The 115,343-nt window shown below is 59.4% G+C and carries 102 protein-coding genes and 1 tRNA gene (1 of these 103 running past the window's edge); 56 read left to right on the top strand and 47 right to left on the bottom strand.

Annotated elements, in window-relative coordinates; all coding sequences use genetic code 11:
- The 3 genes from LCH65_RS24470 to LCH65_RS24460 all read right to left on the bottom strand — a co-directional run.
- A protein-coding gene (locus LCH65_RS24470; protein ID WP_058417298.1) for a methyl-accepting chemotaxis protein crosses the window boundary here: on the bottom strand, positions 1-1,254 show its 5' portion. Its footprint begins 372 nt before the window's first position; the window shows 1,254 of its 1,626 coding nt (coding positions 1-1,254); the start codon lies at positions 1,252-1,254; its stop codon lies beyond the left edge, outside the window.
- 173 nt (positions 1,255-1,427) lie between these two features.
- A complete protein-coding gene (locus LCH65_RS24465; RefSeq protein WP_058396318.1) occupies positions 1,428-2,567 on the bottom strand; it encodes a glycerate kinase in 1,140 nt (379 codons plus the stop codon).
- Between the two features lie 112 nt (positions 2,568-2,679).
- Positions 2,680-3,771: a sugar diacid recognition domain-containing protein gene (locus LCH65_RS24460; RefSeq protein ID WP_058396319.1), complete on the bottom strand. Its 1,092-nt coding sequence runs from the start codon at positions 3,769-3,771 to the stop codon at positions 2,680-2,682.
- A gap of 230 nt (positions 3,772-4,001) precedes the next feature.
- Between LCH65_RS24460 and LCH65_RS24455 the strand changes: the two genes are divergently transcribed.
- Positions 4,002-5,093: an alpha/beta fold hydrolase gene (locus LCH65_RS24455; RefSeq protein ID WP_054081111.1), complete on the top strand. Its 1,092-nt coding sequence runs from the start codon at positions 4,002-4,004 to the stop codon at positions 5,091-5,093.
- A 210-nt stretch (positions 5,094-5,303) separates the two neighbouring features.
- Here the strand turns inward: LCH65_RS24455 and LCH65_RS24450 are convergent, their stop codons facing one another.
- A complete protein-coding gene (locus LCH65_RS24450) occupies positions 5,304-6,017 on the bottom strand; it encodes a FadR/GntR family transcriptional regulator (protein ID WP_003350184.1) in 714 nt (237 codons plus the stop codon).
- A gap of 462 nt (positions 6,018-6,479) precedes the next feature.
- Between LCH65_RS24450 and LCH65_RS24445 the strand changes: the two genes are divergently transcribed.
- The 5 genes from LCH65_RS24445 to LCH65_RS24425 all read left to right on the top strand — a co-directional run bounded on the left by LCH65_RS24445 (position 6,480) and on the right by LCH65_RS24425 (position 12,693).
- Complete coding sequence (locus LCH65_RS24445; RefSeq protein ID WP_044308790.1) at positions 6,480-7,805, top strand: MFS transporter; 1,326 nt, start codon at positions 6,480-6,482, stop codon at positions 7,803-7,805.
- Between the two features lie 64 nt (positions 7,806-7,869).
- Entirely contained in the window at positions 7,870-9,222 is a 1,353-nt protein-coding gene (gudD, locus tag LCH65_RS24440) for a glucarate dehydratase (protein ID WP_003435928.1), read from the top strand.
- 152 nt (positions 9,223-9,374) lie between these two features.
- Positions 9,375-10,028 (top strand): DUF1345 domain-containing protein, encoded by a 654-nt coding sequence (locus LCH65_RS24435; RefSeq protein WP_003396441.1) that lies wholly within the window; start codon positions 9,375-9,377, stop codon positions 10,026-10,028.
- A 42-nt stretch (positions 10,029-10,070) separates the two neighbouring features.
- A complete protein-coding gene (locus LCH65_RS24430) occupies positions 10,071-11,027 on the top strand; it encodes a D-2-hydroxyacid dehydrogenase family protein (protein ID WP_003371904.1) in 957 nt (318 codons plus the stop codon).
- A 418-nt stretch (positions 11,028-11,445) separates the two neighbouring features.
- Positions 11,446-12,693, top strand: a complete 1,248-nt coding sequence (locus tag LCH65_RS24425; protein WP_096137066.1) for a cellulase family glycosylhydrolase — start codon at positions 11,446-11,448, stop codon at positions 12,691-12,693.
- A 110-nt stretch (positions 12,694-12,803) separates the two neighbouring features.
- Here LCH65_RS24425 and LCH65_RS24420 read toward each other — a convergent pair whose 3' ends face one another.
- Entirely contained in the window at positions 12,804-14,930 is a 2,127-nt protein-coding gene (locus LCH65_RS24420) for a TonB-dependent receptor (protein WP_003435933.1), read from the bottom strand.
- Between the two features lie 191 nt (positions 14,931-15,121).
- Here LCH65_RS24420 and pncA point away from each other — a divergent pair, with 191 nt between their 5' ends.
- The 8 genes from pncA to LCH65_RS24380 all read left to right on the top strand — a co-directional run bounded on the left by pncA (position 15,122) and on the right by LCH65_RS24380 (position 25,762).
- On the top strand, positions 15,122-15,766 hold the full coding sequence (pncA, locus tag LCH65_RS24415; RefSeq protein ID WP_054081070.1) for a bifunctional nicotinamidase/pyrazinamidase: 645 nt from the start codon (positions 15,122-15,124) through the stop codon (positions 15,764-15,766).
- A 141-nt stretch (positions 15,767-15,907) separates the two neighbouring features.
- Positions 15,908-16,843: a formate/nitrite transporter family protein gene (locus LCH65_RS24410; RefSeq protein ID WP_044308795.1), complete on the top strand. Its 936-nt coding sequence runs from the start codon at positions 15,908-15,910 to the stop codon at positions 16,841-16,843.
- Positions 16,844-16,929: 86 nt separating this feature from the next.
- Positions 16,930-17,613 (top strand): response regulator transcription factor, encoded by a 684-nt coding sequence (locus tag LCH65_RS24405; RefSeq protein WP_003371891.1) that lies wholly within the window; start codon positions 16,930-16,932, stop codon positions 17,611-17,613.
- The gene (locus tag LCH65_RS24400; protein WP_226439873.1) at positions 17,591-18,988 is read left to right on the top strand and encodes a HAMP domain-containing sensor histidine kinase; all 1,398 of its coding nucleotides are present in this window, start codon (positions 17,591-17,593) and stop codon (positions 18,986-18,988) included. Before LCH65_RS24405 ends, LCH65_RS24400 begins: the two co-directional genes overlap by 23 nt.
- A 435-nt stretch (positions 18,989-19,423) precedes the next feature.
- Positions 19,424-20,350, top strand: coding sequence for an alpha/beta hydrolase (locus tag LCH65_RS24395; RefSeq protein WP_052810440.1), 927 nt, complete (start codon positions 19,424-19,426; stop codon positions 20,348-20,350).
- A 65-nt stretch (positions 20,351-20,415) separates the two neighbouring features.
- Complete coding sequence (locus tag LCH65_RS24390; RefSeq protein WP_060707943.1) at positions 20,416-21,639, top strand: efflux RND transporter periplasmic adaptor subunit; 1,224 nt, start codon at positions 20,416-20,418, stop codon at positions 21,637-21,639.
- Positions 21,636-22,727, top strand: coding sequence for an efflux RND transporter periplasmic adaptor subunit (locus LCH65_RS24385; protein WP_096120329.1), 1,092 nt, complete (start codon positions 21,636-21,638; stop codon positions 22,725-22,727). Before LCH65_RS24390 ends, LCH65_RS24385 begins: the two co-directional genes overlap by 4 nt.
- Positions 22,724-25,762 (top strand): efflux RND transporter permease subunit, encoded by a 3,039-nt coding sequence (locus tag LCH65_RS24380; protein ID WP_226439872.1) that lies wholly within the window; start codon positions 22,724-22,726, stop codon positions 25,760-25,762. Before LCH65_RS24385 ends, LCH65_RS24380 begins: the two co-directional genes overlap by 4 nt.
- Before the next feature lie 4 nt (positions 25,763-25,766).
- Here the strand turns inward: LCH65_RS24380 and LCH65_RS24375 are convergent, their stop codons facing one another.
- Genes LCH65_RS24375 through LCH65_RS24365 form a run of 3 tightly spaced genes read right to left on the bottom strand, consistent with a single transcriptional unit; the run spans position 25,767 to position 28,735 of the window.
- The gene (locus LCH65_RS24375) at positions 25,767-26,612 is read right to left on the bottom strand and encodes an amidohydrolase family protein (RefSeq protein WP_058396327.1); all 846 of its coding nucleotides are present in this window, start codon (positions 26,610-26,612) and stop codon (positions 25,767-25,769) included.
- Between the two features lie 55 nt (positions 26,613-26,667).
- Entirely contained in the window at positions 26,668-27,954 is a 1,287-nt protein-coding gene (locus LCH65_RS24370) for an MFS transporter (RefSeq protein WP_058396328.1), read from the bottom strand.
- A gap of 49 nt (positions 27,955-28,003) precedes the next feature.
- Entirely contained in the window at positions 28,004-28,735 is a 732-nt protein-coding gene (locus tag LCH65_RS24365) for a GntR family transcriptional regulator (protein ID WP_003435951.1), read from the bottom strand.
- Between the two features lie 262 nt (positions 28,736-28,997).
- On the opposite strand from LCH65_RS24365, the gene LCH65_RS24360 reads away from it, so the two are divergent.
- The gene (locus LCH65_RS24360; protein WP_054081076.1) at positions 28,998-30,197 is read left to right on the top strand and encodes an MFS transporter; all 1,200 of its coding nucleotides are present in this window, start codon (positions 28,998-29,000) and stop codon (positions 30,195-30,197) included.
- A 6-nt stretch (positions 30,198-30,203) separates the two neighbouring features.
- Here the strand turns inward: LCH65_RS24360 and LCH65_RS24355 are convergent, their stop codons facing one another.
- The 13 genes from LCH65_RS24355 to LCH65_RS24295 all read right to left on the bottom strand — a co-directional run bounded on the left by LCH65_RS24355 (position 30,204) and on the right by LCH65_RS24295 (position 41,393).
- Entirely contained in the window at positions 30,204-30,923 is a 720-nt protein-coding gene (locus LCH65_RS24355) for a dienelactone hydrolase family protein (protein ID WP_054081077.1), read from the bottom strand.
- Between the two features lie 73 nt (positions 30,924-30,996).
- Positions 30,997-33,324 carry a type II secretion system secretin GspD gene (gene gspD / locus LCH65_RS24350; RefSeq protein ID WP_122266724.1) on the bottom strand — a complete coding sequence of 776 codons (2,328 nt, stop codon included), beginning with the start codon at positions 33,322-33,324 and terminating at the stop codon, positions 30,997-30,999.
- On the bottom strand, positions 33,324-33,854 hold the full coding sequence (locus LCH65_RS24345; protein ID WP_003371856.1) for a general secretion pathway protein GspN: 531 nt from the start codon (positions 33,852-33,854) through the stop codon (positions 33,324-33,326). Before LCH65_RS24345 ends, gspD begins: the two co-directional genes overlap by 1 nt.
- Positions 33,851-34,462, bottom strand: coding sequence for a type II secretion system protein GspM (gspM, locus tag LCH65_RS24340; RefSeq protein WP_003435978.1), 612 nt, complete (start codon positions 34,460-34,462; stop codon positions 33,851-33,853). The genes LCH65_RS24345 and gspM overlap by 4 nt, the downstream gene beginning before the upstream one ends.
- On the bottom strand, positions 34,437-35,531 hold the full coding sequence (locus tag LCH65_RS24335; RefSeq protein WP_054081078.1) for a type II secretion system protein GspL: 1,095 nt from the start codon (positions 35,529-35,531) through the stop codon (positions 34,437-34,439). The genes gspM and LCH65_RS24335 overlap by 26 nt, the downstream gene beginning before the upstream one ends.
- Entirely contained in the window at positions 35,528-36,262 is a 735-nt protein-coding gene (locus LCH65_RS24330) for a general secretion pathway protein GspK (RefSeq protein WP_003435982.1), read from the bottom strand. Before LCH65_RS24330 ends, LCH65_RS24335 begins: the two co-directional genes overlap by 4 nt.
- On the bottom strand, positions 36,259-36,891 hold the full coding sequence (locus LCH65_RS24325) for a prepilin-type N-terminal cleavage/methylation domain-containing protein (RefSeq protein WP_003371841.1): 633 nt from the start codon (positions 36,889-36,891) through the stop codon (positions 36,259-36,261). The genes LCH65_RS24330 and LCH65_RS24325 overlap by 4 nt, the downstream gene beginning before the upstream one ends.
- Positions 36,888-37,259 carry a type II secretion system protein gene (locus LCH65_RS24320; protein WP_003343408.1) on the bottom strand — a complete coding sequence of 124 codons (372 nt, stop codon included), beginning with the start codon at positions 37,257-37,259 and terminating at the stop codon, positions 36,888-36,890. Before LCH65_RS24320 ends, LCH65_RS24325 begins: the two co-directional genes overlap by 4 nt.
- Complete coding sequence (locus LCH65_RS24315) at positions 37,259-37,693, bottom strand: prepilin-type N-terminal cleavage/methylation domain-containing protein (protein ID WP_072366198.1); 435 nt, start codon at positions 37,691-37,693, stop codon at positions 37,259-37,261. Before LCH65_RS24315 ends, LCH65_RS24320 begins: the two co-directional genes overlap by 1 nt.
- A gap of 8 nt (positions 37,694-37,701) precedes the next feature.
- The gene (gene gspG, locus LCH65_RS24310) at positions 37,702-38,133 is read right to left on the bottom strand and encodes a type II secretion system major pseudopilin GspG (protein ID WP_003317918.1); all 432 of its coding nucleotides are present in this window, start codon (positions 38,131-38,133) and stop codon (positions 37,702-37,704) included.
- A 25-nt stretch (positions 38,134-38,158) separates the two neighbouring features.
- Entirely contained in the window at positions 38,159-39,361 is a 1,203-nt protein-coding gene (gene gspF, locus LCH65_RS24305; protein WP_003371834.1) for a type II secretion system inner membrane protein GspF, read from the bottom strand.
- The gene (gene gspE / locus LCH65_RS24300; RefSeq protein ID WP_046719248.1) at positions 39,358-41,082 is read right to left on the bottom strand and encodes a type II secretion system ATPase GspE; all 1,725 of its coding nucleotides are present in this window, start codon (positions 41,080-41,082) and stop codon (positions 39,358-39,360) included. Before gspE ends, gspF begins: the two co-directional genes overlap by 4 nt.
- 83 nt (positions 41,083-41,165) lie before the next feature.
- Positions 41,166-41,393, bottom strand: coding sequence for a hypothetical protein (locus tag LCH65_RS24295; RefSeq protein ID WP_187600060.1), 228 nt, complete (start codon positions 41,391-41,393; stop codon positions 41,166-41,168).
- Positions 41,394-41,888: 495 nt separating this feature from the next.
- On the opposite strand from LCH65_RS24295, the gene LCH65_RS24290 reads away from it, so the two are divergent.
- Entirely contained in the window at positions 41,889-44,630 is a 2,742-nt protein-coding gene (locus LCH65_RS24290) for a glycoside hydrolase family 3 C-terminal domain-containing protein (RefSeq protein ID WP_042931063.1), read from the top strand.
- A gap of 38 nt (positions 44,631-44,668) precedes the next feature.
- Here the strand turns inward: LCH65_RS24290 and LCH65_RS24285 are convergent, their stop codons facing one another.
- Positions 44,669-45,313 carry a TetR/AcrR family transcriptional regulator gene (locus tag LCH65_RS24285; protein ID WP_226439871.1) on the bottom strand — a complete coding sequence of 215 codons (645 nt, stop codon included), beginning with the start codon at positions 45,311-45,313 and terminating at the stop codon, positions 44,669-44,671.
- Between the two features lie 113 nt (positions 45,314-45,426).
- Complete coding sequence (locus LCH65_RS24280; protein ID WP_096136710.1) at positions 45,427-45,966, bottom strand: GNAT family N-acetyltransferase; 540 nt, start codon at positions 45,964-45,966, stop codon at positions 45,427-45,429.
- A 103-nt stretch (positions 45,967-46,069) separates the two neighbouring features.
- Between LCH65_RS24280 and LCH65_RS24275 the strand changes: the two genes are divergently transcribed.
- From LCH65_RS24275 to solA, 3 genes are all read left to right on the top strand, one after another.
- Positions 46,070-46,960, top strand: a complete 891-nt coding sequence (locus tag LCH65_RS24275) for a LysR family transcriptional regulator (RefSeq protein WP_226439870.1) — start codon at positions 46,070-46,072, stop codon at positions 46,958-46,960.
- Positions 46,961-47,223: 263 nt separating this feature from the next.
- On the top strand, positions 47,224-48,807 hold the full coding sequence (locus LCH65_RS24270) for an aldehyde dehydrogenase (NADP(+)) (RefSeq protein ID WP_103736175.1): 1,584 nt from the start codon (positions 47,224-47,226) through the stop codon (positions 48,805-48,807).
- A 428-nt stretch (positions 48,808-49,235) separates the two neighbouring features.
- On the top strand, positions 49,236-50,411 hold the full coding sequence (gene solA, locus LCH65_RS24265) for an N-methyl-L-tryptophan oxidase (RefSeq protein WP_003435989.1): 1,176 nt from the start codon (positions 49,236-49,238) through the stop codon (positions 50,409-50,411).
- Here solA and LCH65_RS24260 read toward each other — a convergent pair whose 3' ends face one another.
- The 6 genes from LCH65_RS24260 to LCH65_RS24235 all read right to left on the bottom strand — a co-directional run bounded on the left by LCH65_RS24260 (position 50,412) and on the right by LCH65_RS24235 (position 57,996).
- Complete coding sequence (locus LCH65_RS24260) at positions 50,412-51,761, bottom strand: TolC family outer membrane protein (RefSeq protein ID WP_226439869.1); 1,350 nt, start codon at positions 51,759-51,761, stop codon at positions 50,412-50,414.
- A 1-nt stretch (position 51,762) separates the two neighbouring features.
- Positions 51,763-53,100, bottom strand: a complete 1,338-nt coding sequence (locus tag LCH65_RS24255; protein ID WP_003435991.1) for an HlyD family type I secretion periplasmic adaptor subunit — start codon at positions 53,098-53,100, stop codon at positions 51,763-51,765.
- Positions 53,097-54,893: a type I secretion system permease/ATPase gene (locus LCH65_RS24250; RefSeq protein WP_054081081.1), complete on the bottom strand. Its 1,797-nt coding sequence runs from the start codon at positions 54,891-54,893 to the stop codon at positions 53,097-53,099. The genes LCH65_RS24255 and LCH65_RS24250 overlap by 4 nt, the downstream gene beginning before the upstream one ends.
- A gap of 81 nt (positions 54,894-54,974) precedes the next feature.
- A complete protein-coding gene (locus LCH65_RS24245) occupies positions 54,975-55,358 on the bottom strand; it encodes a protease inhibitor Inh/omp19 family protein (RefSeq protein WP_003435993.1) in 384 nt (127 codons plus the stop codon).
- A 56-nt stretch (positions 55,359-55,414) separates the two neighbouring features.
- Positions 55,415-56,845: a serralysin family metalloprotease gene (locus LCH65_RS24240; RefSeq protein ID WP_003435995.1), complete on the bottom strand. Its 1,431-nt coding sequence runs from the start codon at positions 56,843-56,845 to the stop codon at positions 55,415-55,417.
- Positions 56,846-57,324: 479 nt separating this feature from the next.
- Positions 57,325-57,996: a Bax inhibitor-1/YccA family protein gene (locus LCH65_RS24235; protein ID WP_003317937.1), complete on the bottom strand. Its 672-nt coding sequence runs from the start codon at positions 57,994-57,996 to the stop codon at positions 57,325-57,327.
- A gap of 121 nt (positions 57,997-58,117) precedes the next feature.
- Here LCH65_RS24235 and LCH65_RS24230 point away from each other — a divergent pair.
- Positions 58,118-58,205, top strand: a tRNA-Ser gene (locus LCH65_RS24230).
- 143 nt (positions 58,206-58,348) lie between these two features.
- The gene (locus tag LCH65_RS24225; RefSeq protein WP_003371793.1) at positions 58,349-59,257 is read left to right on the top strand and encodes a LysR family transcriptional regulator; all 909 of its coding nucleotides are present in this window, start codon (positions 58,349-58,351) and stop codon (positions 59,255-59,257) included.
- Here the strand turns inward: LCH65_RS24225 and LCH65_RS24220 are convergent.
- Together LCH65_RS24220 and LCH65_RS24215 are read right to left on the bottom strand one after the other, a co-directional pair.
- Positions 59,243-60,022, bottom strand: coding sequence for a substrate-binding domain-containing protein (locus LCH65_RS24220; RefSeq protein ID WP_226439868.1), 780 nt, complete (start codon positions 60,020-60,022; stop codon positions 59,243-59,245). The two genes, LCH65_RS24225 and LCH65_RS24220, sit on opposite strands and share 15 nt — an antisense overlap.
- Positions 60,023-60,037: 15 nt before the next feature.
- Entirely contained in the window at positions 60,038-61,339 is a 1,302-nt protein-coding gene (locus tag LCH65_RS24215; RefSeq protein ID WP_003435999.1) for an MFS transporter, read from the bottom strand.
- A gap of 234 nt (positions 61,340-61,573) precedes the next feature.
- Here LCH65_RS24215 and tusD point away from each other — a divergent pair, with 234 nt between their 5' ends.
- From tusD to LCH65_RS24185, 6 genes are all read left to right on the top strand, one after another.
- Positions 61,574-61,966: a sulfurtransferase complex subunit TusD gene (tusD, locus tag LCH65_RS24210; RefSeq protein WP_003371788.1), complete on the top strand. Its 393-nt coding sequence runs from the start codon at positions 61,574-61,576 to the stop codon at positions 61,964-61,966.
- 1 nt (position 61,967) lies between these two features.
- Complete coding sequence (gene tusC, locus LCH65_RS24205; protein ID WP_226439867.1) at positions 61,968-62,330, top strand: sulfurtransferase complex subunit TusC; 363 nt, start codon at positions 61,968-61,970, stop codon at positions 62,328-62,330.
- A complete protein-coding gene (tusB, locus tag LCH65_RS24200; RefSeq protein WP_226439866.1) occupies positions 62,330-62,629 on the top strand; it encodes a sulfurtransferase complex subunit TusB in 300 nt (99 codons plus the stop codon). The genes tusC and tusB overlap by 1 nt, the downstream gene beginning before the upstream one ends.
- Positions 62,626-62,961 (top strand): TusE/DsrC/DsvC family sulfur relay protein, encoded by a 336-nt coding sequence (locus LCH65_RS24195; RefSeq protein ID WP_003317943.1) that lies wholly within the window; start codon positions 62,626-62,628, stop codon positions 62,959-62,961. Before tusB ends, LCH65_RS24195 begins: the two co-directional genes overlap by 4 nt.
- Positions 62,958-63,959 (top strand): glycosyl transferase family protein, encoded by a 1,002-nt coding sequence (locus tag LCH65_RS24190; RefSeq protein ID WP_226439865.1) that lies wholly within the window; start codon positions 62,958-62,960, stop codon positions 63,957-63,959. The genes LCH65_RS24195 and LCH65_RS24190 overlap by 4 nt, the downstream gene beginning before the upstream one ends.
- Positions 63,960-64,055: 96 nt before the next feature.
- A complete protein-coding gene (locus LCH65_RS24185; protein ID WP_226439864.1) occupies positions 64,056-65,054 on the top strand; it encodes a glutathione S-transferase family protein in 999 nt (332 codons plus the stop codon).
- Between the two features lie 50 nt (positions 65,055-65,104).
- Here LCH65_RS24185 and cysG read toward each other — a convergent pair whose 3' ends face one another.
- From cysG to ftsK, 6 genes are all read right to left on the bottom strand, one after another.
- A complete protein-coding gene (gene cysG, locus LCH65_RS24180) occupies positions 65,105-66,499 on the bottom strand; it encodes a siroheme synthase CysG (RefSeq protein ID WP_003436001.1) in 1,395 nt (464 codons plus the stop codon).
- Positions 66,500-67,780 carry a serine--tRNA ligase gene (gene serS / locus LCH65_RS24175; RefSeq protein WP_003436002.1) on the bottom strand — a complete coding sequence of 427 codons (1,281 nt, stop codon included), beginning with the start codon at positions 67,778-67,780 and terminating at the stop codon, positions 66,500-66,502. It abuts the gene before it with no gap.
- Positions 67,781-67,796: 16 nt separating this feature from the next.
- Positions 67,797-68,171 (bottom strand): fluoride efflux transporter CrcB, encoded by a 375-nt coding sequence (crcB, locus tag LCH65_RS24170; protein WP_226439863.1) that lies wholly within the window; start codon positions 68,169-68,171, stop codon positions 67,797-67,799.
- Positions 68,171-69,493, bottom strand: coding sequence for a replication-associated recombination protein A (locus LCH65_RS24165; RefSeq protein ID WP_003405078.1), 1,323 nt, complete (start codon positions 69,491-69,493; stop codon positions 68,171-68,173). Before LCH65_RS24165 ends, crcB begins: the two co-directional genes overlap by 1 nt.
- Positions 69,494-69,511: 18 nt before the next feature.
- Positions 69,512-70,135, bottom strand: a complete 624-nt coding sequence (gene lolA / locus LCH65_RS24160) for an outer membrane lipoprotein chaperone LolA (protein ID WP_003371767.1) — start codon at positions 70,133-70,135, stop codon at positions 69,512-69,514.
- A gap of 76 nt (positions 70,136-70,211) precedes the next feature.
- Positions 70,212-72,617, bottom strand: a complete 2,406-nt coding sequence (ftsK, locus tag LCH65_RS24155; RefSeq protein ID WP_058417278.1) for a DNA translocase FtsK — start codon at positions 72,615-72,617, stop codon at positions 70,212-70,214.
- A gap of 468 nt (positions 72,618-73,085) precedes the next feature.
- On the opposite strand from ftsK, the gene aat reads away from it, so the two are divergent.
- The 3 genes from aat (at position 73,086) to infA (ending at position 74,851) form a co-directional block, all read left to right on the top strand.
- Positions 73,086-73,775, top strand: coding sequence for a leucyl/phenylalanyl-tRNA--protein transferase (gene aat / locus LCH65_RS24150; protein WP_226439862.1), 690 nt, complete (start codon positions 73,086-73,088; stop codon positions 73,773-73,775).
- A 48-nt stretch (positions 73,776-73,823) separates the two neighbouring features.
- The gene (locus tag LCH65_RS24145; RefSeq protein ID WP_003371761.1) at positions 73,824-74,531 is read left to right on the top strand and encodes an arginyltransferase; all 708 of its coding nucleotides are present in this window, start codon (positions 73,824-73,826) and stop codon (positions 74,529-74,531) included.
- 101 nt (positions 74,532-74,632) lie between these two features.
- Positions 74,633-74,851 (top strand): translation initiation factor IF-1, encoded by a 219-nt coding sequence (gene infA, locus LCH65_RS24140; protein WP_002553999.1) that lies wholly within the window; start codon positions 74,633-74,635, stop codon positions 74,849-74,851.
- A gap of 117 nt (positions 74,852-74,968) precedes the next feature.
- Here infA and clpA read toward each other — a convergent pair whose 3' ends face one another.
- Positions 74,969-77,242, bottom strand: coding sequence for an ATP-dependent Clp protease ATP-binding subunit ClpA (clpA, locus tag LCH65_RS24135; RefSeq protein WP_003371759.1), 2,274 nt, complete (start codon positions 77,240-77,242; stop codon positions 74,969-74,971).
- A 30-nt stretch (positions 77,243-77,272) separates the two neighbouring features.
- Positions 77,273-77,635, bottom strand: coding sequence for an ATP-dependent Clp protease adapter ClpS (gene clpS / locus LCH65_RS24130; protein ID WP_003405085.1), 363 nt, complete (start codon positions 77,633-77,635; stop codon positions 77,273-77,275).
- 218 nt (positions 77,636-77,853) lie between these two features.
- Here clpS and LCH65_RS24125 point away from each other — a divergent pair, with 218 nt between their 5' ends.
- The gene (locus tag LCH65_RS24125; protein ID WP_032609879.1) at positions 77,854-78,138 is read left to right on the top strand and encodes a cold shock domain-containing protein; all 285 of its coding nucleotides are present in this window, start codon (positions 77,854-77,856) and stop codon (positions 78,136-78,138) included.
- Between the two features lie 617 nt (positions 78,139-78,755).
- Positions 78,756-80,978, top strand: a complete 2,223-nt coding sequence (locus tag LCH65_RS24120; RefSeq protein WP_044308824.1) for an NADP-dependent isocitrate dehydrogenase — start codon at positions 78,756-78,758, stop codon at positions 80,976-80,978.
- A gap of 152 nt (positions 80,979-81,130) precedes the next feature.
- On the opposite strand, the gene LCH65_RS24115 is transcribed toward LCH65_RS24120, so the two are convergent.
- The gene (locus LCH65_RS24115; protein WP_003436010.1) at positions 81,131-82,012 is read right to left on the bottom strand and encodes an alpha/beta hydrolase; all 882 of its coding nucleotides are present in this window, start codon (positions 82,010-82,012) and stop codon (positions 81,131-81,133) included.
- A 303-nt stretch (positions 82,013-82,315) separates the two neighbouring features.
- On the opposite strand from LCH65_RS24115, the gene LCH65_RS24110 reads away from it, so the two are divergent.
- The 22 genes from LCH65_RS24110 to nuoN all read left to right on the top strand — a co-directional run bounded on the left by LCH65_RS24110 (position 82,316) and on the right by nuoN (position 106,862).
- Complete coding sequence (locus LCH65_RS24110; protein ID WP_024663379.1) at positions 82,316-83,221, top strand: LysR family transcriptional regulator; 906 nt, start codon at positions 82,316-82,318, stop codon at positions 83,219-83,221.
- A 42-nt stretch (positions 83,222-83,263) separates the two neighbouring features.
- Positions 83,264-83,710 (top strand): NUDIX hydrolase, encoded by a 447-nt coding sequence (locus LCH65_RS24105; RefSeq protein WP_003350322.1) that lies wholly within the window; start codon positions 83,264-83,266, stop codon positions 83,708-83,710.
- 60 nt (positions 83,711-83,770) lie between these two features.
- Entirely contained in the window at positions 83,771-84,901 is a 1,131-nt protein-coding gene (gene mnmA, locus LCH65_RS24100) for a tRNA 2-thiouridine(34) synthase MnmA (protein ID WP_011168961.1), read from the top strand.
- Complete coding sequence (gene hflD / locus LCH65_RS24095) at positions 84,901-85,521, top strand: high frequency lysogenization protein HflD (RefSeq protein WP_003405097.1); 621 nt, start codon at positions 84,901-84,903, stop codon at positions 85,519-85,521. The genes mnmA and hflD overlap by 1 nt, the downstream gene beginning before the upstream one ends.
- Positions 85,522-85,652: 131 nt before the next feature.
- Complete coding sequence (gene purB / locus LCH65_RS24090; protein ID WP_003371741.1) at positions 85,653-87,023, top strand: adenylosuccinate lyase; 1,371 nt, start codon at positions 85,653-85,655, stop codon at positions 87,021-87,023.
- A 60-nt stretch (positions 87,024-87,083) separates the two neighbouring features.
- A complete protein-coding gene (locus tag LCH65_RS24085) occupies positions 87,084-88,250 on the top strand; it encodes a cupin domain-containing protein (RefSeq protein ID WP_065349569.1) in 1,167 nt (388 codons plus the stop codon).
- Positions 88,243-88,665 (top strand): GNAT family N-acetyltransferase, encoded by a 423-nt coding sequence (locus LCH65_RS24080; protein WP_003371737.1) that lies wholly within the window; start codon positions 88,243-88,245, stop codon positions 88,663-88,665. Before LCH65_RS24085 ends, LCH65_RS24080 begins: the two co-directional genes overlap by 8 nt.
- Positions 88,666-88,850: 185 nt before the next feature.
- Complete coding sequence (locus LCH65_RS24075) at positions 88,851-89,594, top strand: secretin N-terminal domain-containing protein (RefSeq protein ID WP_058396339.1); 744 nt, start codon at positions 88,851-88,853, stop codon at positions 89,592-89,594.
- Positions 89,595-90,121: 527 nt separating this feature from the next.
- Positions 90,122-91,447 (top strand): isocitrate lyase, encoded by a 1,326-nt coding sequence (gene aceA / locus LCH65_RS24070; RefSeq protein WP_058396340.1) that lies wholly within the window; start codon positions 90,122-90,124, stop codon positions 91,445-91,447.
- Positions 91,448-91,910: 463 nt separating this feature from the next.
- Entirely contained in the window at positions 91,911-92,324 is a 414-nt protein-coding gene (locus LCH65_RS24065; RefSeq protein WP_002554011.1) for an NADH-quinone oxidoreductase subunit A, read from the top strand.
- Between the two features lie 10 nt (positions 92,325-92,334).
- Positions 92,335-93,009: an NADH-quinone oxidoreductase subunit B gene (locus LCH65_RS24060; RefSeq protein ID WP_002554012.1), complete on the top strand. Its 675-nt coding sequence runs from the start codon at positions 92,335-92,337 to the stop codon at positions 93,007-93,009.
- Between the two features lie 74 nt (positions 93,010-93,083).
- Positions 93,084-94,865: an NADH-quinone oxidoreductase subunit C/D gene (gene nuoC, locus LCH65_RS24055; protein WP_002554013.1), complete on the top strand. Its 1,782-nt coding sequence runs from the start codon at positions 93,084-93,086 to the stop codon at positions 94,863-94,865.
- Between the two features lie 2 nt (positions 94,866-94,867).
- Positions 94,868-95,365 carry an NADH-quinone oxidoreductase subunit NuoE gene (gene nuoE, locus LCH65_RS24050; protein WP_003371730.1) on the top strand — a complete coding sequence of 166 codons (498 nt, stop codon included), beginning with the start codon at positions 94,868-94,870 and terminating at the stop codon, positions 95,363-95,365.
- Positions 95,362-96,720: an NADH-quinone oxidoreductase subunit NuoF gene (gene nuoF, locus LCH65_RS24045; RefSeq protein ID WP_003405108.1), complete on the top strand. Its 1,359-nt coding sequence runs from the start codon at positions 95,362-95,364 to the stop codon at positions 96,718-96,720. Before nuoE ends, nuoF begins: the two co-directional genes overlap by 4 nt.
- 136 nt (positions 96,721-96,856) lie before the next feature.
- Positions 96,857-99,574 carry an NADH-quinone oxidoreductase subunit NuoG gene (gene nuoG, locus LCH65_RS24040; protein WP_044308829.1) on the top strand — a complete coding sequence of 906 codons (2,718 nt, stop codon included), beginning with the start codon at positions 96,857-96,859 and terminating at the stop codon, positions 99,572-99,574.
- On the top strand, positions 99,571-100,578 hold the full coding sequence (gene nuoH / locus LCH65_RS24035) for an NADH-quinone oxidoreductase subunit NuoH (protein ID WP_003371726.1): 1,008 nt from the start codon (positions 99,571-99,573) through the stop codon (positions 100,576-100,578). The genes nuoG and nuoH overlap by 4 nt, the downstream gene beginning before the upstream one ends.
- A gap of 11 nt (positions 100,579-100,589) precedes the next feature.
- A complete protein-coding gene (gene nuoI, locus LCH65_RS24030; protein ID WP_002554018.1) occupies positions 100,590-101,138 on the top strand; it encodes an NADH-quinone oxidoreductase subunit NuoI in 549 nt (182 codons plus the stop codon).
- 10 nt (positions 101,139-101,148) lie between these two features.
- The gene (gene nuoJ, locus LCH65_RS24025) at positions 101,149-101,658 is read left to right on the top strand and encodes an NADH-quinone oxidoreductase subunit J (RefSeq protein ID WP_003317979.1); all 510 of its coding nucleotides are present in this window, start codon (positions 101,149-101,151) and stop codon (positions 101,656-101,658) included.
- Positions 101,655-101,963, top strand: coding sequence for an NADH-quinone oxidoreductase subunit NuoK (gene nuoK / locus LCH65_RS24020; protein WP_003317980.1), 309 nt, complete (start codon positions 101,655-101,657; stop codon positions 101,961-101,963). Before nuoJ ends, nuoK begins: the two co-directional genes overlap by 4 nt.
- Complete coding sequence (gene nuoL, locus LCH65_RS24015; protein ID WP_024663375.1) at positions 101,960-103,813, top strand: NADH-quinone oxidoreductase subunit L; 1,854 nt, start codon at positions 101,960-101,962, stop codon at positions 103,811-103,813. Before nuoK ends, nuoL begins: the two co-directional genes overlap by 4 nt.
- A gap of 39 nt (positions 103,814-103,852) precedes the next feature.
- On the top strand, positions 103,853-105,385 hold the full coding sequence (gene nuoM / locus LCH65_RS24010; RefSeq protein ID WP_002554022.1) for an NADH-quinone oxidoreductase subunit M: 1,533 nt from the start codon (positions 103,853-103,855) through the stop codon (positions 105,383-105,385).
- A gap of 7 nt (positions 105,386-105,392) precedes the next feature.
- Positions 105,393-106,862, top strand: coding sequence for an NADH-quinone oxidoreductase subunit NuoN (nuoN, locus tag LCH65_RS24005; protein ID WP_054081090.1), 1,470 nt, complete (start codon positions 105,393-105,395; stop codon positions 106,860-106,862).
- A gap of 68 nt (positions 106,863-106,930) precedes the next feature.
- Here the strand turns inward: nuoN and LCH65_RS24000 are convergent, their stop codons facing one another.
- Positions 106,931-107,887, bottom strand: coding sequence for an AraC family transcriptional regulator (locus LCH65_RS24000; protein WP_058396342.1), 957 nt, complete (start codon positions 107,885-107,887; stop codon positions 106,931-106,933).
- A 120-nt stretch (positions 107,888-108,007) separates the two neighbouring features.
- On the opposite strand from LCH65_RS24000, the gene LCH65_RS23995 reads away from it, so the two are divergent.
- Entirely contained in the window at positions 108,008-108,931 is a 924-nt protein-coding gene (locus LCH65_RS23995) for an alpha/beta hydrolase (protein ID WP_074805955.1), read from the top strand.
- 94 nt (positions 108,932-109,025) lie between these two features.
- Here the strand turns inward: LCH65_RS23995 and LCH65_RS23990 are convergent, their stop codons facing one another.
- The 6 genes from LCH65_RS23990 to LCH65_RS23965 form a co-directional block, all read right to left on the bottom strand.
- A complete protein-coding gene (locus tag LCH65_RS23990; protein WP_054081093.1) occupies positions 109,026-110,096 on the bottom strand; it encodes an AI-2E family transporter in 1,071 nt (356 codons plus the stop codon).
- A 149-nt stretch (positions 110,097-110,245) separates the two neighbouring features.
- Positions 110,246-111,925 (bottom strand): methyl-accepting chemotaxis protein, encoded by a 1,680-nt coding sequence (locus LCH65_RS23985; RefSeq protein ID WP_096105228.1) that lies wholly within the window; start codon positions 111,923-111,925, stop codon positions 110,246-110,248.
- Positions 111,926-112,050: 125 nt separating this feature from the next.
- Positions 112,051-113,370 carry a sensor histidine kinase gene (locus tag LCH65_RS23980; RefSeq protein WP_054081095.1) on the bottom strand — a complete coding sequence of 440 codons (1,320 nt, stop codon included), beginning with the start codon at positions 113,368-113,370 and terminating at the stop codon, positions 112,051-112,053.
- Complete coding sequence (locus LCH65_RS23975; RefSeq protein WP_003349419.1) at positions 113,367-114,035, bottom strand: response regulator transcription factor; 669 nt, start codon at positions 114,033-114,035, stop codon at positions 113,367-113,369. Before LCH65_RS23975 ends, LCH65_RS23980 begins: the two co-directional genes overlap by 4 nt.
- The gene (locus tag LCH65_RS23970; RefSeq protein WP_003317989.1) at positions 114,035-114,343 is read right to left on the bottom strand and encodes a PepSY domain-containing protein; all 309 of its coding nucleotides are present in this window, start codon (positions 114,341-114,343) and stop codon (positions 114,035-114,037) included. The genes LCH65_RS23975 and LCH65_RS23970 overlap by 1 nt, the downstream gene beginning before the upstream one ends.
- Positions 114,343-114,651: a PepSY domain-containing protein gene (locus LCH65_RS23965; protein ID WP_096107834.1), complete on the bottom strand. Its 309-nt coding sequence runs from the start codon at positions 114,649-114,651 to the stop codon at positions 114,343-114,345. Before LCH65_RS23965 ends, LCH65_RS23970 begins: the two co-directional genes overlap by 1 nt.
- Positions 114,652-114,851: 200 nt before the next feature.
- Here LCH65_RS23965 and queD point away from each other — a divergent pair, with 200 nt between their 5' ends.
- Positions 114,852-115,208 (top strand): 6-carboxytetrahydropterin synthase QueD, encoded by a 357-nt coding sequence (gene queD, locus LCH65_RS23960; RefSeq protein ID WP_003317991.1) that lies wholly within the window; start codon positions 114,852-114,854, stop codon positions 115,206-115,208.
- Positions 115,209-115,343: the final 135 nt, after the last annotated feature.

Genomic DNA, 115,343 nt, shown 5'->3' with positions numbered 1-115,343 from the left:
ATGCGCCAATGCCCGGACTTCGTCCGCCACCACCGCGAAACCGCGGCCCGACTCGCCTGCCCGTGCCGCCTCGATGGCGGCGTTGAGTGCCAACAGGTTGGTCTGCTCGGCAATCGAGCGGATCACGTCCAGCACTTTGCCAATATCCTGCGACTGATTGGCAAGGTTTTGCACCAGCGTCGAGGTGGCCTGCACGTTGTCGGTCAGCGTCTGGATCGACTGTACCGTCTCGATTACCCGCGTCTGGCCCGCCAGCGCCGAGGTGCTGGACTGATTTGAGGCGTCCGATGTGGACACGGCATTACGCGCAACTTCTTCTACTGCCGAGGTCATTTCGTTGATCGCCGTGGCGGCCTGATCGATCTCCGCATTCTGTTGGTTCAGCCCGCGGTAGCTGTCTTCGGTGACCGAGTTGAGCTCGGTGGCGGCCGATGCCAGTTGCGTGGCCGAACTGCCGATGTGGCGCATCGCTTCACGCAGATTGATCTGCATCGTCGCCAGGGCACGCAACAGCCGGGTGACTTCGTCTTCGCCATCGACCTCGATGGTGTGGGTCAGGTCGCCGTTGGCAACCTGCTCGGCGGCGGTGACCGCGCGCTGCAGAGGACCGACGATGCTGCGGGTCAGCCAGAGTGCCAGGCCGATGGTGCACAGCGCGGCAATCACCACGAAGATAATGACGATGTCGCGCGACTTACCGTACTGGGCTTCGGCGGACTTGCCTTCCGCATCGACCTTGGTGACATAAAAGTCGGCCAGATCACCGAGTTGCTTGCCGGAACCGTCGACGATCTGCTTCATGTCGACCAGCAGCAGCTTGTTCAGTCCGACGCTATCGCCCTGGCCAGCCAGTACAAATGAGCGGTCCAGCGCACTGCGGTATTGGCCCATGGTCACCATGAACTGGTCGGTCAGCGACTTCTCTTCCGGGGTGTCGACAAAGGTCTTGAGAATGGCCAGCTTCTTGTCCAGATCGCCCAGACGTACGTCCAGCTGACCACGATAGGTCGGAATGCTCGCAGGATCGGTGTCCAGCGCCATGCGCAGGGAAATGGTCCGAATGCGCAGCATGATCTCGCGGATATCGTTGACCACTCGCATGCTGGGCAGCCAGTTGGTCTCCACCGCCACCTCACTCTGGCGAATGGTCGACATCTGTGCCAGCGCAAACCACCCCAGCAATGCCACCAACAGGGAAATGAGAGTAAAACCCAGACCGGCACGACGAGCGATAGTGAGTTTGCGTAGATTCATGACCAGAGCTCTTTATATTTTTTTGGAGGACGGTGTCCGACTCGAAGTTGTCAGACAACCGATAGCATATCGCCCTGACCAGGCAATTCTTTAGCACGGCCAGTGAATATTCGCAGGCTTAATGAAAATAACAGCCGATTGCCAGGCTGCTGCCGTTGATCACAGCGCGATCATCAACGGCCCGAAGCCATCTGCCAGAGACGCGCCACGTCACGCGCACGCTCGTGCAACAGGCGGCGGGTATCACGGCAGGCCTGCTCAAGGCTCATCGGTCCGCTGACCAGAGCAAAGGCGGCGCCGATGCCTTGCGCATACAGCTGTTGGTATCCTTCGCCCAGGGTTCCCGCCAGCACAATCACCGGCACTTGCCGACGCCGGGCGACTCGCGCAACGCCAAGCGGCGTCTTGCCGCGCAGGGTTTGCGCGTCGAAACGGCCTTCGCCGGTGATGACCAGATCGGCACCGATCAACGCGTGTTCCAGCCCGGTCAGGTCGGCCACCACTTCCACGCCGGCACGAAACGAGGCCTTCAGGTAGGCCTTGGCGGCAAAGCCCATGCCTCCGGCCGCACCGCTGCCAGGACTGTCGCGCAAGTCCTGGCCGAGAACCTGAGCCGTATGGTCGGCAAAACAGCCGAGCGCAGCGTCCAGCGCCATGACCTGCTCAGGCGATGCGCCTTTTTGCGGGCCGAAGATAGAAGAGGCGCCATTCGGCCCGCAGAGTGGATTATCGACGTCGGCGGCGATCTCGACGCACACGTCAGACAAGCGTGGATCGAAGCCGCTCAGATCGATACGCGCCAGGTCGGCAAGCGCAAGTCCACCCGGCGCCAGAGTCTGATCGTCGGCATCCAGAAAGCGCGCGCCCAAGGCTGAAAGCATGCCACTGCCGCCGTCATTGGTTGCGCTGCCGCCGATGGCCAGGATCACCCGACGGGCTCCTGCATCCAGCGCCGCCGAGATCAGCTGACCGGTGCCTTCCGTGCTGGTCACACAGGCGTCGCGTTGTGCCAGGGTCAGCAGTTGCAAGCCACTGGCCATGGCCATTTCGATGATTGCGGTCCTGCTCTCCGCCAGCCAGCCCCACTGAGCATTGACCGGGGCGCCAAGCGGACCGCTGACGCTGGCACTCATCAGTTCACCATTGCAGGCAGCCAGCAGCGCCTCGATGGTGCCCTCCCCGCCATCTGCCATCGGGCATTTGATCAGTTCGGCGTGCGGCCAGACCTCGGCCAGACCACTGGCGATCGCGTCGGCAACTGCCTGGGCGCTGAGGCTGTCCTTGAACGAGTCGGGGGCGATGACGATTTTCATTGTTGTTCTCCAGATCCGGTATCTCGCATGCTCTCACTCAAAACCGTGTTCTCCGCCTGCCGTTCGCACAATGATCTGCGGTCGTCATCGGGCGTTTGAACAAAACCCGGCTTCAGGTGTGACCGGTGATCATCTGCGCCCCCAGGTACAGGCGCAGCAGGTCATCGGTTTTGTAAGGATCGCAACCCGTCAGCTCGCCAATCTTCTCCAGCCGGTAGCGCAGGCTGTTGCGATGGATACCCAGCGCTTCAGCGCACGCCTGGCTTTCGCCGCTGTACTCGAACCATTTGCATAAGGTGTCGAGCAGTTGTGCATGCGTGTGCAGACGCTCCATCGGCTCGGCGACGTTCTCGGCCAGCCAGTCATGACGATAACGCCAGAACAGCACCGGCAGCCGATAGGCGTCAAGACGCAGCAGGCGTTGTGCCGGCCTTGCCTGGCTGGCGTAGTCGAGCAGATCCCGCGCTGCCGCGCAGGCCTGGCGCAGGGTGGGCAGATCCTTCGATTGCGCCACAGTGGCCATACGCAGCACTGGCCAGTGGTGTTCATCGAACTGCTTGAGCAGCAGCGCATCGTCACGCTCCTTGCCCGTGGCGCGGCACCAGTACAGCAAGGTGGGCTCACGCAGCACGCACCAGCTGTCGGCGTAGCGCGTGCCGAGCCATTTGGCAACCTGGCTGGCAGCCAGCCCCTGCTCGGCAAACTGGAGCAGTACCACCTGACGCGCCATGTGCGGCTGCAAACCCAGCTGTCGCGCTTCATCCACCAGGCTGTCGGGACAATCCGGCAACAGCAGGCGAGCCAGCAGGTCTTCGCTGCGCTGCGCCCGCCATTGAAGGTCAGCCTGCTGGCGGCGCTGTTCCATGAGCATCTCGGCAGTCATCTTGACAAGTTCGCCATACACCCGCACTTCGTCCGGCTCGCCGGTGATGCCGAGCACGCCCACCAGTTGATGATCGAGCATCAGCGGCAGGTTGACACCCGGCTTGACACCCCCGAGCTGTGACGCTGCCAGAGAATCGATTTCCACCACCTGCCGGTTGGCCAGCACTCGCTGCGCGCCTTCATGACGGGTACACAATCGCTCGGCATCACCGCTGCCGATGATAATGCCCAGGTAATCCATGACATTGACGTTGTACGGCAGGATGGCCATGGCCCGGTCGACGATGTCCTGGGCCAGCGCTCGATCAAGGGCGAACATGAACGACTCCAGGCGCGTGGCGAGGCTTGCAATGCTTGGGCATATGGATACATTTTGTTGAAGTTATAGAACGCCCGAGTGTGCCTGAAAGTAGTCACGGGCGCGACGTACATGGCAGAGTGCCCGCGTCGACCTTTTGAACCCTCATATATGTGCGCACAGGCCCCCTTTTGATCAAATTCCGACTCGCCAGCCTGCTGTCGCTGTTGACCCTGCAAGCCTGCACGTCAATGGCGGAAAGCGATGAGCCGAAACAACGCTTTGAAGACTACCGTCAGCAGACCCTCGAGCTGATTCGCAACCAGCGCAACTTTCAGACCGCCGACCACCAGGCCGAGCTGGACTGGAACGCGCCACGCCAGTGGACCCCGAGCGGGACACCCAAGGGCGGCGTGCTGCTGGTGCATGGCCTGGGGGATTCGGCGTGGTCGTTTCATGACGTTGCACAGATGCTTGCCGCTCAGGGTTATCTGGTCCGAACCGTTTTATTGCCGGGGCACGGCACCAAGCCCGAAGACATGCTCGACGTGCGCCTCGAACAGTGGCAGCGCGTGGTGCGCGAACAGGCGCAACTGCTCGCTCGTGAAGTGCCGAAGGTCTATCTGGGAGGCTTTTCGACCGGTGCCAATCTGGTCCTTGATTACGCCTATGGGCATGACGAAATCGCCGGGCTGCTCTTGTTCTCGCCGGCATTTCGCTCCAACAGCGGCTATGCCTGGCTGACCCCGTGGATCGGCTGGGCACGCCCCTGGCTCGCCGCGCCGAACCAAGGCCTGCGCCCAATGCAGACGCCGGTTCGCTACATGAACATGCCCACCAATGGTTTTGCCCAGTTCTATCGCAGCAGCGCGCTGGCCCAGGACCGCCTGCATCAGCGCCGCTATGACAAGCCGGTATTCATCGCCATCGCCGAGCACGATTCAGTACTCGACACTGATTACGTGCTGGATAATTTCAGCCAGCGCTTCAGCAATCCCGCCAGTCGCCTGATCTGGTACGGCGACCTGCCCGCCCGCGCTGCCAATACGCCGCGCGTCGAGGTGCGCAAGGACTACCTGCCGGAATACCGCATCAGCCGCTTTTCACACATGGGCCTGCTTTTTTCAGCGGACAATCCGCTTTACGGCGTATCCGGCAGCCAGCGTATCTGCTGGAACGGCCAGAGCACGCCGGACACCGCGAAGTGCATGGCAGGCGAGCCGGTATGGTATTCGGACTGGGGTTACACCGAACCGGGCAAGATCCATGCGCGCCTGACGTTCAACCCGTATTTCGAGTGGCAGACCCAAGTGATGCTCGGCGTGCTGAACGCAACACCGTAGTACGCAACTGCCTCCCTTGTATCGTCGATACCGGGGGCGCCAGGCTTGTATAGGAGCGAACCGGGCGACGCTTCGCTTGTTCGCGAAGGCGGTGTTTTGAACGCCGAATCTTCTGCGACTGTACGGGCCCTTTAGCGAACACGTTCGCTCCTGCATTTTTGCCGTACGCTCGAGCATGGAGAGCTCTTGTGGGAGCAAACACGTTCGCGCCTACTCCAGCGGGACCAGCCGCTCACGGCTGTTGCTCAGGTGTGTCCACATCGCCGCACGTGCTGCATCCGGGTCCTTGCGGCGAATGGCGCTGAGCAGTGCTTCGTGTTCGAGGTTGGCCAGATAGCCCTGATGCGCGAGGTTGTTGCCTGCGCGCTCGCTCGATGCGATGCGGCTGCGCGGAATGATCGCGCTGCCCAGGTGTTGCATGATCTCCAGAAAATACGGATTGCCAGTGGCTTCGGCGATCAGCATGTGAAAGCGTTTGTCAGCCTCGACGCAGCTGTCGTCGTTGGCCAGCAGGTCCTGATAGTCGTCCAGCGCCTGACGCATGGCCGCCAGTTGCTCATCGGTGCGGCGTACAGCCGCCAGCGCCACGGCCTGGGTTTCCAGGCCGATACGCAGTTCGATGATATCGCGCACTCTGGATACCGTTTCGACTTTGAGGCGCAGTCCCGTCTGGTCACTGCGCTCGAGCACGAACGTGCCGATGCCGTGATGGGTCACCACCAACCCGGACGCCTGCAATTTGGAAATCGCTTCACGCACCACCGTGCGGCTGACGCCGTGCTCACGGACGATCTGGTTCTCGGACGGCAGCTTCTGACCCGGTGCGATCTTGCCGAGCAGGATGCGCTGGCTCAGTTCGGTGACCAGATCAGTGGCCAGGCTGTGCTGACGGCGTTTGGGCGCAGTACCGGCGGGCTCTTGCATGGTGAGTGAATCCTGACTTGTCTGGTTAAGCTGCCGTATCACGGCCGTGGCAGCGCAAATGCCGGGCTGAGGGCGTTTGAAAGCCGGATTTAATCGCCCTGCACAGTTGTCTTACTTGTATTACAAGTCATTCCCGACTGTCAAAGTTCCTGTGTCCCATCCAAACCGCCTACCATCAGCCACTAAGTTCAAGGTCCCGAACAGGCATCAACGGATACGCACGATCTAAAACCCCAGTATTTACTGGTCATAAACTTTAAATTAACACCATCATACAGCCCCCGCACACCTGCACATCGGCAGCCGATCAGAGTTTAATAATCTTGCAGATCGTCACCGCAAGGGGATTGCACAACCACCATTTACTTGTATGATGACCGACAATGCGAAGGACACACTTCGCACATACCCGCATAAAAACAACGAGTGGGAGATTCAACTGTGAGCACATCCAATTCCAGGATGGCCGACGGCACAGGTTCGGCTCTTAATTCAGCCGTATCGAAGGTCAAACGTCACGTCCTGCCGCTTTTCGTCATCATGTTCATCGTCAACTACATCGACCGGGTCAACATCGGCTTCGTGCGTTCGCACATGGAGCATGACCTGGGCATCGGCGCAGCAGCCTACGGCCTGGGTGCCGGACTGTTCTTCATCGGCTACGCCCTCTTCGAAGTCCCTTCCAACATCCTGCTGCAGAAAGTCGGGGCGCGTATCTGGCTGACGCGAATCATGCTCACCTGGGGCATCGTCGCCGCCTGCATGGCCTTCATCCAGAACGAAACCCACTTCTACATCCTGCGCTTTCTGCTCGGTGTGGCCGAGGCCGGCTTCTTTCCAGGCGTGATCTACTACTTCACCCGCTGGCTGCCTGGCGTCGAGCGTGGCAAGGCGATTGCCATCTTCCTCAGCGGCTCGGCCATTGCCTCGCTGATCTCGGGCCCGTTGTCCGGCCTGCTGCTGCAAATCACCGGTTTCGGCCTTAAAGGCTGGCAGTGGATGTATTTCATCGAAGGCATGTTCTCGGTCGGTCTGTGCTTCTTCGTCTGGTTCTGGCTGGACTCCAAACCGCACGATGCCAAGTGGCTGACCCGCGAAGAACAGGATGCGCTGGTCAACGCCATCGATGCCGAACAAGCTGCCCGCGAAGCCGCGACGCCGGTCAAGGCCTCCATCGGCAAGCTGCTCAAGGACGGTCAGATCATTCTGTTCTGCCTGATCTACTTCTTCATCCAGCTGACGATTTACGCAGCGACGTTCTGGCTGCCGAGCATCATCCGCAAAATGGGCAGCCTGACTGACTTCGAAGTCGGCATGTTCAACTCCATTCCGTGGCTGCTGTCGATCATCGGCATGTACGTGTTCGCCACGCTGTCCGCCAAATGGAAACGCCAGCAGGCCTGGGTAGCCATTGCCCTGCTGATTGCCGCTGCCGGGATGTTCATGTCGACTACCGGCAGCCCGATCTTCGCTTTCGTTGCCATCTGCTTTGCAGCGCTGGGTTTCAAGTCGGCTTCTTCGCTGTTCTGGCCGATCCCACAGGCCTATCTGGACGCACGGATCGCCGCAGCGGTCATCGCGCTGATCAATTCGGTGGGCAACCTCGGCGGCTTCGTAGCACCGACCACCTTCGGCCTGCTGGAAGAACACACCGGCTCGATCCAGGGTGGGCTGTATGGCCTGACAGCCACGTCGATCATTGCCGCGATCATTGTTTTCGCCGCGCGCAACACCCCCAAGCCTGGCGCGACACCGGTCGCCGCCATTCAGACGCCGGCGACCCACTGACACACATGCGCAGCCACTTTTTCATCGGTCATATTTTCAAGGCCTTACGTTTAAAGGACCCGTCATGAATATTCAGCAATCCAATATCACCAGCAAGACCCCCGTCATTACCGAGATGCAGGTCGTGCCCGTGGCGGGCCATGACGACATGCTGCTCAATCTGAGTGGCGCACATGGCCCCTACTTCACTCGCAACGTGGTCATTCTCAAGGACAATGCCGGGCATGTCGGCGTGGGCGAAGTACCTGGCGGCGAGCTGATTCGCCAGACGCTGGAGGACGCGCGATCGCTGGTCGTCGGCAGCAGCATCGGCACCTACCAGAAGATCCTCAACGAGGCACGCAAGGCGTTTGCCGATCGGGACGCCGGTGGCCGCGGCTTGCAGACATTCGACCTGCGCATTGCCATTCATGCGGTCACCGCACTGGAAGCGGCGCTCCTCGACCTGCTCGGCCAGCATCTGGAAGTACCGGTTGCCGCATTGCTGGGCGAAGGTCAGCAACGCGATCAGGTCGAAATGCTCGGTTACCTGTTTTATGTCGGCGACCAGCGCAAAACCGATCTGGCCTACCGCAGCGAACCCGAGGCCGATAATGACTGGTTCCGTATCCGCCATGAAGAAGCACTGACACCGGAGGCCGTAGTACGCCTGGCCGAGGCCGCGCATCAGCGTTACGGCTTTCAGGACTTCAAGCTCAAGGGCGGCGTGCTGAGCGGTGACCGGGAAATCGAAGCGGTGACCGCACTCGCCGAACGCTTCCCCGAGGCGCGCATTACGCTGGACCCGAACGGTGCCTGGTCGCTCAAGGAAGCGATCCGCCTGTGCCGCGATCAGCATCATGTGCTGGCCTACGCCGAAGACCCGTGTGGCGCGGAAAACGGTTATTCCGGGCGTGAAGTGATGGCCGAGTTCCGCCGTGCTACCGGCCTCAAGACAGCTACCAACATGATCGCTACCGACTGGCGGGAAATGGGCCACGCCATTCAGTTGCAGTCAGTGGATATCCCACTGGCCGACCCGCACTTCTGGACCATGCAGGGCTCGGTACGCGTGGCGCAGATGTGCAACGAGTGGGGCCTGACCTGGGGCTCGCACTCCAACAACCATTTCGATATTTCCCTGGCGATGTTCACCCACGTCGCCGCTGCAGCACCGGGCACTATCACCGCAATCGATACGCACTGGATCTGGCAGGACGGCCAGCGTCTGACCAAGGCGCCACTGCAAATCGTCGGTGGCAAGGTCGAGGTCCCGAAGAAACCGGGGCTTGGTGTCGAGCTGGACATGGACCAGTTGGCCAAGGCTCACGAACTCTATAAAGGCATGGGCCTGGGCGCGCGTAACGACGCCGTGGCCATGCAGTTTCTGATCCCGGACTGGAAATTCAATAACAAGCAGCCTTGCCTGGTGCGTTGAATCGGTCTGACACTCGCAGTTGACTCGCCGCCTGTTCACTCTCTGGCTGGCACACGGCGCGCAACCCCCTTGCGCGCCGTTTTTTTTAATCGAATTTGGCTTGCCGAAGCGGCATGCTACTGTCTGGTAATGTCCAGTAACGATTAGACCGCATGCGCCATCTCGCCCGCACCCGCCCTCGCCTCACCCTTGCCGCTCTGGTCGGCCTGACCGCAGGCATCGCCTGGTCCTGGCTCATACCTCACTCGACACTGACCCAGAGCCTGCTGACTGGCTGGGACACGGGGGTATGGCTTTATCTGATCATGATTTTCATCCGCACGCTGCGCAGCGACGCTGACGATGTTCGGCGAGTTGCGATGAGGGAAGACGAAAACGCGGGCGTCATTCTGGTTACAGTCTGCGTCGCGGCGCTGGCCAGCCTGGCCGCAATCATTTTTGAAATCGCCAACAGCAAAGGCCTTTCCAACGACGCCAAGATGCTTCACCACGCCTTCACCGGCCTGACGGTCATCGGCTCCTGGCTGATGATCGGCGTGATCTTCAGCCTGCATTACGCACGCATGTTCTACACCTGGAAAGGCAAAGAACCCGCACTGGCATTTGTGGGCGGTGAAAAGAACCCCGATTACTGGGACTTCCTGTACTTTTCGTTCACCCTCAGCGTCGCGGTGCAAACCTCCGACGTTGGCGTAGCGACGCGCGAAATGCGCAAGGTCGTGCTCGGCCAGTCGTTGATCTGTTTTGTGTTCAACACCGCGATTCTGGGTTTTTCGATCAACATCGCCGCCAGCCTGTTCAACTAGCGTTTGCCTTGAAAAACAATCCCATCAAGAGGCCTTCAGACAATGACCCTATTGAAAATAGCGGTACTCGATGACTGGCAAAACGTCGCCAGCGATGTCGTGGACTGGTCCGTACTCGACTCAGTGGGCACAGTCAGCTTTCTGCATGACTACCCTGCCGATACATCGACCATGGCGCAGCGCCTGCAAGGCTTCGACATCATTTGCGTGATGCGCGAGCGAACCCTGTTCGATGCGACGTTGCTCAGCCAACTGCCGACGCTGAAACTGCTGGTCACCGGCGGAATGCGCAATGCGGCGATCGATACCGCTGCGGCGAAGCGTCAGGGCATTGTCGTGTGCGGAACCGAAAGCTATAAGCATGCGGCACCGGAGCTGACCTGGGCGCTGATCATGGGCATCACCCGCAACCTGGTAGCCGAGGCCAACTCGTTGCGTGCCGGCAATTGGCAGGTCGGACTGGGCAGCGACCTGCATGGCAAAACCCTGGGCATTCTCGGCCTGGGCAGTATCGGTAAGTGGATCGCCCGCTACGGACAGGCATTCGGCATGAAGGTCATTGCCTGGAGCCAGAACCTGACGCCAGAGGCGGCTGCCGAGTCAGGCGTCACCCATGTCAGCAAACAGCAACTGTTCGAGCAGGCCGATGTGCTGTCGGTGCACCTGGTGCTCAGCGATCGCAGCCGCGGTCTGGTCGACGCAGAGGCGCTGAGCTGGATGAAGCCCGAGGCTTATCTGATCAACTCGTCACGCGGCCCGATCATCGATCAGGCCGCGCTGATCGACACACTGCAACAGCGCAGAATCGCCGGTGCAGCGCTGGACGTCTTCGACATCGAACCACTGCCGGCCGACCACCCGTTCCGCACGCTGGACAACGTGCTGGCAACTCCGCACATCGGTTATGTCACCGAAAATAACTACCGGACCTTCTACGGGCAGATGATCGAAGACATTCAGGCGTGGCATGCGGGGTCGCCGATTCGGGTGTTTGGCTGACGAGTCCTGCAACATCAGGCTGTAACCTATGGATGCCAGGCTGCGTCTGGCGTTGGATTTCAGCCTCTGTAAAGAGTGGTCACGGGGCCCGCCGCAGGCCCCCGCTTGCATATCAGTAACGATTAGCGCGTCGGACAAAAAAGGTCAGCACAGGATTAATCCTCCGGTTTTTGCCAACATTGAAAATTATATCTAGGCGAACCTGCTCTTCCGATGGACAATGCCCGGAATATAATTGCACCCTGAGCCCGAGTATCAATAAACAACAGAAAAATAGAAACAGTCGCTCAATCGCTCCATCAAGTTTCCGACGTATTTATATGAATACTGTCATTCCATCCGTTATCGCTTGCCTTGAGATTTATTCTCCTGTTTCACCAGGCGCAATCACTTTTCGCACCGATCACTGAGACACCCGATGAATATCCGCTCAGCCAGGCTATATGACAGTCTCATGGCCGCTAACGAGAAACCTGTCATGGCCGACAGGACCGTACAGCCGGCGAGCGCTGGCGCGACTGACACAACTTCAAATGCGCAGGCGAAACTCGATACTTACACGCCCTCCGACAGGCACTCCGCTGAAGCAGCGGAAACCTCTCCGGTCTATACCAGAGCAATGTTCAAGCGAAATGCTCAAGCACTGGCGAGCGAAGCATCCCCGTCGGATACGGCGTTACTTACCAGTCAAAAAACGCGTGTCAATCAGGATGATACCAAGGCCGTGCTCAATGACGTCGCCACTGTCAAAGACAATACGGCCCCTGCCGAGCCAGATAACAAAGTCAAAGACAAAGACAAGATTTCCGCTTCAGAGCCGGTCAAAACTGCCGAGCCCGTCTTGCGCGGGGGAGCCAACGTCAATCCTGATGATATCGCCACACCTGCCGCAGCCACGAAGATGATTCAGGACCTGAAAGCGATTGGAGGCGGAACCTTGCGCTTTCAGATGACGCACGACCAGATTCAGGATAGCAGGCAGTTGGACAAGCTCAGGGCGTTGCTCAATGAAGGGGGCAAACAGGGTGTAAAAGTTCAGTTCACGTTCCGCGACGATGCAAACCAGGGTAGCGGAAACGTGCTGACGGGAGACAAATTGAAGCAGGCCTCGGCCGACATCAGTACCATTGTCAAAAGGTTTGGCAGTCGCACAGGCTTTGTGCTGGATACCTTCCATCAGGGCGGTAAAAGCGCAAGTCAGGAATGGGCTGACATGCAGACCACGTTAATTAAATCTGCGCGCGATGCCGGTTATAAAGGAAGTATTGTTGTCGAGGACAGCAATTGGGGGGGTGGCCTGACCGCAGGTCCGCAAAGCGGCCTGGTCAAGTTTGCGGTTCAATTAAAGGCTGCCAATGGCGACGACAACCCTGCACTGATTGGCAGTTTTCATGTGTATGCCAGGGAAAGCGAAGCCTCTTCGCGACTCGCCAACCAGATCAAGGCAATGAAAGAGGCTGGCTACAAATTCCAGATTGGCGAAGTGGGTAATGCCAACCTGACAGCAGCCAATACCTTCCAGCAAAAGGACGCCGCCACTAATGCCCTGCGGGATAATATGAGCGCTCTCAAAGCAGCCGGAGCGGACATTTTACCCGGCAAGGAACAGTTCCAGGGGGGCAAACTTCGCCACCGTGCCGGCTTTTCAACGGCCGATCAGTACTGATGATGCACGGCTGCGTGTGCACAAGGGCCGATGCCCATGACACACGCTGCTGAACCTGCCCCTGAAAGGATCAGGCTTGCGCTATCAGAACCCGATATCGGCACATGGCATCACAACGTATAGGCAATCCCCACCTGCACCGTCCGTGGTGCCCCCGGATAGGCATAGACGTTGCCGAACGAGCCTTCCTCATAGTCGGTGTTAAACAGATTCTTCAGGTCCAGATTGAGTTTCACGTGCGGGTTGACCTTGTAATAGGCCAGCAGGTCAAACACCGTATAGCTGTCCATCGAGAAAGAAGTGTTGGCTGTACGCCCGGCGCGCTGGTCGACATAGCGACCGCCGCCGCCCAGGCCCAGGCCACGCAGGGCGCCTTCCTGAAACTCGTAGACGTTGAGCAGGCTGAAGGTTTGCTCGGGAATGTTCATCAGCCGTGTACCGGACCGTAGCGTGTTGTCCTTGGTGACTTCGGCGTCCACGTAGGCGTAACTGCCCATTACCCGCCACTCCGGCGTCAGGTTGCCGACTACGTTAAGGTCCAGGCCGCGACTGCGCACCTCGCCCGCCGCCACACTGAACGTTGAATCGACCGGGTCGGTGGTCAGCACGTTACGCTTTTCGATCTGGTAGACGGCCGTGTCGACACTCAACTGCCCGTCCAGCCCCTCCCACTTGGTTCCGATCTCATAGGATTTGCCCTCCTCCGGCTTGAACCCCCCACCCAGTCGGCTGGCACCGCTGTTGGGCTTGAACGAGCGAGCAGTCGTGGCGTAGACGGCAAGGTCGTCGGTCAGGTCGTAGCTCAGGCCGAGGCGCGGTGTGACCGCGTTATCGCTGGCAGTCCAACTGCTGGTGCCGGGCAGAAAAGAATCATAATCATGTTCGAAACGCTCCAGACGCACACCGCCCAGCAGCTTCAGGCGCTCGGTCAGGGCCACCTGGTCCTGCACGAAGGCAGCCCAGGTCTTGAGGTTTTCCTTGTCGTGGGTTGTCGTTCGGGTCAGTGCCGGACGAGCCTGGCCGTAGACCGGATTGAAGATGTCGATCGGGTAGGCACTGACTGCACCGCTGGAGCGTTGAATGATCGACTTGTAGTCATAATCTTCGTACTCGACACCGGTCAGCAGCGTGTGCTCGAAACCGCCCGCAGAAAAATGCCCGGTCAGGTTCAGTTGCACATCGCGATCGGTCCATTCCAGCTTGCGATAGTTGAAGTTGCGCCCCAGGGTGCGGCCGTCCGCCGCCAGCCCGTTGGCCTCGATGGCATCGCCTTGCAGGGAGCCGTCAAGGATCTGCACACCGCCGCCCAGCGTCCAGTCCGGGTTGAGGTCATGCTCGAAGCGCAGTTGTGCCATGTTGTTGTCGTTATGCAGCTTGCCCACACTCTTCTCGCCGAAGAACGTGTCGCGAGAAGCCGTGCCCGTCTGGTTGGCATAGCGAGTCAGACCACGATCCAGTGGCGCGTTATTGCGCATGAAGTCGCCTTCGAAGGTGATCCGCGTAACGTCGTTGACCTGCCAGCTCAATACCGGCGCCACGCCATAGCGCTCGGTCTCGACGTGGTCACGGAACGTATCGCCGCCCTCGCCCACGACATTCAGGCGGTAGGCAAAACGCCCTTCGTCATCCACGGGTCCCGAGGCATCCAGCGTTCCGCGCTTCATGCCCTGATCATTGAGCTGACCGCCCAGCGTGACGGAGGGCTCGGCCAACGGCTGCTTGGAAACCACATTGAAGGTGCCGCCCGGATCGCCACGGCCATAGAGCGTGGTGGCCGGACCGCGCAGCACCTCAAGGCGCTCGATGGTGTTGGCGTCCGGCATGTTCGGATAACCACGATTGATCGGGAAGCCGTTGCGATAGAACTCGCCGGTGGTGAAGCCGCGCACCGTAAAGGTGGTCAGCCCCTGGCCGCCGAAGTTGTTGGCTCGCCCGACGCCACCCGCGTAGTCGAGAGCATCCTGCAAACGTGTGGAACCGATGTCCTCGACGGCTTCACGGGTCACGACGCTGACCGATTGCGGGGTTTCGTGCAGCGAGGTATCGGTACGCGTTGCACTGGCAGACCGTGTGGCCCGATAACCATCGACCGGTCCTTGTGCCGTTTCGGCATTGGCGGCGCCCTGGATATCGATGTTCTGCAACTCCATGGCAGGCTGGACGCCAGCCACCTGATCGGCCCAGGCCGCTTGAGAGATCGCCTGGATAACGCAAAGTGAAACGAGAGTACGACGCATCGACGTGCAGCCCTTGGCAAGAAACCAGGCCTCTTGGGACCCGGCAGGATTTTTTGCGAATAGTACAGATTCGTATTAACGCCTGATACAAATTCCCAAAAAATACTCTTGCACAGGCCAGACATGACGCTTAGCCAATGTGGCGATAAACAGGCAAACTGCGCTCATTGCTCCTTACCAGAGAACCCACGATGCCCCTTTCCCACAAGCCTGCCGATCCTCGTTGCGCCTTGCTGGTGATCGACATGCAATACGACTTCATGCCCGGCGGGCAACTGGCTGTGGCTGACGGCGATGCGCTGCTGCCGCTGATCAATCGCCTGGGTGCGCGCTTTTCCCAAGTGGTCATCACGCAGGACTGGCACCCTGCCGGGCACATTTCCTTTGCTTCCAGCCATGCGCAGCGCCTGCCGTTCGAGAGCATTACCCTGCCCTACGGTCCTCAGACGCTGTGGCCGGATCATTGCGTACAAGGCAGCCACGGTGCTCAGTTGCATGCCGACCTCGATCTGCCTCACGCGCAACTGGTCCTGCGTAAGGGCTGCAATGAGCACATCGACAGTTACTCGGCATTTCTGGAGGCAGACCGCACGACCCGTACAGGGCTGGCCGGGTACCTGACAGAGCGCGGTATCGATACGCTGTTCGTGGTCGGTCTGGCGCTGGACTTCTGTGTCGCCTGGTCGGCGCAGGACGCACGGAGTGCCGGTTTCAATACTTTTGTGGTCGAAGATGCCTGTCGCGCCATCGACATGAACGGCTCGCTGGAGCAGGCCTGGAAGACCATGCTCGGCATGGGTATAGAACGCGTGCAGAGCGCCGATCTGCTGGGCTAGACCGACACATTCTGCCGACTGGCTCAAACATTTCTCGATACGCCCCGCCGCTGGCGAACGACAGCGCGCGGCGCCTGTCTGAACCATCGGCCCGACATTGCCCCGGTCGGGCCATTTCATCACTGGCGCTGAGGACGTTGTATGGATCACGAAGTAGATGGCAAGACCCCCGGCCTTTCCGCCGAGGAAGAGCGCGAGATCGATGAGAATCAGCCGCCCCGCGCGGCAGTGTTGCACGAAACCATTCGCATGCAGGGCGACCACGAACTGGAGCGCAGCGTAGCCGCGCTGTGGTGGTCGGCACTGGCTGCGGGGCTGACCATGGGCCTGTCGCTGATGGCGATGGGTTTGTTGAACTCGCGCCTCGAAGGCATCCCCGGTAGTCATGTGATCAGCAGCCTCGGCTATTCGGCAGGGTTTCTGGCGGTAATCCTGGCGCGCCAGCAACTGTTCACGGAAAACACCATCACGGCTGTACTGCCGGTCATGAGCAAGCTGAACCTGGCCAACATCTGGCGGCTGCTGCGCCTGTGGGGTGTGGTTCTGACCGGCAATCTGGTCGGCACGCTGACGGTGGCCTACGTCATGCTCAACCTGCCGATTTTCGATACCAGCACCGACAAGGCGTTTCTGGAAATTGGCCACAAGGTCATGGAAAACGACCTGGGCCAGATGTTTTCCAAGGGCATTGTGTCGGGCTGGATGATTGCGACCATGGTCTGGATGATCGCGTCGATGGAAAACGCCAAGATAGCGATCATTGTGCTTATCACTTACCTGATGGCGCTCGGCGACTTTACGCACATCGTGGTGGGTTCGGCCGAAGTATCCTATCTTGTATTCGCGGGTGAGCTGGGCTGGAAGGATTTCTGGTTTGCTTTCGCAGGCCCCACGCTGGCGGGCAACATTATCGGTGGCAGTTTTATTTTCGCGTTGATCAGCCATGCGCAGATCCGCAGTGAAAAAGACACCACCGAGAAAATGGAGCGCGATCGCAAAAACAAGGAAGAAAAACGTCGCCTGGAGAAAGCGCAGAAGCTCAAGGAAGAGGATTCCACGGCAAAGCGAGAAATATGATCCCTATCATTAAACTTTCTTTCAGGAAACGCGGCGGATTTTAAAGGCAGAATGACTCTTTGAACGCACCTATTCAGGCAGGGACCATGACCCGAATTCTGGCAATCGAAGACGATGCCATCACTGCAAAGGAAATCGTGACCGAACTCAGCAGCCACGGGCTGGAAGTGGACTGGGTCGACAATGGCCGTGATGGTCTGGCGCGTGCAGTGAGTGGCGATTATGACCTTATTACCCTGGACCGCATGTTGCCGGAGATGGATGGTCTGACCATCGTCACCCACTTGCGTGCCCAGGGCATTTCCACGCCGATCCTGATGATCAGCGCACTCTCTGACGTTGACGAGCGCGTCCGCGGCCTGCGTGCCGGAGGGGACGACTATCTGCCAAAACCCTTTGCGTCGGATGAGATGGCCGCACGCGTCGAGGTGTTGTTGCGACGCAGCAACCCGGTCAGTGCCGCCAAGACGGTCTTGCAGGTTGCCGACCTGGAACTGAACCTGATCACCCGGGAAGCATGTCGCGGCGGCGAACCGCTGACGCTGCTGCCCACCGAATTCAAGCTGCTTGAGTTCCTGATGCGCAACAGCGGACAGATCATCACGCGAATGATGATTTTTCAGGAAGTCTGGGGCTACCACTTCGATCCGGGCACCAACCTGATCGACGTACACATCGGCCGTCTGCGCAAGAAGATCGACCAACCCGGTACCGCACAGCTCATTCAGACCGTGCGAGGATCCGGCTATGTCATTGCCGAACCCGTCTGACGGCTGGCGATCATCCACAAGTCGATTACTGGCGCTGTACAGCTCGCTGTTCGTAGCCTGGAGTGTGATTCTGCTTGGCGTCCTGTATTGGGAGGTGACGTCCTATCTGGACACCCTCGCCCGCCAGTCGCTCACCCATCGCCAGCAACTGTTTTCACGCTTCGAGGGCCAGGGCCTGGTGGACGCTCTGGCCACCAGCATGACCTTCGATACCCGCTCGGTGGATGCCTATGGTCTGTTCGACGAAAACTTCCGCCCGGTTGCAGGGCCTATCACCAGCGTCCCGAAAAACCTGCCTATCGACGGCCAGATTCATGTACTGAACGATTGCATCGAATCGGATGATCCAGGCATGCCGCAAGGCAGTTGCGATGCGATCGTCAATCGCACGTCGGACGGCCGCTGGCTGGTGCTGGTTCGCGAGAACGGTTCGCTGTTTGCGGTGAGCACGCTGATCCTGCATGCCTTGCTGTGGGGCATCTCGCTGACCATCATTCCCGGTGTTGCCGGCTGGCATCTGTTGCGCCGTCGACCGTTGCGACGCATCCGTGCGATCCAGGCCAGCGCCGAATCGATCATCGCCGGCGACATGGCCGGCCGTCTGCCGGTCTCCAACAGGCGCGATGAACTGGACATGCTGGCGGTAATCGTCAACGCCATGCTCGACCGGATCGAAAAGCTCATGAACGAGGTCAAGGGCGTCTGCGACAACATCGCCCATGACCTGCGCACACCGCTGACCCGCTTGCGTGCGCAGCTTTACCGTATTCAACAGCAGTCGGTCCACGATTCGACCCACGCCACGCAGATTGCCCAGGTCATCAGCGAAGCTGACACACTGATGGCACGTTTCCGCGGGCTGCTGCGCATTTCCGAGCTGGAAGACCGTCAGCGGCGCTCGGCATTCGTTGAACTGGAACTGCGCCCGCTGCTGCAGGAGCTGCATGATTTTTACCTGCCGCTGGCTGAGGAAGACCAGATCACCCTGATACTCGACCTGCATGAAACGTTACCCACGCTGGTAGGCGACCGCGCCCTGCTGTTCGAAGCACTGACCAACCTGCTGGGCAACGCAATCAAGTTCACCCCTGGCGGCGGAATCGTCAAAGTCAGCGCCTACCCTGCCCCAGGCGGCACCACGCCGTGCATCGAAGTACAGGATTCCGGGCCTGGCATCCCTGTCGCCGAGCGCGCCGCTGTCTTCCAGCGCTTCTATCGCAGCGAAGCCGGCACCGAGCAAAGCGGTTTTGGCCTTGGTCTCTCGGTAGTGGCCGCCATCGTCAATCTGCATGGTTTTACCCTGCAAATAGGCACCAGCGAATATGGCGGCGCAAGCTTGCTGTTGGAATGCCGCACAGTGAATACGCTGGCCTGAGATTCACGCACTTCCCAAACCCTTGATTGCACGATCGTGCCTGCTTTTTGACGAGATTAAAGCGTCTGGCTCGAGGGTTTCAGCGATTTCGATATTAATCTGGCGCGTTATGCCAAGCGCAAAAATGTAACTGAATGTTACAAATCCGTATCCAGCTTGACCGTTTCAGCACCAGCAAGTTCACCCCAATAAATACGCTTTTCAGGTTCGATATGGCGTTTTTCCCCGATTAAATCCGTCTATTGGTCAAAAGATGATGGCCAAACGCCAAGGTGCAATGTGAACAGCTAGACATTTTTATGACGTCAGTGACTTGTCGCAATGCTGGCACTGCGTTATCTATGTCAGGGCAAGCACAGTTCCTGCGGTAACGTTTTCGCTGCACCCATAATAATAACTCACCGGATTTCGCCACTTACCAGGCGAGGCTTTGGCATGGCTGCCGAAGCAGAGAACACTGTACTAATTGCTGGATCAAATTTTAGCTGGGAGGCTGTTATGGGCGCACAATCGAAGATTCTAACCATCGGTAAGTACAAGGTGTACGCCGAGACTTACTGGAAAGGCAGCGACGCCAAGACCATTCTGCTGGTCAACGGCGCACTGTCGACTACTGGCTCTTTCGGGCAGACGGTCAAATACTTGCAACCGCACTACAATCTGGTGCTGTTCGACCTGCCATTTTCGGGGCAATCCCGAGCGCACAACCCGGACGACATGATTGTCAGCAAGGAAGATGAAGTAAACATTCTCCTGCAACTGATTGATCTCTATCAGGTAAACCACCTGCTGTCAGTCTCCTGGGGCGGTGTATCGGCCCTGCTGGCCCTCTCCGAATGCCCTCCTTCCGTGGAAAAGGCCATCATCAGTTCGTTCTCGCCGGTGCTCAACGAGGCCATGCTCGACTATATCGACAACGCCCAGATCTACCTCGCCGCACGCGAAAAGCGCAAGATCGGCTCACTGCTCAACGACACCGTGGGCAAGTACCTGCCGCGCCTGTTCAAACTTTATAACTACAAGCACCTGATCAGCCTTGCCGAGCACGAATATCGCCAGATCGACTTTCACATCAGCCAGATTCGCCAACTAAGCGCCAGTAACTACGTCGAGCGTTTTTCCTCGATCAACATTCCGGTGCTGTTCATCAATGGTGAAAAAGATGAATACACCACCGTTGACGATGCGCGGATGTTTTCCAACTACATCGCCAAAAGCAGTTTCAATGTCGTTCCGGACACCGGGCACTTTCTGGACCTGGAAAGCAAGGCGGCGTGGCACCACTCGCAAAGAACCGCACTGACATTTCTTGGCACTGAAGCTACCCAGGAGGTTTGGCCCAGCGTCACCGCGATGGCCTGAAGCTCGCTCGCCTGAGCCTGGGAAGCCCTTGCGCTTTTCCGGCCTGACGCTGTGACTCATGGATGATGTTGGCTTCTTTGATCGGGCAGTGCTATTCGTTGATGACTTTTCCCTTTGCAACGCTCCTGCGTTCGTGCTGCCGTGTTTCCGGAAATATCCGGCCGTTGCACTCTCTGTACACTCAGCCCGGCGTGGTGCTGGGGTTCATCTCGCTACTCTCGCTCAGCGCTTGCTCTGCAGGAAAACCCGCAGAAAAGGCGCTGGTGCGAGTCGTCGCGCAACCGGTTGCCCTACTGAACGTCGCCAGCAGTGTGACGCTGACGGGCGATATCCAGGCCCGCAAGGTGACTGAGCAATCGTTTCGCGTCTCCGGCAAGCTGATCAAGCGATATGCGGATGTCGGGGATCGAGTGCGGGTCGGACAGGTTCTTGCCAGGCTCGACGCGCGCGAGCAAAAGACCGAGCTGGCGTCAGCCAGTGCCGAAGTGGCCGTGCGACAGTCGCGACTGTACCTCGCCGAACAAAACTACCAGCGTCAACAAGTGCTGCTGCCCAAGGGCTATACCAACCTCAGTGAATACCAGAAGGCCCGCTCTGGCCTCGACAGTGCGCGGGCGGATCTCGCCGCACTGCAGGCGCAGCAGGCGAACGCGCGTGAACAGGTCGGGTACACCGAGCTGTTCGCCGCAGCCGATGGCGTCGTGACGGCGCGCTATGCCGAAGAAGGTCAGGTGGTTCAGGCCGCCACTACGATTTTCAGCGTCGCTCACGATGGCGAGCGCGAAGCGGTATTTTCCGCGTACGAGTCCTTGCTGCGCGCCGATCAGACCGGTGCTGCAGTGATTGTCAGCCCCCTCGGCCAGCCAGAGATTCAGCTGACCGGCATCATCAGGGAAATCACCCCCATCGTCTCCGCCGCGAACGGCACGTTGCGGGTGCGCGTTGCACTGCAGGGAGCTGCTGCACCGCTTGCGCTGGGCTCCGTGGTCAGCGCTCGCTTGCAGACGCAGTCGCAAATAGCGTTCGCCCTGCCTTGGTCCGTCTTGAGCCGCACACAAGGACAACCGGCAGTCTGGCGGGTGGACGCTGAGGCCAGGGTCAGGCTGACGCCTGTGAAAGTGCTGCGTTACGAGCAGGGTCAGGTCATCGTTTCAGAGGGGTTGTCCGAAGGTGATCGAATAGTTTCCCGAGGGCTGCAGTTTCTCTACCCGGGGCAACGGGTCGAGGTCGCAGAGCGAGCACCGGCCGAAAACCCCGTCTCGCTGGCCTCGTCGGGAGCTGCGCAATGAGCACCTCGTGCGCAGAACCACGAACGAGATCCCGCTGCTGGCTGATCTGCATTCTGATTGTGGCACTGCCGGGCTGCCGCGAAAAACCGCTTCGCGAGGTTGTCGAACGCCCGGTACTGTTCACCGAAATAGTCGACCAGCGCAGCGCCTCTTATGGCCGCTTTGCTGGCGTCATCCAACCGCAGTATGAAGTGCCGTTGGGGTTTCGCGTCGCTGGCCGACTGGCAACCCGGCACGCGGAGATCGGCGATCAAGTGCGCAAGGGCGATCTGCTCGCCACACTGGAACCCGGCGACCAGCAACACCGTTTACGCGCCCGCCAGGCGGAACTCGGCAAGGCCCAGTCCGCCTGGCAACAGGCGCGCGACGAGTTGACGCGCTACCAGCAGCTCTATGAGCGCGGTATCGGCTCGCGGGCGCGAATGGATCAGTTGGACAACGACCTGAGCACTCAGGAAGCGTTGTGCAATCAGGCCCGCGTGGCGGTGCAGCAAGCCCGTGATCATGTGTCCTACACCCGCTTGTCAGCCGAGTTCGATGGCCTGATTACTGGATGGCAAGCGGAGGTCGGCCAGGTCATGGCGACCGGTCAGGCGGTAGTCAGCCTTGCGCGCCCCGACAGCCGTGAAGCGGTCGTCGACTTGCCACTCGGTTCGCTGGATGAACGCCACCGCATCAGAGTGGTTTCGCAACTGAACGATCAGCTTTCAGTGGCTGCGAACGTCCGCCAGCTTGCACCGCAAATCAATGCCGAGACCCGCACTCAGCGCGTCCGCCTGGCCTTGCAGAACCCTCCGGACAGCTTTCGCCTGGGCTCGACCGTCACGGTAGAAATCAGTGGCGACGCGCCGGCGTTTCATGAGCTGCCCGGCAGCGCAGTGCTGCAGCGTAACGGCTCCTCTCAGGTGTGGGTGATCGACCCAACGACATCGACACTGATCCCGCGAGCGGTGCAGGTATTGGCGAGATCGGGCTCGACGGTAAGGGTCAGCGGCGAGCTGCACGAGGGCGAAAAGGTAGTGACTGCCGGCGTCAACGGCATGCAGTCCGGACAAAAGATCCGCCTGCAGCGAGAGGTCAGTTTGTGAAGGAGCGCTTCAATCTGTCGGCCTGGGGGCTCAGGCATCGCACGCTGGTCTGGTACATGATGTTCGTTTCATTGCTGATGGGCAGCTGGTCATTCCTGAATCTGGGGCGCGAGGAAGACCCTTCATTCGCCATCAAGACTATGGTCATACAGGCGCGCTGGCCGGGCGCGACGCTGCCCGATACCCTGCAGCAGGTGACTGATCGGCTGGAAAAGAAGCTCGAAGAAATCGACGCGCTGGATTACGTGAAAAGCTACACGCTGGCTGGCGAATCGACGCTTTTCGTCTTCCTCAAGAGTGAAACCCGAAGCGCCGACATCCCTGCGGCGTGGTATCAGGTGCGCAAGAAAATCAGCGATGTGCGCAGTGAGCTGCCCAGCGGCATTCAGGGCCCTGCGTTCAACGACGAATTTGGCGACGTGTTCGGCAGCATCTACGCGTTCACCGCCGATGGCCTGTCTTTCCGCCAACTGCGTGATTACGTCGAGCAAGTGCGCGCCGACATCCGCAGCGTACCCAACCTGGGCAAGATCGAGTTGCTCGGCGCCCAGCGCGAAGTCATTTATCTGAATTTTTCGATCCGCAAGCTCGCGGCGCTGGGCATCGATCAACGCCAGGTGCTGCAAAGCCTGCAAGCGCAAAACTCGGTTACGCCTGCTGGCGTGATGGAGGCCGGCCCTGAACGCATTGCCGTGCGGGCCAGCGGGCAGTTCAGCAATGAACAGGACCTCGAGGCCGTCAATCTGCGCTTCGGCGACCGGTTCTTTCGCCTCAGCGATCTGGCGACTATCGAGCGCCGTTATGCCGATCCGCCCTCCTCACTGTTCCGCTTCAATGGCCAGCCAGCCATTGGCCTTGCGGTGGCCATGAAGCAAGGTGGCAACATCCAGGCATTCGGCACCCAGTTGCAGCAGCGCGTCGACGATCTGACCACTGAATTGCCGCTGGGCATCGACGTACACCTGGTCTCCAGCCAGGCCGATGTGGTCGAAAAAGCCATCGGCGGCTTCACCCATGCACTCTTTGAAGCGATCCTGATTGTGCTGGTCGTCAGCTTCATCAGCCTCGGCATTCGTGCCGGTCTGGTAGTGGCCTGTTCGATCCCGCTGGTGCTGGCGCTGGTCTTCGTGTTCATGGAGTACAGCGGCATCACCATGCAACGTATCTCGCTGGGCGCATTGATCATCGCTCTGGGGCTGTTGGTGGATGACGCGATGATCACAGTCGAGATGATGGTCACCCGCCTTGAAAGCGGCGATTCATTACCGCAGGCCGCTACCTTCGCTTACACCTCGACCGCGTTCCCGATGCTGACCGGCACATTGGTCACGGTCGCCGGTTTCGTGCCCATCGGCCTTAACTCCAGTTCGGCAGGCGAATACGTGTTCACCATGTTTGCCGTCATTGCCGTGGCGTTGCTGCTGTCCTGGCTGGTGGCGGTACTGTTCGCGCCCCTGATTGGCGTGCACATCCTCAAAGCCTCGGCGCAACATGCCGCGCCGGGGCGCTGGATGCGTGGTTTCAGCCGCCTGCTGGTCAAGGCACTCGAGCACCGCGGGTGGGTGATCGGCATCACGTTGCTGATGTTCATCGGATCGCTGTTTGCAGGCAGGTTGCTGCAGAACCAGTTCTTCCCGGACTCCGACCGACCGGAAATCCTCGTGGATATCTACATGCCGCAAAACGGCTCCATCGAAGGTACCCGCCAGACCATGGACCGCTTTGAAGCAGCGCTCAAAGGGGATGCCGATGTGCTGCGCTGGAGCTCTTACGTGGGCAAGGGCGCGGTGCGTTTTTACCTGCCACTGGATCAACAATTGAGCAATCCGTTCTACGGGCAACTGGTGATCGTCAGCCAGGGTGGCGAAGCGCGTGACCGGCTGATCGAACGCTTGCGTCAGCGCTTTCGTGACGATTACGTCGGCGTGGGTGGCTACGTTCAGCCACTGAACATGGGGCCGCCGGTGGGCTGGCCGGTGCAATACCGGGTCAGCGGACCGGACATCGAACAGGTTCGCAGCCAGGCCATGGCGCTGGCGGCGATTCTCGATGCCAACCCGCATATCGGTCAGGTCATCTATGACTGGAACGAGCCGGGCAAGGTGCTGAAGATCGACATCGCGCAGGACAAGGTACGCCAGTTCGGCCTGTCTTCTGAAGACGTGGCGCAAATCCTCAACAGTCTGGTCAGTGGCACCACCATCACTCAGGTGCGTGACAGCACCTATCTGATCGACCTGGTCGGACGTGCAGACAGCGACGAACGCAGCTCGGTGCAGACCCTCGCCAACCTGCAGATCCCGATACCTGGCGGTGCGAGCGTGCCGCTGCTGGCGTTCGCCACGCTCAGTTACGAGCAGGAACAGCCGCTGGTCTGGCGCCGTGACAGGCTGCCGACCATCACCCTGAAGGCCAACGTGCTCGGCAAGCTGCAGCCGGCAGCGCTGGTCAGGCAATTGAAGCCCGACGTCGATGCCTTCAGCGCCGGCCTGCCGTTGCGTTACTCGGTCGCCACCGGCGGCGCAGTCGAGGCCAGCGCGCGCTCACAGGGTCCGATCCTGAAGGTCGTACCGTTGATGCTGCTGTTGGTGGTCAGCTTTTTGATGATCCAGTTGCACAGCGTGAAAAAACTGCTGCTGGTGGTTAGCGTAGTGCCGCTGGGCCTGATCGGCGTGGTCGCAGCCTTGTTGATGTCCGGCTATCCGCTGGGGTTCGTGGCGATTCTGGGCGTGCTGGCGCTGATCGGCATCATCATCCGCAACTCGGTGATTCTGGTCACGCAGATCGATGAATTCATCGCCGCAGGGGAAAGCGCCTGGACATCGGTGGTCAAGGCCACAGAACATCGCTGCCGACCGATTATGCTGACCGCAGCGGCCGCGAGCCTGGGCATGATCCCGATTGCCCGCGAAGTGTTCTGGGGGCCGATGGCCATCGCCATGATCGGCGGCATCGCCATCGCCACCCTGCTGACCCTGTTTTTCCTCCCGGCGCTGTATATGGTCAGCTATCGGATCAGGCCACATGTCGTTTAGCAGGTCAGATTTCCACCGGCAGGAAATCGAACAACGCCTGCGGGGCCTCGACCAACATAATGCGCTTGAGCGGGTCAGGGCATTCGAGCGCGCGGAGCTGCTCGACCACACCGGTGTAGCTGACCGCTTGCTCATGCTGGGTGTGCGGCCAGTCGCTGCCCCATACCAGCCGGCGCGGCCCAAAGCTTTGCAACAGCAAAGGCCATGCAGCGCGAGCAAACGTCGCGTTCTGCTCGACACTGCCGCCCAAACGATAGATTGCCGAAATCTTCATCCACAGCTGCCCGCTCAGGCCCAATTCCAGCAAGGCCTGGAACGCCGGATCGTCAACGCCAAGACGCGCATCGGGCCGCCCGAAATGATCAATCACCAGCTTGCAGCCAAACGGCAGCAACTGCCGGATCAGCGCCGGCAGGTCAGCGACCTCGCGGTGCAGTTCGACATGCCAGCCGAGCGTCCAGATGTGCTTGAACAGCGTCTTCCATTCCGGCGCGGCGAAGTCTGGCAGCGGCTTGCCGATCAGGTTCAGGCGGGTGCCGACAATGCCCAGCCCGGCCATACGCTGTAACGCACCGCGACTGATGTCCGTGTCGACCACCGCCACGCCGCGCAACCGGTCAGGAGCCTGCGCCAGGGCGTCGAGCAGAAACCGGTTGTCAGTGCCCAGAAAACTGGGCTGGACCAATACGCCGTGGCTCAGGCCGTGTTCGCTCAGGTTGGCCAGATAGGCGTGCACCGTTGCGTCATAATCCGGGCTGTAACGTCGTCCTGACGCCAGGCTCAAATCCTTGCTGAAGACATGCGCGTGGGCATCGATGCCCAGTATGGGCGTGGTACAGGAATCAGTCATGGGATCGTCTACAAAAAGTCAATGCGGCGCCGCAACACCGCGAATGAAAGGATTTTCAAGCCTGCTGCGCTGCGTCCTTGTCCAGTGGCTCGGCAATCGGCGGCATGGCCTCAAGGTTGCGCCCACGGGTTTCCGGCAGACAGAAAGCGGCGATCATTGCCACGCCGTAAGCAATGCCAGCGTCGATTCCGATGGCGCTGCCGAGCGACATTGACTGGCTCATATGCCCCACCAGAAACGGAAACACCGCCGACAGCACGCGCCCGAAGTTGTAGCAGAAGCCCACCCCGGCACCCCGCACCTCTGCCGGGTACAGCTCGTTGAAAAACGAACCGAGGCTGGCCGGAATGCCTGCGGCGAAGAAACCCAGCGGAAAGCCGAGAAACAGCATCTGCGTGTTGCTCAACGGCAGCATCAGGTAGCACTGCACGGTGACTACGCAACACAAGGCGAATAGTATGATGTTCTTGCGTCGACCAATCCGGTCGATCAACAGACCGCTGCACACGCAACCGCACCAGAACGCAACGATAATGACCGCCAGATAGCCGCCGGAACTGAGCACAGAGAGGTTGCGCTCGGTTTTGAGAAAGGTCGGCAACCAGGTCATGACCGCGTGATAACCGCCATGCGCACCAAGCCCCAACAAACCGCCGAGCAAGGTAACGCGCAGCAGCTCGGGGCGAAAAATCCCGGCCATCGACTTGAAGAAATTGCCCTTCGGCGCTGCGCTTTTCTGCATGCGCTGAAAGCTGTCCGGTTCTTCGACGTTGCGTCGCACCCAGATGATCATCAGGGCCGGCAGCAGGCCGACAAAGAACATCACCCGCCAGGCAATATCCTCCGGTACAAACGAGTAAATCAGGGTGAACAGCACCACCGCCAGGCCCCAGCCTACGGCCCACGCACTTTGCACGGTGGCCATGACCTTGCCGCGGTAGCGGGACTGGATGGTCTCGGCCATCAGCACTGCGCCTGCCGCCCACTCACCACCGATGCCAAAGCCCTGCAGTGCCTTGACGATCAGCAACTGGTTGAAACCGATCACGAACGCAGACAAAAAGGTAAAGAACGAAAACCACAGGATCATCCACTGCAGCGTGCGCACCCGGCCATAGCGGTCGGACAGCGTCCCGCCCACCCAACCTCCCAACGCCGACGTCACCAGTGTTACCGCGCTGATCAGCCCTGCATCGCCCTTGGTCAGGGCAAACGCAGCAATCAGGGCCGGAATGGCCAGACCGAACATCTGCACTTCCAGCGCGTCCAGCGACCAGCCGCCAAAACAGGCCCAGAAAGTCTTGCGTTCTTTGGGGGTGACGTCGCGATACCAGTTGAACATGGCTTTTATCCTTAAAGACGTTGAACGGCTCGGGCAGACTGCAGCGCTGTCAGCGAATTTCCACGCTGTAGCGGAAATGACTGGCGTGCCCTCGCGAGCGGCGCCACTCCAGAGGCTCACCGGCGTAGTTGCGCGCCAGGCGTTCGATGACCACCACCGCACTGCCGACCGGAATCTGCAGCAACCGGCCGTATACGTCGTTGACCGTCTCGGCCGTCAGGCTTTCTTGCGCACAGGCGACCACCTGACCGCAGACGTCTTCGTAGATCGGATAAAGCAATGGCCCCTGCGTATCGAGGTCAAGCTCCAGCAATGCCTGAAACCGCGCACGTGGCAGCCAGATCTCCTCGGCCAGCACCGGCTGGCCATCCAGCAACCGCAAGCGGACCATACGAATCACCGGCGCACCTGCGCCCATCCCCAGCGCCTGAGCGACCGACGAAGGCGCGTCCACAGGCTCGACGGACAAAATCCGGCTTTCCGGCACCCGGCGTTCACCCGCTTCGGTTTGAAAACGGAAAAAACGAAACAGCGAAGACTGAAACTGCGCACGACGAATGAACGTGCCACGCCCCTGCTGGCGCTCCAGAATGTTGTCGCTGACCAGCAGATCAATGGCCTTGCGTACCGTACCGGTGGACAGGCCATACTCTGCAGACAACGCCGCTTCGGTAGGAATCGCCTCACCCGGACGCCAGCGATTATTGGCAATCTGCTCCGCCAGGCTGTCGCGCAGGCGTTGGTAAAGTGGTAGACGTTCGTCGCTGGAAAGCTTGTTCATTATTTTATTCATCCAGTCATCTATATGAATTTTTGAAAAGAGTATTCATCCGTGGCAAGCGAAGGTCAATAGTCCGCGAGCGTGCGTGACTATACCGACACATCGCAGTGCTTCGCCGATCATCATTCCCGGAAATATCCTGTATCAACTCGCCGCACCTACTTAATCGCCGACAAAACCGTTAGCCTGCGCTGCATCGATCAAAAACCGTCTGACAGACACGTTTCCAGTGTCTGACAGTCCCTGCTCAAGCGAGATTTTCATGCCCCACTCGTCCCAATCCGCGCATAACGCTGTGACCATGACACCGGCCATGGTCATGCTGTTTGCCTTCTGCTGCGGCGCAATTGTCGCCAACATCTACTACGCCCAGCCGATCATCGAGCTGATTGCCCCGGACATCGGGCTGTCGAGCACGGCGGCCAGTCTGATCGTTTCGTTGACGCAGATCGGTTACGCACTGGGGCTGTTTTTTCTGGTGCCGCTGGGTGATTTGCTGGAGAACCGCAGGCTGATGCTGGTAACGACTGTCGTCGCGATTCTCAGCCTGCTGGGTGCCGCTTTCGCCGAGCAGCCGAATGTGTTTTTGCTGGTTTCGCTGCTGGTGGGCTTCAGTTCGGTGTCGGTGCAGATGCTCATTCCGCTGGCGGCGCATCTGGCTCCGGAGGAGTCGCGTGGGCGGGTCGTTGGCGGGATCATGGGCGGACTGCTGTTGGGGATTCTGTTGGCGCGGCCGATTGCCAGTCTGGTGGCTGACCATTTCGGCTGGCGGGCGGTGTTCGGCTCGGCGGCCGTGGTGATGATCGGCATCAGCGTGGTACTGGCGACCACCATGCCAAAACGTGTCCCGGATCATCGTGCGTCCTACGGACAATTGCTGTTCTCGCTATGGACTCTTCTTCGTACCCAGCCGGTGCTGCGCCAGCGTGCCTTTTATCAGGCCTGCATGTTCGCGACTTTCAGCCTGTTCTGGACCGCCGTGCCGCTGGAGCTGTCGCGCAATCACGGGCTGTCGCAAACCCAGATCGCGATCTTTGCCCTGATCGGCGCGATCGGTGCCATTGCGGCGCCCATCAGCGGCCGTCTGGCAGACGCCGGCTACACCCGCATCGCCTCACTGGGCGCACTGCTGTTCGGCGCACTCAGCTTTCTTCCAGGCCTGGTCCACCCTGCCTACAGCGTGATTGGCCTGGCCATAACCGGCGTAGTGCTGGATTTCTGCGTACAGACCAGCATGGTCCTGGGTCAGCGCACGGTCTACGCGCTGGATGCCGCCAGCCGCAGCCGGCTCAACGCGCTGTACATGACCAGTATTTTTATCGGTGGCGCCATTGGCTCGGCAGTCGCCAGCCCGCTGTTTGATCACGGTGGCTGGAGCTGGGTGCTGATCGCAGGCACGGCGCTGCCACTGATTGCGCTGCTGGCGTTTCTAAGGGACCGCTCGAAGCAAGCTAACGGCTAATGATCCTTAACGGTTTGACTGTTTCAACCAAGCCGCCAGATCCATCACTTCAGCCTCGTTGATGCTGTGCCCCATGCCGTCATAGGCATGCAACTGCGGCGTCAGGCCGAGCGATTTCAACGTCGCTTCGGCTTGCGGTGCGCTGGCATAGGCCACCTGGCGATCCTGCGTGCCGTGGCCGATGAATACGCTCAGAGCCTTGAGGTCGTCGGAGGCTTTGACCTCGGACTTCAAGACCGGCAGCAGCCGCCCGCTCAATGCTGCAAAACCGCCGACCAGTTTTGGCTGTCGCAGCGCGACTTCGTAACTCATCATGGCGCCCTGGCTGAAACCGATCAGGAAGACCTTGCCTGGCTGGGTATGAAACTTCTCAGTGGCTTTGCCGATGAACGCAGCCAACCGGGTACCGCTGCTTTTCAGGTCTTCAGTCACACCGTCGTAATCCGCGACGCCGGGCTTCTGGGTGAACCATTTGTAGCTGTCAGCGCGCAACTCCATCGGCGCCTGTACCGACACGTAGTTGTAGTCGGCCGGAAGCTCTTCCTTGAGCCCGAACAGGTCGGCCGCATTGCTGCCGTAACCGTGGATGAAAATCACCAGCGGCTGGTCAGGCTTGTCGACATTGGTCTGCGCCAGGTAATCCAGTGGCAGATCGGTGTGCAAGGTGTCCTGCGCCTGTGCCATTGCGGTAAAGGCGAACAGCAAGGCAGCGAAGAATTTCAGCATGTTCATGACCTCTGTTTGACGCTGCCAACGGGCAGCGTCGTGAGTGGGCGTGGTGGCGGAAGCCAGCACAGCGTCAGTTCTGCATGCTGGTCCGCGAAACTTCCGGCTTGATCAACTGCATCTGCTGACGGTAATCATCCGTCACCTGACGTGCCTGGCTGCTGCTGGTGATGACTCGCGGCGTGATCAGCACGATCAGTTCGGTACGGTCCTTGGACTTGCTGGTGTTGCCGAACAGCCATCTCAAACCCGGGATGCGTCCCAGATAAGGTACGGCGCTGACCGACTCGGCGTTATCCTGCTTGATCAAACCGCCCAGCAGCACGGTCTGACCACTCTGCGCGGCCACTTGCGTGGCCACCGAACGGGTGGAAATACGCGGATTGCCGTTGGCATCGTTGTTGTTGGCATTGGTGTCGGCACTGCTGACCTGCTGCTGAATGTCCATGTACACCAGGCCGCCCGGATTGATGCGTGGCACGACATCGAGAATCACACCGGTCTGCACATATTCGACGCTGCTCAATGTGGTGTCGGTGGAGGTGTTGGTGTTGATCGAGGTCTGGCTGATCGGGATGTTGTCGCCGACCTGAATCTGCGCCTGCTGGTTGTTCATCACCACCAGCGAAGGTGCCGACAGAACCTGGGTGCGGCCATTGGTTTCCAGCGCCCGCAAGGCGACTTGCAGATTGTTGCTGACGAAGGAATAGAAGAACGCGTCAGTGGAGGCCAGCGCAGCCCCGCCAGTACCAATCGCCCCCTGACTGCCTGAAGTGTTGGTCACGTTGCCGGTGGTACCCGAGTTGCCCGCCAGACGCCCCAGGTACCACTGCACACCCATGTCCAGCTCGCCCGTGAGCTGAACTTCCAGAATGCGCGTTTCGATCTGCACTTGCAGCGGCGGATTATCGAGGCGTTTGATGGCCGACTCGATCTCCTTCCACTGCGCCGGACGGGTGCGCACCAGCAACTGGTTGCTGCTCTTCTGCGCAGTGATGCGCGTGCCGGCGTCCAGAGACTTGTTGTTGCCGCCAGACCCGCTGCCGTCCTGACTGGCCGAATCCGAATCGCCGCCGCTCTGATCGTCGCCTTCCGATTCGCTGTCGCTATTGGTCTGGCTGTTGTTCATGCCCTGACTGTTGCCAAAACCTCCGCCATTGCTCAGGCCGCTGCCAGTGCTGCCCAGGCCGTTGGAGCTGCTCATGCCGCCGACACCGCTGCCGCCACTGGAGTTGAGCGATGACAAGGTGGTGGTGCGCAGGCCCGGTGCAACCTTGGCCGCAGCGTCTTCCTTGATGGCACCCGTACCGTAGATCTGCCGCAGGTATTTGGCCAGATCAGTGGCCTTCATGTTGCGCACGTCATACACATACATCTGCGGCTCGTTGCCACCCCCTTCATCGATGGTGTGAATCCACTCGCCGACCTCGTGCAGGTATTCAGGCTGCGAGGAAATCGCCACCACCGAGTTGGTCCGCTCGATCGGCAGGAAACGCACCATGCCCGCCAGCGGCATACCGCTTTCCGGGCCGAACATTTTCTGCAGCTCGGGCATAAGCTCGCCGACCGAGGCGCGTTGCAGGCCGAAGACACCGACCGACATGCCTTTGAGCCAGTCCACATCGAAGGTGTCGATGGTGTCCTGATAGTTGGCCAGCTCTTCCGGCGTACCCGCCAGGCTGAGCACGTTGCGCGCCGGATCGACCAGCAGGAAAGCGTTTTCCCGGGCGAACGGCTTGAGCAGCTTCTGCATTTCCGTCGCCGAGATGTAGCGCAGCGGAAACAGCCGCGCCGACATGCCTGCCGAAGGTTGCGCGACGCGCATTTCCGGGACCAGCTTGCCCGCCACCGCCTGATTGGACGGCAGAATCACATAGCGGTTGCCCTGCTTGATCATCGCGTTGTCGGTCCAGGACAGCAGTGTCTCGAGAATCGACAGCGCCTGCTGTTTGTTGACCGGCTTGGACGTCGAGAAGCTCACATCGCCTTTAACACCTTGGGCAATGCTGTAGTTCTCGTGCAGCAGATCGCCCATGATGCTGTTGATCACCGCCTGAATCGGCTGGTTGGTGAAGTTGAAGACGATGTCACCGGTCTCGGCCTGACGCGCTGCCGGAGCTGCGGCGGGCTGCCGGATGAAACGCTGGTTGCCTTTGATGATCTGCCGCTGCGGCGAGCTGGTCGCCTGCTGGGAAGGTGGCTCGACGGGCGGTCTTTCGCTGCGCGGGTCCACCGGCGGGCGTTGTGAACCGGTTCCCTGGAGCGCTTCCTGCAGCATGCCATTGTCGGGATCGAGTGTGTCTGACTGTGACGCGCAGCCGCCAAGGGCGACGGCGGTGGCCAGGCAAAGCAAGGGTGTGCGCAAGGTAGCGATGGCAGGAACTCCAGAAAAGGTACCCATCACAGGGTGGAATCGTTGGTTAAGGTAATCGGCGGTGTATTCGACGGCGGCGGCAGACGCAGCGCGGGCAGGCGCAGGACTTGCGAGCGGTCATCAAGTTTGAACGTGGCCTGGGTGGGCTCCAGACGGTCCAGCGTCCAGCCGTTGGGCAAGCGATCGCCCTGACGGACTTTCAATGCCGGACCGCTGGCCTGCTTGAGCAGTGCCACGCGCAACGAGCCGTCCATGATTACCCCGGTCAGGGTCAGGCCAGCCAGATTGGTGGCCTGCGCATCGGCTTTGCGAACGGCCACGTCAGGGCTGCGATCAGGACTGAACAGCGGGGTTTTCCAGGTATTGGCGAGGCTGTCGAGTGTCGCCGAAGGCGCGCTGTGGACCTGCGCCCTCTGATCGACCGGGTCGCGCGGTGCCTGCTCGGGCAGCCAGTCCGGTGAGTGCGCGGCGCCGCTGACAACCAATGCGATCAAGGCTGCCAGGACTGCGGCGAAAGCCAGCAGTGCCCACTCCAGCGGACGCAGTGAACCGATCATTGCTCGCCCTCGCCGGCACTGGCCGGTTGCAGGTAGCCACGCACCAGCAGGTGCACCACCAGTTTGCCGGCAGCACCGCTGGCCGGAGCGTTGGCGTCGCGACGCATACTCATCTCATCAATAAACAAAAACGGGCGCTGATACTCCAGCGCATGCAGGATCGCAGTCAATGGTTCGATGGCGCAGTTCAGGGTCAGGCTGACCTTGACCTGCCGATACGGCTCGGCGCTGTCCTGCTCCGGGGTGATCGGCATGCGCTGGGTCAACTCGCAGCCACCGCCGGTGCTGGCCTGGCTGCTGATCAGGTCGGCAATGCGTTGCATCAGATCAGCGGCCACGGCACTGGGATCTTCGCCCGGCAGGAGGCTGGTGCTGCTGGCCGGATCACGACGCGCCTGCTCCAGTTGCTCGCGCAACGAGCCACCCTGCTGCAGAAGGCCAGCGTAGCGCTGCTGCTGTTCGCGCAGCTGGTCGGTCTGTTCGTTGATGTCACGCAGTGGACCGGCGAACCAGCTGTCTATCAGCAACCAGTAAGCCAGGCACAACACCAGAGCCAGGATCATCAGGGCAGCGCCCCGCCGCTCACGGCTTGTCAGTGGACGGCGCATCGGCGTTCTCCTGCTGCTGGTTCTGGTGCAAATGCGCGCGCAGGGAATACTGATCCTTGCCGGTTTTGGTGTCGGGCTGGATCACCCCCTGAAACTGCGCATTATCCAGACTTCGGCAGTCCTTGACGCGGCCGATCAGCGCACTGGCCTTGGCGCTCTGCCCTGAAAAGGCCACCTCGGCACTGTCGCTGATTTCCAGGTGCTCGATCCAGGTGTCCGAAGGCAGGCAGGCGGTCAGCTCGCTGAGCAGCGCCGAAAGCGGCGGTTGAGCAGCCTTGCGGCGCAACAGGTAGTTGGCAGCGCCCAGAGTGTTGGTCAATTGCTGGCGCAGTTGTTGGACCTCGCCAACCTGAGCCTTCTGCGCCTTGACGCTGGCCTGCATGTCATCGAGCAGGCTCTGGCGGTCGTTCAGCCACAGCAACATGGCGCTCAGCAGCAGGCCGGCACATAGCCAGATCAGCCCGCGCTGCAAGCGATGGCCGGAGCGCGACTGTTGCGGGCGCAACGGCATCGGCAGCAGATCGACACCCATGCGCTGCCCTGTAGTCAGGTTGTCAGCGCACACATCAGTGCCCACATCGACAGCATCGGGACGCAACCCACGCTCGGCGCACTCACGGAGTATCGCGTCCAGCCGCTCGCGCAGTATTGCCACCAGCGTGACCTGCACAAAGCTGGCGCTGCGACTGTCCTGACGGGCCACGAAGTACAACTGCCCAGCGTCAAATGGCGTGAAACGGTCAAGCTCGTAGCCGACCACAGTCGACAGATTGCGTGCCGCAGCCGCAGGAAGCTGCAAGGTCTGCAACAGCACAGCCGACGGCGGCAGCAGCAACACCCGCCGCACCTGAGGCGATGCATCGGGCAGCGGCTCGACCAACGGCCAGACAAGCGTCTGCTCCACGGTCTCGCGGCCCAGCCATCGACGCACACGCGGCGGCAGGCAGGCGCGAAGCTCCGTCACCCACCACTGCCAGGCGTGTTGCGCCGGACTGCCACGCCACTGCCGGGCGACCTGTTCGCGTAACGCATAAACAGGCGCCAGACGTGCAGAAACTGATGAATTCATTCTTGCCAACGCAACACCCTGTAGGGCTGTGCGCCTCCCTCCGATGGGCTCAATAAAACAGTGGTCTGTAACAAGGCGGTCACACCGCCCGGTCGTTCTGCGCGCGTGTCGATGGCCAGTACCTCACCGGGATCGGCCCCGACCGCGCTCTGGTTCGGCAGGTTCAAGGCCCGGCGCAGCAACGCCGAAGCGAATGCCGGGTCGGGCCGATCCAGACCGCTCCATAATGTTATTTCCGGTAGCAACCGGGCATACAGCGCCTGGCTCATGCCCGGCAGTTGGCGAACTTCCTCTACCACCCGCAACGGTGACTGACCGCCATTGCGCTGCGACTCCAGCACCTGGGCGATACCGCTGGCCTGATTCTTAGCCGCGCCACAGGCCTGCAGCAGACGCGATATATCAGCAACCGGTGCGCTGTTGAGGTCCAGCTTGCCCCGCTCGCTTCTGATGCTCACCAACAGTTGCGTGTCATCCATCCGTAACGAGACCACACGCCCGTCGGCAATCCAGCGTTTGCGCTGTTCAGGATCGAGCAAGCCCTGTACAGCCATATTCATGCCAGCTTCGGCAGCCATCAGCGCCTGGGTATTTTGCCGTAACCAGAGCGACTGCCGGCTCTCCAATTGCACCCACCCGGCCAGCCCGCCGAGCAACAGGCTCAGCAGTGCCAGCACCCAGAGCACCACCAGCAGCGCAACACCGCGCTGCGATTGGCCGGTCACATTCATTCGCCGCCCGCCCCGCCGGACAGGTCCAGACGCAAGGCCACCACTTCAGAGACCCATTTCACCGCGCCATGGGTCTGCATATCGATGCGCACCGCGCCCGGCAAGCGATTCGGCCAGGGCCATTCGGCCATCCAGCCGGTCGGCTTGCCCTTGGGCGTCAGCCCGCGATAACTGAACGTCAACGACTCGACGTTTTGCAGCAATACCTGAGGCTCACCCCAGGGTTTGAGGGCAATGCCATTCGCACTGGACAGAACCTGAGCGAACGACACTTGCAAAGACCGATGGTCTTGCGGCCCCTTGAGCTCCAGACTGTGAACCTGGATACCGCCGCCTAGCTCGCCCGGCAGCGTTGCGACAAACCGCAACTGCTGCGCCGAGCCTTCAAAAAAACCGCTGTTGACGTCATCTTCACCAGACGTGTCCAACGGCAGCGCCTGAGCGATCGAGCTACGCAGAAACGCTTGCGCGGCGCGGATCTCGTCCAGGTTAACGGTGTAGCGCTCAGCCTTGAGCACGGCACGATTGGCGCCCAGCAACGCCCCGGCAACCAGTACCAGCAACACGCCGAGCAGGCTTATCACCAGCAGCACTTCCAGCAGCGTGAAGCCACGCTGGGTACGCATCATGACCCCGCACCGCTGACAGCGCCGCGTAATTTAAACGTGCTGAACTGCGCCTTGCGCTGATGTTCACTGAGCATCAGGTCGAGGCGAAACATCCTCGCCTGACCATTGGCGCCCGGCAACTGACGGATATCCAGTGTCCAGTCGATGCCTGCGAGTTCGCCCTTTCGCGTACCGTTTTCCAGCGGACCGGCGCTTTCCTGATCCATTATCGTGCGTGCCGCATGGCTCAGCCGGTCACTGCGCGACACCTGCTGCAAGGAGCGCGCGCTTTGCCCGAACGCCACCAGCAGAACACCGCTGCACACCGCCATGACGGTCAGTGCAGCAAGCATTTCCAGCAGGGTGAACCCCGACTGCGATGTTTTCATTAAAGCGTCCGGACCTGGACGCTGCCGGTCAGCCAGCCAATATCAATACGCCAGCGCCGGTCGCCGTCAGCGACCACCACGTTGCCACCGCTGGAGCCGCCGTCCGGATAGAACTCCACGGCGGAGCCAAGATCGGACGCAGTCTGCATGGTCACGCGCAGGTTTTCCGGCCAGTGCATCTCGCGCTTGCCCGGCGCCTTGAAGGTCGCCTTGCGCAGGTTGAACTCGGTGCGCGCCGGCTGACCGGTCACAATTGCACGCACTCTGGTTGCCCGCAGCGCTTCGACCATGTCACCGACCGCGCGCCGTTCACTGGCGGTACTCAAACCCTGTTGCAGACCGAAACCCACCAGACCGACAGCGATGCTCATCAACACCAGCACCACCAGCATTTCCATGAGGGTAAAACCCCGGCTTGCGACAGGCGTTCTCATGCCGAGCTTTACTCCCAGTTGCCCAGGTCGGCGCTGTAGCCTTCGCCGCCCGGCTGACCGTCCTGGCCGTAGAAGATCAGGTCGAAGCTGCCGTGCTGGCCCGGGAAGCGGTAGCCGAATGCATGACCGAACGGGTCCTTGAGGTCCGAAGGCTTGGCATAAGGGCCGTTCCAGTTCGACGCATTGCCCGGTTTCTCAGTCAATTGCTGCAAGGTTTTGGGCGGCGAACCAACGTCCAGCGCGTAGCTTTCGATCTTCATGCCCAGGCTGGCCAACTGAGCCTTGCCTGCGCCGTATTTGCCCTTGTCGACGTTGCCGCCCACCTGACGTACGACGATGGTCGCAACGATGCCCAGCAATACGATAACGGCGAGCATTTCCAGCAACGTGAAACCGCCCTGTCGACGTGCGGGTTTGAAACGTGTACGGCTAAAAGTCATCGGAATGGTTTCCTCTTTCATGAATTCAGATATTGCTGGTCAGACTCATCAGCGGCAGCATGATGGCCAGCATGATCACCGCGACCATGCCCGCCATCACCACCGTCAGCGCCGGGACGAGCGCGGCCAGCATGCGGTCGATACCGCGCTTGGCCTCGACGTCGAACACATCGGCGACCTTCATCAGCATGGTGTCCAGTTCGCCCGCCTGTTCGCCGACCTCGATCATTTGCAGCGCCAGATCCGGCAACAACGGCTGCGCGCCAAACGCGCTGGCCAGCGTGCCGCCACCCTTGACCGATTCGGCCGCCTGCTCGACCTGCGCTTGCAGGGCACGATTGGTGCAGACCTGGCGAGCGATCACCAGCGCCTGCAACAACGCCACGCCATTGGTCAAAAGCGTACCGAGGGTTCGAGTCAGGCGTGCTGCCTCGATGCGTTGCAATAAAGGACCGATCACCCGAATGCCCAGCAATCGGCGGTCACGGCGCTCGCGACGCTGCGGGTCGCGCATGCGAATGGCCATGCCCCAGATCAATGCGATCAGGCCCGCCAGCACAGCCAGCCCGTAGTCGCTCAAAAACTGTCCGAGGTTGAGAATGACCTCGGTGATCAATGGAATCGGCACGCCCAGATCCTTGAAGATCGGTACGAATTGCGGCACGACATAGGCCAGCAACAGGGCCAGAGAACCCAATACGCCTACCACCAGAAAGGCCGGATAGATCAGCGCGTTAATCACTTCGCCACGCAGCAACTGGCTACGCTCCAGGTAATCGCTCAACTGGCGCAGCGTGCTTTCCAGTGCGCCACCGGCTTCACCGGCGCGAACCATGCTTATATAGAGGGGCGAAAACTGGCTACCCTCTTCCTCAAGCGCCACGGACAGCGGCTTGCCAGCCTTGACCTGTTCGCGAATGCGCTCGATCAACGCCTTGGTCTGCGGTTGTCCAGGCTGTTTGAGCAAAATTCCAAGCGATCGTTCCAACGGCTGCCCCGCGCCGAGCAGCGTTGCGAGCTGCTGGGTGAAGCTGACCAGCGCCGCGCCATTGAGCAAGCCGCTGCCCAGCGCACGGCGCAAACCGCCCATACCGGCGGCATCGACCTGCAAGACCATCAGGCCACGCTTCTGCAACGCGGCAATGGCGGCATCCTGATCGCGGGCTTCCAGAGTGCCATTCTGCGGCGCGCCCTGAGCATCCAGCGCTCGGTACTTGAACAGACTCATGTGCCTTCACCGCGGGTGACGCGCAGCACTTCTTCCAGCGAAGTCACCCCGGCCACGGCCTGACGCAGACCTTCTTCATGCAATGTGCGCAAGCCGCCACGTCGGGCAGCCTCTTCCAGCGTCGAAGCGTCGGCATGACGCATCAAAAGACTGCGCAGTTCTTCGTTCATCACCAGCAGTTCAGTGATTGCACTGCGCCCGCGATAGCCACCGCCGGGCGCATCGGCACGCGGGCGATACAGACGGATGGGGCGCTCGTCAGTGAAGCGCTCCAGCCCGTGTTCGGCGATCAACTCCGGTGGCGCATCAAAGGCTTCCCGGGTTGCAGGATCGAGGCGACGGACCAGGCGCTGAGCCAGAATCCCGTTGACCGTGGACGCGATCAGGTAGCTTTCAACGCCCATGTCCAGCAAGCGGGTAATACTCGCCGCCGCGCTGTTGGTGTGCAGGGTCGAGAGCACCAGGTGACCGGTCAATGAGGACTGGATGGCAATACGGCAGGTTTCCAGGTCGCGCATCTCACCGATCATGATGACATCCGGGTCCTGACGCACGATAGAGCGCAGCGCTCCGGCGAAATCCAGCCCGATGGATGGCTTGACCTGAATCTGGTTGATACCTTCGAGCTGATACTCGACCGGATCCTCAACGGTGATGATCTTGCGCTCGGCCGTATTGAGCCGTGACAGCGCGGTGTACAGCGTGGTGGTCTTGCCAGAACCGGTCGGCCCGGTGACCAGCAGAATGCCGTGCGGACGCTCCAGCACGTCGAGAAATTCGTCCAGCCGTTCGCCATCGAAACCCAGGCTCGGGAAATCGAAGTTGATGGTCTGCCGGTCCAGCAGACGCATGACCACCGATTCGCCAAAGCTGGTGGGCACTGTCGATACCCGCAGGTCCAGCTCCTTGCCCTGGATGCGCAGCATGATCCGGCCATCCTGCGGCAGACGACGCTCGGCGATGTCCAGCCGCGCCATGATCTTCACCCGGGAAATCACCGCGGCCGAAGAACTGGACGGCGGTGCTTCGGCTTCGTGCAAGACACCGTCGATGCGATAGCGCACCTTCAACTGGCTCTCGAAGGGCTCGATATGGATGTCGGACGCACGCTGTTCGACCGCGCGTTGCAGGATCAGATTGACCAGACGAATGACCGGCGCTTCGGAAGCCAGGTCCTTGAGGTGCTCAATGTCTTCCAGCGAGCCGCCCTCTTCATCCAGGTTTTCGATCAAGGTGCCCATCGCCGAGCGGCCCTGGCCGTAGTAGCGTTCGATAAGGGTCTCGACCTCGTTGCGCGGGCCGATGGAAAGTCGCACGGGCACCTCGCAGGCATAGGCGATGGCCTGAAACGGGTACAGCGTGCCGGGGTTGGCACTGAGCACTTGCAGGCCTTGATCGCTCCAGCCGACTGGCACGACTTGATAGTGGCGCATGAAGCGTTCGGTCAGCGGCGGCAGAGGATCCAACAGTGGCGGCACGGCATCGGCGAGCAACAACGGTGCCTGCAGCAATGCCGCCCATGCGCGGGCCAGTTCGAATTCGGAAACCAGGCCCAGACGCGTCAGCAGCCCGAGCAACTCAGTGCCTTCCGACTCCTGCTGCAAACGTTGCGCGCGCTCCAGATCGGCCGTTTTCAGACCAGCATTTTCTATCAGCCAGGCACAAACCTGCTGGGCATCCGGAATGAGCAGACTGGAAACATCGACGGGAGCTGACGGCATGAATGAGGGCATTTTGCTACTTCGGAGGGACATATTACAGCACTCTCCGACTGGAGAGTGCTGCGCTCAAAGGCTTCAAACGATCAGTTTGACTGCTTTTGAGTGGTTGCGTTCTGCGGGCGACCACCTTTTGTCGTTTCGGTCTTCTGGTTTTGCGCCTTCTGCGCTGCCTTGGCGTCCTGGGTCTGGGTCATCACGGTCTCGTCGCCGGCACCGGAAGTCGCGTCTGCGTCTGTCGCGTCGTCAGCAAAGACCGCACCACTCAGGGCAAGACCCAACACCACACCGGCACTCATCATGGAAAACTTCATCGTATTAACTCCTCGAAAAACAAAAAGAGCCCCGCAAAAAATCGGGGCAGTTGTAGAAACCGGGCAAGAACTAGCGCACAGCAAACGTCGCAACTTGCGAGCTGTCTTTCTTCGTCCTGAAAAATCTTAAACCCATCGACCAGTAGGTTTAACAAGAGTTCCTCATTTGTAAAGAAAAAATACAAAATCGAAGAAAAATACGCTTTTATTTGACATTTATGCCTTGTTTTAGACTTAATTGTACCGTTTTGTAGATTCAAAACGCCACTACGTGATGTCACTTTAGTGGCGCACCACAAGTAAAAAAAGAAACGCCAAACAAAACTAATACGGCAACTAAGGAGTCCTAACTCGCGCCCTGACAACAGGGAATAAACGCGACGATGGGAAACTGTTGCCGAAAGAAAAAGTTGGCGGAAAGCGGTAAATAAGAACGCAATGATCCTGCGCACGTGCGCAGGCAGACAGATATTTGAAACGCAGTTGGAGAGCAATATGAACAAGCGAAAGATGATAGGCGCGCACTCGGCGCTGGCCTTGCTGGCATTGGCAGTATCCCAGGTGCACGCCGCTGACCCTACCGTGCAACAAGGGCGTGAAGATCGCGCCGAAAAAGCCGCACAGAAAACCCTGGCCAAAATGACCATGGAAGAAAAGCTGGCCTACATCGGCGGCACCGGCGGCTGGGACGTCAAGCCGCTGACCAACTACGGCATTCCGCAGATCCACGGCGCTGACGGCGGTGTCGGCGTGCGCTACACCAGCGAAGGCAACGATCAGGGTGTTGTTTACCCGTCCGGTCCTAACCTGGCCGCCACCTTCAACCCGCGTCGTGCCATCGACCTCGGCCGCGCGCTGGGTTATGACACTGCCGTCGGCGGCTACCAGTTCATCACTGGTCCCGGCGTCAATTTGTATCGCATGCCGTACGGCGGCCGTGCGTTCGAATACCTCTCCGGTGAAGACCCGTTCCTCGGCGCCAGCCTGGCACCAGGCGTCATCAACGGTATCCAGTCTCGTGGTGTATGGGCCAACGCCAAGCACTACGCGGCCAACGATCAGGAAAGCAACCGCTTCAATCTGAACCAGACAATGCCAGAGCGCGTTCTGCGCGAAATGTCGCTGCCTGCGTTCGAATCGTCGTCGAAAAACGGCAATGTGGCGATGATGATGTGTGCCTTCCAGAAGGTGAACGGTGATTTCGCCTGCGAAAGCGACCACCTGATCGCCCAGATCCTGAAGAAGGAATGGGGCTTCAAAGGCTTCGTACAGAGCGACTACAACGCTGTCGTTCACGGTTTCAACGCTGCCCGCGCCGGTACCGATCTGGACATGATGGGCTACCAGATGAACAGCTCCGTGCTGAAGCCGCATCTGGACGCCGGCGACCTGAGCGCTGCGACCATCGACGACAAGGTCCGCCGCATCCTCAAGCAGATCTACCTGTACAAGTTCGACAGCAAGACGCCGCTGACCACGCACAACATGAACAGCTCGACCAGCAACAAGGTTGCTCTGAACGCTGCGCGTGAAGGTATCGTCCTGCTGAAAAACCAGGACAATCTGCTGCCGCTGGACAAGCAGAAAGTCAAGAAAATCGCCGTTGTCGGCACCCTGGCCAAGTACTCGCCACCAACCGGTTTCGGCAGCGCCAACGTTATGGCCAGCCATTACGTCAGCGAATTGAGCGGCCTGCAACAAATCGCGCCTAACGCCAAGGTCGACTTCATCGAAGGCCTGTCGCTGGACCCAAGCACCAGTGCCTGGACCACCACCGACGCAACGGGCAATGAAGTTCAGGGCATGAAGGTCGAGTACTTCAGCAACACCAACTGGTCTGGTGATGCAGCGGTCACCCGCACCGAGAAGCATGTTGACCTGGACTGGGCCAACGACAAAAACCTGCCGTTCGAAAGCAACACGTCGACGTCCGATCCGTACACCAGCAAAGGTTCGACTGCTGGCGAACTGAACGGCGATACATCGTCGACATCGATTCGCTACACCGGCAAGGTCACCCCGACCCAGAGCGGCGAGCAGGTGTTCAAGGTGCGTGCCGACGGCGCCGTGCGTCTGTGGGTCAACGGCAAGAAAATCATCGACAACGGTGACGGCAAGCCGCTTCCGGGCAACAGCATTCCGCCAACCATTCCAGAGTTCGCCAAGATCAATCTGGAAGCAGGCAAGTCTTACGACGTGAAGCTCGAGTACTCGCGTCGTGCCGGCTACCTGTCGACCATGGGCGGCCTGGTAGGTGTGCAGTTGAGCTCCGCTTCGCTGAACGCTCCTCAGGACCTGTCCGGTTATGACGCCGTCGTGGTTGCCGTGGGTAACAGCAACGAATACGAAGGTGAAGGTTTCGACCACAGCTTCGATCTGCCTGAGTTCCAGAACGAGCTGATCCAGAACATCGCCAAGGTCAACCCCAATACCGTGGTGACCATGTATGGCGGTACGGGTCTGAAGATGAGCGACTGGATCGAACAGGTTCCAGCAGCGCTGCACGCTTTCTACCCAGGTCAGAACGGTGGTCAGGCCCTGGCCGAGATCCTGTTCGGCAAGGTCAACCCGTCGGGCAAGCTGCCGATCAGTATCGAACGCAACATCGAAGACAACCCGGCTTACGCTTCCTTCCCGAAATTCGACAATCAGAACACTCTGACCGAAATGGATTACAAGGATGACCTGCTGCTGGGTTATCGCGGATACGAGAAGAAAGGCATCAAGCCGCTCTACCCGTTCGGCTACGGTCTGTCGTACACCACGTTCGGCTACAGCAACATCAAGGTCACGCCAGGTGTCGCGGTCGGCAATACGCCGATCAAGGTGTCCTTCGACCTGAGCAACACCGGCAAGGTCGGTGGTTCGGAAGTCGCTCAGCTGTACGTTGGCCAGCAGAACCCGAAAGTCGAGCGTCCGATCAAGGAACTCAAAGGCTACAAGAAGGTGTTCCTCAAGCCGGGTGAAAGCAAGCGTGTGACCATCGAGTTGAATGACCGCTCGCTGGCCTACTTTGACGAGAAGAGCAAGCAGTGGGTGGTCGATGCCGACACCTTCAACATCTCGCTCGGTTCGTCGTCGCAGGACATCCGCCTGAACGCCAAGCTGGTCAACTCGTTCCGTCAGGAACTGTCGACCACCACCAGCAACCCGCTGCCACGCTCCGCTCTGAACTCGGTTCTGGTCGAGAAACCACCGGTCAAGACCGGCGGTGTATTCAAGCAGACCGTCGAGTAAGCATTAGCTGACTGAAGGGTAAACGGACAAATAAAGGCTCAGGGACGAGCCCTTACCGCTGCATCGACCTGCGCAATGTAGGTATCGAAACACTCGACCAGGTCCACCTGATCGGGAAAGCGTAACCACTGAATCTGCAAACCATCCATCATCGCCAGAATCTGCCGGATGATCTTGTCCAGATCCACATCCGCACGTACCTCCCCGCGTTCCACCAAGGCCGAAAACTGTCCCAGCAAGTGCGCGTGAATGCGCTCGTAGCGCGTCTGGAACCATTCAAAGGCAGGCTGGTTTTCCAGCAGACTTTCCGCATTGAGGATCGAAAACGCACGTACCACGCCGGGCGCCGTAGCGTTGGAGCGGTTGATCGCGCGCAAGCCGCCGAGCAGACCGGTCAGGGTGTTATCGGTGCGGACTTCAGCAGCAATTCGGCCGTTGACCTCATCGCGTCGCTCCAGCACGCCCATCAGCAGCGAGATCTTGCTCGGAAAATGGTGCAGCAGTCCGGCGACGGAAATACCGACGATGGCTGCCACCTTGGCCACTGAAGCGCCGGTGTAGCCTTCAAGGGAAAACACTTGCAGGGCCGCATCGAGCAGTTCTTCGCGGCTCTTCTCGCCCTTTGGCGCGCGTCGCTGTCGAGTGACTGCCGTGCCCGTTTCCGTGGGGTCATGCCGAGTCATATCAGGCTCCTTCTTGAACAGCCGCGTACCCTAACGATTCAGGCAAGCGCTGGCAACGCTATTGAGCCAGATTGTTCGACAATTTAATTTTGTACAGCAGAGCCATGGCAGGGTCAGGTGCGCTCCACCGGAACACTGGCCCAGCCCTCGCCCAGCATGCGCTGCATCAGTACCGTGTCTACCCAACGGCCATGCTTGAAACCGACCGATTCGAACACGCCGACCCGGCGAAAGCCAAGACGCTCATGCAGGCGCAACGAAGCGATATTCTGGCTATTGCCGATAACCGCAATCATCTGCCGCCAGCCGCCCGCTTCACAATGCTGCACCAGGGTGCTCAACAACGCCTGGCCGATCCCCTGACCGCCGAGTCCGTCGCGCACGTACACCGAATCCTCCACAGTAAAGCGGTAGCCTGGGCGAGGTCGATACGGCGTGACATAGCCATAGCCGACAACTTCTCCGGCGCGCTCGGCGACCAGATACGGCAAGCCTTTGGCGAGGACCATGCGACGACGCTGCAGCAATTCGGCCAGATCGGGCGGCTCCAGTTCGAAGCTGGAAATCCCGTGCAGCACGTGGTCAGCGTAAATCGCCTGCACGGCGGGCATGTCATCGTCGCGGGCGTCACGCAGGTCAAGGGTTGAAGTCATGTCCAGGCTCTGTACGAATGTGTGTGAAGGCCGTAATGATGCAGCCCGTCACAGCTTTAAAAAAGCTATGATTTGTCATCCACAGTATAAGAAATACTTTGTCATGCGTCGGCTGAACCTCAATCACCTGCACACGTTTTCGCTGGTCATCGCTCATGGCAGTTTTTCCGCGGCGGCAGAGCGTTTGCACCTGACCCAGCCAGCGGTCAGCCTGCACGTGCGACAGCTGGAAGAACAACTGAAGCTGCAACTGATCGAACGGGTCGGCAAACGCCTCAAACCCACCTCCGCTGGCAATGTACTGCTGGAGCATATCGCGCGCATCGATGCCGTGGTCGAAGACGCCCTGCAGGAGTTGTCCAGCCATGCCAGCGGCATTGCCGGGAAAGTCGCCATCGGCACCGGCGCAACAGCCTGCATCCATCTGCTGCCGCCCATGTTGCAGGCGCTGCGTCGGCGCTTCCCCGAACTGGATGTGCGCGTCAGCACCGGCAACACCGACGGCATCCTCAAGGCGGTCGAAGAAAACCTTCTGGACCTGGCACTGGTCACCCTGCCCGCCTCCGGCCGCAGCCTGCACATCACACCGCTGCTCGAAGATGAGTTCGTGGCGATTTTCGCCAGCAGCCAGCGACCGATGCCGGCACACATGACCCCGGAGCGCCTCAGCGAACAGCCACTGGTCGTGTTCGAAGCAGGCAGCAGCACGCGCCTGCTGATCGATGAATGGTTCCTGCAGGCAGGGATCCGGGTAAAACCGGTCATGGAACTGGGCAGCATCGAAGCGATCAAGGAAATGGTCGCTGCAGGCCTGGGCTACAGCATCGTGCCGCGGATGGCCGTTGCTGCGCTGCACCATCGCCGCGGCTTGCAAATGCTGCCCCTGGCAACACCGCTGAGTCGCACGTTGGGAATTGCCTTGCGCCAGGACAAACCGATCAGCAAGGCGCTGCGTCAGGTGCTAGATGCGCTGCAAGACCTCAAAAGGTCATGAAGGCGCGCCACGATAGAGGCTTGATTGCGCCCATGCACTATAAAGAGCAAAGGCACTCGGCCTGGCAAATAAGGTCGACAGTTGCACAGGCAGCGAATCAGGTTGTACGATGACTGCCCACTGATAACTGAAAACATGATGGCTGGCCTGCTTTTAGACGCCCCATCACTGACAATCTGTAAAGCAACTCGGCAACCCATAAGGAGCGCCGGTCCGGATACCTTCCCTGCCGACCTCCAACCTCAAAACAACAGGAGATACCGATGCCTAACATTCTCGGCCAGAACTTCATCGCTGGCGGCCGCAGCGCTTTGGGCCAGAGCCTGCAAAAAAGCCTGGATGCCACCACCGGTGAAGAGCTGCCTTACAGCTTTCATCAGGCCACCGACGGCGAAATCGACGCCGCGGCACTGGCTGCCAAGGCTGCATTCCCGGAATATCGTCAACTGAGCCCGGCCCGTCGCGCCGATTTCCTCGACGCCATTGCTGATGAGCTTGACGGCCTGGGCGATGACTTCGTCGCCATCGTCTGCCAGGAAACCGCCCTGCCCCAGGCGCGCATTCAGGGTGAGCGCGGTCGCACCAGTGGCCAGATGCGTCTGTTTTCCAAGGTTCTGCGTCGCGGTGATTTCGTCGGTGCCCGTATCGACCTGGCGCTGCCGGATCGCAAGCCGCTGCCACGCGTCGACCTGCGCCAGTACCGCATCGGCGTGGGCCCGGTTGCCGTGTTCGGGGCGAGCAACTTCCCGCTGGCGTTTTCCACTGCGGGCGGTGATACCGCAGCGGCACTGGCCGCCGGTTGCCCGGTGGTGTTCAAGGCGCACAGCGGTCACATGGCGACTGCCGATCTGGTGGCCAGCGCCATCATTCGCGCTGCCGAGCGTACGCAAATGCCGAAAGGCGTGTTCAACATGATCTTCGGCAACGGCGTCGGCGAAGGTCTGGTCAAGCACCCGGCCATCCAGGCGGTCGGTTTCACCGGCTCGCTGAACGGCGGTAACGCCCTGTGCAAAATGGCCGCCGAGCGTCCACAACCCATTCCGGTGTTTGCCGAAATGTCCAGTATCAACCCGGTCGTGCTGCTGCCAGGCGCCTTGCAGGCACGTGGTGAAACCGTGGCCAAGGAGCTTGCCGGCTCGGTGGTCATGGGTGCCGGCCAGTTCTGCACCAATCCCGGCGTGGTCATCGGCTTGCGTTCTCCGGCGTTCTCGACATTCATCGAGCAACTGACCGAACAGATGGGCAGTCAGGCTCCGCAGACCATGCTCAACGCGGGTGGCCTGCGCAGCTATAGCAAGGGTGTGGAACATCTTCTGGCGCATCCTGGCGTGACACATCTGGCCGGCAAGCCTCAGGAAGGCAAGCAGGCTCAGGCGCAGTTGTTCAAGGCTGACGTCAGCCTGTTGCTGAACGGTGATCAGTTGCTGCAAGAGGAAGTCTTCGGCCCGACCACGCTGCTGATCGAAGTCGCTGACGATGCGCAGTTGAAGGACGCGCTGCAAGCCTTGCGTGGTCAGCTGACTGCGACCGTGATCGGCGAGCCTGCGGACTTGAGCCAGTACAGCTGGCTGCAACCGATTCTCGAAGAGAAAGTCGGGCGCATTCTGTTCAACGGCTACCCGACCGGTGTCGAGGTCTGTGAAGCCATGGTTCACGGCGGTCCGTATCCGGCAACTTCGGACGCGCGCGGTACTTCGGTGGGCACCCTCGCCATCGACCGTTTCCTGCGCCCGGTCTGCTATCAGAACCTGGCGGACAGCCAGTTGCCACCCGCGTTGCAGAACGCCAACCCGCTGGGCCTGCGTCGTCTGGTCAATGGCGAATGGAGCGATCAGCCTGTCGCTTGATAGCCGCCGGTTGAACCCGCAGCAAAGCAGCGCGACCTGATCAGGGTCGCGCTTTTTTTTGGAAAATATTTCTTTTTTGTGCCCAAATTCGCTTACAGCGGACCGGTTTTGTACCCGGACGACAGCACCATAGAAGTGCAAAACATGGGCTGTTCATAAAATAACCACACAGCTGTAAGCCACGTGTAACAAGGGTTTCAAAAAGTTACCCACAGACATACCCACGATTTCCGTGGACAACTTTTCATCGATTTCGGACCTTAAAAACCCTGAGCAGTGCAAGCGTAAATTTTTGACGGGTGCCTGCAATCCCGGTGTGATGGCATCTGTAATGGCCCACGAGGTCGCCTGACATAACCTTATGCACGTTTGGCGGTTGATTCGACAGGCTGTCCATAGTGAGATAGACCATTTATCGAGGCTCCCCTATGCAACAGCGTTGTAAAGTGGCCGTACTGGGCCTGGGTGCCATGGGTGCAGCCACTGCCTATCAGCTGGCAAAGGCTGGAGTCGATGTGATTGGCATCGACCGCTACGACCCTCCGCACACACAAGGCTCCAGTCACGGCGATACACGCATCACGCGGCTATCGGCCGGTGAGGGTCCGCAATACCTGCCCTTGGTACGCAGCTCGCAGCGCATCTGGCGCGAACTTGAAGCATTGAGCGGCGAATCGCTGTTCGAGCAGTGCGGTGTGCTGGTGATGACCTCAAGCCCGGCCTACGATCCCGAGGACGTCAACGACTTCACCCATCAGACCATCGCGCTGGCCCGTACTTATGGGGTGAAGCACGAGGTACTGGCGGCCGCAGCGATTCGCGAGCGCTTCCCTCAGTTCGCTCCTGTACTGGACAGCGCTATCGGCTATTTCGAACCCGAAGGCGGATTCGTTCGGCCCGAGCGCTGCATCGCCGTACAGCTCAAGCTGGCAAGGCAACATGGCGCGCGTTTGCTGACCCATGAAACGGTCACGCACTTACAGGCGCATGGCGATCAGGTACGAATCACCACCGACAAGGGCTCGATCATCGCCGACAAGGTCGTGGTCAGCGCGGGCATGTGGTCATCCGGGCTGCTCGGCGCACCGTTCAGCGACCTGCTGCGGGTGTGCCGGCAAAAGCTGTTCTGGTTCGAGTTGCAGCACGAGGCTGCCTTTGCTGCGCGGTCGCCAAGCTTCATCCTGAGTCACGGGCCGGGCGACGCCGATGTCAATTACGGCTTCCCGCCGCTGCCCGGTGAAAACAGCATGAAGGTCGCCACCGAGCAATACAGCGAGACGTCAGCGGCGGACCAGCTGGACCGCACCATTTCCGCGCGGGAAGAACAGGAAATGTTCCGTACCCAGGTGCAGGGCAGGATAGCGGGACTGACGCCAAAGGTGGTCAAGTCTTCGGTGTGCGCTTACACAGTCACGCCGGACTGCCACTTCATCATCGATGAACATCCGCACCTGAAAAATGTGACGGTGGTCTCGGCCTGTTCCGGCCACGGCTTCAAGCATTCGGCCGGGCTCGGACTGGCGCTGGCGCAACGCTGTATTGATGGCGAGAGCGATATGGATCTCTCGGCCTTTTCATTACAACGCTTCGCCAGGCAGGCTTGATCAGCGCGCCACCACGAACGCCTCGTCGATGCGCGCCAGATCGGTGTCGCGCAAGGTGCCCGCGTAGTAATGCAGTTTGATCCAGGCCATCAAATAGTCGTAACGGGCTTTTGCCAGATCGCGACGGGTACTGTAGAGCTGCTGCTCGGCGTTGAGGGCATCCAGGCTGATGCGCTCGCCACCCAGAATGCTCTGGCGGGTCGACTCGACCAGTGCCTGCGCCGAGATCAGCGCCTTCTGGTAGGCGCGTAACTTGCCCACCCCTGACGCACAGGCGTTGAACTGGCGACGCAGCTCGATCAGGGTTTCGCGGGTCTTGCCCTCCAGCTCGTATTCAGCCTGCTCGCGCTTGCTGTTGGCCTGGCGCACCGAGGCACTGGTGCCACCTCCGGCGTACAGCGGAAGACTGAGCTCGATGCCTATCGTGTTGGTGTCGTAACGCTGATTGTAGGTGTTGCCGCTGTCCGATTCATTCTGACGGATACTTGCGTAAGCATTCACCGTCGGCAGATGCCCCGCGCGATTGCGCTCCACCTCGTATCGCGCCACTTCCAGGGACTGACGCTGCGAAGCCAGAATCGGGCTGTTGGCCATCGCCAGCGCATGCCACTCGGTAAAGCTGGACGGCGCCAGGACCAACGCCTGAAAGCTGTCCCTCAACGGCTCCAGTTGCGTAACATCGATACTCGGCTCGCCCAGCAACGCGGCAAGCTCGCGCAAGGCCGCGTCCTGCTCATCGCTGGCTTCGATCTGCTCGGCAATCGCCAGTTCGTTGCGCGATTCGGCTTCGAGAATATCGGTGCGCGTGCCCTCTCCCTGCTCGAACATCTGTCGGTTCTGCGCGAACTGGCGTTCGAACGCCTGCTGCTTGGCACGCGCGATATTGATCTGGTCCTGGGCGAAGAGTGCCTGGGTGTAGAGGGTCAACACCCGCACCAGTAATTCCTGGCTCTTGCTGCGAAAGGTCTCGTCGGCAAACAGCGCCTGGGCCAGCCCCTTGCGGTAATTGGCGTACGCCTCGTAATCGATCAATGGCTGCTGAACCGTCAGGCTCGAACCAAAACTGTTGTAGTGGCGATGGTCAGTGGTGTCTTGAGCGCTGCCTTTGAGGGTCGCCTTGGAATCGTTGCGCCCCTTGTTGTAGCTGTATGACACGCGAGGCAACAAGCCGGCACGACCGATCACCCGGTTTTCCAGGCCTGCGTCGCGCTCCTTGAGTGCGCCCAGATAAACCGGGTCATTGCGAAGCGCCAGTTCATAGACCTGAAACGGGCCCATGGCCTGGCTCAAAGGTGCAATGCCCAGCAGGATGGCCGTCAGCAAAGCGGCTTTCAGGGGATGACGAGACATCCTATTCCTCCGTCAACGCGGAGCCGGCACGGTCCAGCAAAGGTTTGAACAGATAATTGAGCAGCGAGCGTTCACCCGTGCGCACGAACATTTCAGCGGGCATACCGGGTTTGATCACCAGCCCGTTGAGTTTTTCCAGCGCCGCGTCGCCCACCGAGGTGCGCAGCACGTAATACGGCTGGCCGGTTTTTTCATCCTGCATCTGGTCGGCGGAAATCAGGCTCACTTCGCCGGAAACCCGTGGAGTGCGGCTTTGATTGAACGCAGTAAAGAGGATGTCGACCGGCAGATGGCTGGCGACCTTGTCGATCAGTTGCACCGGCAGCCGCCCTTCGACTTCCAGACGTGTACCCTGCGGGACGATTTCCAGCAGGGTTTCACCGGCACGCACCACAGCACCTTCGGTGTGCACGCCCAGATTGACGGCGATGCCATCAGCCGGCGCAAGGATTGCGCTGTGTTGCAGACTGAAACCGGCCGAGGCCAGTTGCTGCTCAAGGGTAAGCGCCTTGACCTGGGCATCGGCCCATTGGCTGCGCACCTCTTTCTGGTACTCCTCGCGCTGCTGCTGAAGGCGCAGGCGCGACTCGACGATACCTTGCTCTATACGTCCGGTTTCGCCTGCGTTTTGCGCCAGGCTCTGTTGCACCTGAGAAAGCTGACGCTGGAACTCCAGCAGGCGATTGCCGGGAATGAACCCGTTCTGCGCCAGCGGCTCCAGGTTACTCAGTTGCTTGCGCAGCGAGTCAGCCTGAGCCAGCAAGTCCGAGCGGGCACGGCGCATGCCGGCGAGCTGCAGTCCGGCACCTTCGATACTCGCCTGCAAGCCGGATTGCTCGCGCGCCAGGGCCTGGCGTCGGCTGCTGAACAACTGCCGCTGCCCTTCAAGCACCAGCGCCAGCCGTGGGTCGGGATCTTGCCCCTGCCCGGCGGCAATCAGTTCTGCAGGAAAGCGCACCTCGTCAAGGTTGTCGCGCTCGCTTTGCCAGCGCGCCAGGCTGGCCCAGGCCATTCGATACTGGGCTCGCAGCGATTGCACGTCGGCTTCGACCTGAGTCTGATCGAGGCGAAACAGCGGCTCGCCCTCTTTCACCAATTGGCCTTCACTGACCAGGATTTTGCTGACCACACCGCCATCCAGCGACTGCACGGCCTTGCGCTTGCCAGAAACAACTACCGTCCCCTGCACGGCAATACCCTGATCCAGAGGAGCGAGACTGGCCCACAAAAAGAAGCTGCCCGCCCCTGCCAGCATGAGAATCCAGCCCGCGCGAACGAAGAACTGCACGCCGCGCTCCTTGCCCGGCACGGCGTAATGACTGTCGATAGGGCTGTTCATACGTCGGACTGCCTGTTCTGCGTGCCGTACTGACGGCTCATGGAAAGCCCGGCAGGTGCCGGGCGAGATTGCGATTGGGGGTGTGCTTGCGGTGCTTGCGCGGGTGAGGTCTGCCCGGACAAGGCCTGCAACACCTGAGCCGTGGCGCCGAATGCCTGCATGCGACCTTCGCTCAGCACCAGCAGACGATCGGTCTGGTTCAGAGACTGTGTGCGGTGGGTGACGAGCACAACGGTGCAGCCGCGGGTCTTGAGTTCAGCAATCGCCTGAGTCAGCGCCGCTTCACCTGCGGCATCCAGATTGGAATTGGGCTCATCGAGCACCACCAGTCGTGGATCGCCATACAACGCGCGGGCCAGCGCGACGCGCTGTTTCTGACCTCCGGACAAGCCAGCGCCATCATCGCCCAGCCGCGTGTCATAGCCCTGCGGCAGGCGCAAAATCAATTCGTGTACGCCCGCCAGTTGCGCGGCAGCAACCACAGCGCTCGCATCACCCTCGCGAAAACGCGCGATGTTTTCTGCCACGCTGCCGCCGAACAGCTCGATGTCCTGCGGCAGATAACCGATGTAGGGGCCCAGCGCCTCTCGGTCCCAGCGATGCATGTCAGCACCATCAAGACGTACCGTTCCGCCCAGCACTGGCCAGACACCGACCAACACGCGTGCCAGGGTCGATTTGCCGGAGCCGGATGCGCCCAGCACGCCGAGCACTTCACCGGCCTGCAACTGGAAGCTCACTTGCTGAATGGTCGGCGACGTTTTGCCGGGAGGCGCAGCACTGACCTGTTCCGCGCTGATCTGACCGCGCGGTGCCGGCAGTGGCATGCGCGGCGCGGGCTCGGCGTAGGTCTTGAGCAACTGGTCGAGGCGCCCGTAAGCCAGGCGTGCAGAACTCCATTGTTTCCAGACGGCGATCAATTGATCGATGGGGCTGAGGACCCGCCCCATGAGGATCGAACCGGCGATCATCATGCCGGCGGTCATGTCTCCGTTTATCACCAGCAATGCGCCCAAGCCCAGCACCAGCGACTGCAGACACAGACGCAGGGCCTTGCTGATCGAACTGATCACCGCGCCAGTGTCACTGGCCCGGTTTTGCAGGGCCAGAAAGCGCCCATGCACATGGAACCAACGGCGCCGCAACACTTCGAGCATGCCCATCGCCTGGATCGCCTCGGCCTGTTGCAGGTGTCGGGTCGCCAATTGTGCGGACTGCTGCGAGTAACCGCTGGCTTCGGCCAGCGGTTTGCGGGTCAGCCATTCGTTGAGGCAGGCCAGTCCGACCAGCAACACCGTGCCCACGCTGGCGAGCACGCCAAGCCAGGGGTCGAAAAGGAAGATCACCGCCAGGTAGATGGGGAACCACGGGGCGTCGAAAAACGCGAACAACGCCGGCCCGGTGAGAAACTGGCGGATGAAGGTCAGGTCACCCAGCGCCTGTCCGGCCTGACGCTGCCCGGCGTGCAGATTGCTCTCGAACGCGGCCTGATAGACGCGCAGATTGAAACGCTTTTCCAGCTCGCTGCCGATGCGGATCACCACAAAGCTGCGGATCATCTCCAGCAAGCCGATAAACGCAAAGAACCCGACTACCATCAGCGTCAGCATGGCCAGGGTGGTCTGGTTCTGCGACGTCAGTACGCGGTCATAGACTTGCAGCATGTAAATCGATGGGGCGAGCATCAGCACGTTGATCAGGGCGGTAAAGCAACCGACACCAATCAACGCGCTCTTGTAATCAGCCAGCGCTTTATAAAGCGGCGGCCGGGCGCTTTGGGGCAACGCACTCATGGTTGTTCCTTGATGGTCTTGCCTGTGACGGAGTGACATCCCTGGGTTTTGACAAACAACTCGCGCATATCCATGAAACGCTTAATCGGCGAGCCGTCCAAGGACCAGCACCTCACCGTCGGGCAGACTCGCCTGATAGATCTGCTCCCCCATGTTATTGAGGTGAATCAGGCGATTGCCTTCCTTGTCGGTGAACGCCAAGCCATCCGGAGTCGGGAACCAGCCAGTGGGTGCTTCGTGCAACCACTTCACTGCGCAGGCGAGATCGCCCGTCAGTTTTGGTACATCGATATTGAGGTGCAATTCACAGACTTCGTTCGTCTTTCCCTGAAGAGAAAGTCGCCATTTGCCGCTGAGTTCAGCAGGATCGGGCAGTTTCAAACTCATGGCCATGCTTGCTCCAGAAATACCCGCCAGCAACGCAAAGGCGGCCGGCACGATTCGAAAAACGTGTTTGATCTTCATGACGGGGTACTTTCCAGATCATGGACGACCGCAGGGTCGTCCATGATTGTTACAGATTAAACCACGATATCAGTAGCCAACGCTTGACCAACGGTCCCCACGAGGAAGTCCCCCAAGCCCTGTCCAGTGAAGTCGATCGCCAGACTGCCCAGATTGCTGCTCTGGTTATAGTTGAGGATCGCCTCGCCAGCGTGGCCGCTGAATGCGTTGACGAACTGCAGCGCGCTCAGCGTGGAAATGGCCGATACGTCGATCTTGTCCTGACCGCTGACGAAATCACGAATCGTATCCTGGCCCGCACGGTTGGAGTCGGAGCTGGCGCCAAACACGAAGATGTCGGCACCCGCACCACCGGTCAGGCTGTCGGCGCCGCCACCACCGTAGATGATGTCGTTGCCGGCACCACCCTTGAGGTCGTTGGCGGCAGCATTGCCGATCAACAGGTCATTGCCCGAACCGCCCACCGCGTTTTCAACCACCACACCCTTGGCGATCGAAACGTTGCCCACCATGCCACCGACATCCGAGAACGACGCGGCATTGAGGTTGATCTTCTGGTTCTGGGTGAAGCCGGAGAAGTCGAGGGTATCCTTGCCCCCGCCATCCCACACCGAGAACACCACCTTGGAAGAGGCGGACGTGGCGCTGTAGAAATCGCGCCCGGCAGTGGAGTTGAACCCATAGACCGTATCACCGGCACGGGTGCTCATGTTCGCCCCATAGAGCTGCTGAACGGCAGTGATGTCATCCAGCAACGGTGCCGAAGAGTACGACGGAGCGCCGCCCTTGACGAAGTTCTGGTCAGTGTTGGACTCACTCCAGTAACTCATGACGCTGTAGCCACGGGTGTCTTCTGCGTAAGTGGCGTCCTTGTAGCTCGGATTGCCCTCGCCCGCGTTGTAGTCACCCGGGTGAGAAAGGCCCAGGGTATGGCCGATTTCATGAGTGAGGGTCTGACGGCCGTAGTTGCCATTGTCCGGGGTGGTGTTGACCTTGTAGCTGTTATCGACAAGGTACCAGGACTGGCCGTCAGTGCGGCTGTTGCCGCTGGGCAGGTAGGCAAAGGCTGCCCCGCCCGCGCTGCCGTTGCTGTAGTTACCGAAGGTCATATGCCCGTCGCCGCCGGAAGCCGCCTGGGTAAAGCTGACCTTGGCGACGTCTGCCCAGGATTGCATCGACAATACCGCCTGTGCTTTCTGCTGCGCGTTGAACGCACTGAAAGTCCCCAGCGAATTGTCGAACCCGGCAGGCTTGGCCGTCAGGAACGTGTAAGTGAGGTTGATGGTGCCGTTGCCATCGCGATCCGTCCAGGCGGCGTTGTCGCGAAGAATATAATCAGCGGCCTGATCGACCGAATACGAGGGCTTGCCATTGATCGTGAGGTTGCCGCCACGGTCATACTGGTGCGCGAACGCATTGATCTGGTCGAAAGAGGTGCTGGTAGCAGCGGAAAGTTGGATTGCAGCATTTTCTTTGACTTTCGTCATGACACTTCCTTGTTTGCTGTGTGACAGGTTAGGTACGACAGGACTCTCCCCTGTAGCGAGAGAGTCCAGTCACTCGCTTTGCGAAGCGTAAAATCGCGTTGCGTAACAAAACTGACACATCTTGAAATCTTGTGTCCAGCGCTGTTCGATGATGTCAAGTGGCCCCAAATGGGCAAGCACCTACAGCCATTGGGGAATCGCCTGATATTATTTTTTGTGATGACGAGATAGCCGATAAACGCCTGAGCAGACTGTAACAAGGTTGATAAATATGACTGATAGGTCAGGATTTTACGGTGCTGACGGAGCACGAATGCCATGGGGTCGTTACCCTCGCCAGCCAATCGCAGAGAACGGCACTTTCGCCAGCATTATCATTGGCCAAGGCTGACACTTTTGCGTACCTCAGAAACGCAAAAAGCCCCGACGAGTCGGGGCTTTTTTCAAGCAGAGCGGCCTGATTAGTCAGGCCTTGTTGATCAGTCGTCGCGGCTCATGATGCCGAAGATCTGCAGCAGGCTGATGAACAGGTTGTAGATCGATACATACAGGCTGACCGTCGCCATGATGTAGTTACGCTCACCACCCTGAATGATCGCGCTGGTCTGGAACAGAATGCACACCGACGAGAACAGTACGAAGCCCGCGCTGATAGCCAGCTGCAGACCGCTGATCTGGAAGAACATGCCGGCCACTACCGCACCCAGCAGAACGAAGAAACCTGCGGTGATGAAACCACCCAGGAAACTCATGTCCTTGCGGGTAATCAGTACGTAGGCTGACAGGCCGCCGAATACCAGAGCCGTCATCGCAAAGGCGGAGCTGACCACTTCAGCACCACCGGCCATGCCCAGGTAACGGTTGAGGATCGGGCCCAGCAGGAAGCCCATGAAACCTGTCAGGGCGAAGGTCGACACCAGGCCCCAGACCGAATCACGCAGCTTGTTGGTCAGGAAGAACAGACCGTAGAAGCCGATCAGCACCACAAAAATGTTCGGGTAGCCGACGCGCATCTGCTGAGCGACGAATGCCATGACACCACTGAAAGCCAGTGTCAGGGCGAGAAGACCGTAAGTATTGCGCAGGACACGACTAACCTCGAGCTGGTCGGCCTGCATGCCGGTTTTAAGGCTGTAATCCTGTTCGCGCATGGCGAAACTCCTTGCTGTTGAAATGTTGAGTTGCAAAGATCATAACAGAGGCGCTGCAACTGGCTAGTCACAGAGTTTGACAGCTTGTTTCATTCCGGTATTATGGCGCCCGCAACGAAGTGGAGGTATGGCCGAGTGGTTTAAGGCAGCAGTCTTGAAAACTGCCGACTGTAACAGGTCCTAGAGTTCGAATCTCTATGCCTCCGCCATATTTGGCAGCGCAAAGCCCTGATTATTCAGGGCTTTGTCGTTTCTGGTGCCAACGAAACCCTCCCGCCTCCCCGCCTTGCGAGCTGACGTGCGCAACCTGATATATTGATGTCCAGACCGAATCAATCATCCTGGTTACGCAATGCCCATCAATTTCGACCTCAACGACCTCCAGGCATTTCGTGCCGTGGTCGAGAATGGCAGCTTCCGCAAGGCCGCTGAAACCGTACAGATCACCCAGCCTGCGCTCAGTCGGCGGATAGAAAAGCTCGAATCTGCGCTGAATGTGAAGCTGTTCGAGCGGACCACCCGCAGGGTCAGCCTGACCACGGTTGGCCGCGCATTTCTGCCTCAGGTCGAGCGCATTCTGGACGATCTGGACAGCGCATTGATGACCATCGACGGCGTCGGCTCCACGCGAATGGGCAGCGTGACGATTGCCTGCGTGCCTTCAGCCGCCTATTACTTCATGCCTCAGGTGATCAGCGCCTTCCACCAGCTGTTTCCGAAAATCAGAATTCGGGTCATGGACGCCAGCGCCAATGAGGTCAACAGTGCGGTTGCCTTGGGCGAAGCCGATTTCGGGGTGAGTTTCAGCGGCAATCTGGCGCCGGAAGTGGATTTCGAACTGCTGCTGCAGGAACGCTACGTGATGGCCTGCAGACGGGATCACCCGCTGGCAATGTGCGAAAGCGTCAGTTGGGAGGAGATGTACCGCCACGATTACATCGCCCTGGACATCACTTCAGGTAATCGTCTGGTGCTGGATCAGGCGCTGGCCCCGTCGCGCCCGCATAAGGAAAGCATCTGCGAAACCCGCCATGTCACGACCATGATCGGCCTGGTGGAGGCCGGACTTGGCGTGGCTGCGGTGCCGTCGATTGCCATGCCAATAACCGCTCACCCGTTTCTGGTGAGCGTGCCATTGGTTGCACCCGAGGTGATGCGCAATGTGGGGCTGCTCAAGCGTCGTGGCAGGACCTTGACACCGGCAGCCCTCGAGCTGGAACAGCTGGTCAGGAAAATGCCGTCACGCTCAGCGGGGAACTGAATCCAGCCCGGTAGACTGCACCGTGGCCTGGACTTTCGGGGAGGCCAGGTAATCCAGCAAGGCCTTCGCCTCCTTCGGGTGCTCGGCATTGACCGGGATGCCCGCGGCATAACGGGTGACCGACTGAACGTCTTCCGGGATCTTCGCCACGAACGTCACGCCGGGAATCGGCAGCAGCTCGGCAACTTGTTGAAAGCCCACTTCGTAGTCGCCCTTGGCAACTACCGAAGCAACCGGGATGCGCTCGATCATCTTGCCCTTCGGCGCGAGTTCCTTCTCGATACCGAGCTTTTTGAAAAGCTCTTTTTCGATGTACACGCCACTGGCGCTGTCGGAGTAAGCCACCGACTTGGCCTTGAGCAAGGTCGCCTTGAGCTCATTGTCGGTGCCGATCGCAGGCTTGGCCGCGCCCTCCTTCACCACCATTCCGATCCGCGAGTCAGCCAGCTCGACCCGCGATGCCGGGTCTACCTTGCCTTGCTTGATCAGATCATCCAGCGCATAGCCGACCATGATCACCACATCGGCGTGCTCGCCACGGGCCAGACGATTCGGAATGGCCTCGGGCGCCTTGCCCATCGATGGGCCGAGAATGGTGTCCAGCGAGTCCCCGGAAGACGCCGCGTATTGCGGTCCGAGCAGTTTGTACGCAGCCGTAAAGCCGCCGGAGGTCATGACCTTGAGCTGTTCAGCCTGCGCCGCCGCACTGACCGCGATACAGCCGAGAAACAGCGCGGCCAATTGAGTTTTGTATAACGATTTCATAGTGATTTTCCTTGATTAAACAGCCAGTTGCGGGCGGGTCGAGATGTGCCGGTAGAGCACCAGTGTGGCACCCAGCGCACAGGCTGCAGCGAACGTCATCCAGTAAGCAGGTGCAGCCTTGTCGCCGGTGAGGTGGATCAACCAGGTCGAGATCGCCGGAGTGAAACCACCGAAAACCGCCGTCGCCAGGCTGTAGGCCAGAGAAAAACCGGCAACACGCACCTCTACCGGCATGATTTCCGTCAACGCTGGAATCATCGCGCCGTTATACAACCCGTAGAGGAACGAGAACCACAACAGCACTTCCAGCATATGAGCGAAGCTGGGCGCCAGGGCGAGGAAAGACAGCGCCGGGTAAGCACTGATGATGGTCAGCAGCGTCATCGCGACCAACAGTGGCTTGCGCCCGAAACGGTCGCTCAACATGCCGCCGACCGGCAGCCAGATAAAATTGGAGACACCGACCAGCAACGTCACCAGCAGCGCATCGGAGGTACTCAGATTGAGTACGGTTTTGCCGAATGTCGGTGCATAGATGGTGATCAGGTAAAATGTGGTGGTGGTCATCGCCACCATCAGCATTCCGGCAATCACCACGCGCCAGTTTTGCAGCAGCGTCGCGAACACCTGTCGCATGGTCGGACGGTGAGCGCGCGTGGCGAACTCTTCGGTTTCCTGCAGGCTGCGGCGCAGCAGGAAAATGAACGGGATGATCAGGCAGCCGATGGCGAACGGAATTCTCCAGCCCCAGTCAGCGACAGCAGCAGGTGCCATCCATTGGTTCAAGCCGTAACCCAGTGCAGCGGCGACAACAATAGCCACCTGCTGGCTACCTGACTGCCAGCTGGTATAGAAGCCCTTGCGGCCGGGTGTCGCCATCTCTGCCAGATACACTGAAACGCCACCCAACTCGGCACCGGCAGAGAAGCCTTGCAGCAAGCGGCCGACCAATACCAGGGCCGGCGCCCACAGGCCGATGCTTGCGTAACCGGGCACCAGAACGATCAGCAACGTGCCACTGGCCATGATCGACAGGGTCACGATCAAGCCTTTGCGCCGGCCGACGTCATCGATGTAAGCGCCCAGAATCACGGCACCCAACGGACGCATCAGGAAGCCCGCACCAAAGACCGCGAAGGTCATCATCAGCGAAGCAAACTCACTGCTGGCCGGAAAAAAGGCGGAGGCGATCTGGGTGGCGTAGAAGCCGAACAGGAAGAAGTCGAATTGCTCGAGGAAATTACCGGAGGTAACCCGAAATACCGCGCCTGCCTTCGACCGGGAGGATTCTTTTCGTAATGAGGATGAGCCGTGCATCAGTGTTCTCCAGCGATCTTATTAGAGTGTTGTAAGCGCTTGTGAGGAAGGAGTCTGCCGGACACACTTTGAAACGATAAGTGCTATGTTTTCATCGATTGATGCCTAGTGGGCATCAATCCAGGCGCAAACCGTTGCATCCCGGCCCAGCGCTTGCAGGTCAACACGCGCCAAACTCACACGCCAGCCCTTGAATTCTTTATCATTGCGCATGTTTTGTTGGCAGAGCCGATCATGAAATTCGCCATCTCCCTTTTTTCCGCCGCCCACGCGCCCTCCTCTCGGCGAGCCTTGCAGTTCGCCAGGGCGGTGCTGGCAGGCGGGCATGAAATTGTCCGGTTGTTCTTCTACCAAGACGGCGTACACAGCGCGTCGGCCAACGTCGTAACGCCGCAGGACGAGCAGGATATGGCACTGCAGTGGCGTGACTTCATCGTCGAGCACAAGCTGGACGGCGTGGTGTGCATTGCCGCCGCGTTGCGTCGCGGTGTGCTCGACACGCAAGAGGCCGAGCGTTATCAGCGGCCGGCGGCAAACCTGCGCGAGCCATGGGAATTGTCGGGGCTGGGCCAGTTGCACGATGCCGTGCAATCGGCTGATCGCCTGATCTGCTTCGGAGGGCCATGAGATGCCCAGGTCACTATTGGTTATCAGCCGTCAGTCGCCGTGGTCCGGTCCAGGTGCCCGCGAAGCACTGGATATCGTACTGGCGGGCGGGGCATTCGATCTGTCGGTAGGCCTGCTGTTTCTGGACGACGGGGTTTTTCAGTTGTCGCCACAGCAGTCGCCCGACGCCCTGCAACAGAAAGACCTGACCGCAAACCTGAAAGCCCTGCCGATGTTCGGTGTCGAAGACCTTTACGTCTGCGGACAGAGCCTGGCCGAGCGCGGCATCTCTCCTGGCGTATTGAGCGAAGAGATGAGCCAATTGACTACGCGCGCGGAATTGTCAGCGCTTTTTGACCGGTACGACGAGGTGATCACAATCTGATGGCTACTTTGCACGTTCTCTCTCACTCGCCGTTTGCCGACACCCGGCTGGACAGTTGCCTGCGCTTGCTGGGCAATCAGGATGGCGTACTGCTCTGTGGCGATGCCACCTATGCGCTGATGCCGTCCAGCACGCAACTCAAAGCCCTTCAGTCGTTGGTCGACTCATCGCAACTGTTCGCCCTCGACGAAGACATTAGCGCACGCAATCTGCCCCTCCCTGCCGGAGTCAGCAGCATCGATTACCCGGCGTTCGTGGAACTGTCGTTGCGCTTCGACAAGGTCAATACCTGGTTATGAAACAGTTGAACATTGACGGGCGCAGCATCGAACTGGACAAGGATGGTTTTCTGCAAGACCTCAGCGACTGGTCGCTGGACGTCGCCCACGCCCTGTCCGCCGAGGAAGGTATCGAGCTAAGTGCAGAGCACCTTGAAATCCTCGAACTGCTGCGCGGCTTTTACGCCGAGTTCCAGCTTTCGCCCGCGACGCGGCCGCTGATCAAATACACCGCGCTGAAGCTGGGTGCGGAAAAAGGCAACAGCATGCACCTCAACCGCCTGTTCAACGGCACTCCCGCCAAACTCGCCGCCAAGCTGGCGGGCCTGCCAAAACCGACCAATTGCATATGAATGATTACGCTGCGCTTGTCACTGAAACACCTGAAGAACATCCTTTTGCGACCTTCGTTCGCATTTTGGGCAAAGGCAAACGTGGCGCGCGCAACCTGACTCGCGAGGAAGCACGGGAAGCCATGGGCATGCTGCTCGATGAAAAAGTCGAGGACACCCAGCTCGGGGCTTTTCTGATGCTGCTGCGCCACAAGGAAGAAAGTCCCGAGGAACTGGCGGGGTTTACCGAAGCGGTGCGTGAACGTCTCAACGCTCCCGCCACGCAGGTCGACATCGACTGGCCGACCTATGCCGGGAAAAAGCGTCATCTGCCCTGGTATCTGCTGGCAGCCAAATGCCTGGCGCAAAACGGCGTCAGGATCCTCCTGCACGGCGGCGGCGCGCATACCGCAGGGCGTCTGTACACCGAGCAGTTGCTGGACCTGCTGAAGATCCCGCTGTGCCGCAACTGGTCAGCGGTCAAGACCTCGCTTGAGCAAGAACATCTGGCGTTCATTCCGCTCGCCGACTGGGCACCGCAGTTGCAGCGCATGATCGATCTTCGCAACACGCTGGGGCTACGCTCGCCCATTCATTCGCTGGCACGCATTCTTAATCCGCTGCAGGCGCACTGTGGCTTGCAAAGCATTTTTCACCCGGGCTATCAAAGCGTACATCGCGATGCCAGCAGCCTGCTCGGTGACAACGCCATCGTGGTCAAAGGTGATGGCGGCGAAATAGAGATCAACCCTGACACCATCAGCCACCTGTACGGCACCACCGGCGGTCAGCCGTGGGATGAAGAATGGCCAGCGCTCTCACCGCGCCGCCACGTAAAACCGGCGACGCTCGACCCGCAGCAACTGCTGGCCTTGTGGCGAGGAGAGATCGAAGACAGTTACCCGCAATTGGCATTGATATCGACCATGGCGCTCGCCTTGCGCGGCCTGGGCGCTGATCGTGACGAAGCCTTCGCCAAAGCGCAGGTGTTCTGGGATCGCCGCGACACGAATCTATGACCCATCGGCCTTTCTACGATGAAAGGCCATAATCCAGTCGAACCGATGCACCTGCGCTGACCTCCAAGCTCTATAACCTGGAAATGGGAGTCAGACATGGGCCTTCTGGTCGAAGGACACTGGCAAGACCAGTGGTACGAAAGCAGCAAAGATGGCGCATTTCAGCGCGAAAATGCTCAGCGACGCAGTTGGGTCACCCCCGATGGACAGCCGGGACCGTCAGGTGCAGGCGGGTTTGCTGCGCAGGCGGGCCGCTATCACCTGTACGTGTCTCTGGCTTGCCCGTGGGCACACCGCACGCTTATTTTGCGCAAGCTCAAGGGCCTGGAAAGCCTGATCGATGTTTCGGTGGTCAGTTGGCTGATGCTGGAAAACGGCTGGACCTTCGATCAGCAGAAAGGCTCCAGCGGCGATGCACTGGATGACCTGCAGTTCCTTCACCAGCGCTACACCGCCGACGACCCTAGATACACTGGCCGCGTCACCGTTCCGGTGCTGTGGGACAAGCAGCAGCAATGCATCGTCAGCAACGAATCTGCGGAAATCATCCGCATGTTCAACTCCGCATTCGACGAGCTGACCGGCAATACGCTGGATTTCTACCCGCAAGCGTTACGCGCGAGCATTGACGAACTCAACGAGCAGATCTACCCGAAGGTCAACAACGGCGTGTACCGGGCTGGTTTCGCCACCTCGCAGGGCGCGTATGAGGAGGCCTTCGACGATGTGTTCGCTGAACTGGACGTGCTGGAAAACCTGCTCGGCGAAAAGCGCTACCTGACAGGCAAACACCTCACTGAAGCCGACATACGCCTGTTCACCACCATCGTGCGCTTCGATTCGGTGTATTACAGCCACTTCAAATGCAACCTGCGGCGCATCGCGGACTACCCCAATCTCAGCAACTGGCTACGCGAGCTGTATCAGTGGCCGGGAATCGCAGAGACAGTGAGTTTCGAGCACATCAAAGGGCATTACTACGGGAGCCATCGCACCATCAACCCGACCGGCATCACACCGAAGGGGCCAGCACTCGATCTGCAGGCAGATCACGATCGTGAGCGACTTTCCGGTGAAGGTGTATGGAGCAACTGAAGTATCCGGAGAAGTGGTGGATAGCCCGGACGGGCTACCCACCAATGGCATCAGAGAGTCGCCTGAGCGCCCTCGAACCACGCCAGCTTTTCACGCAATTTGACCACCTCACCAATGATCACCAGCGTCGGCGCATGAACATCATGCTCGGCGACCAGTTGCGGCAAGTTTGCCAAGGTACCCGTGAACACACGCTGATTGACGGTGGTGCCCTGCTCAACCAGCGCAGCAGGCGTGTCGGCAGAGCGACCGTGCCGGATCAATTGCTCACAGATAACCGGCAAACCGATCAGCCCCATGTAAAACACCAGTGTTTGCGCAGGCGCTACCAGGTCTGACCAGGGCAGATCTGTCGTACCGTTTTTCAAGTGCCCGGTGATGAAGCGCACCGATTGCGCATGATCACGGTGCGTCAACGGTATACCCGCATACGCCGCGCAACCGCTGGCAGCGGTGATGCCAGGCACCACCTGAAACGGAATGCCATGCGCCGCCAGCTCTTCGATTTCCTCGCCGCCACGGCCGAAGATAAACGGATCCCCGCCCTTCAGACGCACCACTCGCTTGCCCTGTTTTGCCAGTGCCACGAGTTGCTGGTTGATCTGCTCCTGCGGAACGGCATGCTCCGCACGGCGTTTGCCAACGTAAACACGCTCGGCATCACGACGGCACAGGTCAAGAATCGTTGGCGCGACCAGGCGGTCATACAGCACCACATCCGCCTGCTGCATCAGGCGCAAGGCGCGAAAAGTCAGCAAATCCGGATCACCGGGACCCGCACCCACCAGATAGACCTCACCGGTCTCAGAAGGCGGCTCGCCGGCAATCTTGGCGATCAGCATACGTTCGGCTTCAGCACCCTGCCCGGCCAGCTGGCGGTCGGCAATGGCGCCCTGAAAAACATCCTCCCAGAACGCTCGGCGCTGCTGCACATTCGGAAACAGGCCTTTGACCTGATTGCGAAAGCGCGCAGCCAGTCCGGCGAGCTGCCCGTAGCTGGAGGGAATCCAGGTTTCCAGCTTGGCGCGAATCAAACGGGCCAGCACCGGCGCATCGCCGCCACTGGACACGGCGATCACCAGCGGCGAGCGGTCGACGATGGCCGGGAAGATCACCGTACACAACGCCGGGGCGTCGACTACGTTGACCGGAACGCAACGCAAGCGGGCATCGCGGGACACCTGAGCATTGAGCGGCTCATCGTCCGTCGCCGCAATGATCAGCACGCAACCATCGAGGTCGCATTCGCTGTATCCGCGCAGGATCATCTCACCGCCGCTCTGGACAACCAGTTCGCTCAGTTGTGCCTCGACTTCCGGCGCAACCACGCGCAGCACTGCACCGGCGTCGGCAATCAGGCGTGATTTGCGCAGGGCAATTTCACCGCCGCCAACCACCAGCACCCGGCTGCCACGCAGGTTATGGAACAGCGGCAGAAATTCCATTTAACCGATGACCTCAAGGCCGCCCATGTACGGCTTGAGCACCTCAGGCACACGAATCGAACCGTCCGCCTGCTGATAGTTCTCCAGCACTGCCACCAGTGTGCGACCTACCGCCAGGCCCGACCCGTTGAGGGTGTGGACCAGCTCCGGCTTGCCGGTTTCCGGGTTGCGCCAGCGAGCCTGCATGCGCCGCGCCTGGAAATCACCGCAGTTGGAGCAAGAAGAGATTTCGCGATATTTGTCCTGGCTCGGAATCCAGACTTCCAAATCGTAGGTCTTCACCGCACTGAAACCCATATCGCCGGTGCACAGCGCCAGCGTGCGATAAGGCAGTTCAAGCAGTTGCAGCACGCGTTCGGCGTTGCCGGTCAGCGACTCGAGCGCGGCCATGGAGTCGTCAGGCGCAACGATCTGGACCATCTCGACCTTGTCGAACTGGTGCTGGCGAATCATGCCGCGGGTATCACGCCCGGACGCGCCCGCTTCACTACGGAAGCAAGGGGTGTGGGCAACAAACTTGAGAGGCAGCTGTTTGGCATCGAGAATTTCACCCGACACGATATTGGTCAGCGATACTTCGGCAGTCGGGATCAGGTACAGATCGGCTTCGCCTTCGCGGGAGATCTTGAACAGGTCTTCCTCGAACTTGGGCAACTGACCTGTGCCCTGCAACGCTGGAGCCTGCACCAGATACGGCGTGTAGGTCTCTTCGTAGCCGTGCTCGTTGATGTGCAGATTGATCATGAACTGTGCCAGGGCACGGTGCAGACGCGCGATCGGGCCACGCAGCAGCGCAAAGCGCGCGCCGGACAGCTTGGCGGCAGTCTCGAAATCCAGCCAGCCGAACTTCTCGCCCAGCGCAACGTGATCCTTGACCTCGAAATCAAAATGCGTCGGCGTACCCCAGCGACGCACTTCGACGTTGCCCTCTTCGTCGGCACCGACCGGCACGGATTCGTGAGGCAGGTTCGGGATGCTCAGCACCAGCGCATCCAGCTCGGCCTGAATGCCGTCCAGCTCGACCTTGCCTTCGCTCAGCTCGTTGCCCATGCGCTCGACATCAGCCATCAACGGCGCAATATCTTCGCCGCGCTGCTTGGCCTGACCAATGGATTTGGAACGTGCATTGCGCTCGGCCTGCAGCTGTTCGGTGCGGGTCTGCACTACCTTGCGCTGGGCTTCCAGCGATTCAATGCGCGCCACATCCAGTGTGAAACCACGGGAAGCCAGGCGATCCGCTACGTCCTGAAGTTGAGTACGTAACAGTTTGGAATCGAGCATATCGTTCTCTCGTCTATCAAAGTCTGGTCAGGGACAGGCCAGCCCAGGTTGCGAGCAGCCCGCCGAATACGCTGATACCGGCATAGCCGAGGGCCAGCGGTACCTGCCCGCTTTCCAGCAGGCGCAGCGTATCCAGTGAAAAGGATGAAAAGGTCGTCAGACCGCCTACAAAGCCGACAAGCAAGCCGGCACGAATTTCGATGGGCACTTCCGGACGCAGCAGGAACAGTCCGTACAGTACACCGATGATCAGGCACCCGACGATGTTGACCGCCAGCGTCGCCGCGTAAAAATAACGTGGCCAGTTGGCGCTGACCCAGGTGCCAGTCTCAAAGCGCAATAATGTACCAGCGATCCCGGCAATCGACACCGCAAGAATAGTCTGAATCATCACTTTCTCCGCTTACGAGGACTGGCATCGTCCAATGCGTTCAGATGCCTGAGCTTTTCGCCGATCTTGAGTTCCAGACCGCGAGGTACAGGCTGGTAATACTGCCGTGGCTCCAGCTCGTCTGGAAAGTAGTCTTCGCCAGCCGCATAAGCATCGGGCTCGTCATGGGCATAGCGATATTCTTCACCGTAACCGAGCTGCTTCATCAGCTTGGTAGGCGCATTGCGCAAGTGCAGCGGAACCTCCAGCGAACCGTGCTCGCCCGCTTCACGCATGGCCGCCTTGAACGCCATGTAGACCGCGTTGCTTTTCGGCGCACAGGCGAGATAGACAATGGCCTGCGCGACCGCCAGTTCGCCCTCGGGACTGCCGAGGCGTTCCTGTACATCCCAGGCGGACATGCACAACGGCAGCGCACGAGGATCGGCATTACCGATGTCTTCACTGGCCATGCGCACCACGCGGCGCGCCAGATAAAGCGGATCACAGCCGCCGTCGATCATCCGCGCAAACCAGTACAGGGCCGCATCGGGATTGGAACCGCGAATCGACTTGTGCAGCGCCGATATCTGGTCGTAGAACGCCTCGCCGCCCTTGTCGAAGCGGCGTCGACTGTCACCCAACAGGCTCTGCAGCAGCCCGACATCGATTTCGCTGCCGTCTTCGGCCAGATCCGAGGCGTTCTCCAGCAGGTTGAGCATGCGCCGACCGTCGCCATCGGCGGCGGACATCAGAATCGCAAACCCCTCATCGCTCAGGGTCAGCTGCCGCTTGCCCAGCCCGCGCTCTTCGGTCAGGGCACGGTTGACCAGCTTGCGCAGCGCCGCCTCGTCCAGGCTTTTGAGCACGTAGACACGCGCCCGGGACAACAGGGCGTTGTTGAGTTCGAACGACGGGTTTTCGGTGGTCGCGCCGATAAAGATCAGCGTGCCGTCCTCGACGTAAGGCAGGAAGGCATCCTGCTGTGACTTGTTGAAGCGGTGCACTTCGTCGACGAACAGGATAGTGCGCTTGCCGTACTGTCCGGCCTGTTGACGGGCGACTTCGACGGCCTGGCGGATTTCCTTGACCCCGGCGAGCACTGCCGAAACCGTCTCGAAGTGCGCGTCCGACACTTTGGCCAGCAGCTTCGCCAGGGTAGTTTTACCGACGCCGGGCGGGCCCCAGAAAATCATCGAGTGCAGTGCGCCCTGCTCCAGCGCCTCACGCAGAGGCTTGCCGTGGGCAAGCACATGTTCCTGACCGACATATTCATCCAGGTTGGTAGCACGCAAACGTGCAGCCAGAGGCTGAGCTATCGGTTCGCGGCTGAACAGATCCATGGTCAGAAATCGGCCCTTTTATTCTTGAATGACATCAGCGCCCTTGGGAATCTGAAACTGAAACTTGCTGGCTGCGATCGACTCGTTGGCCTTGACCCCGGTGAACAGGATATTGGTGCGCTGACCCACGCTATCGATCAACTGCATGTCGTTGATGATACCGTTGCGAAACGACAGGCGCAGGCTGTCGAACAGCGTGTCCTTGGTCTTGGGCTTGAGCACGAAATCGATCACGCCACCCGCCTCTTTCGCGGTGATGTCGAAGCTTTCGCTGATCTTCGACACATCACCGGACAACAGCAAGGCTGGAGTCTGGGTCAGGCGCTGGTCGAGCTTCTTGATCGTGACCTGCTCCAGATCAGGGTCCCACAGCGAGACTTTCTTGCCGTCCGAGACCATCAACTGCTCCTGTGGCGCATCGGTATGCCAGTTGAACAGGCCTGGGCGTTGCAGGGCCATTTCGCCGGTGGTTTCCTGCAACTGAGTACCGCCACCGTCCAGCGTCAGTTGCGAGAAACGAGCGGTCAGGGTCTGGGATTTCTCCAGCAACTGAGTCAGGCGCGCCACGTCTTTGCTGTCGGCATGGGCGGGGATCATGGAGAAGGTCAGTGCGGTGGCCAACAGCATGCGGATAAGGCGCATTGGATTCCTCTTTGAAGTCGATGATGATGCGACAGCGTGGCGTGCACGCCGTCGCCGCAATACGGGGTGATAAAAATCAGTCGCGCACCGGCCCGGGGGCCAGGACTTCGCGCGAACCGTTGGTATTCATGGAGGTCACGACCCCTGCCATTTCCATCGCTTCGATCATGCGCGCTGCGCGGTTATAGCCGATCTTCAACTTGCGCTGTACGGCAGAAATCGAGGCGCGACGGCTTTCCAGCACGAACTTGACGGCCTCATCGTAAAGCGCGTCGCTTTCGCTGTCTTCACTGCCTTCGCCGCCACCGCCATCAAAGCCGCTGCCGGGCTCTTCGACGCCAGCGAGAATATCGTCGTTGTAGTCCGGGGAACCTCGCAGCTTCCAGGCTTCTACCACACGATGCACTTCTTCGTCGGAAACGAACGCGCCATGCACACGGATAGGCAGGCTCGTGCCCGGCGGCATGTACAGCATGTCACCGTGGCCCAACAGTTGTTCGGCGCCACCTTGGTCGATGATGGTCCGCGAATCGATCTTGCTCGACACCTGGAACGCCATACGCGTCGGAATGTTGGCCTTGATCAGACCGGTGATCACATCCACCGACGGACGCTGGGTCGCGAGGATCAGGTGAATCCCCGCCGCACGCGCCTTCTGGGCGATACGCGCGATCAGCTCTTCGACCTTCTTGCCGACGATCATCATCATGTCGGCGAACTCGTCCACCACCACGACGATGGTCGGCAGTTTGCTCAGCAGCGGCGCTTCGTCATGAATGCTTTCGCGCTTGTAAAGCGGATCGGCAAGCGGCTCGCCGGCATCCTGAGCTTCCTTGACCTTCTGATTGAAGCCGGACAGGTTACGTACGCCCATCTTCGCCATCAGCTTGTAGCGGCGCTCCATCTCGGCAACGCTCCAGCGCAAGGCGTTGGCGGCGTCCTTCATGTCGGTGACCACCGGACACAACAGGTGCGGAATACCTTCGTAGATGGACAGCTCGAGCATTTTCGGGTCGATCATGATCAGCTTGGCGTCTTCCGGGCCGGACTTGAACAGGATCGACAGGATCATGGCGTTCACACCCACCGATTTACCGGAACCGGTCGTACCGGCCACCAGCAGGTGGGGCATCTTCGCCAGATCGGTAATCACCGGCTTGCCGCCGATATCGTGGCCCAGCGCCAGGGTGACGGGCGACTTGGCGTTATCGTATTCGGGTGTGGACAACACCTCGGAGAAACGCACGATCTGGCGGTCTTCGTTAGGGATCTCGATACCGACGGTGGTCTTGCCCGGAATCACCTCGACCACACGAACGCTGGTCACGGCGAGCGAGCGCGCAAGGTCCTTGGCGAGGTTGGAAATGCGGCTGACCTTGACGCCGGCAGCTGGCTGGATCTCGTAGCGAGTAATTACCGGACCGGGATGGATGGAGTCTACCGACACCTCCACACCGAATTCCTTGAGCTTGATTTCCAGCAAATGACCGACGGCCGCCAGAGACTCCGGGGAATAGTTGAGCTGCTTCTTCTCTGCCGGGTCGAGGATGGAAATCGGCGGCAGCGTGCCTTCCACTGCGCTGTCCACGAACAGCGGGGCCTGCTTTTCCTTCATGACACGCTTGCTGGGCTCTACAGGCTTCGAAGGCGCTGGCGCGATGACCGCAGGCACGTGCTTTTCGCGCTCGGTCATGTGTTTGCTCAACGACGCTTCACGCTCGACCAGGCGCTCTCTGGCCTTGGCCTGCTCGCGACGATCGGGCGCCACAGGCGCCACCACATCGTTGACACGCATGTCCACCTCACGCAACTGCGCAACCATCTGCTTGCGCTCGGCACGGGCGGTCCACCAGCGGTTCGCAGCGCCTTGAAACAGTTCGAACAGATCGAGGGTGATCTTGCCGGTGACATCCATCACCTTGAACCAGGACAGGTCGGTAAACACCGTCAGGCCAAACAGAAACAGGGCAATGAACAGCAAGGTGCTGCCTTGAATATTCAGGGCTTTCTTGGCCAGATCGCCGAGCACTTCGCCCAGCACACCGCCTGCCGAACCGGGGAAACCGGCCGAAAAATGGAAGTGAATATGCGCCAGCGCAGCACCCGCGAGGATCAGGAACACCAGTCCGATCAGACGCCAGGAAAACAGCCAGCCGCTCCATTGCCAAGGCTCATGGCGATGGCGAAACACCTGCCAGGCCTTGATCGCCAGCAACAGTGGGAAGATGTAGGCGAAGTAGCCCAGAACCATGAACAGAATATCGGCACAGAACGCACCTGCACGCCCTGCGGCATTCTGAACCTGCGCCGCATTGCTGCTGGTGTGGCTCCAGCCGGGATCGCTCTGATCGTAGGTCAGCAAGGCCATCATCAGATACAGGCACAGTGCGCCAAAGGCGATCAGGGCCCCTTCCTTGAGCCGGTAGTGCAATTGCTGCCGCCAAAGCGGGACAGCGCTGGGTGCGGGGGTGGATTTCTTCAAAACGCTTTATTTCCTGCGCGGTAGCGCGAACATCTCGTTGATTGACCAGAAACGGCTGTCGGACGGCACTGACGGCTCCCGAATGGACAGGGAGTGCAGACAGCGGGAAAGCCTGTCGACAGACGCTTGAATGATAACGCCCAAAACAGGCATTGTACGGCTTTACAGCCACTTGAGTCTGTACGAAAACACACCATCTCCACTTCAGACGGCTCCGCAAGACACAACATGCTTTCACCTTCACTGATGATGTTCAATTTGAGCATGCATTACGTTTTGTGACAAAGGCTTATGGCGTGTTTCTATCAACGGCCCGCAACTTGAACGACCATACGACCGCTGGGAGACTCGCGCCCTACCGCATGCACAAGGTACGCGCCATAATGACAACCGCTTGTGACCACGCCTGTCGCACAGAGTTGCACTTACAGACAGGTGCGCCCTCCCCTTCCGCAAAGTTGTGATGCCATGCTGACCTGGTTGAACCGCAACAGCCTCGATTTTCCGCCACTGGAAAAAGCCCTCCGCGAACCCAACGGCTTGCTTGCCGCAGGCGGAGACTTGTCGGCCGATCGCCTGATCAGCGCCTATCGACACGGCTGCTTTCCCTGGTTTCAGGACGGTCAGCCGATTCTCTGGTGGTCCCCCGATCCGCGCACTGTGTTATTTCCCGAAGAACTGCACGTCTCGCGAAGTCTTGGCAAGGTTCTGCGCCAGTTGCGCTATCGGGTGACCTTCGATCAGGACTTCGCCAGCGTGATCACGGCCTGCGCCGCCCCTCGCAGTTATGCCAACGAAACCTGGATAACCGGCTCGATGCAGGAGGCCTATATCGAGCTGCACCGCCGTGGACATGCGCACAGCGTCGAGGTCTGGGATCAGGATGAGCTGGCCGGTGGGCTTTATGGCTTGGCAATGGGCCAGCTGTTTTTCGGCGAATCGATGTTCAGCCGGGCAGATAACGCCTCCAAGGTCGGCTTTGCCACCCTGGTAGAGCATTTGACTGAATGGGGATTTGTGTTGATCGACTGCCAGATGCCCACTCAGCATCTGCACAGCTTCGGCGCGCGCGCCATTCCTCGGCAGACTTTCGCCGATTACCTGTCCCGCCATCTTGATCAGCCGACCGACGCCGACTGGTCAGCTAGGCGAGTTTGACAGGCTGGCATACACTCATGGGTAAGGATTCACCATTAGGCGACGACCATGACAGAGCTGGCGAGGCTGAAGTTTTATGCCACTCAACCGCACACCTGCAGTTACCTGCCCGAAGAACAGGCGACGACCCTGTTTCTGGACCCCAGCCAGCCGATGGATGTACAGGTCTATGCCGACCTGTCGGACATGGGTTTTCGCCGCAGCGGTGATCACCTTTATCGCCCGCACTGCCAGAACTGCAGCGCCTGTGTACCCGCACGCATTCCGGTAAGCCTCTTCGTTCCCGACCGTCAGCAAAAACGTATTCTGAAACGCAATGCCGACATTCAGGTGCAAAGCGCCAAACCTGTTTTCACTCAGGAATACTTCGATCTTTATCAGCGTTATATTGAACAACGTCACGCTGACGGCGACATGTTCCCGCCGAGCCGGGAGCAATTTTCGACATTTCTGGTTCGCGACCTGCCTTTCTCGCGCTTTTACGAATTTCGTGTCGATCAACGTCTGCTGGCAGTTGCCGTCACCGACCTGCTGCCCAACGGGCTTTCGGCGGTCTATACGTTCTACGAACCCGATGAAGAACGCCGCAGTCTGGGCCGTTACGCCATTTTGTGGCAGATCGCCGAAGCGGCCAGGCTGCAACTGCAGGCGGTGTACCTCGGCTACTGGATCAAGAACTGCAAAAAGATGAATTACAAGACTCAATATCGCCCCATCGAGCTGCTCACCAATCAAAGATGGGTCACTCTGTATTGAACCCCTTGGCTTAAACTGGTTTTTTCGGGCACAATGCACGCCGCTTTTGCCTGGCGCCACTTGCACCGGGCCACTCATTTGTATACCGAGGGCTTTACTGCATGTCGAAAGAAGACAGCTTCGAAATGGAAGGCACTGTCGTCGACACCCTGCCCAACACCATGTTTCGCGTGGAGTTGGAAAACGGGCACGTCGTAACCGCGCATATCTCCGGCAAGATGCGCAAGAATTACATCCGTATTCTGACCGGTGACAAAGTGCGTGTAGAGCTGACGCCCTACGACCTGAGCAAAGGGCGCATCACCTACCGCGCTCGCTAAACAGGTATTAACGAAAACGCCCGGCATAAGCCGGGCGTTTTTGTATGCCTGTTTTTTACAATCGATGTCCTCGACCTGCCCCGCATCCGTCAATGATGCGGGGCGAGGCGTCGGCTATCAGGCCATTTCTGCCGTGGTTTCGAAATCGAAGGTGATCTCGCCATCCTTGATATCGATGTGAACCACGCCGCCATGTTCTGACAGTTCGCCGAACAGGATCTCTTCGGCGAGAGGCCGTTTGATCTTGTCCTGAATCAGGCGAGCCATCGGTCTGGCACCCATTGCCGCATCGTAACCACCCTGCGCCAGCCAGCTTCTCGCCGCCTCGGACACTTCGAGCAGTACGCGCTTGTCTTCCAGCTGGGCCTGAAGCTCGGTGAGGAACTTGTCGACCACGCTCTTGATGACTTCGTGGCTGAGGCGACCGAACTGAATGATGGTATCCAGACGGTTGCGGAACTCTGGCGTGAAGCTCTTCTTGATCACTTCCATCGCATCGGACGAGTGGTCCTGATGCGTGAAACCGATCGAAGCGCGCGCAGCAGACTCAGCTCCGGCGTTGGTGGTCATGATCACGATCACATTGCGGAAGTCCGCCTTGCGCCCGTTGTTGTCGGTCAGCGTACCGTGGTCCATCACCTGCAGAAGCAGATTGAAGACTTCCGGGTGAGCCTTTTCGATTTCATCGAGCAACAGCACACAATGTGGCTGGCGGGTAATGGCCTCGGTCAGCAGACCGCCCTGGTCGAAACCGACGTAACCCGGAGGCGCACCGATCAGACGGGAAACGGTATGCCGCTCCATGTACTCGGACATGTCGAAACGAATCAACTCGACGCCCAGTGCCTTGGCCAACTGACGCGCCGCCTCGGTCTTGCCGACGCCCGTAGGACCGGCAAACAGGAACGAACCGACCGGCTTGTCAGGCGATTTAAGACCTGCACGGGACAGCTTGATCGCAGTCGACAACGAATCGATGGCCGCATCCTGCCCGAAGACGGTGAGCTTGAGATCACGCTCCAGGTTACGCAGCAGTTCCTTGTCGGAGCTGTTGACGTGTTTTGGCGGAATGCGCGCGATCTTGGCGACAATGTCTTCGACCTGAGGCACATCGATGCGCTTGACGCGCTGCTCGACAGGCTGCAGACGCTGATAGGCACCTGCCTCATCGATCACGTCAATGGCCTTGTCAGGCATATGACGATCATTGATGTAGCGCGAGGCGAGCTCGGCGGCGGCGCGCAGGGCTTCGTCGCTGTATTCGATGCTGTGATGCTGCTCGAAACGGCTTTTCAGGCCGCGCAGGATGCCGATGGTGTCCTCGACCGAAGGCTCGGACACATCGACTTTCTGGAAGCGACGCGCCAAGGCACGATCCTTCTCGAAAATCCCGCGAAATTCCTGAAAGGTCGTCGAACCGATGCAACGGATCTCGCCGGAAGAAAGCAGTGGCTTGAGCAGGTTGGAAGCATCCATTACCCCGCCGGACGCTGCGCCAGCACCGATGATCGTGTGGATCTCGTCAATGAACAGGATCGCCTGAGGACGCTTGCGCAGTTCATTGAGCAACGCCTTGAAGCGCTTCTCGAAATCGCCGCGGTATTTCGTCCCGGCCAGCAACGCGCCCAGATCGAGCGAGTAGACGACGCTGTTGGCAAGCAGGTCAGGCACCTGATTGTCGACGATGCGCTTGGCCAGGCCTTCGGCGATGGCCGTTTTACCGACACCCGCTTCACCGACCAGCAAAGGATTGTTCTTGCGGCGACGAGCCAGAATCTGTGCCACCCGCTCGACTTCGCTTTCGCGGCCGACCAGTGGATCGATGCGCCCCTGACGCGCCAACTCGTTCAGATTGCTGGCATAGGCATCCAGAGGATTGCCTGAGGAAGATGCTTCACCGCCCTCGTCATCCTGCATATCCTGTTCACCTTCAGAAGAGTGTTCGCCATGCCCTGGAACCTTGGAGATACCGTGGGCGATATAGTTGACGACATCAATCCGGGCCACGCTCTGCTGCTTGAGCAGAAATACGGCCTGGCTTTCCTGCTCACTGAAAATCGCAACCAGCACGTTGGCACCGGTCACTTCGCGCTTGCCGGAGCTCTGCACGTGGAAGACTGCCCGTTGCAGCACGCGCTGAAACCCGAGCGTCGGTTGTGTCTCGCGGTCCTCGTCATGAACGGGGATCAGCGGAGTGGTGGAGTCGATGAACTCCTGCAGATCATGCTTGAGTTTATCGAGGTTTGCGCCGCAGGCACGCAGTACAGTGGCTGCAGCCTCATTGTCCAATAGAGCCAGCAGGAGATGCTCGACCGTCATGAACTCATGACGCTTCGAACGTGCCTCCTTGAAGGCAAGATTGAGGGTGACTTCGAGCTCACGGTTTAACATAGCTTCACCTCATACCCAAGTGGTCGGCGTTTAACCGTCCTTCTCGATCTCACAGAGTAGCGGATGCTGGCTCTCCCTGGCGTATTGATTGACCTGCATTGCCTTGGTCTCGGCGATGTCGCGGGTAAACAATCCGCAGACTGCCCGTCCCTCTGTATGGACGGCCAGCATGACTTTGGTAGCCAGCTCACGATTCAGGTTAAAAAACACCTCGAGCACTTCTACGACGAAATCCATCGGGGTGTAGTCATCGTTGAATAAAACCACCTTGTACATCGGTGGCGCCTGCAGGGTCGGCTTGGCGTCCTGCACCGCAATGCCCGCCGAGTCGTCCTCGTGCGACTGCGGATCATCCTGATTGAATGTTAGTCGAATCTTGCTGAATGCATGCATGGAAAGAAATGTTCGTTTGAGGGCGGATTGAGCAATTTAGTCGCAGTCTGGACGGTTTTTAAATGGGCTGCCACATGACCTTGACTATCAGCTAAACGGTGTTACAACCAATAGAGCCCACATTGGGTAAAAAGGGTCCGCACAGTCAACCAAAATTTTTTGGGTGGGTAGCGGATTGAAGTGGATGATACTCCTGACGGAGCCCTTTGCAGAGGGAGATGGTGATGATTGAAGGAAAAGTCAAGTGGTTCAACAATGCAAAAGGGTTTGGGTTCATAAACGCTGAAGGCAAGAGTGACGAGGACCTGTTCGTTCATTTCTCGGCTATCGAAATGGAAGGTTACAAAACCCTCAAGGCTGGCCAGAAAGTCAGATTTGAAGTCGCCCACGGCCCTAAAGGGCTGCAGGCAATAAAAATCAACAGCTCGGAAGAGAAAAAGCTGGATCCGGCAAAGGACACGCAGCCGCTGCTTCAGCAGGACCACGCTCACGCGGACGCCTGATGCTCGTGTTGAAAAAGTCAGTTGATGTATAACGGCAGCCATCAGAGCAGCCGAACTGCCAGAAGCACGCAATGAGCTTTGCCGGACACATAAAGAGACAGCTATGTTGGTCTGCTTTATACCCGTCGCGCTCCACAGGGTATCGAATTAGCGGTTGTTGCACCGCGGATGCCCAGACTCCAGGACGTTCATATGGCCTGCGCAGCCCAGCCCGTACAATGGAAGTTCGCCCCTCTCCCATCGAATTCGCCCTACCTTCAGGCCTGCTGGGGCCGATGCGCCAGCCACTCCGAGTGCCTGTCTGGCAAACCGCACGTTCGACCAACGGCGGATATTCATTTTTCGATAGCTCGCATAGCATTAATGCTTGGTGCCAATGGTTTGATATACTCGCGCCGTGACCGCAGAGTCATCAAGGCCGACCCGTCCGAATTCTGACCCTCGGCCTTCCTTATGCGTCGGGCTGCTACCTGACCCGACAGCTTGACGCTCGACTGATGCACCCAACATCACCGCGAATAAACCTCGACCTGGCTCATGGCCGAACCGTGGGCAAGCGCGCTTAGAATGCGCGTATCGAGATTTTGTGCATGCTCAGCAAAAGAGAGTTAATACGAATGTCCAACCGCTCGAAGATCATCTACACCTTCACCGACGAAGCTCCAGCCCTCGCCACCTACTCCCTGCTGCCTATTATCGAAGCGTTCACAGCGACCTCCGATATCGACGTGGAAACACGCGACATTTCTCTGGCGGGCCGTGTTCTTTCCAGCTTCCCGGAATTGCTTGCCGACAAAAAAGTGCCGGATCATCTCGCCGAGCTGGGCAAACTGGCTACCACGCCAGAAGCCAACATCATCAAGCTGCCTAACATCAGCGCCTCGGTCCCGCAATTGAAGGCGACCATCAAGGAGCTTCAGAATCAGGGCTACAACATCCCTGACTACCCTGAAAATCCTGCCACTGACGCGGAAAAAGAAACCCGCGCACGCTACGACAAGACCAAGGGCAGCGCCGTGAACCCGGTTCTGCGCGAAGGCAACTCCGATCGCCGCGCCCCGCTGTCGGTCAAGAACTACGCGCGCAAACACCCGCACAAGATGGGCGCCTGGTCAGCTGACTCCAAGGCTCACGTTGCACACATGAGCAACGGCGACTTCTACGGCAGCGAAAAAGCCGCCGAGATCGCGGCCGACAATACCGTCAAGATCGAACTCGTCGCTCAGGACGGCACCACCACCGTCCTGAAGGAAAAAACCGCCGTCAAGGCTGGCGAAGTCGTCGACTGCTCGGTCATGAGCGCCAAGGCCCTGCGCAGCTTCATTGCTGCCGAAATCGAAGACGCCCGCAAGCAGGGCGTGCTGTTTTCGGTGCACTTGAAAGCGACCATGATGAAGATCTCCGACCCGATCATGTTCGGCCAGATCGTCGACGAGTTCTACAAGGATGCGCTGACCAAGCACGCTGATACGCTCAAGCAGATCGGCTTCAGCCTGAACAACGGCATCGGCGACCTGTACGAGCGCATCACTAGCCTGCCCGCTGACAAGCAGGCAGAAATCAAGGCTGATATCGAAGCGGTCTACGCCGTTCGCCCACAGCTGGCGATGGTCAATTCCGACAAGGGCATCACCAACCTGCACGTGCCGAGCGACGTCATCGTCGACGCCTCAATGCCGGCAATGATTCGTGACTCCGGCAAGATGTGGGGCACAGACGGTCAGTTGCACGATGCCAAGGCCGTGATTCCGGATCGCTGCTACGCCACCATCTATCAGGCAGTCATCGAAGACTGCAAGAAAAATGGCGCATTCGACCCGACCACCATGGGCAGCGTACCGAACGTCGGCCTGATGGCTCAGAAGGCCGAAGAGTATGGCTCCCACGACAAGACGTTCCACATTCAGACCAACGGCGTTGTTCGTGTAACTGACAGCCAGGGCAACCTGCTGATGGAACAGAAGGTCGAAGCGGGCGATATCTGGCGCATGTGCCAGGCCAAGGACGCACCGATTCAGGACTGGGTGAAACTGGCCGTCAATCGTGCCCGCGCCAGCAATACCCCGGCTATCTTCTGGCTGGATTCGTCCCGCGCCCATGACAGCGTGATGATCGAAAAAGTGCGCAAGTACCTGGGCGACCACGACACGTCGGGCCTGGATATCCAGATCCTGTCACCTGTCGACGCGATGAAGCTGACCCTGGAACGCACTCGCGCAGGCAAGGACACCATTTCGGTCACCGGTAACGTACTGCGCGACTACCTGACCGACCTGTTCCCGATCATGGAACTGGGCACCAGCGCGAAGATGCTGTCGATCGTTCCGCTGATGAACGGCGGCGGCCTGTTCGAAACCGGCGCAGGTGGTTCGGCTCCGAAGCACGTGCAACAGTTCGTCGAGGAAAACTTCCTGCGCTGGGATTCGCTGGGTGAATTCCTGGCTCTGGCAGCGTCCCTCGAGCATCTGGGCCATGCCTACAACAATCCGAAAGCACTGGTTCTGTCCAAGACCCTCGACCAGGCCACTGGCGAGTTCCTGGACCGTAACAAGTCGCCTTCGCGCAAGGTCGGCGGTATCGATAACCGCGGCAGCCACTTCTACCTGACCCTGTTCTGGGCTCAGGCACTGGCGGCTCAGAACGACGATGCAGACCTCAAGGCGCAGTTCGCACCTCTGGCGAAAACCCTGACCGACAACGAAGAAAAAATCGTTGCCGAGCTGAACGCGGTTCAGGGCAAGCCGGTAGACATTGGCGGCTACTACTTCCCTAACCCGGAAGTCACCAGCAAGGCCATGCGCCCGAGCGCCACGCTCAACGCGGCTATCGCCGCGCTGTAAGAGGCAATCCGAGGCGGTGCATAAAAATGCACCGCCTCGCAAAAAAATCCCCGGCCTGTTGCCGGGGATTTTTTTTACCCATGAAAAATTTCAGTTACAGGTGTGATCTCGCAAGCCTGGGAGATCCCTGCTCAAGAACATGATTACCCACTTCAGCTTTTCAGCGCGCGCGAAAGAAAGTCGCGAATGTATTCAGCGACCTCCGGCGCGTGCGTTTCCAATGCAAAGTGGCCTGCATCCAGCAGATGCACTTCAGCCGCCGGAACGTCTTTGCGAAAAGCATGCGCGCCCGGAGGTATGAACGCAGGATCGTGCTTGCCCCAGACCGCCAGCAAGGGTGGCTGATATTTGCGCAGGTACTCCTGAAACGAGGGATAAGCCGCTACGTTACTGCGGTAGTCGAGAATCAGATCAAGCTGGATCTCTTCTGCGCCCGGCCGCGCCATATACAGAATGTCGAGGTTGCAGCCATCGGGAGAAAGCTTTTCAGGATCGGCTCCCGTACCGTATTGCCAGTCCCGGATGACTTGCGGTGAGAGCGAGGCGCGACAGGCTTCGCGATTGGCTGCCGAAGGCTCGCGCCAATAGGCTTGCCACGGGCCCCATTGATCGCTGAATCCCTCCAGGTAGGCATTGCCGTTCTGACTGATGATTGCGGTGACCTTCTCCGGGTTCGCCGCTGCGAGCCGCAAACCTGTCGGTGCGCCATAGTCGAATATGTATAACGCATACTTCTTCAGGCCCAGCGCCTCGGTGAAGCCCTCGATTACCTTGTAAAGGTTTTCGAATGTGTAATCGAACTGCCCGCGCGGTGGTGCTTTGGTATTACCGAATCCGGGCAGATCGGGAGCGATCAGGCGGTACTGACTCGCCAACAATGGCATCAGGTCACGAAACATGTGACTGGCACTCGGGAAACCATGAAGCAACAGCAGCACAGGGGCGTCCTTGGCTCCGATTTCGCGATAGAACACATTGACGTCCCCTACCTGCTGAGTGTGAAACGTCACGCGGAAGGCATCATCAATGCTCATTGCACTTTCCCTGGATAGAGGTTTATTGCTTGCAGAAGCGGCGCTCACCAACGACGCCCCGAGAGCAGAAGCAGCGCCTAACGCTGACGCCTGTAAAACCTTGCGCCGACTGACACCGGATGCGGCATTTTCAGCGTCGACTGAACCGGAATTTTTCATAGCAGAGTCTGACCGGGCTGGATGAATGAGTCGCCATCCTAGTCATTGCAACTGGACTGCAGAATTACCGAAAAAATCAATTCACCCTTTCAATTTCTGAAATGCTGATACGATTTCGCATCTTTCGTGGCAAGCAGGCTGCCTATGGACCGTATTCAGGAAATGACGCTTTTTGCCGGACTTGCCGAGCAAACCAGTTTTGCCGGGGTAGCCCGCCATTTTGGCCTGTCGACCGCCACGGTAACCCGGGCTGTCGCGAGTCTGGAGAGCCGCCTGGGCATCCTGCTGGTGGTGCGCACCACTCGCAACATGCGGCTCACCGAGGCGGGCCAGCGCTTCGCCGCTGATTGCCGCCGACTGCTTGCCGACCTTGATGAGGCTGAAAGCGCGGCAGGCGGCTTGCATGCAGTGCCAGGCGGCCTGCTGACGATCACCGCACCCCAGATGTTCGGCGCGCTGCATGTCGTGCCCGTAATGACGAGCTTTCTCGAGCGTTTTCCGGCTGTGGACATCCGTGCCATTCTGGTCGACCGAGTAGTGTCCATGCTCGATGAGGGCGTCGACGTGGCCGTCAGGATCGGTGCCCTGCCCGATTCGTCTCTGACCGCAATCCCGACAGGTAGCGTGCGGCGCATGGTTTGCGCATCCCCGGCCTATCTCGAAAAGCATGGAGTTCCGCAGCATCCCGACGATTTGCGACAGCATTCGACGGTTTCAACCACCACCGCCGAACGCCCGCCTCAATGGCTTTTCCGGATCGATGACAATAATTATTCGGTCGATGTCGCCTCGAGACTCAGCCTGACGTCTTATCAGGCGGCGATCAGCGCAGCATTACAAGGCTGGGGGCTGACCCAGGTGCCGTACTATCAGATACGCGATCACCTGCAGGAAGGCAGGCTCAAGTGTGTTCTGGAAACGTTCGAAATAACGCCGGAACCGGTTCACGTTGTTTACCTGGAGGGCCGTCGTCGCTCATCCAAAGTGCGAGCCTTTGTGGACTTCTGCGTCAGCGCCCTGAGGCATGACCTGCAGTTCGAGCACCAATAAGCTGTTACGGCTGACCCAATCCCCTGCAAAGAGACCATTACCATGACCTGGCAAGCCCACGTTACCGTCGCCACCATCGTCGAAGATCAAGGCCGCTTTCTTTTCGTCGAGGAAATCAAAGGCGGACGCGCCGTACTCAACCAACCCGCCGGGCACCTGGACCCGAACGAAAGCCTGCAACGTGCCGCCGTGCGTGAAACCCTGGAAGAAACCGGCTGGGACGTCGAATTGACCAGCGTGGTGGGCATCTACCTGTACACCGCGCCGAGCAATGGCGTGACCTACCAGCGAATCTGCTTTGCCGCCAAGGGCCTGCGCCACCACCCGGAGTATCAACTCGATGAAGGCATCGTCGGCGCAGTCTGGCTGACTCGCGATGAACTAGTGGCCCAACAGGAGCGCTGGCGCAGCGAGCTGGTATTGCGTTGTCTGGACGACTACCTCGATGGCGAACATTTCAGTCTCGACCTGCTGCGCGACAAGGCGTGAGACTCGACGCCCTCAGCCTGATAGAATCGCGTCCTTTTACAGGTCAGCCGTTGAACCCCCATGCGTGATCCAGCCCCCTCGAACTCAGAAATGAAGCGCGTCATAGTCGGCATGTCCGGCGGCGTGGACTCTTCCGTTTCCGCCGTACTGCTCATGGAGCAGGGTTATCAGGTGGAAGGCTTGTTCATGAAGAACTGGGAAGAAGACGACGGAACGGAATACTGCACCGCCCGCGAAGACCTGGCGGACGCCCAGGCCGTGTGCGACAAGATCGGCATCAAGCTGCACACGGCCAACTTCGCGGCCGAGTACTGGGACAACGTCTTCGAGCACTTCCTTGAAGAGTACAAGGCCGGGCGCACCCCTAACCCGGACATCCTGTGTAACCGCGAAATCAAGTTCAAGGCGTTTCTCGACTACGCACTGATGCTGGGCGCTGACCTTATCGCTACAGGCCATTACGTGCGCCGCCGTGATATCGATGGACGTACCGAGCTGCTCAAGGGCCTGGACCCGAACAAGGACCAGAGCTACTTCCTGCACGCCGTTGGCGGCGAGCAGATCGCCCGGACGCTGTTCCCGGTTGGCGAACTGGAAAAACCGGAAGTCCGGGCCATTGCCGAAAAACACGGCCTGGCCACTGCCAAGAAGAAGGATTCCACCGGAATCTGCTTCATTGGCGAGCGCCGCTTCACTGATTTTCTGCGCCAGTACCTGCCCGCCCAGCCCGGCGAAATCAAGACCACCGAGGGTGAAGTCATCGGTCGTCACAGCGGCCTGATGTACCACACCATCGGCCAGCGCCAGGGCCTGGGCATCGGCGGCCTCAAGGACGCCAGTGATGATCCGTGGTACGTGCTGGTCAAGGACCTGGACAACAATGAACTGATTGTCGGTCAGGGCAATGATCACCCCTGGCTGTTTTCCCGTGCGCTGGTTTCTTCGGAAATCTATTGGGTCAACCCGATCGACCTGAGCAGCCCGCGCAAGCTCACCGCGAAGGTCCGTTATCGTCAAGGCGACCAGCCGTGCACGCTGGAAAAGACCGCTGACGGTTACCGCGCCACATTCGATGACCCGCAGCGCGCCGTCACCCCCGGCCAGTCCGTGGTGTTCTACGACGGCGAAATCTGTCTGGGCGGCGGCGTGATCGAAATTGCCGAACCCTGGACCAGCAAGGACAAGCGTTGATGAGCCCGACTCAGGAACAACTGATCGCTCTGGGCGGTGTATTCCAGGCCGCCGTGCTGGTCGACCGGATCGCCAAGACCGGTCAGATCAGCGAAGCAGCCCTGAGCTGCATGCTCGGCAGCCTGCTGGTGGTCGACCCCAAGGATACGCTGGACGTTTACGGCGGCGACGATCTCAACCTGCACGAAGGCTATCGCGCCATGGCCAGCGCCTTGGAACGTGACCCGGCAACCTTGCAACGCGAACCGTTGCGCTACGCCCTGTCGATGCTCGGCCTCGAGCGCCAGCTGGCCAAGCGTGATGACCTGCTTGAAGTGATCGGCAAACGCATTCCGGTGATTCAGTCCCAGGTCGAGCATTTTGGCATCGCCCATGAGAACGTGATTGCCGCGACCGGCGCGCTGTACCAGGACACCCTGAGTACCTTGCGCCAGCGCATTCAGGTACAAGGCGACATGCGTAACCTGCAGCAGCCGAACAATGCCTCGAAGATTCGCGGCATTCTGCTGGCCGGTATACGCTCTGCCCGCCTGTGGCGGCAAGTTGGCGGTCATCGCTGGCAACTGGTGTTCAGCCGCCGCAAGTTGTTGAAAGAACTCTACCCATTGCTGCACGGCTGACCCGCCGCGCGCCAATGACCTTCACCACCCCAGGCACGACGCTGTCTACGCTGGTCGGCGGGCTCCGGTCCGACTGACTTTTCATGTATGATATGCGCCCTTTTCGTCGCCCGACTGTCCGAGAGCATCCCATGCAGCTTTCTTCGCTCACTGCGGTTTCCCCTGTTGATGGCCGCTACGCCGGCAAAACCCAGGCCTTGCGCCCTATTTTCAGCGAATACGGCCTGATCCGTTTCCGCGTGATGGTTGAAGTTCGCTGGCTCCAGCGTCTTGCGGCTCACCCGCAAATCACCGAAGTCCCGGCCTTCTCCGCGCAAGCCAATGCCATCCTGGATGCCCTGGCTGAAGACTTCTCCGTGGAACATGCCGAGCGCGTCAAGGAAATCGAGCGCACCACCAATCATGACGTGAAGGCTGTGGAGTATCTGCTCAAGGAGCAGGCTGCCAAATTGCCAGAGCTGGAAAAGGTCAGCGAGTTCATCCACTTCGCCTGCACCAGCGAAGACATCAACAACCTGTCTCACGCACTGATGCTGCGCGAGGGTCGCGACACCGTAGTGCTGCCACTGATGCGCCAGATCGCCGACGCCATCCGCGAGCTGGCGATTCGCTTTGCAGACGTGCCGATGCTGTCCCGCACCCACGGCCAACCCGCCTCCCCGACCACACTGGGCAAGGAGTTGGCAAACGTCGTTTACCGCCTCGAGCGCCAGATCAGTCAGATCGCAGCAGTCCCGTTGCTCGGCAAAATCAACGGCGCAGTCGGCAACTACAATGCCCACCTCTCTGCCTATGCAGACATCGACTGGGAAGCCAATGCGCGGGCCTTCATCGAAGACGAGCTGGGCCTGGGTTTCAACCCCTACACCACGCAGATCGAACCGCACGACTACATTGCCGAGCTGTTCGATGCCATTGCCCGCTTCAACACCATCCTGATCGACTTCGACCGCGACATCTGGGGCTACATCTCGCTGGGCTATTTCAAGCAGCGCACCATTGCTGGCGAAATCGGCTCCTCGACCATGCCGCACAAGGTCAACCCGATCGACTTCGAAAACTCCGAAGGCAACCTGGGCATCGCCAACGCACTGTTCCAGCATCTGGCGAGCAAGCTGCCTGTCTCCCGCTGGCAGCGTGATCTGACCGACTCCACCGTACTGCGCAACCTGGGCGTCGGCTTTGCCCATAGCGTCATTGCCTACGAAGCCAGCCTCAAGGGCATCAGCAAGCTGGAACTGAACGAGCAGCGCATTGCCGCCGATCTGGACGCTTGCTGGGAAGTTCTGGCAGAGCCGATTCAAACCGTCATGCGTCGTTACAACATCGAAAACCCGTACGAAAAACTGAAAGAGCTGACACGCGGCAAGGGCATCGGCCCTGAAGCGCTGCAGACTTTCATCGACGGCCTGGACATGCCTGCCGAAGCCAAGGCCGAGCTCAAGAAGCTCACGCCTGCCAATTACATCGGTAACGCAGCCGCTCAGGCCAAGCGCATCTGACACGCAAAAAAATTGCACACGCCCGGCTGTGCCGGGCGTTTTCATTTCAAGGGCTTACACATGAATCCTGATATTCCTCTACAACTTCTGGGCGGCATCACTGCTCGCGTTTTCCTGCGTGACTACTGGCAGAAAAAACCGCTGCTGATCCGCCAGGCTCTGCCGGACTTTCAAAGCCCGATCGACGCGGACGAGCTTGCCGGCCTCGCCCTGGAAGAAGAAGTGGAGTCGCGCCTGGTCATCGAAAACGGCGAGCGCCCGTGGGAGCTGCGTCGTGGCCCGTTCGCTGAAGACGAATTCAGCAAACTGCCCGAGCGCGACTGGACGCTGCTGGTCCAGGCCGTGGACCAATTCGTTCCGGAAGTCAGCGAGCTGCTGGAAAACTTCCGCTTTCTGCCCAGCTGGCGGATTGACGATGTGATGATCAGCTACGCAGCCCCTGGCGGCAGCGTCGGTCCGCACTTCGACAACTATGATGTGTTCCTGCTTCAGGGGCATGGCAAACGCCACTGGCAGATCGGCCAGATGTGCGATGCGGAAAGCCCGCTGCTGCAGCATGCCGACCTGCGCATTCTTGCCGAATTCGAGAAGACCGAAGAGTGGACGCTGGAACCGGGCGACATGCTTTATCTACCGCCGCGCCTGGCGCACTGCGGCGTCGCCGTCGACGACTGCCTGACCTACTCGGTCGGTTTCCGTGCACCAAGCGCCGCCGAAGTCCTGACTCACTTCACTGACTTCCTCAGCCAGTTCATACCGGACGAAGAGCGCTACACCGATGCTGACGCCCAGCCGGTCAGCGATCCTCATCAGATCCAGCATGAAGCGCTTGATCGCCTGAAAACGCTGCTGGCCGAGCACATGAGTGACGAACGCCTGCTGCTGACCTGGTTCGGCCAGTTCATGACCGAACCGCGCTACCCGGAACTGGTGACCGGCCCAGAGCTCGACGAACAGGACCTGCTCGACAGCCTTGAGCAGGGCGCGGTGCTGATTCGTAACCCGAGCGCACGGCTGGCGTGGTCTGAAGTCGATGACGATCTGCTACTGTTTGCCAGTGGCCAGAGCCGCCTGCTGCCGGGCAGCCTGCGTGACCTGCTCAAACTGATCTGTGCCGCCGATGCATTGCACAGCGAAAACCTTGGCCAATGGTTGGCCGATGACGAGGGGCGCAATTTGCTTTGCGAACTCGTAAAACAAGGAAGCCTGGGATTTGCCGATGAATAAAGTCACTGTAACTGTCGCCCAATGGCAGAAGAACAACGCCGATATCCGGCGCATACGCGATTCGGTATTCATTGCCGAACAATCGGTGCCGCCGGAACTGGAGTGGGATGCCGAAGACGCAGGTGCCGTGCATTTTCTTGCGTACGAGGGTGAATATGCGGTGGGCACTGCCCGACTGCTGCCCGATGGCGAGATCGGTCGCCTGTCAGTCCTGAGAGACTGGCGTGGCCTGAAGGTCGGCGAGGCTCTGCTGGGTGCAGTGATCCATGAAGCCGAACAGCGTGGGCTCAAGCCGCTCAAGCTGAGCGCTCAGGTGCAGGCCGTCGAGTTTTATCAGCGCTTCGGCTTTTCGGTTATCAGCGACGAGTTTCTCGAAGCCGGCCTGCCACACGTTGATATGCTCCGCGAAGCGTGATCAACGCAGTTATGTAGGCGCTTTCAGCGGCACTACATGATGATCGCCCTGCTCTTTTTCGCTCGCCCCCTCAAGGTCGAACCGAAAAGCCGCAGGGCATTTTTATGCCTGACCATTCAGCTTGATTGCCTGCAGCCGACACAGTGGCACAATCATGCTTTACGCGCTCACCGCGGAGAATGAACATGTCAGTACGCAACTTGCTCAATGCAGCGCTCACCTCGATGCTGATCGTCTTCAGCGCTCAGGTCTTCGCGGCGACCGAAGTCGTCCCGCTCAACTACCGCACCAGTGCCGATCTGTTGCCGGTCGCCAAATCCTTTCTGGGGGACGAAGGCACCGTCAGCGCCTACGGCAATCAACTGATCGTGAATGCAGAGTCACGCAAGATCGAAGAACTTCGCGCCTTGATCTCGCAGCTCGATACGGCACCGAAACGCTTGCTGATCAGCGTCGACACCAGCGACAGCGCGACCCGCAGCAGCAGTGGCTCGCGGGTTATTCAGTACGGTACCGCCAGCCGTGAAGGCGGCGTGCAACAAGTGCAGACCAGCGAGGGCACCCCTGCACTCATACAGGTTGGCCAGAGTGTGCCGCTGACCTCTTCATCCACGGACGCGTACGGATATTCCCGAAGCGACACCGAGTACCGCAATGTAACCCAAGGTTTTTACGTCACGGCCAGCGTAACCGGCGACACGGTTCACCTGAGTATCAGCACCAATCATGACCGCATAAGCCAGGAGCGACCCGACGCTATCAAGGTGCAGAGTACTGACAGCCAGGTCAGCGGACGGCTGGGAGAATGGATCACACTGGCGAGCAACAGCAATGAATCCGTCGCGGATCAAAGTGGCCTGGCGCAACGCTATTCCACACAGGGTCGTGACGATATGATTTTGCGTGTAAAGGTCGAAACCCTCGAATAGCCTGCACGGGCTGAAAACCCAATACTTACGGGCCTTTTGATGACTGTCCGGTCTACTTTTCACAAATATGTAGTGATTTAAAAAAAGCACTACAAAACGTTTGACGCCCCCTGAAGTGCGAGGCATGATTGCCTCGCTCCCGCTAATCAGAGGCTTTGCAAAAAGCCTTCGAGTCGCCGCTCTCACACACCCGCAGAGCCGATTCGTGTCCGCATCGCCCACAAGGCAGTTTGACGAGGTTGCGACTGGAACGAAGTTGTCCCGAGGGACGGAAGCGTAAACGGTAACCCGGCAAGGCCGACGGTGATGCACAATGCCACTGCAGGCCCGACTGTCCATCTGACAGCCTCATGTCCGGACACCCGCTCTTCCCTCAAGCACCTCGTTCGCCCGTCGCGCCACTCATAACATGCGGCTTCAGGCAAAACCCCTGATCAGCGAGCAGCCATCTACCGTGCCTTCGATAAACGAGGCGTTTTGGCGGAGCAGGACTTTCCAACGAGACCTACTTCTAGAGGTTTATCACCATGGCACTGACACGCGAACAACAAATAGCGGCTCTCGAGAAAGACTGGGCTGAAAATCCGCGCTGGAAAAACGTGACCCGTACTTATTCCGCTGCAGATGTGGTCCGCCTGCGCGGCTCGGTTCAACCCGAACACACCTTTGCACGGCTGGGCGCGGACAAGCTGTGGAACCTGGTGACCCAGGGTGCCAAACCGTCCTTTCGGCCGGACAAGGATTTCGTCAATTGCATGGGCGCCCTCACCGGTGGCCAGGCTGTGCAGCAGGTCAAGGCTGGCATTCAGGCCATCTACCTTTCCGGCTGGCAGGTCGCCGCCGACAACAACTCTGCCGAGTCCATGTACCCGGATCAGTCGCTGTACCCGGTTGACTCGGTGCCTACCGTGGTCAAGCGCATCAACAACTCGTTCCGCCGTGCCGACCAGATCCAGTGGAAAGCCGGCAAGGCGCCGGGCGACGAAGGCTACATCGACTACTTCGCTCCGATCGTGGCAGACGCGGAAGCCGGATTCGGCGGTGTACTCAATGCCTATGAGCTGATGAAAAACATGATCGAGGCCGGTGCCGCCGGGGTGCACTTCGAAGATCAACTGGCTTCAGTGAAGAAATGTGGCCACATGGGCGGCAAAGTGCTGGTCCCGACTCAGGAAGCCATACAGAAACTGGTCGCTGCACGCCTGGCCGCCGACGTGGCCGGTGTACCGACCATCATTCTGGCCCGGACTGATGCCAACGCTGCCGACCTGCTGACTTCCGATTGCGACCCCTATGACAAGCCGTTCGTGACCGGCGAACGGACTCATGAGGGGTTCTACAAGGTTCGCGCCGGCCTCGATCAGGCCATCGCACGCGGTCTGGCGTACGCGCCTTATGCCGATCTGATCTGGTGCGAAACCGCCAGGCCGGATCTGGACGAGGCACGCCGCTTCGCCGAAGCGATCAAAAAGGAATACCCGGATCAGTTGCTGTCCTACAACTGCTCGCCGTCCTTCAACTGGAAGAAAAACCTCGACGACGCAACCATTGCCAAATTTCAGCGCGAGCTGTCGGCGATGGGGTACAAGCACCAGTTCATTACCCTGGCAGGCATTCACAACATGTGGCACAGCATGTTCAATCTGGCGCATGACTACGCCCGCAACGACATGACCGCCTACGTGAAGCTGCAGGAACAGGAATTCGCCGACGCTGCCAAGGGTTATACCTTCGTGGCTCACCAGCAGGAAGTGGGTACCGGCTATTTCGACGACATGACGACCGTGATTCAGGGCGGCGTATCGTCGGTAACCGCACTCACCGGGTCGACCGAAGAAGAGCAATTCCACTGATACACCGCGCAACGCGTTGAAAACACAGGCCGTCCGTCAGGGCGGTCTGTCTTTTGTGTCAGAAGGTGCCGGTATTGATTTCGGACAATATGCAGTTGCCGGGCGAATGCTACAAAAGGCGTACTTTATAATCAGTACCGTTACCCACTATGCGCCGACTACCGAACGCTGAACTATCAAGACCACTTCAAATGATATTAATTATCATTCAAATTGCGTTTTCCTGCTTTTCTCGGTCAAGAAACATAATTAACGAAATCCCCGCTGATGCCCGCCCGGCAGGCCCTGCAGCCTCCCTGAAAGGCCTTGGGCAATTAATTCCGTAAATAAATTTGATGTAGAAAATTTACTTGCCAACTGTTTGCACATAAAATCAATCCGTTGACCGCACTGCGACATTTCGTCACTGCCTCGACTCTTTATCAAGCACAGAGACCTTTGCTCTCTAACAAGGACTGACAGCATGCCCGAATCGACAGGTCTGATTGCCCATAACTGGGGCTTCGCCATTTTCCTTTTGGGTGTTGTCGGCCTTTGCGCCTTCATGCTCGGTCTCTCCAGCCTGCTCGGAAGCAAGGCCTGGGGCCGCAGCAAGAACGAACCTTTCGAATCCGGCATGCTGCCTACCGGCAGTGCGCGCCTGCGTCTCTCCGCAAAATTCTATCTGGTCGCGATGCTTTTCGTGATCTTTGACATTGAAGCCCTCTTTCTCTTTGCCTGGTCTGTGTCCGTCCGCGAAAGCGGCTGGACCGGATTCGTCGAAGCTCTCGTTTTCATAGCAATTCTGTTGGCAGGTCTTGTCTACCTATGGCGGGTTGGTGCTCTTGACTGGGCTCCTGAAGGTCGCCGTAATCGGCAAGCGAAGCTGAAACAATGAGGCTTTGGCGATGCAATATAATCTCACCAGGATCGACCCGGACGCTCCTAACGAGCAGTACCCCATCGGCAAACGGGAAACCGTTTCCGATCCGTTAGAAGATCAAGTCCACAAAAACATCTACATGGGCAAGCTGGAAGACGTGCTGAACGGTGCGGTCAACTGGGGACGTAAAAACTCCCTGTGGCCCTACAACTTCGGCCTGTCGTGCTGCTATGTGGAAATGACCACCGCCTTCACGGCACCCCACGACATCGCGCGCTTTGGCGCTGAAGTGATCCGGGCGTCGCCACGACAGGCGGATTTCATGGTCATTGCCGGTACCTGCTTCATCAAGATGGCGCCGATCATCCAGCGTCTCTACGAGCAAATGCTCGAACCCAAGTGGGTCATTTCCATGGGTTCGTGTGCCAACTCCGGTGGCATGTACGACATCTACTCAGTGGTCCAGGGGGTGGACAAATTCCTTCCCGTGGATGTCTACGTGCCCGGCTGCCCGCCCCGCCCCGAAGCGTTTCTGCAAGGCTTGATGCTGTTGCAGGAATCCATCGGCAAGGAGCGTCGCCCTCTTTCCTGGGTCGTTGGCGATCAAGGCGTGTATCGCGCCGAGATGCCATCGCAAAAGGAACAGCGCCGCGAACAGCGTATTCAGGTGACCAACCTGCGCAGCCCCGACGAAGTCTGATCCAGCCCGTTCTTCTTATAAAAAAGACAAGAACCGGGGTTGATTCTGTACGTTGACCGAAGTGATTGAGACCTATGACTGCAGACAACGCTCTGTACATCCCGCCTTACAAGGCTGACGACCAAGATGTCGTCGTTGAACTGAACAACCGTTTTGGTGCCGAGGCTTTCACTGCCCAGCCGACTCGCACCGGCATGCCCGTGCTGTGGGTCGAGCGCGCCCGACTGTTTGAAATTCTGACGTTCCTGCGCAACGTGCCCAAGCCCTACTCCATGCTCTATGACCTGCATGGCGTGGACGAGCGTCTGCGTACAAACCGTCGTGGTCTGCCCGGTGCAGACTTCACCGTGTTCTATCACCTGCTGTCGATCGAGCGAAACAGCGACGTGATGATCAAGGTAGCGCTTTCCGAAAGCGACCTGAGCGTACCGACGATTACCAGCATCTGGCCGAACGCCAACTGGTACGAGCGTGAAGTGTGGGACATGTTCGGCATCGACTTCCCAGGCCACCCGCACCTGAGCCGCATCATGATGCCGCCGACCTGGGAAGGTCATCCGCTGCGCAAGGACTTCCCTGCCCGTGCAACGGAATTCGACCCGTACAGCCTGACCCTCGCCAAACAGCAACTGGAAGAGGAAGCCGCACGCTTCCGTCCGGAAGACTGGGGCATGAAACGCTCTGGCGCCAACGAGGACTACATGTTCCTCAACCTGGGGCCGAACCACCCTTCTGCTCACGGCGCGTTCCGTATCATTCTGCAACTGGACGGCGAAGAGATCGTCGACTGCGTTCCGGACATCGGCTACCACCACCGTGGTGCCGAGAAAATGGCCGAACGCCAGTCCTGGCACAGCTTCATTCCCTACACTGACCGTATCGATTACCTGGGCGGGGTGATGAACAACCTGCCTTATGTGCTCTCGGTCGAGAAACTGGCAGGCATCAAGGTGCCGGAAAAAGTCGACGTCATCCGCATCATGATGGCCGAGTTCTTCCGTATCACCAGTCACCTGCTGTTCCTGGGTACCTACATTCAGGACGTAGGCGCCATGACACCGGTGTTTTTCACGTTCACCGACCGCCAGAAAGCCTACACCGTGATCGAAGCGATTACCGGCTTCCGTCTGCACCCTGCCTGGTACCGCATCGGTGGGGTCGCTCACGACCTGCCGCGTGGCTGGGAAAAACTGGTCAAGGACTTCGTCGACTGGCTGCCCAAGCGCCTGGACGAATACACCAAGGCTGCCCTGCAGAACAGCATTCTCAAGGGTCGTACCGTCGGCGTCGCCGCCTACAACACCAAGGAAGCCCTCGAATGGGGCGTCACCGGTGCAGGCCTGCGCTCCACCGGTTGCGATTTCGACCTGCGCAAGGCGCGCCCTTACTCGGGCTACGAGAACTTCGAATTCGAAGTGCCGCTGGCCGCCAATGGCGATGCCTATGACCGCTGCATGGTCCGCGTCGAAGAGATGCGCCAGAGCATCAAGATCATCGACCAGTGCATGCGCAACATGCCGGAAGGCCCGTACAAGGCGGATCACCCGCTGACCACGCCGCCGCCGAAAGAGCGCACCCTGCAGCACATCGAAACCCTGATCACGCACTTCCTGCAGGTTTCGTGGGGCCCGGTCATGCCGGCCAACGAGTCCTTCCAGATGATCGAAGCGACCAAGGGTATCAACAGCTATTACCTGACGAGCGACGGCGGCACCATGAGCTACCGTACCCGGATCCGCACCCCGAGTTACCCGCACCTGCAGCAGATCCCTTCGGTGATCAAAGGCAGCATGGTCGCGGACTTGATCGCGTACCTGGGTAGTATCGATTTCGTTATGGCCGACGTGGACCGCTAAGCATGAATAGCCCGCTAATCCAGACAGACCGTTTCGCGCTGAGCGAAACCGAGCGCTCGGCCATCGAGCATGAGATGCATCACTACGAGGACCCGCGCGCGGCGTCCATCGAAGCCCTGAAAATTGTTCAGAAGGAACGTGGCTGGGTGCCCGACGGCGCGATTTACGCGATCGGCGACCTGCTGGGCATTCCCGCCAGCGACGTCGAAGGCGTTGCCACCTTCTACAGCCAGATCTTTCGCCAGCCGGTCGGGCGTCACATCATTCGCGTCTGCAACAGCATGGTGTGCTTCATCGGCGGCCACGAAAACGTGGTCGACGAGATCAAGAACTCACTGGGCATCGGCCTGGGTCAGACCACCGCCGACGGTCGTTTCACACTGCTGCCGGTCTGCTGCCTCGGCAACTGTGACAAGGCGCCGGCCGTGATGGTCGACGACGACACTTTCGGCGATGTACAGCCTGCTGGCGTTGCCAAGATGCTGGAGGGTTACCTATGACCATCACTTCCTTCGGCCCTGCCAACCGCATTGCGCGCACGGCAGAAACCCATCCGCTGACCTGGCGTCTGCGCGACGACGGCGAACCGGTCTGGCTCGACGAGTACCAGACCAAGGACGGCTATGCCGCAGCGCGCAAGGCGCTGACGCAACAGGCGCCTGACGATATCGTCCAGTCGGTCAAGGATTCCGGCCTCAAGGGCCGCGGTGGCGCAGGCTTCCCCACCGGTGTGAAATGGGGCCTGATGCCCAAAGACGAATCCATGAACATCCGCTACCTGCTGTGCAACGCGGACGAGATGGAGCCCAACACCTGGAAAGACCGCATGCTGATGGAGCAACTGCCCCATCTGCTGGTCGAGGGCATGCTGATCAGTGCCCGCGCGCTGAAAGCCTATCGCGGCTATATCTTCCTGCGCGGCGAATACGTCACTGCGGCCAAGCACCTCAATCGCGCAGTGGCGGAAGCCAAGGCCGCCGGTTTGCTGGGCAAGAACATTCTCGGCACCGGGTTCGACTTCGAACTGTTCGTGCACACCGGTGCCGGTCGCTACATTTGCGGTGAAGAAACCGCACTGATCAACTCGCTGGAAGGCCGCCGCGCCAACCCGCGCTCCAAGCCGCCCTTCCCCGCTGCAGTAGGCGTGTGGGGCAAGCCGACCTGTGTGAACAACGTCGAGACCCTGTGCAATGTGCCTGCCATCGTCAACAACGGCAACGACTGGTACAAGTCGCTGGCTCGCGAAGGCAGTGAAGACCACGGCACCAAGCTGATGGGCTTCTCCGGCAAGGTCAAAAACCCCGGTTTGTGGGAGCTGCCTTTCGGCGTACAGGCTCGCGAACTGTTCGAAGACTACGCCGGCGGCATGCGCGATGGCTTCAAGCTCAAGTGCTGGCAACCCGGAGGCGCCGGTACGGGGTTCCTGCTGCCTGAGCATCTGGACGCCCAGATGTATGCAGGCGGTATCGCCAAGGTCGGCACCCGGATGGGTACGGGTCTGGCGATGGCGGTCGACGATTCGGTCAACATGGTCTCGCTGCTGCGCAACATGGAAGAGTTTTTCGCTCAGGAGTCCTGTGGCTTCTGCACGCCATGCCGCGACGGTTTGCCATGGAGCGTGAAAATGCTTCGCGCCATCGAGAACGGTCAGGGTCAGCCGGGTGATATCGAAACCCTGCTGGGTCTGGTCAATTTCCTCGGCCCTGGCAAGACCTTCTGTGCCCATGCACCGGGCGCCGTTGAACCCTTGGGCAGTGCGATCAAGTATTTCCGCTCAGAGTTCGAAGCCGGTATCGCGCCAGCCAGCGCAGCCACGCTCGTTCCGGGCAAAAGTCCGACAGTGGTCGGCGCATAACAAGACACAACGGTCGGCGGCTGTTCGGGCTGCCGTCCTCGTACCTGCTGACGTCCTCCGGGCTGAACGATACGGGTACTACCGAGATTCCATTAGCCACGCCCGCTGACAACGGGCCAACGAAGACCTTTGAACCATGGCTACTATTCACGTAGACGGCAAAGCGCTCGAAGTCGATGGTGCAGACAACCTGTTACAGGCATGTCTGTCGCTGGGCCTCGATATCCCTTATTTCTGCTGGCACCCTGCCCTTGGCAGCGTTGGCGCCTGTCGCCAGTGTGCGGTCAAGCAGTACACCGACGAGAACGACACACGCGGTCGTATCGTCATGTCCTGCATGACGCCAGCCACCGACAACACCTGGATTTCCATCGAAGACGATGAGTCCAAGGCCTTCCGGGCCAGTGTCGTCGAATGGCTGATGACCAACCACCCGCATGACTGCCCGGTCTGCGAGGAAGGCGGTCACTGCCACCTGCAGGACATGACCGTGATGACCGGCCACAACGAGCGCCGTTATCGCTTCACCAAACGTACCCACCAGAATCAGGAGCTGGGGCCTTTCATCGCGCACGAGATGAACCGCTGCATCGCCTGTTATCGCTGTGTACGCTTTTATAAAGACTACGCGGGCGGCACCGACCTGGGCGTCTACGGTGCCCATGACAACGTGTACTTCGGTCGCGTTGAAGACGGCACGCTGGAAAGCGAGTTCTCCGGCAACCTAACCGAGGTCTGCCCGACCGGTGTGTTCACGGACAAGACCCACTCCGAGCGCTACAACCGCAAATGGGACATGCAGTTCTCACCAAGCATCTGCCACGGTTGCTCCAGCGGCTGCAACATCAGCCCGGGTGAACGCTACGGTGAATTGCGCCGCATCGAAAACCGTTACAACGGCTCGGTCAACCAGTACTTCCTCTGCGACCGCGGACGTTTCGGCTACGGCTACGTCAATCGCAAGGATCGCCCGCGCCAACCATTGCTTGTCGACGGCCAGGTCAAACTGAGCCTGGACGAGGCGCTGGACAAGGCGGCGGACCTGCTGCGCGGCCGTAACATCGTCGGTATCGGCTCTCCTCGCGCCAGCCTCGAAAGCAACTATGCGCTGCGTGAGCTGGTGGGGGCCGAGCATTTCTACAGCGGTATCGAAGCCGGTGAGCTGGAGCGTATCAGACTCATCCTCAAGGTCCTGAACGACAGCCCGCTGCCGATCCCGACCCTGCGCGACATCGAAGATCACGATGCCATCTTCGTCCTCGGCGAAGACCTGACCCAAACGGCGGCACGTATGGCTCTGGGCTTGCGCCAAGCCGTCAAAGGCAAGGCTGAAGACATGGCTGCGGCGATGAAAGTCCAGCCGTGGCTCGACGCGGCCGTGAAGAACATCGGTCAGCACGAGCTCAATCCGCTGTTCATCGCCAGCCTCGCCGAAACCCGTCTCGACGATGTTGCAGAAGAATGCGTGCATGCAGCGCCCGATGATCTGGCGCGTATCGGTTTTGCCGTGGCTCATGCCCTGGACGCCAGCGCACCTGCCGTCGATGGTCTGGACAGCGAGGCGCTGGAACTGGCGCAACGCATTGCCGATGCGCTGCTGGCTGCCAAACGACCGCTGATCATTTCCGGCAGTTCGCTGGGTTCGACAGCGCTGATCGAAGCTGCTGCCAACATCGCCAAGGCCTTGAAGCTGCGCGACAAGCAGGGTTCCATCAGCCTGATCGTGCCTGAAGCCAACAGCATGGGCCTGGCGATGTTCGGCGGCGAGTCCGTAGATGCCGCGCTGCAAGCGGTGATCTCCGGCAAGGCCGACGCCATCGTGGTGCTGGAAAACGATTTGTATCGTCGTGTGGACGCCAAGATCGTCGACGCCGCACTGAGCGCTGCGAAGGTCGTGATCGTCGCTGACCATCAGAAAACCCCGACCAGCGACCGCGCCCACCTGGTCCTGCCAGCTGCCAGCTTCGCTGAAGGCGACGGTACACTGGTCAGCCAGGAAGGCCGTGCCCAGCGCTTCTTTCAGGTCTTCGATCCGACCTATCTGGATGCCAGCATCCTGGTCCATGAAGGTTGGCGCTGGTTGCATGCCCTGCGTGCTACTTTGCTGAACAAGCCGGTTGACTGGACGCAACTCGACCACGTCACCGAAGCCTGCGCCAGCAGCACGCCGCAACTGGCGGGTATCGTCAACGCGGCGCCGTCTGCGTCGTTCCGCATCAAGGGCCTGAAACTGGCTCGCGAACCGCTGCGTTATAGCGGCCGTACCGCGATGCGAGCCAACATCAGCGTGCATGAGCCGCGCACCTCGCAAGACATCGACACAGCGTTCTCCTTCTCCATGGAAGGCTACTCGGGCTCGGCCGAGCCTCGTCAGCAGGTGCCATTCGCCTGGTCGCCGGGCTGGAACTCGCCGCAGGCCTGGAACAAGTTTCAGGACGAAGTCGGCGGTCACTTGCGCGCCGGCGACCCGGGCACTCGCCTGATCGAAAGCCAGGGCGATGGTCTGTCCTGGTTCTCCAGCGTGCCACGTGCGTTCTCTCCAGAGCGCGGCACCTGGCAGGTCGTGCCGTTCTTCCACCTGTTTGGCAGCGACGAAACCTCGTCTCTGGCCGCGCCGGTTCAGGAACGCATCCCGCAGGCCTATGTCGCAGTGGCCAAGTCCGAAGCCGATCGTCTCGGCGTTAACGACGGTGCCCTGCTCTCCTTGAGCATCGGCGGTGAAACGCTGACCTTGCCGTTGCGCATCAGCGAAGAACTGGGCGCGGGCCTTGTGGCATTGCCGGCAGGACTGCCTGGCATTCCGCCAGCACTCTTCGGCAAATCCGTTGACGGTCTGCAGGAGGCAGCGCAATGACCTGGTTTACCCCTGATGTGATCGACGCAATCATTGCAGTGGTCAAGGCCATCGTGGTGTTGCTGGCGGTCGTGGTTTGTGGTGCCCTGCTGAGCTTCATCGAACGTCGTCTGCTGGGCTGGTGGCAGGACCGTTATGGTCCGAACCGTGTGGGTCCGTTCGGCATGTTCCAGATCGCAGCCGACATGCTGAAGATGTTCTTCAAGGAAGACTGGACCCCACCGTTCGCCGACAAGGTGATCTTCACCCTGGCGCCGGTGGTTGCCATGAGTGCCCTGCTGATCGCCTTTGCGGTCATCCCGATCACCCCGACCTGGGGCGTCGCGGATCTGAACATCGGTCTGTTGTTCTTCTTCGCCATGGCCGGTCTGTCCGTGTATGCGGTGCTGTTCGCCGGCTGGTCGAGCAACAACAAGTTCGCCCTGCTGGGCAGCCTGCGTGCTTCGGCACAAACCGTGTCCTACGAAGTGTTCATGGGCCTTGCGCTGATGGGCATCGTGGTTCAGGTCGGCTCGTTCAACATGCGCGACATCGTTGAATATCAGGCGCAGAACCTGTGGTTCATCATTCCGCAGTTCTTCGGCTTCTGTACGTTCTTCATCGCTGGCGTCGCGGTCACTCACCGCCACCCGTTCGACCAACCGGAAGCCGAGCAGGAACTGGCTGACGGCTACCACATTGAATATGCCGGCATGAAATGGGGCATGTTCTTCGTGGGCGAATACATCGGGATCATCTTGATCTCGGCGCTGCTGGTGACGCTGTTCTTCGGTGGCTGGCACGGCCCGTTCGACATTCTGCCATCGCTGGCATTCTTCTGGTTCGCCTTGAAAACCGCGTTTTTCATCATGCTGTTCATCCTGCTGCGCGCCTCCATCCCGCGCCCGCGTTATGACCAGGTCATGGATTTCAGCTGGAAGTTCTGTTTGCCGCTGACCCTGATCAATTTGCTGGTGACTGCTGCGATTGTGTTGTTGAACACACCGGCAGGCTCGGTTCAGTGAGGATTTGACCCATGTTCAAATATATTGGTGACATCGTTAAGGGTACGGGTACTCAGTTGCGCAGCCTGGTCATGGTCTTCGGCCACGGCTTTCGCAAGCGCGACACCCTGCAATACCCCGAAGAGCAGGTTTATCTTCCGCCCCGCTATCGCGGCCGCATCGTCCTGACCCGCGACCCCGATGGTGAAGAGCGCTGCGTGGCATGCAACCTGTGTGCAGTAGCCTGCCCCGTCGGCTGCATTTCGCTGCAGAAGGCCGAAACAGAGGACGGACGCTGGTACCCCGACTTCTTCCGCATCAACTTTTCGCGCTGCATCTTCTGCGGCCTGTGCGAAGAAGCCTGCCCGACAACCGCGATCCAGCTCACGCCGGACTTCGAGATGGCCGACTTCAAGCGTCAGGACCTTGTGTACGAGAAGGAAGACCTGCTGATCTCCGGACCCGGCAAGAACCCTGACTACAACTTCTATCGCGTTGCCGGTATGGCCATCGGCGGCAAGCCCAAGGGCTCCGCACAGAACGAAGCCGAGCCGATCAACGTCAAGAGCTTGCTGCCTTAAGGAAGTAAAGATGGAATTCGCTTTCTACTTCGCATCCGGTATCGCTGTTGTGTCCACCCTGCGGGTGATCACCAACACGAATCCGGTGCACGCCCTGCTCTACCTGATCATCTCGCTGATCGCCGTAGCAATGACGTTCTTCAGCCTCGGCGCTCCGTTCGCCGGCGTGCTGGAAGTCATTGCCTACGCGGGCGCAATCATGGTCCTGTTCGTGTTTGTGGTGATGATGCTGAACCTCGGCCCGGCCTCGGTTCAGCAGGAACGTGCCTGGCTCAAACCCGGCATATGGATCGGCCCGGTCATTCTCGGCGCGCTGTTGCTGGCCGAGTTGCTGTATGTGCTGTTCGCCAACCCGACCGGCGCTGGTGTCGGTCACACCACGGTCGACGCCAAGGCAGTCGGCATCAGCCTGTTCGGGCCCTATCTGCTGGTGGTGGAACTCGCCTCGATGCTGTTGCTTGCAGCAGCCATCACGGCCTTCCATCTGGGCCGCAACGAGGCCAAGGAGCCAAGCCAATGAATGCTATCCCTCTTGAGCACGGTCTGGCGGTCGCCGGGGTCCTGTTCTGCCTGGGTCTGGTCGGCCTGATGGTGCGCCGTAACATTCTCTTCGTGTTGATGAGCCTGGAAATCATGATGAACGCCGCTGCACTGGCGTTCGTTGTGGCCGGCAGCCGTTGGGGGCAACCGGACGGGCAGGTGATGTTCATCCTGGTGATCAGCCTTGCGGCAGCCGAGGCCAGTATCGGCCTGGCGATCCTGATGCAACTGTATCGCCGCTTCCACACTCTCGATATCGATGCTGCCAGCGAGATGCGCGGATGAACCTTCTCTTTCTGACTTTCGTATTCCCCCTCATCGGCTTTCTGCTGCTGTCGTTCTCCCGTGGACGCATCTCGGAAAACCTCGCTGCGCTGATCGGTGTCGGCTCCATCGGCCTTTCAGCCATCGTCACGGCCTGGGTCATCTGGCAGTTCAACGTGGCACCACCTGAAGGCGGTCACTACACGCAGGTGCTGTGGCGCTGGATGGACGTCGATGGCTTCCAGCCCAACTTCGCGCTGTATCTGGACGGGCTGTCCGTCACGATGCTGGGCGTCGTGGTTGGTGTCGGCTTCCTGATCCACCTGTTCGCGTCCTGGTACATGCGCGGTGAAGCGGGCTACTCGCGCTTCTTCTCCTACACCAACCTGTTCATTGCCAGCATGCTGTTCCTGATCCTGGGCGACAACCTGCTGTTCATCTACTTCGGTTGGGAAGGCGTGGGCCTGTGCAGCTATCTGTTGATCGGTTTCTATTACAGCAACCGCAACAACGGCAACGCAGCCCTCAAAGCGTTCATCGTCACCCGTATCGGTGACGTGTTCATGGCTATCGGCTTGTTCATCCTGTTCCAGCAATTGGGCACGCTCAATGTGCAGGAACTGCTGGTCCGGGCGCCGGAACACTTCAAGGTCGGCGATTTCTGGATCGTGCTGGCGACCTTGATGCTGTTGGGCGGTGCGGTCGGTAAATCTGCACAGCTGCCACTGCAAACCTGGCTGGCGGATGCGATGGCCGGTCCTACTCCTGTTTCGGCGCTGATCCACGCAGCGACCATGGTCACGGCGGGCGTCTACCTGATTGCGCGTACTCATGGCCTGTTCGCACTGGCACCTGACATCCTGCATCTGGTCGGCATTGTCGGCGGCGTCACGCTGGTTCTGGCGGGGTTCGCCGCACTGGTGCAGACCGACATCAAGCGTATCCTCGCCTACTCGACCATGAGCCAGATCGGTTACATGTTCCTGGCACTGGGCGTTGGCGCCTGGGAAGGCGCGATCTTCCACCTGATGACCCACGCCTTCTTCAAGGCGCTGCTGTTCCTTGCTTCCGGTGCGGTGATCGTTGCCTGCCACCACGAGCAGAACATCTTCAAGATGGGCGGCCTGTGGAAGAAACTGCCATTGGCCTACGCCAGCTTCATCGTCGGTGGCGCTGCTCTTTCCGCCTTGCCGCTGCTGACGGCGGGCTTCTACTCCAAGGACGAAATTCTCTGGGAAGCATTTGCCAGCGGTAACAACGGCTTGCTGTATGCCGGTCTGGTGGGCGCGTTCATGACGTCGCTGTACACCTTCCGTCTGATCTTCATCGCGTTCCACGGTGAAGCCAAGACCGAAGCACACGCAGGTCACGGTATCGCTCACTGGCTGCCACTGTCGGTGCTGATCGTACTGTCGACGTTCATCGGCGCGTGGATCACTCCGCCCCTGGCCGGTGTGCTGCCGCAGAGCGTCGGCCATGCCGGTGGCGAAGCCAAGCACAGCCTGGAGATCGCCTCCGGCGCCATCGCGCTGGCCGGTATCCTGCTGGCAGCATTGCTGTTCCTCGGCAAGCGCCGCCTGGCGACGGCTATCGCCAACAGCGCTCCGGGCCGTTTCCTCTCGGCCTGGTGGTTCGCGGCATGGGGCTTCGACTGGATCTACGACAAGCTGTTCGTCAAGCCGTATCTGGCAATCAGTCATGTACTGCGTAGTGATCCGTTCGACCGCACCATCGGCTTGATCCCACGTCTGGTCAAAGGCGGTCATGACACCATGAGCCGCACCGAGACCGGCCAGTTGCGTTGGTATGCTGCCTCGATCGCCGTGGGTGCCGTTCTGGTACTCGGTGCCGTCGTTCTGGTTGCGATCTGATATGAACCTTGCGAATTTGCGAAAGGAATTGAGCCCGTCATGATTCTGCCCTGGCTAATCCTGATCCCCTTCATCGGCGGCCTGCTGTGCTGGCTGGGTGAGCGCTTCGGCTCTACCCTGCCGCGCTGGATTGCGTTGCTGACAATGACCCTGGAACTGGTTCTCGGCCTCTGGCTGTGGGCTACCGGCAACTTCGGCTACGCGCCGGTGCCGGGTGCCGATCCGACCTGGACCCTGGAATTCCACCACCCGTGGATCACCCGCTTCGGCATCGACGTGCATCTGGCACTCGATGGCCTGTCGCTGCTGATGATCCTGCTGACCGGCCTTCTGGGTGTGCTGTCGGTGCTGTGCTCGTGGAAGGAAATCCAGCGCAAGGTCGGTTTCTTCCACCTTAACCTGATGTGGATCCTGGGCGGTGTCGTGGGCGTGTTCCTGGCCATCGACCTGTTCATGTTCTTCTTCTTCTGGGAAATGATGCTGGTGCCGATGTATTTCCTCATCGCGCTCTGGGGTCACAGTTCTTCGGATGGGAAGAAAACCCGTATCTACGCAGCCACCAAGTTCTTCATCTTCACTCAGGCCAGCGGCCTGATCATGCTGGTGGCGATCCTGGGTCTGGTGCTGGTGCACTTCAATCAGACCGGCGTGATCACCTTTGCCTACGCCGACCTGCTGAAGACCAAACTGGCACCGGGCACCGAGTACATCCTGATGCTGGGCTTCTTCATTGCCTTCGCCGTCAAGCTGCCGGTGGTGCCGTTGCACTCCTGGCTGCCGGATGCGCATGCCCAGGCACCGACTGCAGGCTCCGTTGACCTGGCGGGTATCCTGCTGAAGACGGCGGCTTACGGTCTGCTGCGCTTTGCCCTGCCACTGTTCCCCAACGCATCGGCCGAGTTCGCACCGATTGCCATGACGCTGGGGCTGGTCGGTATCTTCTACGGCGCATTCCTGGCATTTGCCCAGACTGACATCAAGCGCCTGATCGCGTTCTCCAGCGTTTCGCACATGGGCTTCGTACTGATCGGTATCTACTCGGGCAGCCAGCAGGCGCTGCAAGGCGTACTGATCCAGATGATCGCCCACGGTCTGTCGGCTGCGGCACTGTTCATTCTCAGTGGTCAGCTGTACGAGCGCCTGCACACCCGCGACATGCGTGAGATGGGCGGCCTGTGGTCACGCATCGCTTACATCCCGGCCATCAGCCTGTTCTTTGCCGCCGCCTCTCTGGGTCTGCCGGGCACTGGCAACTTCGTCGGCGAGTTCCTGATTCTGCTGGGCAGCTTCGCCAGCTCACCATGGATCACGGCGATCGCCACCTCCGGTCTGGTATTTGGTTCTGTCTACTCGCTGATCATGATCCACCGCGCCTACTTCGGCCCGTCGAAGTCCGACGAGGTTCTGAAGGGCATGGACGGACGGGAAATGATCATGGTGCTGGGCCTTGCCGTGTTGCTGGTCGTGCTCGGGGTGTTCCCGCAGCCGTTCCTCGACACTTCGGCAGCGACCATGCACGGCGTGCAGCAATGGCTAGGCACTGCCTTCACTCAACTCGCTTCGGCCCGGTAAGAGCGCTATGGACCTGACGATTCAACACTTTATTGCGCTTGCGCCACTGCTGATCACCAGCCTCACCATTGTCGTGGTGATGCTGGCGATCGCATGGCGCCGCAATCACTCGCAAACGTTCCTGCTTTCGGTAGCAGGCCTCAACCTGGCCCTGCTGTCGATCTATCCAGCACTGAAAGTTGCCCCTCTGGTCGTGACGCCACTGCTGCATATCGACAACTTTGCCTGCCTGTACATGGCGATCATCCTCGCCTCTACCCTCGCTTGCGTGACCATGGCGCACGCCTATCTGGGTGACGGCAAGGCCGGGTATCCGGGCAATCGCGAAGAGCTTTACCTGCTGATCCTGCTGGCAGCGGCCGGTGGGCTGGTGCTGGTCAGTGCTCAGCATCTGGCGGGCCTGTTCATCGGCCTGGAACTGCTGTCGGTGCCGGTCTACGGGCTGGTGGCTTATGCCTTCTTCAACAAGCGCTCGCTGGAAGGCGGCATCAAGTACATGGTCCTGTCGGCCGCAGGGTCCGCGTTCCTGCTCTTCGGTATGGCGCTGCTGTACGCAGAGGCAGGTTCGCTGAGCTTCGACGGTATCGGCAAGGCCATCACAGCGACCGGTATGCCGAGCCCGATTGCCAGCCTGGGTCTGGGTATGATGGTCGTCGGCCTGGCCTTCAAGTTGTCACTGGTACCTTTCCACCTGTGGACCCCGGACGTTTACGAAGGCGCCCCTGCGCCGGTCGCGGCCTTCCTGGCAACCGCCAGCAAGGTGGCGGTATTTGCGGTACTGGTGCGTCTGTTCCAGATTTCACCGGCAGCCAGCAGCGGTGTCCTGCATGACGTACTGGCAGTCATCGCCGTAGCGTCGATCCTGGTCGGCAACCTGCTTGCGCTGACTCAGACCAACCTCAAGCGTCTGCTGGGCTACTCCTCCATCGCTCACTTCGGTTACCTGATGATTGCGCTGGTGGCCAGCAAAGGCATGGCGGTCGAGGCGATTGGTGTCTATCTGGCAACTTACGTCCTGACCTCGCTGGGCAGCTTCGGCGTGATCACCATGATGTCTTCGCCTTACAGCGGACGTGATGCCGACGCGATGTTCGAATACCGCGGTCTGTTCTGGCGTCGCCCTTACCTGACGGCAGTCATGACCCTGATGATGCTGTCGCTGGCAGGTATCCCGCTTACCGCTGGTTTCATCGGCAAGTTCTATATCATCGCCACCGGTGTCGAATCGCAGCTGTGGTGGCTGATCGGGGCGTTGGTCATCGGTAGCGCCATCGGCGTGTTCTATTACCTGCGTGTGATGGTCACCATGTATCTGGTCGACAACAAGCTTCCTCGCCACGACGCAGCCATCAACTGGGCTCAGCGCACAGGTGGTGTGATGCTGCTGGCCGTTGCGATCCTGACCTTCGTGCTGGGTGTTTACCCGCAACCGCTGCTCGATCTGGTGGTCAATGCCGGTCTGCACGTAGCAGGCTGATCCTGCGCAAACGCAAAGCCCTGCTCTTGAGCAGGGCTTTTTTTTGTCTCCGAAAACGGTTGGAACGGCTACCCGGCAACGCTTTTCGCGGAACGAACAGCGCCTGGGGATAGGCCCACCGTTCTTTTGAATGCACGGCTGAAGGCGGCCAATGAACCGTAACCCAGTTGACTGGCAACAGCCTCCAGAGAACAGTGTTCACGGCTCAGGCTGTGAAACGCCAAGCGCATTCTCAGCTCCGTCAGGTACTGCAATGGCGGCATACCCGTTGCCTCAAGAAAGCGCTGTGCGAACACAGAGCGGGAATGCCTGGCCTCATGGGCAAGCGTGGCCACCGTCCAGCGTCTGCCTGGACGCTGGTGCATCATGACGATGGCGCGACTCAGCCGAGGGTCTTGCAAAGCACCGAGCCAGCCTGTGGCATTCCCACAGCCACCCGCGACCCAGCCACGCACCAGCAGCGCGGCCACGACTTCAGCAAGACGTGCCAGAATGCCTGCGTGCCCGGCCTGTAGCATCAAGGCTTCACGCTCCATTGCCGCGAGCATGGGCCGCAGTTCGGGGCACGTTTCCAGCAGAGTACTGACCTGCATGACATCCGGCATGGCGGCAACAAGCGGCTGCATGCCGCCCAGTTCCAACTCCATACAACAGCTGAAGATAATCGCCCGATCAACCGCTCCGCCCTCCTCGGCATCAGACCGATCGTGAACGCCATCGCTGATGCCGGTAGACGGGTCAAACAGCTGTACATCGCTTGCAGCCGTGTCTTCGGCCGTCAACACAGCGTGGTGCCCACCGCGCGGAATAAGAACCGCGTCGCCGGTATCGAGCCTGTACAGAACGCTCTCAGCGCTGCGTAGCCAGACCGGCCCACGCCCGACGAAATGAAACTGCGCTCGTCCGATTGCGTTAGTGAAGCCAACACCCAGAGGCGGCACAACTTCCAGCCTGCGGAATTGAACGCCGAAAAGACGCATACCGAGCAGCAGCTCGCTGATGGGGTCATTTGACGGGGCTTGCATAGAGAGAGGCCACTTCGAGTTCAGGACGATCAATCAATTTATCAGGATTTTACGTCATAGACCGTCCTGCGTCATCGACCTACAGTGCGCCCATCACTTCTACCGCGTGGAAATAGCCTCATGAATCACATTCGCTTCGTTCACCTGCTGCGCAATACCTTGCTTGCTGCGCTGCTGACCGGACTATCATCACTGGCCCTGGCAGTAGACAAACACTACACCGTCACAGCCCCTGACGGCGTCAAACTCGCTGTGCAGGAATCAGGCGATCCGAACGGCCCGGCCCTGATTTTCATTCACGGTCTGCTGGGCAGTCGCCTCAATTGGGAAAAGCAGATCGCGAGTCCCCAACTGCAGCGCTACCGAATGATTACCTATGACCTGCGCGGTCACGGGCTTTCCGACAAGCCCGACAGTGTCGAGGCGTACCGTAACGGGCGTCGCTATGCGGACGACCTGGCAGCGGTACTTGAAGCCACCACAAGCAAGCGTCCGGTATTGGTCGGCTGGTCATTGGGCGGCGTGGTCATGTCCAACTACCTCGCCGCCTATGGTGACGCGAAGATCGGCGGCGTTGTGTATGTTGATGGTGTCATCGAGCTTAACGCGGCCCTGATTACAGCCCACCCTCATCTATATGCCGGCCTGAGTTCAGAGGACCTGAAGACCCACCTTGATGCAGTACGTACCTTTCTCGGACTGTGCTTCCACACACAACCGGACGCACCGACTTTCGAGCGGCTGGTGTCGAGTGCTGCGATGGCATCGTGGACGATGACCCGTGCTACGCCTGCAATGACTGTCGATGTGGCCGAAGGCCTGCCCAAGGCAAAGGTGCCGGTATTGATGCTGTATGGCGGCAAGGATGAACTGGTCAACCTTCAGCCCAGCATCGCACGCGCTCGGCAGCTCAATCCTCGAATTCAATCGAAGGTGTACGAAAACTCAGGCCACGCGCCATTTCTGGAAGAAGCATCGCGCTTCAATACCGATCTGGCCGCCTTCATGGACTCGGCTGCGATCGCGGCAAAAAGCTCAGAATGAGACCTGCTCTCATGAAAAAAACCGCGCATGCTCCCTGCCTGATAAATGGCAGGGAGCATGCGCGGGTCTGTGTCGACCACGCGACCTGCCAATGTCAGCCTGGCAGTCTCACGGGTTTCTTGGAGCCGGAGCCGCTGAACAATCCCCAACTGGAGATGAACAGCGCAGCCACCAGAGGTCCGATCACAAAGCCGTTCAGACCAAAGACCGACATGCCGCCAAGCGTGGAAATAAGGATAAGGTAGTCCGGCATTTTGGTGTCTTTACCCACCAGGATCGGGCGCAGTACGTTATCCACCAGACCGATCACGAAGACGCCAAACAAGCCCAGCACCACGCCTTGCCAGATCATGCCACTGAGCAGGAAGTAGATGGCCACTGGCGCCCAGACAATCCCGGCCCCTACCGCAGGCAACAGCGACAGGAACGCCATGATCACCGCCCACAGCAGCGCACTCGGGATGTCCAGCACCCAGAAGATGAAGCCACCCAGCGCACCTTGCGTCACCGCGACCACCACGTTGCCTTTGACCGTGGCACGTACCACTCGGGTGAACTTGAGCTGCAGACGACGCTTCTGCTGTTCGCCCAACGGGAAGGCCGTGCGGATCTTGCGCACCAGTTCCTGTCCGTCGCGCAGGAAAAAGTACAGCAGGTAGAGCATGATGAAGACGCTGACGACAAAGTCGAATGTGCCCTGCCCGAAGCTGAATGCCTGCGTCGCCAGGTACTGACTGCCCTGCATCGCACCCTTGGCGATCTTGTCGCGCAACCCTTCCAGGTCGCCCATGCCCAGACGATCAAGCAGCGCCTGAATGGAGTGCGGCAGCAGGTCCTTGAACTCGGCCAGATAGCCGGCAATATCCAGTTGCCCGGTCTCGACGTTCTTGTACAGCGTGGTGCCCTCCTGAACCAGCAAGGCGCTGATCACGATCACCGGCAGAATCGCGATGACCAGACAGATCGTCAGGGTGCACAGGGAGGTAAGATTGCGTGACCAGTTGAACTTGATCTGCAACTTGCGCTGCACAGGCGCGAAGATGATCCCGAGGATGACCGCCCAGAACACTGCGCCATAAAACGGCAGCAGAATCCATATGAAGGCAATGGTCACCAGTACCAGTAGCAGAATGAGGGTTTTGTATTGCAGCGTGGTTTCGTTCATGTCCTGTCCATGTCATTAGACCGCGCATCGCGCCCGGTCTAGAGCTTAGTCAGCACACGAGCGCACGAGTGCCATCTTCCATGACGGCAATATGACGGCGATGCCAGGTACAGGCTGTGTCAGGGGTTTACACCCCTGCCGGAGAGGTATCAGACCCTGAACTGACCGACCAGACCGTCCAGGCGTGCGCCGAGTTCGGCCAGGCTGCGTGATGTCTGGGCGCTTTGCCGGGTTTCATCGGCGACACTCTCGACTGCACCCGCGATCTGATGGACGCTGCGATTGATTTCCTCGGCAACCGCCGTCTGCTCTTCTGCGGCACTGGCGATCTGCGCGTTCATCGAATTGATGGTCGCGATCAGCTCGCCGATGCTCACCAGCGATGTACCGGCTTCGTTGGCCTGCGCCGAGGTGCCGTCGCCTGCTTCGCTGGAACGGCGCATGGCTGTCACCGCCTCCTGAGTGCCCTGCTGCAAGCGGTCGATCATGCCTTGGATCTCCTGCGTGCTCTGCTGTGTCCGGCTGGCCAGTGCCCGTACTTCGTCGGCGACCACGGCAAAACCGCGTCCTGCCTCCCCTGCCCTGGCGGCCTCGATGGCAGCATTGAGTGCCAGCAGGTTGGTCTGTTCGGCGATCGAGCGGATGACGCCCAGCACACTGACAATGGAAGAAACATCCTTCTGCAAGACGTCCAGTGAAGAGCCGCTTTTGCGGATGTCATCCACCAGCGCGTGAATCTGCCGAATGCTGCCATCCACCACGCGCTTGGCGGCTCGCCCTTGCTCGTCGGTCTGCTGAGCAGCAACGGACGCACCCTGCGCGCTCTTGGCAACCTCTTGAGCAGCAGCCGACATCTGATTGATTGCAGTAGCCACCTGATCGGTTTCGTGACGCTGACGGTCCATGGCCGTTTCCGAGCGCTGTGCCTGCGAGCTGACTTTGCCGACCAGGCCATTGAGCTGCCCGGTCATTTCACTGATTTGACGAACCATGCCATGAATCTTGTCGACAAACCTGTTGAACGAGCCTGCCAGATCACCGAGCTCGTCATTGCTGGTAATCACCAGCCGACGAGTCAGGTCGCCTTCACCTGCCGCGATGTCATCCAGACTGTTTTTCATCAGGCCGAGCGGGCGCAGCAAAGTGCCTGTCAGCACTATTCCGATGATGCCGATAATGACCAGGACCAGAACGGTAATGCCGAGAATGCTGTAGAGCATCTCCTTCAAGCGTGCCTCGACACCCTGCCTGACCACGGCAACCTGAGCATCGATGCCATCGATATTGACGGCAGAGCCGATGACCAGATCCCATTTCGGCAGATAATCCGTATAGCCGATCTTGGGGACCGGTTCAGTCTTGCCAGGCAGGGCCGACGAGTACATTACATAGTGGGTGCCCGCCTTGCCGACCGCCACCAACTCGCGATTGATATAGACGCCGTTCGCATCACGGGCATCAGCAAAACTTTTGCCCACACCGTCAGGGCTGTTGCTTCTGAAAATCCGGATCACCTGAGAGTCGTAGCCAAAGATGTAACCATCCTTGCCGTAACTGACCGAGGAAAGCAGCTTGATAGCGTTGGCACGCGCAGCGTCGTCGCCGGGCGCGGCGGCATCGTAAAGTGGTTTGATGGCGGTCATGGCGATAGCAACGTAGTTTTGCAACGTTGCCTTGGCCTCGTTGAGCAAGCGCTCTCGCGTATCGCTGACCTCTCGCTCGGCCTGCCGATGCAGCATGAATACGGTCGTAGCGCTGATCACCAGCGCAAACATCAGAACCGGCAGGACTGCCAGCGACAGAACCTTGGCTTTCAGACTGAGACGCATAGGATTTGCCTTATGGTTATTTTTATAAGTCAGAGGTGCCCAATCAGGTTATCGGCACTCTCCGATGGACATTAAGACCTGTCCTGCCTTTTGTATGAAGACGCTGAACGATACTGGCTGACGCCCTAGGGGGCAGTCCGCTCGGGCAGGTCGATGCGTACCCGAAGCCCACCTGCCGGGCTCTCCTGCAGTTGCAGTTGACCGCCCCATGCCTCGACGATATCGCGCACGATACCCAGCCCCAGCCCGTGGCCGGTAATCTGCTCGTCAAGACGAGCGCCACGGCTGAACACTTCTGCGCGTTGCGCCTCCGGAATACCGGGTCCATCGTCATCCACCAACAGGCAGAAGCCCTGATCCTGACTGATAATGTCCAGACGCACCTCGCTGTCGGCCCATTTGCAGGCATTGTCCAGCAGGTTGCCGAGCAGCTCGAGAATGTCCTCCCGATCCCACGGCAGGTACATGCCCGCCTCGACATCGTTGATCAATTGGAGATGAGCACCATGGATCATGCCCAGCGTGGAGAAAAGCCCGGGCAGTTCGGCGTCACAATCGAAGCGGGCTCCCGGTAGAGCGTCACCGGAGAGACGTGCGCGATTGAGCTCGCGCTCCAGACGCAGGCGGATATTTTCCAGCTGCTCCTGCAAGGTCCTGCGCAATCCAGGGTTGGCGTCCAATTGTCCGCTGAGGGCCAGGCTGAGCAAGACCGCGAGCGGTGTCTTCAAGGCATGTCCCAGATTACCCAGTGCGTTACGTGAGCGTTTCAGGCTGTCTTCGGTATGCGCAAGCAAGTGGTTGATCTGCGCCACCAGCGGCTCGAGTTCGAGGGGAACCTGGTTGTCCAGTTGTGAACGCTGGCCCTGCTGGAGCTGAAAAATCTGCTCGCGAACGGTTTCAAGCGGGCGAAGCGCTCTTCGCACGGTGATGCGTTGCAATACCAGCACCAGGATCAGCGCGGCCAGCCCAAGTCCCAGCCCGATCTGCTGCATGAGGCGAAAACTCGCCCTGACCGGTGTGTAATCCTGTGCGACGGTGATTGAAACCTCTTTGCCGAACTTGCGGTATTCGCTGGTCAGCATCAACAGCGATTGCCCGGTCTTGCCGAGCTCAAGATTGGCATGCAAACCTACCCCGGGCTGGGGCAACTCGAAATCCCACAGGGAACGGGAGCGCCAGTGCCCCTGCGGCAAGTCCATCCGGAAGTAATGGCCGGACAGTGGACGCTGGTAGGCACCGGACAGGCGATGGTCATCCAGTTGCAGCCCGGCAGGACCTCGCACCAGCGCTACCAGCAGGTTTTCACTCTCGTTGCGCAGACCTGACTCCAGGTAGCGCTGCAGGCCCACTTCGAACAGCCAGAGACTGGTCTGCGCCATCACCAGACCGACAACGACCATGACGGCGATCAGCCCCAGACTCAGACGTCGCTGTATGGATTTCAACCGCCGGCTCCGCCGTACAGATAGCCCTGACCGCGGCGTGTCTCGACGACTGCGCGGCCCAACTTGCGCCTCAGGTGATTGACATGGACTTCGATGACATTGGAATCACGCTCGTTTTCGCCATCGTACAAATGCTCTGACAGATGGCTTTTCGAGAGAATCTGTCCAGGGTGCAACATGAAATAACGCAGCAGACGAAACTCTGCCGAGGTGAGCTGGATATCCACGCCGTCCCGGCTGACGCATTGACGGCCTTCATCCAGATTAAGACCGGCGGATTCCAGCGTGGGCTGGTTGGCCAGCCCGTGCGAACGTCGCAGCAATGCCTGAATGCGCAGCTGCAGTTCTTCAGGATGAAAAGGCTTGGTCAGGTAATCATCGGCACCTGCCTTCAAGCCTTCTATGCGCTCTGACCAGGAGCCGCGCGCGGTCAGAATCAACACGGGGGTCGCCAGACCTTTGCTGCGCCACTGCTGGAGAACCTCAAGCCCTGGCATGCCAGGCAGCCCCAGATCCAGAACGATCAGGTCATACGGCTCGCTTGCGCCTTGATGAACCGCATCGCGCCCGTCGGCCAGCCAGTCGACCGCGTAGCCTTGACGCCCCAGCGCAGCGAGCAGCTCATCGGCAAGGGGAACATGGTCTTCAACCAGTAGCAGGCGCATCAGTCATCGTCCTCGTCTTTCAGCAATCGGCTATCACGCGCATCGAACTTGAGCTCGCGGACAACGCCCTCAGGGGTCAGCAATTCAAACTCATACACGTACACATTATTCTTTTCCTCTAGCTCGGCCTCGAGCAGACGAGAGCCCGGATGAAGGCCCATCGCGCGCTCGATGAACTGTTCGAGAGGCAGGATGACCCCGCGCTGACGCAAACTGAGCGCTTCATCCTGATTCAGATCTCTGGCATACACAAAAGAGCAGGTCAGGCTCAAACCAAGGATGACACAGAGACGCTTGTCGACATTCATTAGTTATCCTGATGATTCCTGTAGACCTGGCCCGTGGCGGCGTCTATTTCGAGGACCCACTCAATACCCTGTTTGTCACGCAGCTCGACATTGTAAACGTACCTGCCGTATATGTTCTTGAACTGCGTGCCGATAATACTGGCATCGGGGTGTTTGCTCAGCGCTTTGGCGTCTAGTTTCTCAGCCGAATGAAGCGTACCTGCATCACTGAGGCGCAGCACTTCCTGCGGGTCGACGCCGTACGCCTGAATGAAACAGGACGTCAAAACCAATGTGAGGGCCGCCAGCAGGGTAGTCAGCGTTTTCATAGAGGGTATCCATAACGATCGGTGCTTCTATGGCGCCCACCTTAACCGGTACAACTTAACTCAAACTGAATAGATCTGGCCGAGTGCCATCAAACACTCTGACAGGTTCACCCTTGCATGGAGTTTCAGGCCATTGCTGTTAAACTCGCAGATTGCATTTATCGCGTCAGCGATCGCCATTTTTCCGGGGCCAATACACAGTGGAAATCTTCAAAGAATTTACCTTCGAGTCAGCACACCGCCTCCCCCACGTTCCAGAGGGGCACAAGTGTGGACGTCTGCACGGCCATTCGTTTCGTGTCGGCATTCATCTGGCCGGAAAGGTTGACCCGCATACCGGCTGGATCCGGGACTTTTCGGAAATCAAGGCGATTTTCAAACCGCTGTATGAACGCCTTGATCATAACTACCTGAATGACATCCCGGGCCTGGAGAATCCAACCAGCGAAAACCTGGCGAAATGGATCTGGAATGAGTTGAAGCCTCTGCTGCCGGAACTGTCGGCCGTCCGTATTCACGAGACGTGCACCAGCGGATGTGAATACCGCGGGGATTGATTGCCCTGAAAATAAAAAACCACCTTGCCGGTGGTTTTTTTGTGCCTGTCGATCGGAAGTACATGTTGAATAACGTGCTCTCACGCTGGTTTTTACAGGCACCAGACAAACAAAAACCCTCAACGCGTAAGCGAA

It is taken from the genome of Pseudomonas sp. MWU16-30316, from assembly GCF_020515645.1.
In the GTDB taxonomy this organism is placed as follows: domain Bacteria; phylum Pseudomonadota; class Gammaproteobacteria; order Pseudomonadales; family Pseudomonadaceae; genus Aquipseudomonas; species Aquipseudomonas cerasi.
This window is presented reverse-complemented; position numbering and strand designations above follow the sequence as displayed.

What these genes read in the sequence shown, in the direction of transcription:
- LCH65_RS24465 (WP_058396318.1), bottom strand. Translation starts at nt 2,567, where the DNA reads ATGAAAATCGTCATCGCCCCCGACTCGTTCAAGGACAGCCTCAGCGCC.
- LCH65_RS24460 (WP_058396319.1), bottom strand. Translation starts at nt 3,771, where the DNA reads ATGTTCGCCCTTGATCGAGCGCTGGCCCAGGACATCGTCGACCGGGCC.
- LCH65_RS24455 (WP_054081111.1), top strand. Translation starts at nt 4,002, where the DNA reads ATGGCGGAAAGCGATGAGCCGAAACAACGCTTTGAAGACTACCGTCAG.
- LCH65_RS24450 (WP_003350184.1), bottom strand. Translation starts at nt 6,017, where the DNA reads ATGCAAGAGCCCGCCGGTACTGCGCCCAAACGCCGTCAGCACAGCCTG.
- LCH65_RS24445 (WP_044308790.1), top strand. Translation starts at nt 6,480, where the DNA reads ATGGCCGACGGCACAGGTTCGGCTCTTAATTCAGCCGTATCGAAGGTC.
- gudD (WP_003435928.1), top strand. Translation starts at nt 7,870, where the DNA reads ATGAATATTCAGCAATCCAATATCACCAGCAAGACCCCCGTCATTACC.
- LCH65_RS24435 (WP_003396441.1), top strand. Translation starts at nt 9,375, where the DNA reads ATGCGCCATCTCGCCCGCACCCGCCCTCGCCTCACCCTTGCCGCTCTG.
- LCH65_RS24430 (WP_003371904.1), top strand. Translation starts at nt 10,071, where the DNA reads ATGACCCTATTGAAAATAGCGGTACTCGATGACTGGCAAAACGTCGCC.
- LCH65_RS24425 (WP_096137066.1), top strand. Translation starts at nt 11,446, where the DNA reads ATGAATATCCGCTCAGCCAGGCTATATGACAGTCTCATGGCCGCTAAC.
- LCH65_RS24420 (WP_003435933.1), bottom strand. Translation starts at nt 14,930, where the DNA reads ATGCGTCGTACTCTCGTTTCACTTTGCGTTATCCAGGCGATCTCTCAA.
- pncA (WP_054081070.1), top strand. Translation starts at nt 15,122, where the DNA reads ATGCCCCTTTCCCACAAGCCTGCCGATCCTCGTTGCGCCTTGCTGGTG.
- LCH65_RS24410 (WP_044308795.1), top strand. Translation starts at nt 15,908, where the DNA reads ATGGATCACGAAGTAGATGGCAAGACCCCCGGCCTTTCCGCCGAGGAA.
- LCH65_RS24405 (WP_003371891.1), top strand. Translation starts at nt 16,930, where the DNA reads ATGACCCGAATTCTGGCAATCGAAGACGATGCCATCACTGCAAAGGAA.
- LCH65_RS24400 (WP_226439873.1), top strand. Translation starts at nt 17,591, where the DNA reads ATGTCATTGCCGAACCCGTCTGACGGCTGGCGATCATCCACAAGTCGA.
- LCH65_RS24395 (WP_052810440.1), top strand. Translation starts at nt 19,424, where the DNA reads ATGGCTGCCGAAGCAGAGAACACTGTACTAATTGCTGGATCAAATTTT.
- LCH65_RS24390 (WP_060707943.1), top strand. Translation starts at nt 20,416, where the DNA reads ATGTTGGCTTCTTTGATCGGGCAGTGCTATTCGTTGATGACTTTTCCC.
- LCH65_RS24385 (WP_096120329.1), top strand. Translation starts at nt 21,636, where the DNA reads ATGAGCACCTCGTGCGCAGAACCACGAACGAGATCCCGCTGCTGGCTG.
- LCH65_RS24375 (WP_058396327.1), bottom strand. Translation starts at nt 26,612, where the DNA reads ATGACTGATTCCTGTACCACGCCCATACTGGGCATCGATGCCCACGCG.
- LCH65_RS24370 (WP_058396328.1), bottom strand. Translation starts at nt 27,954, where the DNA reads ATGTTCAACTGGTATCGCGACGTCACCCCCAAAGAACGCAAGACTTTC.
- LCH65_RS24365 (WP_003435951.1), bottom strand. Translation starts at nt 28,735, where the DNA reads ATGAACAAGCTTTCCAGCGACGAACGTCTACCACTTTACCAACGCCTG.
- LCH65_RS24360 (WP_054081076.1), top strand. Translation starts at nt 28,998, where the DNA reads ATGCCCCACTCGTCCCAATCCGCGCATAACGCTGTGACCATGACACCG.
- LCH65_RS24355 (WP_054081077.1), bottom strand. Translation starts at nt 30,923, where the DNA reads ATGCTGAAATTCTTCGCTGCCTTGCTGTTCGCCTTTACCGCAATGGCA.
- gspD (WP_122266724.1), bottom strand. Translation starts at nt 33,324, where the DNA reads ATGGGTACCTTTTCTGGAGTTCCTGCCATCGCTACCTTGCGCACACCC.
- LCH65_RS24345 (WP_003371856.1), bottom strand. Translation starts at nt 33,854, where the DNA reads ATGATCGGTTCACTGCGTCCGCTGGAGTGGGCACTGCTGGCTTTCGCC.
- gspM (WP_003435978.1), bottom strand. Translation starts at nt 34,462, where the DNA reads ATGCGCCGTCCACTGACAAGCCGTGAGCGGCGGGGCGCTGCCCTGATG.
- LCH65_RS24335 (WP_054081078.1), bottom strand. Translation starts at nt 35,531, where the DNA reads ATGAATTCATCAGTTTCTGCACGTCTGGCGCCTGTTTATGCGTTACGC.
- LCH65_RS24330 (WP_003435982.1), bottom strand. Translation starts at nt 36,262, where the DNA reads ATGAATGTGACCGGCCAATCGCAGCGCGGTGTTGCGCTGCTGGTGGTG.
- LCH65_RS24325 (WP_003371841.1), bottom strand. Translation starts at nt 36,891, where the DNA reads ATGATGCGTACCCAGCGTGGCTTCACGCTGCTGGAAGTGCTGCTGGTG.
- LCH65_RS24320 (WP_003343408.1), bottom strand. Translation starts at nt 37,259, where the DNA reads ATGAAAACATCGCAGTCGGGGTTCACCCTGCTGGAAATGCTTGCTGCA.
- LCH65_RS24315 (WP_072366198.1), bottom strand. Translation starts at nt 37,693, where the DNA reads ATGAGAACGCCTGTCGCAAGCCGGGGTTTTACCCTCATGGAAATGCTG.
- gspG (WP_003317918.1), bottom strand. Translation starts at nt 38,133, where the DNA reads ATGACTTTTAGCCGTACACGTTTCAAACCCGCACGTCGACAGGGCGGT.
- gspF (WP_003371834.1), bottom strand. Translation starts at nt 39,361, where the DNA reads ATGAGTCTGTTCAAGTACCGAGCGCTGGATGCTCAGGGCGCGCCGCAG.
- gspE (WP_046719248.1), bottom strand. Translation starts at nt 41,082, where the DNA reads ATGCCGTCAGCTCCCGTCGATGTTTCCAGTCTGCTCATTCCGGATGCC.
- LCH65_RS24295 (WP_187600060.1), bottom strand. Translation starts at nt 41,393, where the DNA reads ATGAAGTTTTCCATGATGAGTGCCGGTGTGGTGTTGGGTCTTGCCCTG.
- LCH65_RS24290 (WP_042931063.1), top strand. Translation starts at nt 41,889, where the DNA reads ATGAACAAGCGAAAGATGATAGGCGCGCACTCGGCGCTGGCCTTGCTG.
- LCH65_RS24285 (WP_226439871.1), bottom strand. Translation starts at nt 45,313, where the DNA reads ATGACTCGGCATGACCCCACGGAAACGGGCACGGCAGTCACTCGACAG.
- LCH65_RS24280 (WP_096136710.1), bottom strand. Translation starts at nt 45,966, where the DNA reads ATGACTTCAACCCTTGACCTGCGTGACGCCCGCGACGATGACATGCCC.
- LCH65_RS24275 (WP_226439870.1), top strand. Translation starts at nt 46,070, where the DNA reads ATGCGTCGGCTGAACCTCAATCACCTGCACACGTTTTCGCTGGTCATC.
- LCH65_RS24270 (WP_103736175.1), top strand. Translation starts at nt 47,224, where the DNA reads ATGCCTAACATTCTCGGCCAGAACTTCATCGCTGGCGGCCGCAGCGCT.
- solA (WP_003435989.1), top strand. Translation starts at nt 49,236, where the DNA reads ATGCAACAGCGTTGTAAAGTGGCCGTACTGGGCCTGGGTGCCATGGGT.
- LCH65_RS24260 (WP_226439869.1), bottom strand. Translation starts at nt 51,761, where the DNA reads ATGTCTCGTCATCCCCTGAAAGCCGCTTTGCTGACGGCCATCCTGCTG.
- LCH65_RS24255 (WP_003435991.1), bottom strand. Translation starts at nt 53,100, where the DNA reads ATGAACAGCCCTATCGACAGTCATTACGCCGTGCCGGGCAAGGAGCGC.
- LCH65_RS24250 (WP_054081081.1), bottom strand. Translation starts at nt 54,893, where the DNA reads ATGAGTGCGTTGCCCCAAAGCGCCCGGCCGCCGCTTTATAAAGCGCTG.
- LCH65_RS24245 (WP_003435993.1), bottom strand. Translation starts at nt 55,358, where the DNA reads ATGAAGATCAAACACGTTTTTCGAATCGTGCCGGCCGCCTTTGCGTTG.
- LCH65_RS24240 (WP_003435995.1), bottom strand. Translation starts at nt 56,845, where the DNA reads ATGACGAAAGTCAAAGAAAATGCTGCAATCCAACTTTCCGCTGCTACC.
- LCH65_RS24235 (WP_003317937.1), bottom strand. Translation starts at nt 57,996, where the DNA reads ATGCGCGAACAGGATTACAGCCTTAAAACCGGCATGCAGGCCGACCAG.
- LCH65_RS24225 (WP_003371793.1), top strand. Translation starts at nt 58,349, where the DNA reads ATGCCCATCAATTTCGACCTCAACGACCTCCAGGCATTTCGTGCCGTG.
- LCH65_RS24220 (WP_226439868.1), bottom strand. Translation starts at nt 60,022, where the DNA reads ATGAAATCGTTATACAAAACTCAATTGGCCGCGCTGTTTCTCGGCTGT.
- LCH65_RS24215 (WP_003435999.1), bottom strand. Translation starts at nt 61,339, where the DNA reads ATGCACGGCTCATCCTCATTACGAAAAGAATCCTCCCGGTCGAAGGCA.
- tusD (WP_003371788.1), top strand. Translation starts at nt 61,574, where the DNA reads ATGAAATTCGCCATCTCCCTTTTTTCCGCCGCCCACGCGCCCTCCTCT.
- tusC (WP_226439867.1), top strand. Translation starts at nt 61,968, where the DNA reads ATGCCCAGGTCACTATTGGTTATCAGCCGTCAGTCGCCGTGGTCCGGT.
- tusB (WP_226439866.1), top strand. Translation starts at nt 62,330, where the DNA reads ATGGCTACTTTGCACGTTCTCTCTCACTCGCCGTTTGCCGACACCCGG.
- LCH65_RS24195 (WP_003317943.1), top strand. Translation starts at nt 62,626, where the DNA reads ATGAAACAGTTGAACATTGACGGGCGCAGCATCGAACTGGACAAGGAT.
- LCH65_RS24190 (WP_226439865.1), top strand. Translation starts at nt 62,958, where the DNA reads ATGAATGATTACGCTGCGCTTGTCACTGAAACACCTGAAGAACATCCT.
- LCH65_RS24185 (WP_226439864.1), top strand. Translation starts at nt 64,056, where the DNA reads ATGGGCCTTCTGGTCGAAGGACACTGGCAAGACCAGTGGTACGAAAGC.
- cysG (WP_003436001.1), bottom strand. Translation starts at nt 66,499, where the DNA reads ATGGAATTTCTGCCGCTGTTCCATAACCTGCGTGGCAGCCGGGTGCTG.
- serS (WP_003436002.1), bottom strand. Translation starts at nt 67,780, where the DNA reads ATGCTCGATTCCAAACTGTTACGTACTCAACTTCAGGACGTAGCGGAT.
- crcB (WP_226439863.1), bottom strand. Translation starts at nt 68,171, where the DNA reads ATGATTCAGACTATTCTTGCGGTGTCGATTGCCGGGATCGCTGGTACA.
- LCH65_RS24165 (WP_003405078.1), bottom strand. Translation starts at nt 69,493, where the DNA reads ATGGATCTGTTCAGCCGCGAACCGATAGCTCAGCCTCTGGCTGCACGT.
- lolA (WP_003371767.1), bottom strand. Translation starts at nt 70,135, where the DNA reads ATGCGCCTTATCCGCATGCTGTTGGCCACCGCACTGACCTTCTCCATG.
- aat (WP_226439862.1), top strand. Translation starts at nt 73,086, where the DNA reads ATGCTGACCTGGTTGAACCGCAACAGCCTCGATTTTCCGCCACTGGAA.
- LCH65_RS24145 (WP_003371761.1), top strand. Translation starts at nt 73,824, where the DNA reads ATGACAGAGCTGGCGAGGCTGAAGTTTTATGCCACTCAACCGCACACC.
- infA (WP_002553999.1), top strand. Translation starts at nt 74,633, where the DNA reads ATGTCGAAAGAAGACAGCTTCGAAATGGAAGGCACTGTCGTCGACACC.
- clpA (WP_003371759.1), bottom strand. Translation starts at nt 77,242, where the DNA reads ATGTTAAACCGTGAGCTCGAAGTCACCCTCAATCTTGCCTTCAAGGAG.
- clpS (WP_003405085.1), bottom strand. Translation starts at nt 77,635, where the DNA reads ATGCATGCATTCAGCAAGATTCGACTAACATTCAATCAGGATGATCCG.
- LCH65_RS24125 (WP_032609879.1), top strand. Translation starts at nt 77,854, where the DNA reads ATGGTGATGATTGAAGGAAAAGTCAAGTGGTTCAACAATGCAAAAGGG.
- LCH65_RS24120 (WP_044308824.1), top strand. Translation starts at nt 78,756, where the DNA reads ATGTCCAACCGCTCGAAGATCATCTACACCTTCACCGACGAAGCTCCA.
- LCH65_RS24115 (WP_003436010.1), bottom strand. Translation starts at nt 82,012, where the DNA reads ATGAGCATTGATGATGCCTTCCGCGTGACGTTTCACACTCAGCAGGTA.
- LCH65_RS24110 (WP_024663379.1), top strand. Translation starts at nt 82,316, where the DNA reads ATGGACCGTATTCAGGAAATGACGCTTTTTGCCGGACTTGCCGAGCAA.
- LCH65_RS24105 (WP_003350322.1), top strand. Translation starts at nt 83,264, where the DNA reads ATGACCTGGCAAGCCCACGTTACCGTCGCCACCATCGTCGAAGATCAA.
- mnmA (WP_011168961.1), top strand. Translation starts at nt 83,771, where the DNA reads ATGCGTGATCCAGCCCCCTCGAACTCAGAAATGAAGCGCGTCATAGTC.
- hflD (WP_003405097.1), top strand. Translation starts at nt 84,901, where the DNA reads ATGAGCCCGACTCAGGAACAACTGATCGCTCTGGGCGGTGTATTCCAG.
- purB (WP_003371741.1), top strand. Translation starts at nt 85,653, where the DNA reads ATGCAGCTTTCTTCGCTCACTGCGGTTTCCCCTGTTGATGGCCGCTAC.
- LCH65_RS24085 (WP_065349569.1), top strand. Translation starts at nt 87,084, where the DNA reads ATGAATCCTGATATTCCTCTACAACTTCTGGGCGGCATCACTGCTCGC.
- LCH65_RS24080 (WP_003371737.1), top strand. Translation starts at nt 88,243, where the DNA reads ATGAATAAAGTCACTGTAACTGTCGCCCAATGGCAGAAGAACAACGCC.
- LCH65_RS24075 (WP_058396339.1), top strand. Translation starts at nt 88,851, where the DNA reads ATGTCAGTACGCAACTTGCTCAATGCAGCGCTCACCTCGATGCTGATC.
- aceA (WP_058396340.1), top strand. Translation starts at nt 90,122, where the DNA reads ATGGCACTGACACGCGAACAACAAATAGCGGCTCTCGAGAAAGACTGG.
- LCH65_RS24065 (WP_002554011.1), top strand. Translation starts at nt 91,911, where the DNA reads ATGCCCGAATCGACAGGTCTGATTGCCCATAACTGGGGCTTCGCCATT.
- LCH65_RS24060 (WP_002554012.1), top strand. Translation starts at nt 92,335, where the DNA reads ATGCAATATAATCTCACCAGGATCGACCCGGACGCTCCTAACGAGCAG.
- nuoC (WP_002554013.1), top strand. Translation starts at nt 93,084, where the DNA reads ATGACTGCAGACAACGCTCTGTACATCCCGCCTTACAAGGCTGACGAC.
- nuoE (WP_003371730.1), top strand. Translation starts at nt 94,868, where the DNA reads ATGAATAGCCCGCTAATCCAGACAGACCGTTTCGCGCTGAGCGAAACC.
- nuoF (WP_003405108.1), top strand. Translation starts at nt 95,362, where the DNA reads ATGACCATCACTTCCTTCGGCCCTGCCAACCGCATTGCGCGCACGGCA.
- nuoG (WP_044308829.1), top strand. Translation starts at nt 96,857, where the DNA reads ATGGCTACTATTCACGTAGACGGCAAAGCGCTCGAAGTCGATGGTGCA.
- nuoH (WP_003371726.1), top strand. Translation starts at nt 99,571, where the DNA reads ATGACCTGGTTTACCCCTGATGTGATCGACGCAATCATTGCAGTGGTC.
- nuoI (WP_002554018.1), top strand. Translation starts at nt 100,590, where the DNA reads ATGTTCAAATATATTGGTGACATCGTTAAGGGTACGGGTACTCAGTTG.
- nuoJ (WP_003317979.1), top strand. Translation starts at nt 101,149, where the DNA reads ATGGAATTCGCTTTCTACTTCGCATCCGGTATCGCTGTTGTGTCCACC.
- nuoK (WP_003317980.1), top strand. Translation starts at nt 101,655, where the DNA reads ATGAATGCTATCCCTCTTGAGCACGGTCTGGCGGTCGCCGGGGTCCTG.
- nuoL (WP_024663375.1), top strand. Translation starts at nt 101,960, where the DNA reads ATGAACCTTCTCTTTCTGACTTTCGTATTCCCCCTCATCGGCTTTCTG.
- nuoM (WP_002554022.1), top strand. Translation starts at nt 103,853, where the DNA reads ATGATTCTGCCCTGGCTAATCCTGATCCCCTTCATCGGCGGCCTGCTG.
- nuoN (WP_054081090.1), top strand. Translation starts at nt 105,393, where the DNA reads ATGGACCTGACGATTCAACACTTTATTGCGCTTGCGCCACTGCTGATC.
- LCH65_RS24000 (WP_058396342.1), bottom strand. Translation starts at nt 107,887, where the DNA reads ATGCAAGCCCCGTCAAATGACCCCATCAGCGAGCTGCTGCTCGGTATG.
- LCH65_RS23995 (WP_074805955.1), top strand. Translation starts at nt 108,008, where the DNA reads ATGAATCACATTCGCTTCGTTCACCTGCTGCGCAATACCTTGCTTGCT.
- LCH65_RS23990 (WP_054081093.1), bottom strand. Translation starts at nt 110,096, where the DNA reads ATGAACGAAACCACGCTGCAATACAAAACCCTCATTCTGCTACTGGTA.
- LCH65_RS23985 (WP_096105228.1), bottom strand. Translation starts at nt 111,925, where the DNA reads ATGCGTCTCAGTCTGAAAGCCAAGGTTCTGTCGCTGGCAGTCCTGCCG.
- LCH65_RS23975 (WP_003349419.1), bottom strand. Translation starts at nt 114,035, where the DNA reads ATGCGCCTGCTACTGGTTGAAGACCATGTTCCCCTTGCCGATGAGCTG.
- LCH65_RS23970 (WP_003317989.1), bottom strand. Translation starts at nt 114,343, where the DNA reads ATGAATGTCGACAAGCGTCTCTGTGTCATCCTTGGTTTGAGCCTGACC.
- LCH65_RS23965 (WP_096107834.1), bottom strand. Translation starts at nt 114,651, where the DNA reads ATGAAAACGCTGACTACCCTGCTGGCGGCCCTCACATTGGTTTTGACG.